The sequence below is a fragment of the Magnetospirillum fulvum genome (assembly GCF_900108475.1).
Lineage (GTDB): Bacteria > Pseudomonadota > Alphaproteobacteria > Rhodospirillales > Magnetospirillaceae > Phaeospirillum > Phaeospirillum fulvum_A.
Window position 1 is genome coordinate 1 of sequence record NZ_FNWO01000012.1, and the last position, 114,699, is coordinate 114,699.

The window sequence follows — 114,699 nt, forward strand, 5'->3', positions numbered from 1 at the left end:
CGTTGATCGCGGCGACCCCCAGCGCCATTTCGAGCGGATCCCACGAGCCAGAAAACTCAGCCAGCTGCTTCAGGCTCATCTTGCGAAATTCGGGCAGACGGCCGATCAGATCGCGGGCATTGCGGGGCAGATAGGCCAGACCGGCCCCGGCCGGACCTTCGACCATCAACCAGCGCGGACCGATCACGATCTGGCGGACTTCGTCGGCGGCGACGCCCAGGGCCAGATCGCGATAGAGCCGCTCCGGCCCCCACCAGCGCCACAAGCCCCGCATCGCAGGCGGGATCAGCGCGCCGCCGGTGCCGACGAAATCGTGCCAGTGCTGGACGCTGCCATCGGGAATGGTGGTCAGGACCGGCATGCCCTGCGACGCCCCCTCGCCGACGGCGGCGGTCAGTTCGGTCGCGGCATGACGGAACGCCTCGAACCCGCCGACCACAGCAAGATCGGCGTCGTCGCGCATCGCGGCGCGCAAAGAGCGGGCGGCGGCGTCGAGAGTGCTGCCGTCCATCGGCTGACCGCTGGCGAGATCGACCGTCTCGTCGCCCAGGCGCAGGCAGCCGCCGACGATGAAGCCGCGACCGGCGACGGCGCGGGCGAATTTCGCGATCATCTCGTTGACCGAGGCACCCGGCTCGTGGATGACGACGCCGGGGCTGATCCAGGGAGCCTTGGTCGGTGCGAACATCGGGGCGGTTCCTTGCTAGTCCAGTTCGTCGGCCGAGGCGAGCAGGCGGCGGCTGTCCGCTTCGATCCGTTGCGGCGACACATCGTCGGGTCTGGCATTGGCCTTGGCGCGATCGACCCAGGGCAGGCCGCCATAGACCAACGCGAGGCTGACCTCGTTTAACAGGTCGAGAATCTCGTGGCCGCTATCGACGATGATCGGCTGGATCCCCAGCGCCATCAGCCGCCGGATCGACGAGGTGCCGATCGAGGCGGCATAGACGGCGGCGCAGCCCTGGACGAAATCGAGCTTGGCCAGCACCTTGTCCTCGACCGTTCCGGCCAGTCCGGCGCGGACGTCGGTGCCCAGGTTTTCGGCCTTGACGAACTCGGCGACCCCGATCAGATCGGCCCGGCCCGGGGCGACGTCGAAAATCACCAGCCGTTCGGCACCGCCGAAATGCAGATCGACATGGGTCCGGTCGGTGGAGGCGAACGCGATCCTCAGCATAAGCGGACTCCGGTTTCCTGCTCCCGCGTCGTTCCCTGCCAGAACACGGACCGATGCGGAGCGATTTCGCGATGATGGGCCGCCAGCAGATTGGCGAGGTGGAACAGGGTCTGGCGGGTGCCGCCATAGCCGACCCAGGTCTGGGCATGGCCGCCATGGACGTCGTAGAGCGGGAACCCGGCGCGCAACAGCGGCACCCCCAGCCGGGCGGCGACCGGCGCGCCATGGGAATTGGTGACGATCAGATCGGCGTTGAAATCGCGCGCGGCCCGTTCCAAATCTTCCAGATCGCCGATCCGCACGCAGCCAATCGGCAGATCGTTGAGACCGCGCCCCTTGGCCGAGGCGATCGCGGTAATCACCTCCATCCCCATTTCCGCCGACAGATGGACTAGCCCGCCCAGCAAATCGGGATCGGCCGCCAGCGCGATCCGCGATCCGGCCAGCGGGAAGTGACAATCGACCATCGCGTCTTGCAATTGCGAGCGGCGGCGCTCGATCCGGGGCGGAACCGGACGTCCGGAAATCTTCGACAAGGCCAGGGTAAAGGCGTCGCAGGCGGCCAGCCCGATCAGGCCGGGGAAATGGTGATCCGGCACCCCGGTCCGCGCCCGCAGCAGCAACGCGGCGCGGTCGAGCGAGCGGCCGATCACCAGGGTCGCGACGGATTCGCCCATCGCCTGGATCGCTTCGACGGTGGTGCCGCCATAGGTCAGGGTCGAAAACCCTTCGTCGATCATGTGACCGTCGAGCGAATCCGCCACATCGGGCAGGATCACGGCGGTCAGGCCGAACGCTTCGATCCAGTCGCGGATCGCCTCGATATCGCCAGGCGTCAGCATCGACCCGGCCAGCACGTTGACCTGGTTGGGCCGCTTGACCGTGGTGGGGGTGGGGGGAACCAGACTGGCGACGATCGCCTCGACCGCCAGGGCAAAGCCGCTTTCGAGACAGCCCTGGGCGTCGGTGGCGTTGACCGGCACCACCGCGACCGAATCGCAGCTGGGATAGGCATCGCGAAAGGCGCGGATGGTGCGGGGGATGTCGGCCCCTTGGGTTTCCGACAGGCCGGTGGTGATCAGGCCGATCACCTCGGGCGCGTTGATCTCGCAGATGGTGGCCAGCGCTTCGACGACATTGTCGTCGGCCCCGATCACCGTGGTGACCTGATCCATCGCTGTGGTTTGCAGTGCGATCGGCTCGGCGAAATGGCGCATGAAGAACAGCTTGTTGAACGAGGCGCAGCCTCGCGCCCCATGCTCCAGCGGCATCGTCCGTGCCAGCCCGAGAAAGGCCAGCGAGGCCCCGACCGGCTGGCTGATCTTCAGCGGGTTCACCGCCAGGGCTTTGTTGGACAGGATGATTTCGGTCATGTCGTCGGCTCCTTCACGCGGCATCCGCCGCCCAGGGGGCGGGGGCGCGGACCTGAGCCCAGACCGGGCTGGCCAGCGAGCGGTCGAGATTGCGCGCCAGTTCGATCATCCCTTCGTAGCCGGCATAGCCGATGCGGCGGACGTGATCGATGTCGAGGAAGGGCAGGCGGGATTTCAGGGTCGGATAGATGTAACGGTCGCCCGCGACCAGGATATCGGCGCGACAGCGGTGAAAGCTGTCGATCAGGGCAAGCTGGTCGTTATCGGCGATCATCTCGGCATCGTCGCCCATCAGGGCGCGGATGCGGGCCTTGTCCTCCTCGGTCGATTTCTCGGTGCCGGTGGCGACGATCACCATGCCGAGATCCTGCATCGCCGAGACGATCGACCAGGATTTATAGCCGCCGGTGAACACCAGCGCCCGCTTCCCCGCCAGCCGCGACCGCAACGGGGCGAGAGCCAGCTTGACCCGGGCTTCCTCGCGGGCGATCACCGCCTCGGTCCGGGCGGTCAGATCGGGATCGTTCAGCAGAGCGGCAAAGCCGCGCAGGGCGTCCGAGGTATCGCGGATGCCGTAAAAGCTGCCCTCGAAATAGGGAATGGTCCAATCCTCGTTGAGCTTGCGGGCGACGTGCAGCATCGCCTTGGAACAGACCACCATGTTGGCCTCGGCCCGGTGCATCGTCTGGACCTCGCGAAAGCGCGAATCCCCGGTGAAGCAACACAGAACCCGCAGGCCGAGTTCGTCGAGCAGCGGAGAGATCGACCAGAACTCGCCGCCGACATTCCATTCGCCGATCAGATTGATGTCGTGGGGGGTGATCCCCGGCCGCCGCGCTGCAACGGGCACCGGGTCGGGCTCGCGGGTGCCGATCACATGCTTGTAGACGACGTCGCCAGCAATGCGGTTACCCAGGTTCTTGTTGCCATAGAACCCGGCGGCATCGACCGGGATCACCGGGATACCGAACCGCTCGCTCGCTTCCTTCGATACCGCAGCGTAATCGTCGCCGTGAAGCGCGGGGACGCAGGTGGCATAGACGAACACCGCCGCCGGGGAATAGGTCTCGATCGCCTGACGGATGGCGCGGAACAGCCGCCGTTCGCCATGCCCCATGATCACGTCCATTTCGGACAGGTCGGTGGTCATCCCGATCCGGTACAGATCGGTGCCCGAGGAGCGGGTGCCGCGATTGTCCCACGACGACCCGGCACAGCCGATCGGGCCATGGACCAGATGGGCGGCGTCGGCGATCGGCAACAGGGCGTTGCGCGCCCCGTCGAAGCAACAGCCGCCCTGGGTCGCTCCCGGACGCGGCCGGGCACAGCCCGATTTGCTTTTCGCATTGTGGGTGCAGGCGGGTTCGTTCAACAGGGCCTGGATATCGTCTGCTTTCATGCCGCGCTCCGGGCTGGGTCAAGGACCGGGGGAGACATCGCAAGGCTCATGCCATGCTGCCCGCAGGCGATTTTCCCCACCGCCCCGCCGATTCGCAGGCAAAGCCGCTGAAGGTAAGGTGTACAGAGATGTTCTATATCGGATATTTCGTACAATTACGTAAGAACCCTAGCCGAGGGACGGTTGTTGGTTGAGTTGAATTGAGTTTGTTGTAGTCGATCTTTTGGATTTGCCGCGATTCAAATTTAGAGTGTGCTTTGATGTCTTTGTCATATTCACGACAAACACTGTAATGAATCGAACAAAACGATGTAAAGGCGGTCTATCCTTACATAGGTGTTGACGTCAGACTTGCGTTATGTGGTAAGTGTATATCACGAAATGACGCTGTACGCATCGGTTCGAAACGCGATGTGCGCCATGGGGTTTGACGGCGATTCGCACGCCGTCCGCATCGGCAGTCCGGGATTGATCCAAGATGCATATGGACTACACCTACGCGATTGATCTGGAAGATTTTGTCGACGACTTCACCGATTGCAAAACCGGGGAATGTCGCGTCAACGTCCTGCCGATCCTGTTCCAGATCAGCCAGATCATTTCCGAGAACGAGGATTTGCCCGGCTCGCTGGCGATCATCTTGAAGGTGATGCAGAGCCGGATGCACATCGTGCGCGGCATGGTCAGCCTGTACGACCGCGAGAACGGTAATATCTTTATCCACGAAAGCTTTGGCCTGACCGAGGAGCAGAAGGCGCGCGGAATCTACGCCACCGGCGAAGGCATCACCGGCAAGGTGGTCGAATCCGGCAAGGCGATCATCGTTCCCGAATTACGCAACAGCCCAAGCTTCCTCAACCGCACCCAGGCGCGGGCCGACGGGTCCGATCTGAACTTTTCGTTCTTCTGTGTCCCGATCATGCATGGCGGGCGGGTGCTAGGCACGATCAGCGCCGAGCGGGTCTACGACAATCGCCGCCTGCTGAAGCAAGATGTCGAACTGATCGCCACCATTGCCTCGATGATCGGCCCGGCGGTCGAACTGTACCTGCTGGAAAATATCGAGAAGGTGCGGTTGGAGGCTGAGAATCTGCGGCTTCAGAATGCGCTGAAGGATCGGTTCAAGCCCTCGAACATCATCGGCAATTCCAAGCCGATGCGCGAAATCTACGATTTGATTCACAAGGTCGCCACCACCAAGGCGACGGTGCTGGTGCTGGGCGAAAGCGGCGTCGGCAAGGAACTGGTCGCCAACGCCATCCACTATAACGGGGCGACGGCCGCAGGGCCGTTCATCAAGTTCAACTGTGCCGCCCTGCCGGAAAGCATCGTCGAATCCGAATTGTTCGGTCATGAAAAAGGCTCGTTCACCGGCGCGGCGGCGATGCGCAAGGGCCGGTTCGAACTGGCCGACGGCGGCACCATCTTTTTGGACGAGGTCGGCGAACTGAGCCTGCCGATGCAGGCCAAGCTGTTGCGGGTATTACAGGAAAAGACCTTCGAACGGGTCGGCGGCTCCCGCCCGGTCAAGGTCGATCTGCGCATCATCGCCGCCACCAACCGCGATCTGCCCGATATGGTGGAGAAGGGGACGTTTCGCGAGGATCTGTTCTATCGCCTCAACGTCTTTCCCATCACCATCCCCCCTTTGCGCGAACGCGGCAGCGACGTGATCTTGCTGGCCGATTATTTCGTCGCCCATTTCGCCCAGGAAACCGGGCGCGAGGCGAAGCGAATCTCGACTCCGGCGCTCAACATGCTGATGGCCTATCACTGGCCCGGCAATGTGCGCGAATTGGAAAACGTGATCGAACGCTCGGTGATCCTGTCCGAGGATGGGGTGATCCACGGCTATAATTTGCCGCCGTCGCTCCAGACCTCCGACGAAAGCGGGACCGGCTTCGGCTGCGGCATCGAAGCGAAGATGCGGGCGGTCGAATACGAGATGATCGTCGAATCGCTCAAGGCTCATCAGGGCAACGTCACCGAGGCGGCGAAGGATCTGGGTCTGACCCGGCGGATTCTCGGCCTCCGGATGGAAAAGTACGGGATCAGCTACAAGGAATACCGCAAGCGGTAGGGGTGCGGCGGTGGGGAGCGCGAGGCGCAGCTTTTGTGTCCGCGCGCGCCCCGCATTGCCGGGACATCACATCGGAATGATGCCGTTTTCCGCATAGATCTGGTCCTGGGCCTGCTTGAACTCGGTCATGGTGAACTCGAAGCCGTTGTCGCGGATCAGTCCCCAACTGGCCTCTTCATCTTCGCTATTGTCGTTCATCAGCTTGCGGAAGGCTTCGTCTTCGCGCATGCGGCGGATATAAGCGACGGCGGATTCGACGGACATCGCGTTTCTCTCCGGTTCGAAAGAAAAAGCCCCCGCCCGAGGTGGACGGGGGCTTTCGGGTTAGGCGGTCTTTTCTTTGGCTTCCAGTTCGGCCAAAGCCTGATCGTCGGACTTCATGATGCCGAATTCGAGCAGCAGGTCTTCGAGCTCTTCCATCGTGATCGGGCTCGGAACCGTGCCCTTGCCGCCATTGGCGTGAATCTTGGTGGCGAGGGTGCGGTATTCGGCGGCCTGCGACGAGTCCGGGGCGTACTGGATCACGGTCTGGCGGCGCAGCTCGGCGTGCTGGACGATGTTGTTGCGCGGCACGAAGTGGATCATCTGGGTGTTGATCCGCTTGGCCAGGGTCTCGGCCAGATCAAGCTCGCGGTCGGTCTGACGCTCGTTGCAGATCAGGCCGCCGAGGCGGACGCCGCCCGTACCGGCATATTTCAGAATGCCCTTGGCGATGTTGTTGGCGGCGAACAGCGCCATCATCTCGCCGGACATGACGATGTAGATTTCCTGGGCCTTGTTCTCGCGGATCGGCATCGCGAAGCCGCCGCACACCACGTCGCCCAACACGTCATAGGAGACGTAATCGACGTCGTCGTAGGCACCGTTCTCTTCAAGGAAGTTGATCGCGGTGATGACGCCGCGACCGGCGCAGCCGACGCCCGGCTCAGGCCCACCGGCTTCGGTGCACTTGATGCCCTTGTAGCCGATCTTCATCACGTCTTCGAGTTCGAGGTCTTCGACCGAACCCGCCTGGGCGGCGAGGTGCAGCACGGTGTCCTGAAGCTTGGTGTTGAGGATCAGTCGGGTCGAATCGGCCTTGGGATCGCAGCCGACGATCAGAATCTTCTGATCCATTTCGACCAGCGCCGCGAGGGTGTTCTGCGAGGTGGTCGATTTGCCGATTCCGCCCTTGCCGTAAAATGCGATCTGACGAGGCATCGAAAAGAGTCCTTTGTGACGGAGGAGGTAGAAGTCAGGGTTGGAACAGCAAGCGCCGTGCCAGAGGTTACGCGACCGGCGGCTGGACCAGTTCGATGCGGTGTCCGTCGGGGTCTTCGACAAAGGCGACAATCGACTCGCCGTGGCGCTGGCTGCGCGGCGGGCGCGGCATCGAAACCCCCTCGGCGGCGAGGCGATCGCACAAAGCGGTAATCCCGCTGACCTCGATCGCGATGTGGCCGAAGGATTCGCCCGGCGCGTAGCTTCCCTCGTGCGACCAGTTGAACACCAGTTCCAGCGCCGGGCCGTTGTCATAGCCGACATAGGCCTGAGTGAATTGATTGCGCTGGTGATCGCGCTTTTCCCAAATCTTCATCCCCAGCAGCCGGGTATAGAAATCGAGTGACCGCTCGATGTCGGTGACCCGCAGCATGGTGTGAATCAGGCGAAATTCGCTGGCATCGATCGGGGATTGGGGCCGGGCCGCCTGGGCCTTGGCGGCCAGGGTTTCCGCCACCGCCTCGACGATCGGCTGGCCCGCATGGCGGTCCGACGCCTCGATCCCGGCGCGGGCCAGCTTTTCCTGGGGATTGGGGCCGATCTTGGCCACCAGCAGCACCTTACAATCGGCCAGCATCCGGCAGATCGTGTCGCGGCGGTCCTCGTCGCCTTGGGCAAAGGCGGCGACGTCGCGGCTTTCGATCGCTTCCGGCCCGTCTGCCCCCTGCTGGAAGATCTGGAAGCTATCCGCCTGTCCGAAATGCATGTCGATCAGGCCGCTGGGGCCGCCCGCCACGGCGATCTTCAATAGGGGCTGGGTGTCGTTCATGCCGTCTCCTCAAAATCCGGGTGGGGCGCGGTGCCCCGTCACCTCTGTTCATGGCAACGTCCGTGCCAAGCGCGGGGGCGCGGCCGGGCTGCGGTTTCTGGGCGGTGACGCACGCGACGGAACTCTCCGGGGCGGAATTGTACTTCCACGAACGATCGCGCCCGGTCGCCACGGCCCGAGTCGAGGCATTTGGGGAAATTTGACGCTACGGCTTGGATCAGTGGCTTGATTCAAAACGATATAATCGCAAACAGGCCCGCATCGCGGGCTGTTGGCACGCTTCGTGCTTTACTGCTTGGCATCAGCGTTCGCCTAAATGAAAGGCCGTACCGAGATCATGTATCGAGGTTCAGCCACGAGGAGAAACCGCCATGCCTATGGTATTGCTTGAGTGCGATAAGGACATTCCCGAACGGGAGCGTCACATTTATCTGAAGGTCGATGGCGAGGATACTCGCGACTTCCTCCCCATTTCCAATGCTCCGACCATCCCCGGCACGTTGTCCGAGCGTGGTTGTTCTTTCTGCGGTGCCAAATTGGTTATCGGTGGTGTTCTGAAAGACACCATCCAGATGATCCACGGCCCGATCGGCTGCGCCTATGACACTTGGCACACCAAGCGGTATCCGACCGATAACGGCCACTTCAATCTGAAGTACGTCTGGTCGACCGACATGAAGGAAAGCCACATCGTCTTTGGCGGCGAAAAGCGCCTGGAAAAGTCGATGCACGAAGCCTTCGACGAAATGCCCGACATCAAGCGGATGATCGTCTACACCACCTGCCCGACCGCGCTGATCGGCGACGATATCCGCGCTGTGGCCAAGCGCGTGATGGGGGATCGCCCCGACGTCGATATCTTCACCTGCGAATGCCCGGGCTTTGCCGGGGTGTCGCAATCGAAGGGCCACCACGTTCTCAACATCGGTTGGGTCAACGAGAAGGTCGGCACCGTCGAACCCGAGATCACCTCGAAATACACCATCAATTTCATCGGCGATTACAACATCGGCGGCGACACCCAGTTGCTGCAAAAGTACTGGGACAAGCTCGGCATCCAGGTCATCGCCCACTTCACCGGCAACGCCAATTACGACGATCTGCGCGGGATGCATCGCGCCCAGTTGAACGTCGTCAATTGCGCCCGTTCCGCCGGGTACATCGCCAACGAGCTGAAGAAGCGTTACGGCATTCCGCGTCTCGACATCGATTCGTGGGGCTTTAACTACATGGCCGAGGGCATCCGCAAGGTGTGCACCTTCTTCGGCATCGAAGAGAAGGGCGAGGCCCTGATCGCCGAGGAATATGCCAAGTGGAAGCCGCAGCTCGATTGGTACAAAGAGCGACTGAAGGGCACCAAGATGGCGATCTGGACCGGTGGTCCGCGCCTGTGGCACTGGACCAAGTCGGTCGAGGACGATCTGGGCGTCCAGGTCGTGGCGATGTCGTCGAAATTCGGCCACCAGGAAGATTTCGAGAAGGTCATCGCCCGCGGCCAAAGCGGAACCTACTACATCGACGACGGCAACGAGCTTGAGTTCTTCGAGATCATCGGGCTGGTCAAGCCGGACGTGATCTTCACCGGGCCGCGCGTCGGCGAATTGGTGAAGAAGCTGCACATCCCCTACATCAACGGCCACGCGTATCACAACGGACCCTACATGGGCTTCGAGGGCTTCGTGAACCTCGCCCGCGACATGTACAACGCGGTGCACAATCCGTTGCTGACCCTGGCTGCCACCGACATTCGCGGCACCACCGCCGCGACCAGCCTGGAGGCCGCGGAATGAATTCGGAAAAGCTCGACCAACTGTACACCTATGTCCAGGAACGCTGCCTGTGGCAGTTCGGCTCGCGGACCTGGGACCGTCAGGAAAGCATTGACGGGGTGCTGGGCACCGCCAGCGATCTGCTGACCGGCAAGCCGCCCGCGCTGGAGACGCCCCAGCAGAAGCTGTTTTATGCCGATGCCAAGGCGCTGGTGGCCGATTTCAAGGCTCACTTCCCCTGGATCGCCGATGCCGGTCCCGCCCAGATCCGTGAATTGATCGATGGTTTGAAGGCCAAGCTGGTCGATATCACCATCACCAATTCCCGCAACGGCGAACTGAACCACTCGCTCTATTAGAGCTGGCCTGAGTGGCGGCGCGTCTTGACCGGCCGGGTCCGGCCAGGATGCGCCGCCCCTTCCAAGAGAAATGAGGTCTATCATGGGTTGTGAAATCACCACCAAGGAGCGGGCGGGCGTCATCAATCCGATGTACGACTGCCAGCCGGCTGGCGCGCAGTTCGCCGGGATCGGGATCAAGGACAGCATCCCGCTGGTTCACGGCGGCCAGGGCTGCTGCATGTTCGTCCGTCTGCTGTTCGCCCAGCATTTCAAAGAGAATTTCGACATCGCCTCGACCTCGCTGCACGAGGATTCGGCGGTGTTCGGCGGGCACAAGCGCATCCAGGACGGCGTGATGGTGCTGGCCCAGCGTTACCCCGATCTGCGGGTGATCCCGCTGATCACCACCTGCTCGACCGAAGTCATCGGCGACGATATCGAGGGCAACATTGCCCAGTGCAACGCTGCGCTGAAGGAAGCCTTCCCCGGTCGCAAGATTCACATCGTCCCGGTCCACACCCCCAGCTTCAAGGGGAGCCAGGTCGGCGGTTATTCCGAATGCCTGCTGTCGGTGATCAAGACGATCGCGACCCACAAGGGCGCTCCGAACGGCAAGCTCAACCTGTTCCCCGGCTGGGTCAATCCCGGCGACGTGATGCTGCTGAAGCGCTACATGCGCGAGATGGATGTCGATGCGACGGTGTTCATGGACACCGAGGATTTCGACTCGCCGATGATGCCCGACAAGTCGATCCACACCCATGGCCGCACCACGGTCGAGGACATCGCGGGCGCGGCCAACGCGATCGGCTCGCTGGCCCTGGCGCGCTACGAAGGCGGCACCTCCGCCCAGTACCTCCAGACCGAGTTCGAGGTGCCCAACACCCAACTCAACAGTCCCTATGGTATCGCCAACACCGACGCGATGCTTCAGGCGGTCAGCCGCATCACCGGCAAGCCGATCCCCGAATCGCTGGTGCGCGAACGCGGCATCGCCATCGACGCGCTTCAGGATCTGGCCCACATGTTTTTTGCCGGGAAGCGGGTGGCGCTGTTCGGTCACCCCGATCTGGTGATCGGTCTGGCCCAGTTCTGCCTTGAGGTCGAACTGAAGCCGGTGCTGCTGCTGCTGGGCGACGACAACAGCAAGTACAAGAAAGACCCCCGCATCCTCGATCTCAAGGCCAAGGCCGATTGGGACATGGAAGTGGTGTGCAACGCCGATCTGTGGGAATTGGAAAAGCGGGTGAAGAACCCGGATTACCAGATCGATCTGATCCTGGGTCACTCGAAGGGCCGCTATGTCGCCATCGAGCACAACATCCCGATGGTCCGGGTCGGCTTCCCCACCTTCGACCGTGCCGGTCTCTACCGCAAGCCGACGATGGGCTACCAGGGTGCCATGGATCTGGGTGAGAGCATCGCCAACACGCTGTTCGCCCACATGGAGTTCAACAAGGACCGCGAGTGGTTGCTGAACACCTGGTAGGGCCGGGTGGGACGTCGGTCGGTTGGGTCCCTCTCTGCCCGACCGGCGTCCCGTCTCGTCGTGTTTTCCCCGTTTGCCGGAGATGCCGTTGCCGTGACCGTTCTGCTGCCGGAATATCGCCAGATCGAGCTGTATTCGAAGAAGAAGAGTCTGGCCATCGCCGAGGATGCCGAGGCCGAGCGGGCCGAAGCGATCCGGACATGCGCGACCTTGTCCGACGCGTTTGGCGCGTTGGATGCGGCGTTGGGCGATCCGCTCGACGATCCCGATCCGATGGCGGCGTGGCGCAAGTATCAGCGTCTCGACCGGACCTCGGCGCTGTGCAAGCTGACCGCCGAGGCGTATCGGGCGCTTCGCATCTTTCGGGCCGCCGTCAGTCACGAAACCGGGCGGGTCGAGGCCCGCAACGGCCTGATCAAGGCGACCGCAACCATCGAGCAGACCGCTTTGTCGATCCGGATCACCAAGATCGGGGCCGATCTGCTCGACTCGTTCGTCGCCTATCGCCTGAGGATGGACGAACAGCCGCACAGCGAGACCTATGTAACGGCGATGCTCTGTCGCTATTGGTCGGACATCTCGGACGAAATCCGCTGGTATTACGACGAGGATCGGGTGCTGTTCCAGTTCCGCGACGAATTCTGCCTTAACCGGCATTTTCGTTTCGAGTGCGATAACCCCCGATTCAGTGTCGGCGGCGATCAGGTTCGATTCGATCTCGGCGAGATTTATACCGATCCGCTGCGCTATCCGATTGATCTGTACGTCGTCGTCAATAACCAGCTGCACATCGTCCCGGTCGAGGCGCTGAGCGCTGGCAAACTGGCGCTTGACCAACTCCCGCGCTGGCAGGCCCGCCTCCCCGACGGACTGACCCTGCCCGCTTGCTTCCGGCTGCGCTTCACCCGCGAGGTGATGGCGCAAGGGCTGCCGATGACCTGACCCTTTTGGAGGAGCGCCGCCATGGAGCGCGATCACCTGAGACTTGCGATCACCACCAACAGCCTGATCCAGTGCGACGCCAATTTCATCTCGGCCAAGCAGATGGTGTTTTATCACGTCGGCGCGACTTGGTCGGAGTTCGCCGACGTCGTCCACTTTTCCAAGTCCGGCAAAAAGGGTCCGGGCGGCGGCCAGGGGGCCAAGCCGGGCGGCGGCTGTTGGATGGACGATATCGAAGATGTCGAACCCGGCAACGATCCGCTGGCTGACCGGGTCGAGGCGGCCGACGGGAGTTCCGTCCTGTTCACCTGCGGCCTCAGCGATCTGGCGGCGATGCGGCTTCAGGCCCTGTCGGTCTTTCCGGTCAAGATCGAGAAGCCCCATGCCATCGACGACGTCATCGTCCATGTCCAGCGGATGTTGACCGGCACGCCGCCTTTGTGGGTGCGCCGCCTGATCCGTGACGGCGACGGACGCCGCCGCGTCGTCGCTGGCTGGGCCGCCCAGGCCGAATGATCCCAAGCTGCGAAGGAGAGAGAGCCTGATGTCCGACTCCGCCGCTTTGTCCGCGATCCTGAGCGACAGCCGCCGCAGCCTGCGCCATGCCCTGGTTTCCACGCTGGCCGGGATGACGGTGATCCTGGCCGCCTGTCTTTATGCCGGGTTGTTCGATCCCGCCCGCTATCGCGGTGCACTCTCGACGATTCTGACCCTGGCCGGGGATGCCACCCCGCCCGATTTCTCGCGCTGGAGCAAATGGGGCAAGCCGCTGGCCGAGACCCTGGCGATGAGCATTGCCGGAACCGTTCTGGGCGGTCTGGCCGCGCTGCCGCTGGGGGCGGTGGCGGCGCGCACTGTCGCGCCAGCCTGGGCGGGCGAACCGGTGCGGCTGCTGCTGAACGGGATGCGCTCGATCCCCGGTTTGATCTGGGGGGTGGTGTTCGTCGCCGCCGTCGGGTTCGGGCCGTTGCCCGGCATTTTTGCCCTGGCCTGCCATTCGACCGGAATGTTGGGGAAGTTCTATTCCGAGATTTTCGAGCATGTCGATCGTGCCCCCGGCGATGCGTTGCGCTCGCATGGGGTTTCGCCGCTAGGGGTCTTCCGTTTCAGCGTCTGGCCCCAGGTGCTGCCGCGTCTGATGGATGTGACGATCTATCGCTGGGAGCACAATGTCCGCGCCGCCACCACACTGGGCGTGGTCGGGGCGGGCGGTCTGGGACTGGAGATCGTTACCGCCTTTCACCTGTTCGAATATCAGGAGGCGGCGGCGCTGATTATCGTGCTGCTGGTTCTGGTCACGGCGATCAATGCCTTAAGTGCACAAATCCGCCGTCGCTACATTGGTCGTCTCTAGATGTATAGGGAAAGAGTTAACAATCAATTGGAGAGATTTCTGGGGAGACACTCGCCATGTCCATAGGTATATGTTGACGTTGTTTGGATAATTTGTTTCACTCTTGGTGAAAGTTAATGATGCAAGTTTGGGTGGGATGACCACTCTTTTGCATCGGACCACGGCCTGAGCCGGTTTCTTCTGCGATCCCCTTGCTTTTCTGTACGCAAGGAGATGGAGACCGGCATGCCTCTTTCCTCTTCCATCCCGACCTCGCTTCGTTCCCGCGCCGTTGCCTCGACCGCGATCGCCCTTGTCCTGGCGGCCTCCATCGTCGATCCGGTGCTGGCGCAAACCAACGACCCGGGCGATTCGTCCCCGACCGGGATCGAGAGCGGTGTGGCGGAAGTCGTCGTCACCGACACGGCCGACACGGAAAAAGAAGGCACGGCCGAAAGCGGTTATCGCCATCAGACCGGACAGGTTGGTCCGCTGGGCAAGAGGGCGTTGCGCGATACGCCGTACTCGCTCAACGTCACGTCGGGCGAGCTGATCGAAAACAGCAACGCCCATACCGTGGCCGATGCGTTGAAGACCAATCCTACCGCCACGATGCTGATGTCGCCCGGCGGCTACAGCACGATGAGCCGGATGATGGTGCGCGGCTTCAACGCCGCCGATCAAAACGAATTCCGCGACGGTCTGGTCGATCGCAGCTTTTCCTTCGTCCCGCTGGAAAATGTCGAGCGGATCGAAGTCCTGAACGGGTTCAGCGGGTTTCTGACCGGCTTCGGGGCCCAGGGGGGAACCGTCAATTACGTTTCGAAAAAGCCGACCGACACGCCGTTGGCCAGTCTGTCGTCCGGGGTGTATGGCGGCGCGATTGCGTTCGGCCATGCCGATCTGGGCGGGCGGGTCGCTTCGACCGGCAATCGGCTGGGCTATCGCCTCAACGCCTATCACGAGGATGGCGAGACCTATATCGAGAACAGCAGTCAGCAGCGCTCGCTGTTCTCGTTGGCGCTGGATTATCGCCTCGCCCCGGATACCAAGGTGTGGGCCGATATCTGGCACCAGAAATATCGGGCGACCGGGCTCCAGACCTACATCAATCCGTCGAATATCGCGACGATGGGGGTTCCCGACGCGTCGAAATTCGATCCGACCAAGCAATACGGGCAGGGCTGGACCTATAACAAAGCCGAAAAAACCCTGGCCGGGGTCGGTGTTGATTCCAAGCTCAACGATACCTTCTCGACCCGGATCGGCTATCGCCATGGCTTCATGTGGCGCGATTACGCGACCGTTTCCGACGTCCTGACCAGCGAAACCACCTATCAGCAATATTATACCCGCTCGGCCCGCCAGTACGAGGTGACCAATTCCGCTTACGCGATGCTGGACGCCAAGGTCGATACGCTGGGCATCCAGCACGATCTGACCGCAGGCTATAACGGCACCAAATATTATTTCATCCGCGGCCTCGACGTGCGGCGGGGACCGGGGGTGACCTCCAACGGGCTGCTGCTGGGCACCTCCACGCTCGATTCGACCTCGGTGTTCGGCGATCCCAATCTCTCGGCGGGAGGCAAGACGCAGTACAACCCGTCGCGGATGGATAATTATCTGCTCGGCGACGTGATCAAGTTCAACGAATACGTTTCCGTTCTGGCCGGGATCACCCATGCCCGGGTCAGTTCCCAGACCATGGGCTGGGGCACCAGCGGCACCGTCTCGGCCACGCAGACCGTCAATTCCCGCTCGACCCAAAGTGCCGACACCCCCAGTCTGGCGGTGATGGTCAAGCCGATCCCATCGGTCACGACCTATGCCTCCTACAACGAATCGCTCGAAGTCGGCGGTACCGCCGGATCGACCTACACCTATAACGGGACGACTCGGGCGGTCGGCAATGCCGGTCAGACCCTGGCGGCGATGGTCAGCAAACAATATGAAGTCGGCGTAAAGAACGAGCTTGGCCGAATGGATCTGGCCACCGCTTTGTTCCGGATCGAGAAGACCAACCAATATACCGATCCGACCGATTCGATTTACAAGCAGGATGGATTGCAGGTCCATCAGGGGATCGAGTTCACCGCCACCGGCAAGATTACCGACAGCCTGACCTTCATCGGCGGCTTTACGTGGCTTGACGCCCGGATCGTCAACGCCGCGTCGAACCCGCTGTCCGAGGGCAAGAGCCCGATCAATGTCCCCGATTGGCAGGGGCGGGCCTATCTGGAATACGCGCTCCCCTTCGTGCCCGACCTGACCCTGACCGGCGGAGCCAATTATTACGGACGCCGTCCGATCGACACCGCCAATACCAAATTCATTCACGAGGTGGCGACGGTCGATCTGGGCATGCGCTTTACCCCCGACATCGAGGGACATCCGGTTGTCGCCAATCTTGGCGTCACCAATCTGTTCGATACCGCGTATTGGGCCTATTACCGCGATGGCGAAGGGCTGCTGCTGGGCCAGCCCCGTCTGCTGTCGCTGTCGGTCAAGGCGACATGGTGAGCCTTGTCCTGTCGGCTTTTCGCGCGGATGGGGGGAAGATCGCCCTGGCAAGCCTCGCGCTGCTGGCGGCCTTCCTCCTCTCCCTGCTGATCGGGCGCTATCCGGTCGATCCGGCGGTTTTGCTTCCGGTGCTGGCCGGTCGGCTGTTCCCCCTGTTGCCGTCCTGGCCGCCCGAGGTCGAAACCGTCCTGCTGCACATCCGTCTGCCCCGGTTGCTGGCGGCGATGCTGGTCGGTGCGGCGCTGGCCGCTTCGGGCGCGGCCTATCAGGGCATCTTCAAAAATCCGCTGGTGTCTCCCGATATCCTGGGGGTGTCGGCCGGGGCCAGTTTCGGGGCGGCGCTGGCCATTCTGTTTCATCTCGGGCCGGTCGGGATCCAGGGCGCGGCGTTTGCCGGTGGGCTGCTCGCGGTCGGGGCCACCTACCTGATCGCGTCGTGGCGACGGGGGCGGGGGGATTCGGTGCTGGTGCTGGTGCTGGGGGGGATTGTCGTCGGGACGGTGTTTCACGCCTTCGTCTCCCTCGTCAAATTCGTTGCCGATCCGACCAATACCTTGCCCGCGATCACCTTCTGGCTGATGGGGAGCCTGGCCTCGATCGGACTTCAGGATTTGAAGGTTGCCGCCCTGCCGATTCTGGCCGCGCTGGTCGTGCTGATGCTGTTGCGTTGGCGGCTCAACGTGATGTCGTTCGGCGACGAGGAAGCCCGCTCGCTGGGGATTGATGTCGGTCGCACCCGGCTGGCCGTGGTGGTCTGCGCGACCCTGATGACCGCCGCAGCGGTGGCGATCAGCGGGGTGGTCGGGCTGGTCGGGCTGGTGGTGCCGCATGTGACGCGGATGCTGGTCGGGCCAAATTTTCGGGTTCTGCTGCCGACCTGCACCCTTGTCGGCGCGACCTTTTTGCTGGTCGTCGATGATCTGGCGCGCGGGCTGGTGGCGGGAGAAATTCCGCTGGGCATCCTGACCGCGCTGATCGGGGCGCCGTTCTTTTTCTTTCTGCTGCTCAAGACCGAAAAGGGGTGGGCGTAATGGCATCCGCTCCCCCTTTGCTCGAACTCGTCGGCGTCGCCTGCGGCTATGGGACGCGGACCGTGCTCGAAGACGTCTCGTTTACGGTGGGGGCGGGCGAGATCCTCTGTCTGCTCGGTCCCAACGGGGTTGGCAAGACCACTCTGTTCAAGACCCTGCTGCGGCTGTTGCCGTTGCGCGCCGGGACGCTGCGGGTCGGGGGCGAGGATTGCGCGGGATGGAGCGCGCGGCGGTTTGCCCAGGCGGTCGGCTATGTGCCGCAGGCGCATTCCGCCCCGTTTCCGTTCGTGGTCCGCGATGTGGTGGCGATGGGCCGTGCCGCGCGGCTGGGGGTGTTTGGCTCGCCGTCTTGTGCCGACATGGCGGTGGTGGACCAAGCGCTCGCCTCGCTGTCGATCGCTCATCTGGCCGGACGGCCCTATACCGAGATCAGCGGCGGCGAGCGCCAATTGACCCTGATCGCCCGGGCTCTGGTCCAGGGGGCGCGGGTTCTGGTGATGGACGAACCGACCTCGAATCTCGATTACGGCAATCAGATCGGAGTGCTCGATCTTGTCCGGGACTTGGCCGAGCGCGACGGTCTTGGGGTGGTGATGACCAGCCACGACCCCAACCATGCCCTCGGCTATGGGGCGCGGGTGGCGACGATCGGCCGCGACGGAGCCTTTGCCGTCGGGGCTCCCGAAGTGGTGATTACCGAACGCTATCTCCGCGAGACCTACCATGTCCGCTCGCAGGTGCTGTGCGTGCCCCGCCCCGGCGGGGGGGAAGGACGGGTTTGTCTGCCGATGGGAAAGGAGCCCGCCTCGTCATGCGCTGGTTCAGTCTGATCGTCTGTCTGCTCGCGGCCCTGCCGGGGGCGGGCGAACTGGCGGCGCGCACCGTGACCGATCTGGCCGGACGTCGCGTCGAAATTCCCGACACTGTGCGTCGGGTCGCCTGTCTTGAGGTGCTGTGCTATCCCCGGATGTTGATGCTGGGGGCCGAAGACCGCGTTGTCACCATGGTCCGCACCGCGGCACCGTGGATGACGCGGACCAACCCCCGCGTCGGCGAGATTCCCAGTTTCCAGGGAACGCCGGGACGGGAATCCATTCTTGCCACCGGAGCGGATATCGCGTTCGTCAACGTCAGTTACGGCGCGACGCTTCCGGCCCTGGCCGAAATCGGCTTGCCCGCGCTGGTGTCCCAACCCGTCGGCCGCCGTCCCCAAACGGCGGAGGCGTTCATCGCCGAGGCCAAGGCGATGGTCAGTCTGTTCGGACAGGTGCTTGGCGGCGAGGCGGAGCCGCGCGCCCGGGCATGGTGCGCTTATGTCGATGAGCGCGTCCGCTTTGTCCGCGACCGCGTCGCCGCCGTTTTGCCCGAGCAGCGGCCCAAACTCTATTACGTCCGGGGGCCAACGTCGCTGAACACCCAGGGGAAGGGGGGATATGTCACCTGGGTCGGGGAGATCGCCGGAGCCCGGATGGTGGTCAACCAATCCAACATCGCCGGCAAGGGCGATACGTCGATGGAAGACATCGTTCTCTGGAATCCCGACATCGTTATCGTCGGCCGTCAATATCCGTTGGAGCTGGTGCGGGACGATCCGCGCTGGAAAGACATCGCCGCTGTCCGCGCCGGTCGGGTTCATTCGACGCCGGAAGGTGCGTTCTATTGGGATGGCGGACCGGAGCAGATCCTGCTGCTGCAATTTCTGGCCAAGCTGCTCTATCCCGATCTGTTCGCCGATTTCGACATGGCGGCGGAGGTGCGGGCGTATTACGCCCGTTTCTACCGAATCGTGCTGAGCGATGACGAGGCGATCCGGCTGTTGAATGGACAATCGCCCGACGGCAGTCGCTTTAATCCGATGAACAATTAGGGGGAGGCGAGGGATGGCGACGCGGTGCTCGGATCGGACTGACATCCCCGTGCGCCGGGGCGGCGGGTGCGCCTTCTGCGGGGCGAAGATGTCGCTGCAACCGATCGTCGATGCCGTCCATCTGATTCACGGGCCGATGATCTGTCTGGGCCACAGTTGGGATTCGCGGCCGACCGCCTCGTCCGGGTCTCGTCTGCACCGGACCAATTTCACCACCAGCCTGACCGAGATGGATATCGCTCTGGGGGGCGAGCGGAAATTGGCGGGTGCCATCGACAGCGCGGTGGATCGGCACGATCCCGCCGCCGTGTTCGTCTATCAGACCTGTGTGCCCGCGATGATCGGCGACGATCTGGCCGCGATCTGCCGAGCGGCGGCGGGCCGGGTGGGGCGACCGGTCGTTCCGGTCGATCTGTCCGGCCTGAACGGCGGCAAGGACCATGGAACGCGGGCGGCGGGCGATGTGCTGCTTGATCACGTCATCGGCACCCGCGAGCCAGAGCGTCTGACCGATACCGACATCATTTTGATCGGCGAATACAATGTGGCGGGGGAACTGGGCCACATCCGCGCCCTGCTCGCCGAGTTGGGTCTTCGCGTCCTGGCCTCGATTCCCGGCGACGGGCGCTATGCGGCGATTGCCGGTTCCCATCGGGCACGGGCGGCGATCACGTTTTGCTCTCGGGCGTTCGACGGTCTGGCCGAAGCGATGCGCGATCGCTATGGCATTCCGTTCATTCACGGCAGCTTTTACGGCAGCGCCAACATTTCGGCGACTCTTCGAGGGATCGCCGCTCTTCTGGTCGAGCGAGGCGCTCCCTCCGACCTGTCGGCGCGAACCGAGGCGCTGATCCGGCGCGAGGAGGCGCGGATCGAGTCCAGCCTTGCCCCGATCCGGCAGCGATTGCGGGGAAAGCGCGCCCTGTTGGGGACTGGCGGGGTCAAATCCTGGTCGCTGGTGGCGGCGCTGCAACAGATCGGTCTCGACGTTGTCGGTACCAGCGTGACCAAAAGCTCGACGGACGAATGCCGTCGCGCCGCCGGTCTGGCCGGGGCGGATCGGCTGACGGCGGGACTTGATTTCGACCGGCTGGGCCTTGGCGGCATTGATGTCGTGTTGTCCGGCGGCATTCATCGGCTGAAGGCGATCCGGGCCGGGGCCGCCTGGGTCGAGGTCAATCACGAGCGCCGCTTGGCCCTGACCGGCTATGACGGGACTCTGCGGCTTGCCGCCGCGATCGAGGCGGCGATCACTCATCCCCTGGCGGCAGGGTCCACCGATCGCCCGCCCTGGGAGAGGACGGACCGTGAGCAAAAAGCGGATCGGATCGGAACCGAAGCGAAAGCGGGGTGATGAGGCCCCTTTCCCCGATGCACCTGCACAGGATATGGTCATCGGGAGAACGAGGACGGTGATGGTCCTGTGGGACACAGTCTTCCAGTCGAAAGTTAAATGGAGCCGGACATGGTGTCGAACTGGATATTGAGGATCCTCCTCTGCTTCGTCCTTATCTCCCAGATCCCCGGCTCTTCCGCCGAACTCCTCGTTGCCTTCGCCGAAGGTGAGTGGCTGTTGACCTTGATTCACCTCGGGGCCGTGATCGGCGATGTCTTTTTTAGCTATAAGGTTCTGCGCGACGGGATCGAGTAAGGATCGGGCGAGGTCGGACCCACGGGGCGCGCGGGCCGCTGCGTCGCCGCGACCCTCGGTCCTGTCCTGTTGCCGAAGCAGCCCGATTTGGGCTATTGTTCTCCTCATGTTCTCGTATGACCGCAGCACTCCGTTACCGCCCGGCACCTGCCGGGCTTCTTCCCGCGCTTTCGTTTCCGGCGATGGCGCGGCGCCGATCTATTCCGCCCTGGTCCCGGCGGGATTCCCCTCTCCGGCCGACGATCACCTGGAGGGTAAGCTCGACCTGCACGAGCTGATGGTGAAGCGACCGGCGGCGACCTTCTTCTGTCGGGCCGACGGCGACAGCATGACCGGGGCCGGGATTCAGAGCGGCGATCTGCTGGTGGTCGATCGCTCGGTCCAGCCGCAGGACGGCGACATCGTCGTCGCGACGCTGGAGGGCGGGCTGACGGTCAAGACCTTGCACAAGACCGACGACGGTTGGGAACTTGCGTCCGCCAACCCCGATTATCCCAGCTTTCCCGTCAACGAGGAGGATGGCGTGCAGATTTGGGGAATCGTCACCTTCGCCGTGTCGGCGATGACGCGGCGGTGATCTGCCATGGCGGTCTACGCCCTGGTCGATTGCAACAATTTCTATGTGTCGTGCGAGCGGGTGTTCAATCCCGCCCTTGAGGGCAAGCCGGTTGCCGTGCTGTCCAACAATGACGGCTGCGCGGTGGCCCGCTCGGCCGAGTCCAAGGCGATCGGCGTGCCGATGGGCGAACCGGCCTTCAAGCTCCGTCATTTGGTCGAGCAGCATGGCCTGATCCTGCAATCGTCGAATTACGCCCTGTATGGCGACATGTCCGAGCGGGTGATGTCGGTGCTGGCGACCTTCGCTCCCGGTGCCGAGGTCTATTCGATCGACGAATGCTTTCTTGATCTCGACGGACTGTCGGTGCCCGACCTGACCGAATGGTGCCAGCATATCCGGGCGACGGTGAAACGCTGGACCGGGATTCCGGTGTCGGTCGGGCTCGGCGGCACCAAGACGCTGGCCAAGCTGGCCAACCGGCTGGCCAAGACCTCGCCGCGCGCCAACGGAGTGCTCGATCTGGCCAGCCATCCGGGCTGGGTCGAGCCCGCGCTGAAGCGGACGCCGGTCCGCGACGTCTGGGGCATCGGGCGGAATTATGCCGGGCATTGCGGAATCCATGGCATCCTCACCGCCTATGACCTGACCCGGGCCGAAGACGGCTGGGTCCGCAAGACGATGGGAGCGGTCGGCCTGCGTACCGTGATGGAATTGCGCGGGATTCCGGTCCATACCCTCGACACCGAACCGTCGGACAAGCAAACCACCTGCTGCTCGCGCTCGTTCGCCGAATCGGTGACCGGGTACGAGCATGTTCACGATGCCGTGCTGACCTTCGCCAGCCGGGCGGCCGAGAAAATCCGCGCCGATGGGCTGGTGGCCGGGGCTCTCCAGGTGTTCGCCTATACCGACCGCTTTCGCCGCGACCAGCCCCAAGTCTCGCTGAACGCGATGGTTCGGCTGGCGCCGCCGACGGATGCGACGCCGCGCCTGATCGCGGCGGCCGTCTCCGGACTGCGGTCGGCGTGGCGAGACGGCTATGCCTACAAGAAGGCCGGGGTGATTCTGATTGATCTGGTCAATCCCGCCAACATCCCCCGCGATCTGTTCTCGCCCGCGCCGGAGACGGGGGCGCGGTCGCGGGCATTGATGGCAGCGGTCGATGGTCTCAACGGTCGGCTGGGCAAGGGCGCGGTCGGATACGGCCTGATCCCCAAAGATGCGCCGTGGCAGATGCGCTGTGGCAACCGCTCGCCCAATTACACCACCGCCTGGAGCGATCTGCCGGTCGCCAAGGCGTGAGGTCTGTCCGAGGCCGCTATCGCCGCCGGATGTGGCCGGGGGTGGTTTTTACCCTACCCGCAAGAATAGCCACTAGTTGTGCGCAGAATGTAAATTCACGGTAATAAAAATGTGCCAACCTGCTGTAAACGGTTACAGTTCTCATAAGAATGCACCCGAAAGACATTCAGGGCTGGATACCCAGTCCCTTCTATGAGCAATTACCCATTCAGATTCTAATGCCGGACTGAATCTCCGGTTTCATATCTGATCTTTTTAGCAACCACAATGGGGGTTGACGGTGACCTTTTCCGCCCTGTCCGACCTCGACCAATTGGTCGCGCGCGTCAAAGCCGCACAATTGGCCTATTCCACCTATTCGCAGGAACAGGTGGACCTTATTTTCCGTAGCGCCGCCCTGGCCGCTGCCGACGCCCGCATCCCTCTGGCGCGCCTCGCCGCCGAAGAAACCGGGATGGGCGTCGTCGAAGATAAGGTGATCAAGAACCACTTCGCCTCGGAATACATCTACAACGCCTACAAGGACGATAAGACCTGCGGCATTGTCGAGGTTAACGACGAAGCGGGCACCATCACCATCGCCGAGCCGGTGGGATTGATTTGCGGCATCGTGCCGACCACCAATCCGACCTCGACCGCGATCTTCAAGGCGCTGATCTGCCTGAAGACCCGCAACGGCATCATCTTCAGCCCGCATCCGCGTGCGGCGCGCTCGACCTGCGCTGCCGCCAAGCTGGTGCTGGATGCCGCCGTCGCCGCCGGTGCGCCCGCCGACATCATCGGCTGGATCGACACGCCGTCGCTGGAACTGTCGAACGGGCTGATGCATCACCCCGACGTCAACCTGATCCTGGCCACCGGCGGTCCCGGCATGGTGCGGGCGGCCTATTCCTCGGGCAAACCGGCGATCGGCGTCGGTGCGGGCAACACCCCGGTGGTGATCGACGAGACCGCCGACATCAAGCGGGCGGTCGCCTCGATCCTGATGTCGAAGACCTTCGATAACGGCGTCGTCTGCGCCTCGGAGCAATCGGTCATCGTCGTCGATTCGGTGTACGAGGCGGTGCGCCAGCGCTTCGCCAGCCATGGCGGCTATATCCTCAATCCCGTCGAATTGGACGCGGTGCGCAAGGTGTTGCTGGTCGATGGCAACGTCAACGTCAACATCGTCGGCCAGCCGGCCAGCCGCATCGCCGAACTGGCGGGCATCTCGGTGCCGCGCGACACCAAGATTCTGATCGGCGAGGTCAAGGACACCATTGCCGCAGAGCCTTTCGCCCACGAAAAGCTGTCGCCGACGCTGGCGATGTATCGCCGGGCCGATTACGCTCAGGCGGTCGCCGCGGCGGTGGAACTGGTGGCGCTGGGTGGCATCGGCCATACCTCGGTGCTGTATACCGACCAGGATCTCCAGCCGCAGCGGGTCGCCGATTTCGGCAAGCACATGAAGACCGCCCGCATCCTGATCAACACCCCCTCGTCGCATGGCGGGATTGGCGATCTGTATAATTTCAGTCTGGCGCCGTCGCTGACGCTGGGTTGCGGATCGTGGGGCGGCAATTCGATCTCGGAAAATGTCGGTCCCAAGCATCTGATCAACAAGAAAACCGTCGCCAAGCGAGCCGAAAACATGCTGTGGCACAAACTGCCCAAGTCGATCTATTTCCGTCGCGGCGCGATCACCGAAGCGCTGAAGGATCTGGCGGGCAAGAAGCGGGCGTTGATCATCACCGACCGCTATCTCTTCAGCAATGGCTACGTTGACGATACCATCTCGCTGCTGAAGCGCCACGGGATGGAGGTCGAAACCTTCTTCCAGGTCGAAGCCGATCCGACCCTGTCGATCATCAACAAGGGCGTCGAGATTGCTCAGGCGTTCCAGCCCGACGTGATCGTCGCCCTGGGTGGCGGTTCACCGATGGATGCGGCCAAGCTGATCTGGGTGCTGTACGAGCATCCCGAGGTCAATTTCGCCGACCTCGCGCTCCGCTTCATGGATATCCGCAAGCGCATCTACAAATTCCCCAAACTGGGGATCAAGGCCGAACTGGTGGCGATTCCCACCACCTCGGGCACCGGATCGGAAGTGACGCCGTTCGCCGTCGTCACCGACGATGCGACCGGGATCAAATACCCGATCGCCGATTACGAGCTGACCCCCAGCATGGCCATCGTCGATGCCAATTTCGTGATGAACCTGCCCAAGTCGCTGACCGCGTTCGGCGGCATCGACGCGGTGGTGCACGCGCTGGAAGCCTATGTCTCGATCATGGCCAGCGAATACACCGACGGGCAGGCGCTCCAGGCCCTGAAGCTGCTGAAGGAAAGCCTGCCGTCGGCTTATGTCAACGGGGCCAAGGATCCGGTCGCGCGCGAACGCGTCCATAACGGTGCCACCATCGCCGGGATCGCCTTCGCCAATGCCTTCCTGGGGGTGTGCCATTCGATGGCCCACAAGCTGGGGGCCGCCTTCCATCTGCCGCACGGTCTGGCCAATGCCCTGCTGATCTGCAACGTCATCCGCTTCAACGCCAATGACAATCCGACCAAGCAGGCGGCGTTCTCGCAATATGACCGGCCGAAATCGCGCCATCGCTATGGCGAGATCGCGATTGCCCTCGGTCTCGACGGCGTCAACACCGCCGCCCGGATCGAGCATTTGTTGCAGTGGCTGGATGGGCTGAAGCACGAGCTGGGCATTCCGCCGTCGATCCAGGCCGCCGGTGTGGCCGAGGCCGACTTCCTGGCCAAGCTCGACACCCTGGCCGTCGAAGCGTTCGACGACCAATGCACCGGGGCCAATCCGCGCTTCCCGCTGGTGGCGGAATTGAAGGCGATCCTGCTCGACAGCTATTATGGTCGTCCCTTCGTCGAGGAACATGTCCCCGCTTATGGCGAGGACGACGCGACGAAGACGGTCGAGGACTGAAGACACCTGCCGGGGCGTGGGGGATAAAACCTCGCGTCCCGGTGGACGGGTCGGCTCAGGACGCCGAGTTTGGCCGAGACCCGGCCAGACTCGGCCCTCGGGTCGGCAGCGGAGCGGCGAAGATATCGTCGTTCTGGTGCCGTTGCAGCCAGCCGGTCGCGGTTTCAAGTCCGGCCGGAGGCGAGAACAGATATCCCTGCATGATCTCGGCCCCCTGGGCGAGCAGGAAGTCGGCCTGTTCCTGGGTTTCGACGCCTTCGACGACGACGTCGAGCGCCAGTGCCCGGGCCATCGCCACGATCATGGTGACGATTTCGCGGGCTTCGTTGCTGTGACCGGTGTCCTGGACGAACGAACGATCAATCTTGAAAATGTCGATCGGCAGCCGTCGCAGACTCCCCAGCGACGAATGCCCCGTGCCAAAATCATCAATCGCGATCCGCAGATTGGAAGCCTTTAGCGCGGCAATCAGCCCCCGATTTTGCTGGATGACATCCATCATCGCGCTTTCGGTCAGTTCGATCTCGATCAGGTCGAGCGGCACGGCGAAGTCGGCCAGCGGGCGGAGCAGTTCGTCGATATCGTCTTCGACCAACTGAACCGGCGAGACGTTGACCGAGACGGGAACCGGCGACAGCCCCTGGCGGAGCCAGGCGGCGACGGTGGAGCAGGCTTCCCGCATCACCCAGCGCCCGAGCGGGACAATCATCCCGTTTGCTTCGGCCAGCGGGATGAACAGATCGGGAGAGATCATGCCTTTGACCGGATGGCGCCATCGCAGCAGGGCCTCGAACCCGACCAGTCGCCCCGACGGCCATTCCACCTTGGGCTGGAAATAGAGCAGGAACTCGTTGCGCTCGATCGCCAGCCGCAGATCGGCCTCCAGCTCGACCCGGGTGCGGACGTCTTCGAGAATCGACAGCTTGAAGCGCTGGGTCCGGGCACCGCCGTCGCGGCGGGCGACGTTGGCGGCCAATTCGGCGGCGTTGAGAATGCCCTCGGCGTCGGCGCAATCGGCGGGCCACGAGGCGGTGCCGATCGACGCGCCGACCAGGAAATCGTGATGCTCGATCACCAGCGGAGCCTTGAGCACCTGATGCAGCCGGTTGGCGTAGCGGTCCAGCGCGTCGGGCTGGTCCGGTTCGGCGATCACCACGGCGAAGGTCGCGGCGGAGAGATAGCCGACGGTGCAGTCGGGCGTCGCGATCCGCTTGAGGCACTGGGCGAACGCCCGCAGCAGCAGATCGGCGTAGGAGCGGCCGCTGGCCTCGGCGAACAGGCCGAAGCGATCGACCTGGATCACCAGGACGCCGAACTGGGCGAGGCCGCTTGACTCGATCAGGCTGTGCACATGGTCTTCGATCGCGTCGCGATTGAGCAGGCCGGTGATGGGGTCGCGGGTGGCAAAGGCGACCAGCCGTTCCGCCGAAATCTGCGGCAAGGCGCGCAGCAGGACGGGAAAAGTCGCTCCATTGCGGCGTTCGGCCGGGAATTTGACGATCAGGGGCTCGCCGCTTGAGCGGCTGAAGCGAATGTTGCGGGTCGGATCGACCCGTTCGCTGGCGTCGGTGACGAAATCGTTGAGGGGACGGCCGTGATAATCGCTCCCCAGCCCGAGCAGGCAAGTCGCAGCGGGATTGGCCCGCACCAGCGACCAATCTTCGTCGAGCAGCAGGATCGCGTCCGAAGCCATGTCAACGGCCAGATCGCACGCGCTGATGATGTCGTCACGAATAGCCAAGCGTCCCCCTCGTCGGTCGTTGCCAACGATTAGCCGTCGGCCCAGCCTCTTTCCCTCATCAGAGAATGGCGAGGCACAAAGTGAATTGACTGTATTTGAGAATGGCTCCAGTATTCTTGCTAGTGAGCCCACTCAAAATAATTCAGGAGCAAATATCTCCTACCAATAAGAGAGTCAATATAAGCCTTGGATATATTCTTGTGGGCAGCGATTTTTTAAGAATTTAAATTAATTTTATGTAAATTTTTTCTGGTCTCGCTTCGGTATGTGCAGATTTCTCAATGCCCCCAGGCGAAGCGGCCGTTGCGATGGCTCCAGTCCAATCGGGGAGCGTCGAAAGAGATGCTAGCAATTCAGTCGCGTGCGGTGGGTGGGGCAGAGGTCGAGCCCGATTCGGCATGTGGATAAGGTGCCGGTACGACTTTTGAATAGGTCTTGAACAAAAGAAGGAAAATGAGTGATGATGAAAGCCCTTCTTTATAGAACGGGTAAAGTCGGATGCGGGTTCTAATCGCTGATGATCATCCCCTTTTTTTGGATGCTGCCCGCACCCATTTAGAGCGGATTTTTCCTGTGTGCGAGGTCGCCGAGGCGAGGTCTTTGCCTGATGCCATTCATTGCCTCAGAGAGAGTGGCCCGTTTCATCTGATTCTGCTCGACCTGTCGATGCCGGGGATGGACCCGAGCGGCGGCGTGGCCGAAGCGGTCGGCGTGGCAGGGGCGGCACCGGTGGTGATTTTCTCAGGAATGGCGAGCCCGGATGACGTCTGGTCCTGCGTCGCCGCTGGGGCCAAGGGCTTTCTGCCGAAGACACTGGATGCGGCGATGTTCGCTGCCGCCCTCAACATCATCATGTTGGGCGGCACCTATGTTCCGGCCGAGTTCGCCGCCAGTCGGACGGCTCCCGTTGCGGTGCCCGCCAATGCCCGCGATCTGTCGGCGCGCGAGATTGATGTGCTGCGGATGCTGGTGACGGGGGCGTCGAACAAGGAAATCGCCCGCGAACTCAACATCCAGGAGGTCACGGTCAAGCTGCATGCGACTCGGATCTTCAACAAGCTGGGGGTCAAGAACCGCTCGCAGGCGGCGGTGATGGCGCTGGAATGCGGACTGGTCTCCCGCCAGGGGTGAAGGGTGGGGACTCTCCTCTATGCGATGGTCGATAGACTCATGCGTCGCTGGATTGACCTCTGCATTGCCCCGATTTTCCTTAAAATGCGTAGCATTCGAGGATAGTGGCGCGTGTTTTGCGCCGATTTCATCTTATGCGGAGCGCGATATGGCGAGAGTTCTCGTTGTTGATGACGATCCTCTCTACCGTGAACTGGTCGAGACAATGCTGATCCGGGGCGGCCATTCTGTCATTGGGGTCGATAACGGACAGAAATGTCTGTCGAAACTGGGCGAGGAGAGCTTTGACATCGTCATTACCGATCTATTCATGCCGTTGCGCGACGGGGTCGAAACCATCGTCGCGATCCGTGGCAGCGGCAACGCAACGCCGATCATCGGCATGACCGGAGGGATCGCCGGGGCGGTCCGTCCCTATGTTGGGGCGATGACCAGGCTGGGAGCGAATGCTGTCTTGGTGAAGCCGTTTACCGTCGATGAGCTCAATCAAGCGTTGATGATGGTGCAGTCATAAGGATTTTCCTGGATAAAGCGGATAGTGTTGCATCAATCCAGATATATATTTAAGCATAGGTCTGTGGCCTTGGGGCGGATCAGGAGAGGCAGATTCGTGCGGTGGAGTGACGCAGGGCGATTGAGGTTCGGTGTCTTGCTGCTGGTCTGCGGCCTTGCCGCCTGCGACGAGCCAGAACCGATTCGGATCGGCTTCCTGGGCGAAATGTCCGGACGCAACGCTGATTTGGGCGTTTCCAGTCTGAATGGGGCGATGATCGCCATCGAAGAGCAGAATCTGGCTGGCGGACTGAACGGCCGACCGATTCATATCGTCGTCCGCGACGACACGATGAATCCGGCGCTTGCCGTCAAATATCTCGACGACTTTGCCGCCGCGTCGATCGAGGTCGTGATCGGACCGGTGATCAGCAATATGGTGGTTGCGATCGCCCCCGCTGCGGCGGCACGCAACCTGCTGCTGATCTCCCCGGGGGCGAAGACGCGGCGGCTGACCGGCCTGGACGATAACGTCATCCGGATGGTGTCGGATACATCTCTGAATGCGGTCTCGATGGCCACTTTTCTGGCGGAACGACGGGATATCCATCGTGTCGTGATCATTCGCGACGGGTCGAACGACGAATTCACCAAGGACTGGTCCGATGATTTCACCGCGCGTTTCGGTCAGTTGAAGCGGTCGGTCGATCGTGAAATCGTTTACGAGTCAGGGGGGCGGGCGCACTTTCACGATCTGGCCAAACAGGCGGTGATGGCGAAGAGCGATGCGATCGTTTTGATCGCCGGCAATCTGGATGCGGCGATTTTGTGCCAGCATATCCGCAATTTCGATCCTGACGTTGTGATCGCGACGTCGGAATGGGCGGGGAGCGACAAATTCATCGAGGCCGGGGGGCGCGCAACCGAAGGGGTTTTGTTGTCGCAGAACATCAATTCTGAAAGTGATGATCCGGCCTATTTGACGTTCGTTCAAAAATACAGATCAAAGTATAAAAGCGATCCTGGGCTGATCGGCATCCGAGCCTATGAAGCCGCCCAAACTATTTTCACGGCACTGAAGCTGCGCCAGGACGACGAATCGATCAAGGAGGCGATCCTGCGGATCGGGACGTTCCCCGGTATGCAAAACCCCGTCCAGATCGACCGCTTTGGCGATTCGGCCCGGCCCCCCTTCATCTCCGAGGTTTCGGGCGGGAAGCTGACCGTTGTGGGACGATAACACCGATGCGTGACATCAGGCTCAAGACCCTTCTGTTCTTTCAGCTTGTGTCGTTTTCCGTTGTGCCGATCCTTGTTATTGCTTTGGTGTTCCGCTTCGTGGTGTATCCGGCGATCGAGCGGGATAACGGTGACCATCTTCGCTCGATCGCGATTTCGGTGCGGGATCAAACCGCCCAATATTTACGCCTCAATCGCGATTCTCTGGCCCTGGTCCGCAATCAGATCGTCGGTCAGGCCGAGGGGCACGCGACTCCGCTGCTCGATGTGCTGGTTCAGACGGTCGATTCGCTTGATCTGGTGTATCTGGTTGGCCCGGACAATCTGGTCTCTGAAATCGGTCTGCCCCCGGCCCGTCGGCCGTTCCGCGCCGATTACCTCGATATCGAGGCCAATACCGGGGCGCTGGTCAAGCGGGTCCGGGCCAGCGGCCAGGAAGAATGGTCGGAGACCTACCTGTCGCTGACCAATGGCGAGATGACTGTCGCGCTGGCGATTCCGGTCGATGAACGGGTTCTGGTTGCCGAGCTCAGCCTATCCCGCCTGACCGACTTTCTGCGGCGGCTGTCCGCGGCGGACGATATCTTGCCGATGGTGATCGACGAGCGGGGAGGGCTGATCGCCCATACCATTCAAGATACCCCGATCAATACGGTTAATATAGATTTTCTCCATCATGGGGATAATTCGAAAGATAGTGCCAAGGAATTCCATTTCGGCCATCATTGTCTGGTCGGATACGAAGTCGATATGCCGGATAGTAAATGGATAGTAGTGATTGCCCAGACAGTTTCTTCATTTAGAGAAGTTATTGATTACATATATATAAGTCTCGTTTATGGTCTGATCTCTTCGTTTTTGTTTTCAGCGTTATCCGCAATTTTTCTGTCCCGCCGCTTTGGTGTGGGGTTCAACGCTCTGGCCGAACATGCCGAGGCGATTGCCGCTGGCGTCTACGACCACATGCCGCCGCGCACCCGGGTGCGGGAAATCAACCGCATCTCGGTAAAGCTAAAGGATTTGGGGGCGGCCGTCCGCGAGCGCGAAAGCAACCTGAAGCGCGAGGTCGAGACCAACGCCCGGATTCTTGCCGCGATTGACCTCGCCCGCGACTTGATCTCGGTGTCCGACCGCGAGCGTCGCCTGGTCCACACCAACCGGACCGCGCTCCGATCGCTGGGGATTCCTGGCGTCACCCTGGAAGGCCTGCTCGGCCGAAACTGGCGCGATTTCCAGGGTGAGGCGTTCTCCACCGCTATTCTCGATCTGTTCGATCAGGTTGATCGCGTCGGCAACAGCGAAGGGGAATTGGAGTGGGTCCGGCCCGACAATGGGCGGATTCTCCATTTTTTGTGCCGGATGAGCAGTCTGCCCGATGGGGGATATATCCACGTCTGGACCGACATCACCGAAAAAATCCGGCTGGAATCTGACCGCAGGCGTACCGAGCAGCGGGCGGCCCAGGCCAGCAAGATGGAGGCGCTGGGGCATCTGGCCGGGGGGATCGCCCACGATTTTAACAATCTGCTCGGGGCGATGCTCGGTTTTGCCCAGTTCCTGGTCCAAGATACCCCGCCCGGATCGCAATTGCGCCACTTTGCCAACCGGATTGTCACGGCGGGGAATCGGGGGAAATCGCTGATCCAGCAGATCCTGACCTTCTCGCGGCGCGGAGTGTTCGAACCGGTGGCGGTGCCGCTGGAAGACGCGATTGGCGAAACCTGCGACCTGCTGCGGGCGATCCTGCCCTCGAGCACCCAGTTGATCTTGCGCTTTCCTCCGCATCCGGTGGCGGTCCGCGCCGATAAAGGGCAATTGTCCCAGGTTCTGATCAATCTCTGCATCAACGCCAACGACGCCATGCTCGGCGAGGCCGGAGCGATCACGATCGAGGTGGCGGCGCTCGACCGGACCAGACCCGAACTCGCCCGGTTGTCGGCACCGGCTGCTGGCCCGAGTTCCGGGGCGGTTGAATTCTGGGGCGGAGAGCCGGGGGAATCCTGGATCGTCACCGGAACCCTGCCCGAGACCGCGACCGTGCTGATCCGGGTCAGCGACGAAGGCACCGGCATTCCTCCCGACATCCTGGGCCATCTGTTCGACCCGTTTTTCACGACCAAGGAAACCGGGCGCGGGACCGGGCTGGGACTGGCGGTGGTTCACAGCATCATCTGCGAGCATGGCGGGGGCGTCGTCGTCCATTCACGGCAGGGACAGGGCACCCGGTTCGAAGTGATCTTGCCGGAAGCCGATCTGGCCGACCTTGTCGCCGACAGAGCCGCGCCGTCGTCCGCTCCCAACCCGGACAAGGCAACGATCCTGATCGTCGATGACGATCCCGATTTCTGTCACATGTTGGAAATGGCTCTGTCGCGCGTCGGGCATGACGTGGTGTCGACCAACGATCCGCAACAGGCGCTGGCTGCGATCGTCGAGGAACCGGGGCAATGGGATCTGCTGATCACCGATCAGACCATGCCCACGCTGAAAGGGACGGACCTGATCCGTCAGGCCAAGGCGCTGCGGCCCGACCTCCGCTGTATCATTTGCAGCGGCTATAGCAGCCAGATGAGCGAGCGCGAGGCGACCCTTGCCGGGGCCGTCCTCAACAAACCGGTCGATCTCGACGAACTCCATCGCATCGTGCAGAGCCTTCTTAAGCTCTGAACGACTCCCGGACCGAGGCCAAGCGTGATGTCAACCTCGCCAAGATCGGCGGATACGAGGCGGATAAGCTGCGCCGCTTTGCTCAGGACGGCTGCGGGCGGCGGCGCAGCAGGTAATTGTCCATGATCCAGCCTTTGCGGGCGCGCTGAAGGGCGATGGCCCGCTCGATCCGGTCGGCGACCGCGTCGAGCGGACCGGCGATCAGGATTTCGTCCGGGCCACCGACATCGCCGCCCCAATAGATATCGACGTCGCCCGCCCCTTCAAGCCGACGGAAGGCGGCGCGCGAATCCAGCATCACCACCGCGTTGGTGATCGAGGCGGGGTCGGCCTGTTCGATCTGGCGGCCGGTGGTGATGGTGATGCTCTCGCCAATTCGGTTCAGCGGAATCTTGTGACGGGCGGCCAGCATCTGGATCGAGGTGATGCCGGGAATAACCTCGAAGCTGAGATCGGCGCGGCCGCTCTCGATCAGATCGCGCAGATGCTGGATCGCGCCGTCATACAGCGAGGGGTCGCCCCAGATCAGCATCCCGGCGGTTTCGCCCTCGGCCATCTCGGTGTCGATCAACGTCGCGATGAGTGCGGTACGGCGGCGGTGCCAGTCTTCGACCGCGCCGACATAGCCCGCCGTTTCCCGGTCGCGCTCGGGAAGGGCCACGGTGGCGGTGCGATAGGACTGGTCGCCGCGATGGGTTTGCAGAATCTGCTGGCGAAAGCGGATCAGCGAGTCTTTGCCCTCTCCCTCTTTTTCCAGGAAGAAGAACACGTCGGCACGACCGATTGCCTTGATCGCGGCCAGGGTCAGCGCGTCGGGATCGCCCGGGCCGATCCCGATCAAAAGAATCGTCTTCATGGTTTTCCTTTCCGCAATGTCGGCGTCGTCAGTCCTGTTCCTCCCCCGCCGGATGGGGGCCTGCGGTCCGTTGCCACGGAATCAGCAGGGATTCCTCTCCGATCCGTCCGCGATGAGCTCGGATGCCGAACGCCTGGGCCAACAGCGCATCCGACAGGGTTGCCTCGGACGGTCCCGCCGCCAGCAGCTTTCCGTCCGACAGCACTGCAACGCGGTGACAGAACCGCGCCGCCAGCGCCAGATCGTGCAGAACCACCGCGATGCCCCGCCCCGCGGCCGCCAGGTGCCCCAGCAATTCCATCACTGCCAGCCGGTGGTGCGGATCGAGCGCGGCGCAGGGCTCGTCGAGCAGCAGCAGATCGGACTCTACCGCCAGGGTCCGGGCCAGCAGGGCCAGCGCCCGCTCTCCCCCCGACAAAGCGGTGATCGGGCGGTGGCGCAGAGGGGTGATTCCAACCGCCTCCAGCGCTTTGTCCACCGCGTCGCGGTCACGCCGGGTTCCCCCGCCGCCATGCGGCAGCCGCCCCAGCGCGACCGCCGCCTCGACCGGGATCGGCCAGACGGACTGGGCTTGCTGGGGCAGGAAAGCGACCGCCCGTGCCCGCGCCGCCGTGTCGAGACTGTCGAGGGGAACCCCGCCGAGCGTGATCTGCCCGGCCGAGGGCCGCTCCAACCCGGCGGCGCAGCGCAGCGCTGTGCTTTTTCCGGCTCCGTTCGGCCCGACGAGGCCAAGCAACTCGCCCGGCTCCACCCTCAGCGCGATCTCGGCGAGGACAAGGCGGCCCCCCCGGCGCAGGCTGACAGACTCCCAGACCAGCGCGCTCATGGTCCCCCCCGCAACCGCAGAACCAGGGCCAGGAAGAAGGGGGCTCCGACCAGGGCGGTCGCGACCCCCAGCTTCAATTCGGGGCCGACCGCGACCAGCCGAATCACGCAATCGGCGGCCAGCAGCAAGATCGCCCCGCCCAGAGCGCTGACCGGCAGCAAGCGGCGGGAATCGTGACCGACCAGCGGGCGCAGCAGATGCGGCACCACCAGCCCGACAAAGCCGATGCTGCCGGTCACCGCGACCGACGCGCCGACACAGCCGGCGGTGCCGACAATCGCCATCATTCGCAGCCGTCCGAGGTTGATGCCGAGCGAGCGGGCGACGTCCTCGCCCAGCGCCAGCGCGGCCAGCCCCCGCCCGGTGGCGAACAGCAATCCCCAGCCGACCAGAATGAACGGAGCCGCCGTCTCGACATGGATCCACGAGCGGTCGGCGACCGACCCCATCAGCCAGACCATGATCTCGTAGGCGGCCAACGGCGACGGAGCAAGGTTAAGGGCCAGCGCGGTCAAAGCGACGGCCAGACTGGACAGCGCCACCCCGGCCAGCATCAAGGTCAGGATTCCCGGCGCACGCCCGGCCAGGATCATCAGCAAAAGGGCGGCGCACAAGGCGCCGACGATGCCGCCACCCGCCACCGACCACAGCCCGAAATAAAAGGCGAGAACCGACCCCAGCGCCGCCATCGACGACACCCCGATCACGCCGGGATCGGCCAGCGGGTTACGCATCAGCCCTTGCAGCACCGCACCCGACAACCCCAGTGACGCTCCGGCCAGCACGGCGAGCACCGTGCGCGGCAGGCGGATATCGACCAGGATGGTGCGCGCCAGCATCGCCCGGACCGGGTCGGCGGAGAGACTATCCCACGGCATCAGCGCGGTGGGTCCGATCGCCGTCGAAACCGCGATCAGCACGAGCAGCGAAAGGGCCAGGGCGGCCTCGGTTCGATAATAGGTCATCGGCCCGCTCCGGCGATCAGCGCCGCCGCCTCGATCAGGGCGGCATCCGGGCAGGCCCACAGCCGCATCGGCACGGTGACCCGTCGCGCTCCCCCTGCGGCAAGAGCCGGATGACGCAGCACTTCGCCCGCGATCGAGGGGGCCTCTTCTCCCATCGATTCGACGACGATCAGGTCGGGATGGGCGGCGACCAGGGTTTCCAGCGGCAAGGAGGCGAAGCCCACCAGTCCGGCCTCGGCGGCAACATTGTCCATCCCCACGGCGCGGAGCAGATCGTCGGCGGTTGTCCCGCTCCCGGCGCTCCACCCTCCGGCCTGATAGATCGCGGCCCGAAGCCTCCGCTCGGGCTGAGGCTGGGCGGCCAGCCCCGCCTCAATCGCGGCGACCAGCGCTTCGCCCGCCGCCTCGGAGCCAAGGTCGCGGGCCAGGGCGCGGATCGCGGCCAGCGTTTCCGCGATCCCGTTGCCTGGGGCGAGGACATGGACCTGAATCCCGAGTTGACGCAGCATTGGGGCGGTGGTGGCGGCGTTGTAGGCTCCCAGCACCACCAGATCGGGGGCGCGGGCCAGGATGTCTTCGACCTCGCCCGTCGTCACCGCCAGCCCCGCCGCCTGCGCCGCCACCGTCGAGGCGACGGGATCGGCGGCGAAGCGGCTGACCGCCGCGACCCGGTCGCGGTCGACCAGGGCCAGCACCAGACGGTCGGTGCACAAATTGGCGCTGACGATCCGTTGCGGCGGCGGCAGGTCCGCCCCGGCGACGGAGACCGCCGCCAGGGACAGAAGTCCGGCCAGAAAAAGGAGCTTGGCGATCAGAACCGGACTCCCAGGCGGCCGACCATCGTCCGCCCCGGCATCGTATAGGCGCTGTAGGCTCCATAGGTAGTGGTGTTGGCGTAATGGAGGTCGGCATATTCGACATCGCCCAGGTTTTGCACCGTGAACGACCAATCGACCGGCTCGATCGTGCCGCCGATCCGCAGATCGACCAGGGTGTAATCGGCGGCCAGCGGCTGGAAATTGGTCTGGTCGTTATCCATCCGGCTGCGCCCGACGTAACGGGCGTCGAGATCGACGACGACAAACTTGTCCCAGGCATCCCACGACACCCCGCCGGTCGCGGTCCAGGGCGCCACCAGCGGCACGTCATTGCCCTCGTAACGCCCTTCGCGGAACTTGGCCTGGGTATAGGCCCCGCCCGCCTTCAGCCGCACCGTATCGGTGAGCCGATAGCCCAGCCCGGTCTCGATCCCGTAGCGGCGGGTCGGGTCGAGGTTGAGATTGACCCACTTCGCGGTGTCGAAATGAATCTCGTTGTTTAGATCCATCGCATAGGCACTGGCCCGCCAGTCGAGCCGCCCGACCTGCCCACGTAATCCGACCTCGATATCGCGCGAGGTCTGGGTCTTCAGCCGCATCGTCGAGGTGGTGCCATAGGGGGCCGAGCCGACCCGGTCATCGACGTTGGGCAGGCGCAGGCTGCGGCCGATCCGGCCGAACAATGCGACGGCATCGGTCAGACGATGCTCCAGTCCAAGATGGGCGGCGTAATTGTACTCGGTATCGGAAATCGAATTAGCCCCGGGGTAGCCCGGAAGCGAGCGATCGACCCCGCTGACATCGACCCGGACGACACGGGCACCCAGCGACAAATCGGTGTCGGACCGCACCGCCAGGGTGTCCTGGCCGTACAGGGCGAGCGAGCGCTGCTGGAGGTGATAACGGTCGGTGGGAACGGTGCCCTTGGCTCCGTACCGATCCGAATCGTAGAGCGAATGATAGTAATCGAGCCCGGCGGTGAAGCGGTTGCCGAGACCGCCCAAGGTGCCCTCGCCATTGAGGCGCGGGGTGAGCGAGACGGTGGTCAGCGAGGTGTCAGTGTAGGATGAGCTTACTCCGTTCGTAAACCATTCCGCCTGCTGTTCCTTGTGACGGATACCGGCATCGGCGACCAGCTCCAGGCCGGGGTTGAGGTCAAAGCGGCCGCCGAACGTGGCGTTGACACCCTGTTTGTCGCCGTAAGCATCGGGCGTGCCGGTGCCGCGCCGGTTGCCGACGACCAGCGACGACAGCGGAACCGTTCCGGGATAGCCGAGATGCTGATCGTCGGCCGACAGGTTGAGGTACAATTCGTCGCTGCCAATCCCCTGGCGGATTTCCGCCGCCACACTGCGCTGTTTCAGGTCGTTATTGTCGCGATAGCCGTCCGAGGTGATCTGCGACCCGTTCAGCGACAGGGCGGTATCGCCGATCCGCCGGGTGATGCCGCCATTGGCCTCGCGATAGCCAAGCGAACCGATCGCTCCTTCCGCCCGGACCTGATTGGGGGTGTTGATCGCATTCTTGGTGACGATGTTGACGACGCCGCCGACCGCGCCGTCGCCATACAGCACCGCCCCGGCATTGCCGTGGATCACCTCGATCCGCTCGATCGAATCGCGGGGAATCGCGCTCAGATCGACCGCCGACATGTCAACATCGTTGAGGCGGCGACCATTGACCAGGATCAGGGTGTTGGAGGTCGCGGTGGCGCCAAAGCCGCGCATGTCGATCGTGGTCTGGGCGCTGTTGACCCCGCCGAAATTGCTTTTGACCTGGATTCCGGGCACGCGGGCGAGAATCTCGGGGATGGTCTGGCCGGGCGAGCGTTCGATCTCGTCGGCGGTGATCACCGTGGTCGAAGCGCCGGTGATCCCGTCGCCCAGTCGGCTGGCGGTGACCAGGGTGTCGGGCAGGGTGACGGCGCTGTCGCCGGCTATCGCGGGCTGTCCGCCGATTGCGGCGAGCATTCCCGCCACGATCATCAAGCCATCACGACAGGGGACTATCTTCATCTTCATCGGGCACAATCCATCGGTCTCGCCCCCGCCGTCGGCGACGGCGCGGGGCACAGTGGCTGGAACCGATGCGAACGCGGGCGAGGCGGCCCGCCCTTGGAACAAGAGCGACCGACCAGACAGACAGGCACGGACGAGGTCCGTGTCTCTGCCATACCGTTCAAACAGCCGAAAGTCGCGCGGGGAGGGGCCCACCCGGCTTTCGCATCGGAAACGACGTCACCGCTGCGAAAGACCGCTCCGTGTGGTACGCCCCGCCCACCGGTTGGGTGACTGTGTCGGCAGGTCTCCTGGCTCGCGGGTCAATGCCCTTGGCGTCCGGCCTTCCCAGTTTCCCAGTGACCATAATGGACGCGGACTCGCCGCTTACAGTTGCGGGGGCAGCCGAGGCATCGGCCCAAACCGGGCACCACCTCGTTCCCTCTTTCCTCCTCGGGGCAAACCGAGGAACCAACACCCGTCCACAATCTGTCACTTACGGTTGAGGGGTCAAGGTGGATGGTTGGACTATGTCGTTCAGGCAGTCTTGCGTCCGTCTCCGCCCCGTGACAAAGCGGACAGGCCATGACTCGACTGCTCGACATCGATCTGCGTCCCCCCTGGCTGATTGCCCGCCTGCCGGGTCCGTTCCGAATCGCGGGCTGGTCGCTCAACCGACCCGGCCTGACGAACGCGAACAGCGTGGCGTGGCTTGAGGTCTGCGATGCCGACCTGCCGCTCGGACTCGATCCGCTCGATCTGCTCAACCGGCGGCTGGCCGAACAGGGATTGGACAACGCCGCCGGGCTGATGACGGCGCGCGATGTCCGCCGCTTTTGCCGCGCGGTTTCGGACGACGAGACGGTGCGGGTCGAGTCCCTCGTCACGCTGGGGCTGACCAACGGCTCGATCCTCGACGGTCGGGGGTGGCCGTCGGGTCCGGTCGGGGCCTTCCCGGTCGGAACCATCAATCTGCTGGTGGTGCTGTCGGTTCCGCTTGGCGACGGGGCGTTGCTTGAGGCGCTGGCGCTGGCGGCAACCGCGCGCACCGCCGCCCTGCTCGCCGAAGGGGGGCGGATCGTCGGCACCGGCACCGATTGCATTCTGGTCGCCTGTCCGCCCGCCCCGACGGGGGAGAGCTTCGCCGGTCTGCACACCCCGGTCGGTTGCCACCTCACCGCCGCGGTGTTTCAGGCGACCTTTGCGGCGCGGCGCGAGTGGGAAGCCGAAAACGCTCCCCTGCTCGACCGGATCGGCATGACTTAGAGTTTGTCCGGGTTTAGTGGAAACACCCGACCCGGCCATCCCCATGGCGCCGCTCGATCCGATGGTTCCAATGACTTTTCGGTCCAGCCCGACCCCCGGGTCCAGGCCCAGGGGTGACGGCCCCAAAGGGCGATACCGTCAAAATCGGACAAACTCTAGGACAGCGCGGCCAGGATCAGCATCAATCCGCCGCAGATATGGATGCCGAGGGTCAGCCGGATCGCGCTCAGTTGCGAGGCGCGGTCGCGCATCATCATCGGGGCCGCCGCCAGGGCGACCAGCATCGTTACCACCGGGGGCAGGGTGGCCCAGGCGGGCAGGTCGGCCAGCCAGCCCAGACCCAGTTGCAGCGCCGAAGCGGTCGCCTGCACCCCCAGATAGAGCGAGGGGGCTCGCTTGATGCCGAGACGGACCACCAGGGTCCGCTTGCCCGCGGCGGCGTCGGGGCGGATGTCGGGGATTTCGGTGCAGATCAGCATCGCCGCCGTCCAACAGCCGACGATCGCCGCCGCCACCAGCGCCTCGAGAGTGAAATGGCCGCTTTGCAGCCAGGCGGCGAACGGCACCGGCAGGCCGAAGGCGATCGCCACCGTCCCCTCGCCCAACCCGCGCGAGGCCAGCGTCATCGGCGGCAGGGAATAGGCCAGGGCCAGCGCAAAACAGACCAGGGCGAACATCAACGCGACCGGACCCCGGATCATCGTCAGGACGCCGCCCATCCCGCCGCCCAGCGTCATCAGAACCGCCCCCCACAACGCCATCGCGCGGACCGACAGGCGTCCGTCCTGAATCAGGCGCGAGCCGCCGGTAAAGGGCTGGATATGGACATGGTTAAGCCGGTCGGCGCCGTTGATCTCGTCACCGACGTCGTTGACGACGTTGCCCCCGGCATGGAGACAGACCGCGCAAGACAGAGCCAGCAGGAACAGGGTCGGCTGGAGCTGAGCGCCGCCATGAACTCCCCACGCGGTTCCCACCGCGACCGGCACGGCCGAGGCGTGAAACGAAAGGGGACGGGTCGCTAGAAACAGGGTACGTGCGAGATCCGACATCGACGATTACACTGACACCGGCAAACCGGAAACAGGAAGACTCGCGGCCGATCTTACGACTGAAGGTATGATTTGCCATTGCCTTATGTATGGGTCTGGTATCCATCCGGCGAGCATGATAAGGAGGTTCGCGACGCGACGATGACAATCTTTTATCGTGTCGCAATCGTCGGACGCACCCGTATCCGGTGATCGGTTGCGTTGTGGGCCACATACGCTGGTCCCGCCAAGCCGGACGATCCGTAAACGGGCTGCCGGGAGGATCCCGCCCATGCAGGCGCTGGTGGCGAAGGTGATGGACCAACGGCTGATCGACCTGCTTGCCCTGTGGCGGGCGGCGGGGCCGATCGACGACCCGTCCGATCGCTTCTCGGCCCATGCCGACCATCTGCTGGTGATCGACATTGATTGCGCGGGCAACCGCTACACCCATTACGGCCGCGCCTTCGTCCGCCATTTCGGGGCCGATCTGGCCGGATGCGTCATCGACCGTCTGCCCGCCGACATCCTGCCCGCCGACCGGCGCGGCATGCTCGATTTCGACTACGCCTATGCCCGCCGGGTCAAACGACCGCTGTGGCGCTCTTATACCGCGATGTTCGACCACGATGCCCATGAAGAGACGTGGCAGCGGCTGGTTCTGCCCGCCGGGGGCGACCGGCTGGTGGTCGGGGCCTATCCGGTGACCGTCCGCCACCTCGCCGATCCTGGGGCCGAATTGCTGCGGATGGTGCTGGACCGGGTGCCGGTGGTGCTGAACGACGAGGATGGGATCGACGATCTGGCGCTGTCGTTGCGCGCCTTTTGCGACCACCAGATTCATCTGGCCGAGCTGGAATGGCGGGCCACCCGCGATTCATTGACCGGCATTGCCAACCGCGCCCATTTCCACCATCTGGCCGGGATGGAACTGGACCATGCCCGCCGGATGGGGCGGCCGTTTACCGTGCTGGCGCTCGATCTCGATTATTTCAAGCGGATCAACGACCGCTGGGGCCACGCCACCGGGGATTCGGCGTTGCGGGCCTTTGTCACCGCCTGTCGCCAGGCCCTGCGCGAGGGCGATATCCTGGGCCGGATCGGCGGCGAGGAATTCGCGGTTGCCTTGCCCGGCACCGGGGGCGAGGGGGCGCGGCTGATCGCCGAACGGCTGCGTCAGCAGGTCGAGCAGGTGGTGTTGCAGGCCGAGACCGGCGAAACCGCGAGGATGACGGTCAGCATCGGCGTTGCGTCCTGGGTCGAATCCGCCGTTGCCGCGCTGGCTCCGGACGATATCGCCGTGATGCTGAACCGGGCGGATGGCGCGCTGTACCGCGCCAAGGATGCCGGGCGCAACCGGGTCGAGGTCGCGCCGGAAGAGTGATCCGGCGCAGGGAAACAAGATGGAGCCCTAGAGTGCGGGATGGATTGTGGGTGTTTGCGTATGGCTCGCTGATGTGGCGGCCGGATTTTCCCCATGTCGAGGTTCTGGCCGCCCGTTTGTGGGGCTATCACCGCGCCTTGTGCATCCTCTCCAACCATTATCGCGGCACGCCGGAGCGGCCGGGACTGGTGCTGGGGCTCGATCGTGGCGGGTCGTGCCTGGGGCGGGCGTTCTGGGTCGCGCCCGATGATGTCGAAGAGGCGCGCCAGCGCCTGATCGCCCGCGAGATGATCGGGGGCGTCTACCGGCCCTGTTATCTGCCGGTCCAGCTCGAAGACGGGCGGACGGTGTCGGCCTGGGCCTTTGTCGCCGACCGTAGCCACGATCAATATTACCGGGTGAGTGATCCCGCCGCCCTGGTCGGGCTGGTGTGCCAAGGCACCGGCTGTGCCGGAACCAGCCGCGATTATTTGGCCGAGACGGTGGCGCATCTGACCGATCTCGGCATCGCCGACAGCGCGCTGCACCGCCTGCTGGCGCAGGTCGATGCGGCGCGCCAGAGCGGGCGGCTTAGTCCAGTTGGTACATCAGCGCCTTGAGATAGGCGCTTTCCGGCAGCCAGGGATGGACCGGATGGTCGGACGAAGCCCCGGCCGAGCGGATGATCCGGCCGCTGCGCCCGGCCTGTTGCAGCCCGCGCGCGGTTTCGAGGGCAAAGGCCTCGACCGGCATGTGGTGCGAGCACGAGGCGCAGAACAGGAAACCGCCGGGTTCGACCAGGGCGGCGGCAAGACGGGTCATCTTGCGATAGCCCTTGGCCCCGGCACCCAGATCCTTGCGCGATTTGACGAAGGCGGGAGGATCGACCACCACCACCCCGAATTTTTCGCCCGCGGCGGCGAGGCGTTCCATTTCGGCGAAGGATTCGGCGCGGACGGTCTGGACCGCGACCTTGTTCAACTCGGCGGCGCGGGCGGCCAGCGCCAGCGAGGTTTCCGAGCGATCGACCGCGATCACCTCGCTTGCACCGGCGATTGCCGCCTGAACGGCAAAGCCGCCGGCATAGGTATAGACGTCCAGCACGCGGCGCCCCGCAGAGACGCGGGCGACGGCGGCGCGGTTGTCGCGCTGATCGTAGAACCAGCCGGTCTTCTGGCCGTCCTGAAGATCGGCGACGAAGCGGCAGCCGTTTTCCTCCAGCTCGACCGGACCGTCGATCGACCCGGCGACGACGCGATGCTCGGGCTGCAAGCCTTCATGGATGCGGGCCGGGCTGTCATTGACCAGCAGCACCACGGCGCGGGGCGACAGCAACGCGTCGAACACCGCCAGCAGATCGGGCAACAGCCGTTCCATCCCGGCGGTGTTGGTCTGCACCGCCAGCACGTCGCCGAAACGATCGACCACCAGACCGGGCAGCCCGTCGGCCTCGGAATGGATCAGCCGGTAAAACGGGCGGGGATACAAGGTCTGGCGCAGGGCCAGGGCGGCGGACAGCCGGGCCGCCAGAAAGGCGCGGTCGATCGTTTGGGCCGGATCGCGCGACAGCAGCCGCACCGAAATCAGCGAGTGGGGGTTGAAGGTCGCGATGCCCAGCCGCTCGCCCCCGGCGTCGATCAGCGAGACCAGCCCGCCCGGCGGCAACAGCCGGGTTTCGGGGGTCATCTCGATCTCGTTGGAAAAGACCCAGGGATGACCGGCGCGGAGCCGTTTCGAATGGCCCTTGGCCAAGGTCAGGGTGGGAAGGGGGGCGGCGGCGATGTCGGGGGGGTTGTCTGCGTGCGTCATGCAGGGCACTGTAAGGCTCCCGACCGCCGCCGCCAAGAGGCTGATCCGCGGAAGGATGAAGTCTTATCCTTTTTGATGTATATCTAGAGGCACAGGGGCCTTCCTCTCCTCCGCTTCGGTCTGTCGGAAATCAGGAGTTCCGCATGGGACATAGCCACGAGTCTTCCCCTTACTGCGAAGCGGTGATCCGCAAATTCACCCTGGCGGCCGTGGTGTGGGGCATTTTGGGCTTCCTGGTTGGCGATTTCATCGCCTGGCAGCTGGCCTTTCCCATCCTCAATCTCGACCTGGAATGGACGACGTTCGGCCGGTTGCGGCCGGTCCATACCACGACGGTGATCTTCGCGTTCGGCGGCAACGTGCTGATGGCGACCTCGCTGTATGTCGTCCAGCGCACCTGTCGCGCCACCTTGTTCGGCGGCGAGCAGCTGGGGGCGGTCCTGTTCTGGGGCTATAATCTGTTCCTCGCCCTGGCGCTGGGATCCTATGCGCTGGGCTATACCCAGGCGCAGGAATATGCCGAGCCGGAATGGGCGCTCGACCTGCTGTTGCTGGTGGTGTGGGTGATCTATCTCGCGATCTTCTCCGGGACGCTGCTGAAGCGGCGCGAGCCCCACATCTATGTCGCCAATTGGTTCTTTCTGTCGATGATTCTGACTGTCGCGCTGCTCCATCTCGGCAACAATCTTGCGATCCCGGTCAGTCTGACCAAAAGCTATCCGCTGTTCGGCGGAGTCCAGAACGCGATGACCCAATGGTGGTACGGTCACAACGCGGTCGGATTCTTCCTGACCGCCGGGTTCCTGGGGATCATGTATTACTTTGTCCCCAAGCGGGCCGAGCGGCCGGTCTATTCCTACCGCCTGTCGATTGTCCATTTCTGGGCGCTGATCTTCCTCTATATCTGGGCCGGTCCGCACCACCTCCACTACACCGCGCTTCCCGATTGGGCGCAGACGCTGGGGATGACCTTCTCGGTGATGCTGTGGATGCCGTCGTGGGGCGGGATGCTGAACGGTCTGATGACGCTGTCGGGGGCGTGGGACAAGCTGCGGACCGATCCGGTGATCCGCTTCATGGTCACCTCGGTCGCCTTCTACGGCATCTCGACCTTCGAGGGGCCGCTGATGGCGATCCGCTCGGTCAACGCCTTGTCGCACTACACCGATTGGGGCATCGGCCACGTTCATTCCGGGGCGTTGGGCTGGGTCGCCTTCATCTCGTTCGGGGCGATCTATTTCATGGTGCCCAAGCTGTGGGGCAAGTCCGAAATGTATTCGCTGCGTCTGGTCGGCATTCACTTCTGGATCGCGACGATCGGCATCGTTCTCTACATCACCGCGATGTGGATTTCCGGGATCATGCAGGGGCTGATGTGGCGTGCCTATGACAGCTATGGCTTCCTCGAATATTCCTTTGTCGAGACGGTCAAGGCGATGCACCCCTATTACGTGATCCGCGCCATCGGCGGGGCATTGTTCCTCACCGGCGGGCTGGTGATGGCCTATAACGTGGCGCGGACGATTTTCGGCGCGGACGCGGCGCGGGTCGCCGCGCCCCAGCCCAGCCCGGTCGGCTAAAGGAGGACCCGGACGATGTCGCTGTTCAAACATCACGCCCGGATCGAGACCAACGCCCTGCTGCTGACGGTTGGCATCGTGGTGACGGTGTCGGTGGGAGGGCTGGTCGAGGTCGCGCCGCTGTTCTCGATCGAATCGACGATCGAGCGGGTCGAGGGGGTCCGCCCCTATAGCCCGCTGGAGCAGGCCGGGCGCGACATCTATCTGCGCGAGGGCTGCTATAATTGTCACAGCCAGATGATCCGCCCGTTCAAGGACGAGGCCGAGCGCTATGGTCATTACAGCCTCGCCGCCGAATCGAAATACGATCATCCGTTTCAGTGGGGGTCGAAGCGCACCGGTCCCGATCTCGCCCGCGTCGGCGGCAAATATGCCAGCGACTGGCATGTCCGTCACATGATCGACCCGCGTTCAGTGGTGCCGGGCTCGGTGATGCCGGGCTATCCCCACCTGACGCGGCCGCTCGATTACGGCGATATCGGCACCCGGCTCAAGGTGTTGCGGCAGGTCGGCGTCCCCTATGACGATGCTCAGATCGAGGGGGCCGCTCACGATCTGGAAGAGCAAGCCCTGGCCGATCCCAACGGCGCGCCGCCCCCGGTCGTCGCCCGCTATCCCAAGGCCCGGTTGGGCCGGGCGGTCGAAAGCCCCGAGAACGGGCCGGTGACCGAGATGGATGCGCTGGTGGCGTATCTTCAGGTGCTGGGAACGATGGTCGATTTCACCCAGGTCGATCCCGCTTTGATTCGCCGTTGACCGAAGAAGGGACACGCCGATGCCGTCCGCCTTTATCGACGAGGTCTTGCGGCCCTTCTGGGGCTTGTGGCTGATGGGGATCTTTCTCGCGATTATTGTCGCCGTCTATTGGCCGGGCAATCGCGGGCGGATGGAAGAGCATGGCAGCATTCCGCTGCGCGACGATGACGACGAGAGGCAGGAGGGCGCGCCATGGCATCGGTAGAGAAAGATCCCGTCACCGGCCGCTATACCACCGGCCACGAATGGGACGGTATCCGCGAACTGAACACGCCGTTGCCGCGCTGGTGGATTTTGGTCTTTTGGGTCTGCGTGATCTGGTCGATCGGCTATTGGATCCTGATGCCGACCTGGCCGTTGCTGAACGGCTATACCCCAGGGATTCTCGGCTATTCCTCGCGCGGCGATCTGGAGGGCGAGATCGCCGCGCAGAAGACCGAGCGTGCCGTCTGGCTGAACCGGATCGAATCGCTGCCTGCCGCCGCGGTCGAGGCCGATCCCGAATTGCTGACCTATGCCCGCGCCGGGGGGCGGATCGCTTTCGAGGAGAATTGCGCCCCCTGTCACGGGATCGGCGGCGTCGGGGCCTTTGGCTATCCCACCCTGGCCGATGACGAGTGGCTGTGGGGCGGCACGATCGACGAGATCGAGCAGACGGTCAAATTCGGCGTCCGGAATTCGAACCCGAACACCCATCTGAGCGAAATGCCCAAGTTCGGGGTCGATGGCATCCTGACGCCTGAACAGATCGAGCAGGTGGCCGATTACGTCCTGACCGTCGCCGACCGCGCTCCGGTGGCGAGCCTGCCGGGGGCGGCGATCTTTGCCGAGAATTGCGCGGTCTGCCATGGCGAGGCCGGGGAGGGCAACAAGGAGATCGGTGCGCCCGCTCTGTCCAATCAGATCTGGCTGTACGCCAGCAAACTCGGCAACCAGACGCCCGAAATCCGCGACGCCGAAATCCGCGCCACGGTGATCGCTCAGGTGACCCGGCCCCGCCACGGCGCGATGCCGGCCTGGTCCGAGCGGTTGGGGCCGGGGACGATCCGGATGTTGGCGGTGTATGTCCATACACTGGGAGGCGGGCGGTGACTGAGCCCGAGGGCAATTCTCTTTATGCCCGGTCCGAAACCATTCAGCCCCGCTCGGTCCGGGGCCGTTTCCGCTCGTGGAAATATCTGGCGATGGTGGTGCTGCTGCCCTGGTGGTATCTGGCACCGTTCCTGCGCTGGGACCGTGGCCTTGGAGCGCCCGATCAGGCGATCCTGATCGATATGGGGGGGCGGCGGGCCTATTTCCTTGGGCTCGAAATCTGGCCGCAGGAAGTCTATTACCTGACCGGCATCCTGGTCGTCGCGGCGATTGTCCTGTTCCTCGTCAGCGCGCTGTATGGGCGGGTGTGGTGCGGCTTCCTGTGCTGGCAGACCGTCTATACCGACCTGTTCGTCCAGATCGAGCGAATGGTGATCGGCGACCGCACCCGCCGTCTGGCGCTCGACCGCGCGCCTTGGAGCCTGGATAAGCTGGCGCGCAAGGGGGCGGTCCACCTGCTGTGGATCTTGATCTCGGGGGCCTGCGGCATTGCCTTCACGCTGTATTTCGGCGATGCCCCCACGATGCTGCCTGCGATCCTGACCGGGCGCGAAAGCGTCGCGGTCTATGGTGCGATCGCGGTCGTCGGCGGCTTTTGCTACCTGCTGGCCGGGTTCGCCCGCGAGCAGGTCTGCCTCTATATGTGTCCCTATTCCCGCTTTCAGGCGGCGATGTTCGACGAGCATTCGCTGATCGTCGGCTATGAAACCTGGCGGGGCGAGCCGCGCGGCCGCTGGCGCAAGGGCCAGCCGTTCGAGGGACGCGGCCATTGCATTGATTGCGGGGTGTGCGTCGCGGTCTGTCCGACCGGAGTCGATATCCGCAACGGTTCGCAACTCGGCTGCATCGGCTGCGGCCTGTGCATCGACGGTTGCGATTCGATGATGGACCGGGTCGGGTTGCCGCGCGGCCTGATTACCTGGGACTCGATCGCCAGTCAGGCCGCCCGCGCCCAGGGCGAGACGCCGCGGCATCGGCTGGTGCGGCCGCGCACCCTGGTCTATGGCGCGATTCTGGCGGTGGCGCTGGGGGTGATCGGGTGGTCGCTGCTGGGGCGCTCGACGACCGAGATGACCGTGCTGCACGAGCGGGCGCTGCTGTATGTCCGCCTGTCGGACGGGTCGATCCGCAATGGTTATGTCGTCAAGATCCTCAACAAAGTGCGGTCGGAGCGGCAATTCACCCTCGACATCGAGGGGCTGGAAGGGGTGCGGATGTCGGTGATCGGCGGCGGGCCGCATTTGAAGGTCGCGCCGGATTCGGTCGGCAGTTTCACCGTCTTCGTGACCGCCGCCGCCGGGATCGCCACCGGGCGGCGGGTGCCGCTGGTGTTCGTCCTGCGCGATCAGAAGGGGGGCGACGAAACCCGCGCCGAATCCCTGTTCGTCGGGCCGGACCGATGAGTGCCGACCGTCGTCCCGGCTGGTGGTATCCCTATATCTTCGTCGCCGTTTTCGGGCTGGTGGTCGCGGTCAACGCGACGATGGTCTGGCTGGCCGGAACCACCTTTTCCGGGCTGTCGACCGAGCGGGCCTATGACAAGGGCATCGCCTATAACCGGGCACTGGAGGCGGCCCGCCGTCAGGAGGCGCTGGGCTGGACGGTGACGACAACGACCGAGCCGGTTCCCGACGGCTCCGGCACCCGTATCGTCCAGACCTATCGCGACCGCGACGGACTGCCGGTCGTCGGGCTGCGGGTCCGGGTCCGTTTGTCCCGTCCCGCCGCCCAGGGCTATGACCGCGACGTCGTCCTCGCCGCCGCGGCACCGGGCGACCATGCCGCGACCGTCGCCCTGCCGCTGCCCGGCCTGTGGGATCTTCAGGCGGTGGCCGAGGGCGACGGGGTCAGCTACCAAAGTTTCCGCCGCTTCGTCGCGCCGTGACCGCGCCGGTCGCGCTCTGCCGTCACTGCGGCGCGCCGCTGGGGGAGGGAGGCGCGGATCGGGACGGGTTTTGCTGCGCCGGATGCGCCGCCGCCTATGCGTTGATCTCGGCCCAGGGGCTCGACCTCTATTACCGCCGCCGCTGCCTCGACCCCACGGTGCCGCCGCCGCGCCCCGCCGCCGACGATGTCGCCGCCGCCTGGTCCGAGCATGTCGTGCTGCTGCCGGGAGGCGAGGCGAGCCTGTCGCTGATGGTCGATGGGGTTCAGTGCGGCGCCTGCGTCTGGCTGATCGAATCCCTGCTGACCCGCCAGCCCGGGGTGACCTGGGCCAGGGTCAACCTCACCACCCGCCGTCTGGCCCTGCGGTTCCGTCCCGATCAAACCGGTCCCGACGCGGTGTTGGCTCCGGTGCTGGCGGTGGGCTATCGGCTGGTGCCGTTCGATCCCGAGCGGCTGGAGTCCGACGAGCGGCGGCGCGAACGGGCCTTGCTGCGGGCGATGGCGGTGACCGGTTTCGCCGCCGCCAACGTGATGCTGCTGTCGGTGTCGGTGTGGGCCGGACATGCCCAGGGGATGGGACCGGCGACGCGGGGGCTGTTGCATTGGCTGTCGGCGCTGGTGGCGCTGCCCGCCATCGTCTATGGCCTGCGTCCGTTTGCCGCCTCGGCGCTGACCGCGCTCCGGGCGGGGCGGACCAACATGGACGTACCGATCACGATCGGCGTCGTGCTGACCTCGGCGATGAGCCTGTGGGAGACGATTGCCGCCGGTCCCCACGTCTATTTCGACTCGGCGGTCAGCCTGTTGTTCTTCCTGCTGATCGGGCGTTATCTCGATGCACGGGCGCGCGGCCGGGCACGCAACGCGGTCGAGCATCTGCTGGCGCTCGACGCCCGGGCCGTGCTGGTGATCGAGGCTGACGGCAGCCGTCGGCTGGTGCCGCCGCGCCGGGTCGCGGTGGGACAGACCGTTCTGGTCGCGGCGGGCGAGCGGGTGGGCATCGACGGCAGGGTCATCGAGGGCTGCTCCGACGTCGAATCCGGGCTGCTGACCGGGGAAAGCGTGCCGGTCGCCGCTGCTCCGGGCAGTCTGCTCTATGCCGGAACGATCAATCTGACCGCGCCGCTCCGGTTGCGGGTGACGGCGGTCGGCGAGGAGACTTTGCTGGCCGGGATCGTCCGGATGATGGAGGACGCCGAGCAGGGCCGCGCCCGCCACGTCGCCTTGGCCGAGCGGGTGGCCGGCTGGTACGCCCCGGTGGTGCATTTGACTGCGCTGGCCACCTTCGTCGGCTGGGGTGTGCTGGCGGGGATGGCGTGGCAGCCGGCGCTGCTGATCGCGGTATCGGTGCTGATCGTCACCTGTCCCTGTGCCCTGGCCCTGGCGGTGCCGGTGGTCCAGGTCGTTGCCAGCGGGCGGTTGATGCGTCGTGGCGTGCTGGTCAAATCGGCGACGGCGCTGGAACGCTTGGCCGCGGTCGATCATGTCGTGTTCGACAAGACCGGGACGCTGACCGCCGGGCGTCCGCTGCTCTGCCGTGACGGTGGCTGGAGCGAGGACGATCTGGCCGACGCGGCGGCGCTGGCGGTTCGCTCGACCCATCCGCTCGCCCGCGCCCTGGCGGCGGCGGCGCCCCAGGCGCGCCCGGCCGATGGTGTCGTCGAGCATCCCGGCCAGGGCCTGAGCCGCCCGGACGGGGTGCGGCTGGGCGCGCGGGCTTTTGTCGGGGTGCCCGACAGCGGCGAGTCCGACGGCCCGGGCTTGTGGCTGGCCCGGCCCGGCCGCGCCTCGGTTCGCTTTGTCTTTGCCGATGCGCCGCGCGTCGATGCGGCGGAGACCATCGCCGCGCTGGGCCGTCTCGGCCTGTCGGTTGAAATGCTGTCGGGCGACCGTCCCGCGATTGTCGCCGGGCTGGCCCGCGCGGTGGGAATAACCGATTGGCGTGGCGGCTGCGCTCCGGCGGACAAGGTGGCCCGGCTGACCGCGCTGGCGGCGGCCGGGCGGCGGGTGCTGATGGTCGGCGACGGTCTCAACGACGCGCCCGCGCTGGCCGCCGCTCATGTCTCGATCTCCCCCGCCTGCGGGGCCGATATCAGCCGCGCCGCCGCCGATCTGGTGTTTCAGGGGGCGGGGCTGGCACCGGTGGCCGAAGCGGTCGGGGTGGCCCGCCGGGCTCGCGCCGTGACCGGGCAGAACCTCGCGCTGTCGGTCGGCTACAATCTGTTGGCGGTGCCGCTGGCGATCGCCGGGGTGGTGACGCCTCTGATCGCGGCGATTGCCATGTCCGCCTCGTCGCTGCTAGTAATCGTCAACGCCCTGCGTCTGTCCGGCGGGAGGCGGTAACCGATGGAAACCCTGCTGATGCTGATCCCGGTGGCCCTGATTCTGGGCCTGCTCGGGCTGGTTGGTTTTCTCTGGTCGTTGCGCTCCGGTCAGTTCGACGATATGGACGGTGCCGCCCAGCGCATTCTGTTCGACGACGATGACGATGCGCCGCCGCCGCCTGGGCGCCGACAAGAATAAAAGGGAGCAACAGGTGAGCCGCGAAATCACGATCCGGCGGGTGACCACCCGCGACATCCGCGCCCGCAAGGGGGCCGAGCCGCTGGTGGCGCTGACCGCCTATACCGCCCCGATCGCCCGTCTGCTCGATCCGGTCTGCGACATCCTGCTGGTCGGGGATTCGTTGGGCATGGTCGTCTATGGGATGGAAACGACCCTGGCGGTAACGCTCGACATGATGATCAACCATGGCCGCGCCGTGGTGACCTCGTCGTCCCATGCCTGCGTCGTCGTCGATCTGCCGTTCGGCAGCTATCAGGAAAGCCCCGAACAGGCGTTCCGCGCCTCGGCCCGAGTGTTGGCCGAGACCGGCTGTGCCGCCGTCAAGCTGGAGGGCGGCCGCGAGATGGCCGACACCATCGCCTTTCTGGTCGAGCGGGGCATTCCAGTGATGGCCCATATCGGGCTGAAGCCGCAGATGGTCCACACCATCGGCGGCTTTCGCGCCCAAGGCCGCAGCGAGGCCGAAGCCGAACAGATCCGCGCCGACGCCCGCGCGGTTACCGACGCCGGGGCTTTTTCCGTGGTGGTCGAGGGCACGATCGAGCCGGTTGCCCGCGCCCTGTCGGCCGAGATCGCGATTCCCACCATTGGCATCGGCGCCTCGGCCGCCTGCGATGGGCAGGTGCTGGTGATTGACGACGTGCTGGGGCTGTTCGATGATTTCACCCCGAAATTCGTCAAGCGCTATGCCGATTTGCGCCCGGCGATCCGCACGGCGGTGGAGCATTATGCCGCCGAAGTCCGGGCGCGCGCGTTTCCGGCACCGGAGCATTGCTTCGGCCTGCCTCGTCAGGAGGGTTGATCAATGAGTCATGAAGTCGACGTCGTCCGCGCCGTCGCCGATCTGCGCGGCCGGGTTCGCTATTGGCGCGACCAGGGGCTGGGCGTCGCCTTGGTGCCGACGATGGGGGCGCTGCACCGGGGACATATGAGCCTGATCGCCCAGGCGCTGGAAACGGCCGACCGGGTGGTGGCCTCGATCTTCGTCAATCCGATCCAGTTCGGCCCCGGCGAGGATTTCTCGCGCTATCCCCGCCAGGAGGCCGAGGATGCCGCGATGTTGTCGAAGGCCGGATGCCACCTGCTGTTCGCGCCCCAGGTCGCCGAGATGTATCCCGACGGCTTTGCGACCCAGGTCCGCGTCGCCGGTCTGACCGAGGGATTGTGCGGGGCCGCCCGTCCCGGCCATTTCGACGGGGTGACGACGGTGGTGGCCAAGCTGATGTTGCAGGTCCAGCCCGATATCGCCCTGTTCGGCGAAAAGGATTATCAGCAACTGGCGGTGATTCGCCGGATGGTCTGCGATCTCGACATTCCGGTGTCGGTGGTGGGCGTCGGGATCGTCCGCGAGGAAGACGGGCTGGCGCTGTCGTCGCGCAACGCCTACCTCTCCGCCGAGCAGCGGGCGATCGCTCCGGCGCTGTACCGCACCCTGTGCGCCACCGCCGAGGCGATTGCCGCTGGCCGTCCCGCCTCCGAGGCCTGTGCGGCGGCGGCGCGGACCCTGGTCGAGGCCGGGTTCGAGTCGGTCGATTACGTCGAAGCGCGCGAGGCCGACAGTCTGGCTCCGGTCGAAATTCCCGTCCGCCCGTCGCGGCTGCTGGCCGCCGCCCGTCTGGGGACGACCCGCCTGATCGATAATGTGGCTCTGATCCCGGCGGCTTAACCGAAATCCGGCGGAGCGGTCGTCCTGACCCTCCGCCGGTTTATGTTACCAGACCAGACGCGGCAGGGCGGCCTTGGGGCGGTCGCCATGGCGGCGGATCAGGGCGTCGAGCCGGGCCGGATCGGGCTGGTCGCCCCAGGCGATGCCCAGTTCCTCGGCATGGATGCCGCCGGTCACCAGTACCGAATCGATCCCGGCCTTGCGGGCACCGCGAATATCGGTGTGCAGCGCGTCGCCGATGGCGAGAACGCGGGCGCGGTCGGTGATGCCAAGTCGTTCGAGCGCGGTGTCGTAGATCGCCGGGTCGGGCTTGCCGCGCTCGACCACCACGCCGCCCAACGAGCGGTAGATATCGGCCAGCGCTCCGGCGCAGACGATCCGCTTGCCCTGGCGGATGACCTCGCGGTCGGGATTGGCGCAGATCATCGGCAGGACGCGGGCGCGGGCGACGGTCAGGATCGGGCGGTAATCGCTGGCGCTTTCCGCCAGATCGACCGGTCCGGTATTGAGGACGAAATCGGCCTCGCCCAACTCGACCGCCTCATATTCGAGATCGTCGAAGACGTTGCGGTCGCGTTCCGGCCCCAGATGATAAAGCCGTCGTCCCAGCGCGGCGAAATCGGGCTCGTCGCGCCGCTCCAGCCCCTGGTGCACTGCGTCGCCCGAGGACAGCGCCTCGTCATAGAGGGCGCGGTCGATCCCCATCGCCGACAATTGGGCGATCAGCGCGGCGGAACGGCGGGGCGCGTTCGACAGCAGCAGCGTGCGCTTGCCCGCAGCGCGCAAGGCGGTGAGACAGTCTGCGACGTCCGGATAGGCGGCGACGCCGTCATGGACCACCCCCCACAGATCGAGGATGAGTCCGTCATAGCCTTCGATCAGGTCCGACAGCCCGGCGGCGAGGTCGGTCATGACGGCTTGCTGTCGCGCAGATCGGCCCCGACCGCTTCGGCGATCGAGGAGAAGCCGTCGCGGGTGAGCAGGTCCAGCATGTCGCGCTTGATCTGGGTGACCAGACCGGGGCCGCCATAGATCAGGGCCGAATAGAGCTGGACCAGCGACGCCCCGGCGCGAATCTTGGCATAGGCTTCCGAGCCCGAGGCGATGCCGCCGACACCGATGATCGGCAGTTTGCCGTGGGTCAGCTCGTACATCCGCCGCAGCATCGCCGTCGAGGAGGCGAACAGCGGCGCCCCGGACAGGCCGCCGGTTTCGGACGCGTGGGGCGAGCGCAGCGAGTCCGGACGGGCCACGGTGGTGTTCGAGACGATCAGCCCGTCCAGATCGCCCGCCAGCGCGACGGCGGCGATGTCGGACAGATCCTCCCAGGCGAGGTCGGGGGCGATCTTCAGCAGCAGCGGCGGGGCCGCCTTCGGCATCGAGCGGATCAGGGCAGAGCGGGTGCGGCGGACCAGCGATTCAAGCTGGTCGCGTCCCTGCAACGCCCGTAGGCCGGGGGTGTTGGGCGACGAGACGTTGATGACCAGATAATCCGACAACGGTCCCAGCCGGGCCGCGCCTTTTTCATAATCGGCGGCGGCGTCCTCGGTGGTCTTGTTCTTGCCCAGATTGGCCCCGACCAGACCGCCCCGGCTGCGCCGCGCAGCGAGACGGGCCGCCACCGCCTCGAGTCCCTGGTTGTTGAAGCCCATCCGGTTGATGATCGCGGCGTCGGCGGTCAGCCGGAACAGGCGCGGGCGCGGATTGCCGGGTTGCGGCAACGGCGTCACCGATCCGATCTCGACAAAGCCGAATCCCTGGGCCAGCATGGCGTCGGGAACCTCGGCGTTCTTGTCGAATCCCGCCGCCAGACCGACCGGGTTGGGGAAGGTCCGTCCCCACAGCCGAACCGCCAGGGCGGGCGGGTCGAATGTCGGTTGGGCGGGCACCAGCCCGGCCTGGAGCAGGCGCACGGTCAGGCCATGGGCGGTTTCGGGATCGAGCAGGCGGAGCAAAGGGCCGGCCAGGCGGAAAAGATCGGGCATTCGTGTCCTCGAACGGCGGGCGGCGCGTAACGGCGGCGGACCATAGCCGATGACGCGGGTAAAGGCCAGACGTCCCTCGTCCCGGGAGAAACAAGGCGGACGGATTTGCCGTGATGGCGGTGTTATGGCGAATCAAAGGGCTTGAGCTAAGCGTCTAGTGCGATTGCCCTATGTCCTTGAGCGTTTTTTGTGGCGGAGCCCACACAGGTTTGCCACCATGCGACGGGGTAGACGGGCGCGTTGACGACCGAGAGACTGACGGTGAATGTGAAATGAAAATTCTTATCGCCGATGACCACGAATTATTTCGCGACGGGTTGCGGCATGTTCTCAGCCAGTTCGAAGGCCCTCCGACCGTAATCGAGGCCAGCGATTTTCCTCAGGCGATTGCCGCCGCCGAGCGCGAATCCGATATCGGAATCGTCCTGCTTGATCTGGCAATGCCGGGAATGAGCTGGGGCGACGGGCTGGCCAAACTGCGCGAGGTGTTGCCCTCCGATGTGCCGGTGATCGTTCTTTCCGCCTCTGACGACCGTCGCCACGTTCTCCAGGCGGTCAACATGGGCGCGGCCGGGTTCATCCCGAAAACCTCGTCGAGCCGGGTGATGCTGTCGGCGCTGAAGCTGGTTCTGTCGGGGGGCGTCTATCTGCCGCCCGCTCTGCTCGATCAGGGTCCGTCGGGCAGCGATGCCGCCGGATTGCCGGTGGCCGGGGAATCCGCCCTGGCGGCGTTGACCCCGCGTCAGCGCGAGGTGCTGGCTCTGCTCGGTCAGGGCAAGTCGAACAAGGAAATCGCCCGGGTGCTGGAACTGGCCGAAGGGACGGTCAAGCTGCATGTCACCGCGATCTTGAAGGCGCTGAACGTCAACAACCGCACCCGTGCGGTGGTGGCGGCCTCGCATCTCGGCCTCAACGGCCCCGATCTCAGCACGTAAGACAGACGGTCCGGTCCGATGACGGGGTTCCGCATCGGACGGGGGCGCGTCACGCCGGGGGCTCGGTCTGGCCCCGGCGGCGGTGGATGTTGAGCCCGATCTCGTCGAGGAAAGCCTGTTCCTTGCGGTCGCGTTCCTCATCGGCGCGGCGTTTGCGTTCGCGCTCGGTGATTTCGTAGGTTTTCAACTGGTTGAAGGCTTCGGACAATTCGTCCCCGGCCCGGACGATCTCGGCCCGAATCTGCTCGAGCATCGAATCGAGCTGGGCGCGGCGGTTCAGCCATGACCGGGCATAAGCCCCATAGACGAACCCGATCCCGGTCAGATCGGCGGCGGCGGCCCGCTGCTCCGCGATCAACTGCGCCTCGGCGGCGGTGATGTCGGCCAGAATCTCGTCCTCGCGGGCCTGAAGCGCGGTCAGGGCGCGCCGCTTGTCATCGACCGTCCATTTCGACAGCCGGATCAGGGTGGCCAGACCTTTGGTGGCCATCGCTTAACGTCGCCCCATGCCGTCGCCGGTGAACGGCATTTCCAGCACCTCGGCCAGCCGGGCATAGCAATCGGGCAGGGTGGTGGCGTCGCTTTTCAACTGGGACAGGAAGGAATCGAGCAGCGGGTAATAGTGGATCGCTTCATCGACCGCCGGATCGGTCCCGCGCCGATAGGCCCCCAGCCGGATCAATTCGGCCATGTCCTCATAGGTGGCGAGCAGCGAGCGGGCGCGGCGGACCAGCGCGTTTTCCTCGTCGTTGTTGCAAGCGGGCATCGTTCGCGACACGCTGCGCAGGATGTTGACGGCGGGATAGCGGCCACGGTCGGCGATCGAGCGGTCGAGCACGATATGGCCGTCGAGAATGCCGCGCACCGCATCGGCAATCGGCTCGTTATGATCGTCGGCATCGACCAGCACGGTGAACAGTCCGGTGATCGAGCCTTGGCCCGCGCCGGGACCGGCCCGTTCCAGCAGCCGGGGCAATTCGGCGAACACGGTCGGGGTATAGCCCTTCGAGGCGGGGGGCTCGCCCGCCGACAGCGAAATCTCGCGCTGGGCCATCGCGAAGCGGGTGACCGAATCCATCATGCACAACACGTCGAGCCCCTGGTCGCGGAAATGTTCGGCGACGGTCAGGGTGACATAGGCGGCCTGGCGCCGCATCAGCGGGCTTTCGTCCGAGGTCGAGACCACCACCACGGCGCGTTTCAGCCCCTCGACCCCCAGATCGTCCTCGATGAATTCGCGGGCCTCGCGGCCGCGTTCGCCGATCAGCCCGATCACCGAGACGTCGGCCGAGGTGTTGCGCGCCATCATCGACAGCAGCGAGGATTTGCCGACGCCCGATCCGGCGAAGATGCCCATCCGCTGGCCCCGGCAGCAGGTGAGGAAGGTGTTGACCGCCCGCACCCCCAGATCAATCTTGCCCGCGACGCGAGAGCGCGAATGGGCAGGCGGCGGCGGGGTGCGGATCAGGCGGGGGGTGTCGCCGCTGGGCAGCGGTCCCAGCCCATCGACCGGCTCGCCAAAGCCGTTGATGACCCGGCCCAGCCAGCCATTGTCGGGAAAGATCACCGGGTCGGAATCCTGGACCTCGGTGCGGCAGCCAAGACCGATTCCTTCGATGGCCGAGAACGGCATCAGCAAGGCGCGGCCCTGGCGGAATCCGATCACTTCGCATATCACCCGCCGCCCGTCGCGCGCCACCACGGCACAGCGGTCGCCAACCGACAAGGTGCGCTGGATGCCGCCCGCTTCGAGCAGGAGTCCCTGGACTCCGGAGACGCGGCCATAGACCTGGATCGCCGGCACCCGCTCAATGTCGTTGATCAGATTGCGGACCAGGAATTTCACCGGACTCATCCCCATCTGTGAAGTGGTGCCACGTCGATACGGCACGAACTGGCCAGGATAAGCCATTCAGGTTAAAATATGGTGGAAGTCGACTCCACCAAGGTCGGGGACCGTTCCATGAGAGTTCTTGTTGTCGAGGACGATCCGCTGATGTCGCGCACGATCGAGGCGATGCTGCGATCCGAAGGCATGGTTGTCGATGTCACCGCCCTGGGCGAGGACGGGCTGGAAATCGGCAAGCTCTACGAGTACGACATCATCTTGCTCGATCTGTTGCTGCCCGACATGGACGGCTATGAGGTGTTGCGCCGTCTGCGCGCCGCCAAGATCGAGACGCCGGTGCTGATCTTGTCGGGGATGACCGACCCCGACAAGAAGATCAAGGGGCTGGGCTCGGGGGCCGACGATTACCTGACCAAGCCGTTCGATCGCGGCGAACTGGTCGCGCGGATCCAGGCAATCGTCCGCCGCTTCAACGGCCATTCCCAATCGGTGATCGTCACCGGGCGGCTGTCGGTCAATCTCGACGCCCGTACCGTCGCGGTCGGGGGCGAACCGCTCCACCTTACCGCCAAGGAATACGGCATTCTCGAATTGCTGTCGTTGCGCAAGGGCCAGACCCTGACCAAGGAACAGTTCCTCAACCATCTTTACGGCGGCATCGACGAGCCCGAACTGAAGATCATCGACGTCTTCATCTGCAAGCTGCGCAAGAAGCTTGCGGTCGCGACCGGAGGGGGCTCGTGCATCGAAACGGTGTGGGGGCGGGGCTATGTCCTGCGCGATCCCGACGCGCCCCGGATCGAGACCGAGCCGTCCCGCCGGGGCCGCTCGCCGCAGCATCCGTGATCGCCGCGCGGGGCGTGCGGGTGGGGGCGGGCTTCAGGGCCGGAAATCCCTGTCGTCGTGGCGGGATTAAAGGGTGCGGACGCGCCCGTACTGGACGAAATCGGTCCAGGTCCGTTCCAGCCGTTGCAGGGTATTGAGGGTCGAGGCGAGCTGATCCGGGGCCTGGGTGTCGGAATCGAGCGCGGTGGCCAGATCGTCCTGAAGGGTGCGGATCGCGGTGCACAGCGCCAGCCCCTTGTCGGTCAGGCGCAGGCGGACCGAGCGGCGGTCGTGGGGCGACCGTTCCTGGGTCAGGTAGCTGTTTTCGGTCAGCGCCTTGATGTTATAGGAGACGTTGGACCCGTGATAATAGCCGCGATCTTTCAGATCGCGGATCACGACTTCGTTGTCGCCGATATTATAGAGGAGAAGAGCCTGGACGGCATTGATGTCCTCGATGCCCAGACGGCGCATTTCCGTCCGCAGCACATCAAGGAAATGCCGGTGAAGTCTTTCGATCAGGCGGATGGTGTCGAGATATGTCTGAGTCACAGCGCAGACTATAAGGGGTTCTGCGAAGGCCGACAACAGCCGATTCTCATCCTGGGGCCGACATCATCGCGTCTCGTGACAGGGTGCGCGATCCGAGCTAGGGTAACCGGCTTTGGGGGATTGGGACGCGGGAGATGCCGGTAAACCGGGAAGACCTAGGCCGCACCAGCGATGTCTATGTGGCGTTCGCGTTCGCCGCTGCCGACGTCCTGGTCGAGATTGACGCTCGGGGGGAAACCGTGTTCGCGGTCGGCGCGGCGATGGCCCTGTTCGGGCGCGGCGCGCGCGGGCTGGTCGGCCAGTCCTTGCGGCGGATCGTCCATCCCTTGGACCAGCCGGTGTTCGACCGCGCCCTCGCCCAGATGGGGCAGGGCGAGCGGGTCCGCAACGCGCTGCTGCGGGTGCTGCGTCCCGACGGCAAAGCGGTCGAACTGACTTTGTCGGGCTATCGCAGCCCCAGCGACGCCGGGCACATCCTGTTGGCGCTGGGCCATCCCGGCGGGCTGCCAGCGGCGGCCCGGCTGGCGGGGACCAACCTGCTCGACCGCGACAGCTTCCAGGTGATGGCGACCCGGCTGATCGAAGGCGCCGATCCCGACGAACCCTATCAATTGTCCCTGGTCGAACTGCCCGATCTGCCCGCGTTGCATTCCGAAACGGGCGGGACGGGGCTGTCCGCCGCCTTCGCCGCCGAACTGGGGCAGCGGCTGCGGACGCTGTCGGTCGGCGGCGACGCCGTCGGCCAGATCGGCGACACCCGGTTCGGGGTGCTGCATGCCGCCTCGGTCTCGGCCGACGCGATCAGCGATTCGATCGCGCGGGCCGCGCAAACCGCTCTGCCCGACGCCCCGGCGATTTCGGCCCAGGTCTCCACTCTGGTGCTCGACGTCGCCGACATTCCGCCCGAAGAGGCGGCGCGCGCGCTGACCTACACCTTGAACCGCTTTGCCCGCGAGGCTCAGAACGGCGGCGATCTCGCCAGCCTGATGAAGGACATCCAGCCCCGCCTGTCCGAAACGGTGCGGCAGATGAACGATGTCCGCGAGACGGTCGAGACCGGCAGCTTCGACCTTGTGTTCCAGCCGATCGTCGATCTGTGGACCAATGCCGTTCATCATTTCGAATGTCTGGTCCGCTTCAAGGGCAACGACAATCTGTCGCCTTATGAGACGGTGGCGTTCGCCGAGGATGTCGGCATGGTCGGGATGCTTGATATCGCCCTGCTGGAGCGGGCGATCGAGATGATGCGCTCGCCCGTCGCCAACACCGAGTCGCTGCGTTTTGCGGTCAATCTGTCGGGGCGGTCGTTGTCCGATCCGGCGGTGGTGCGGCGGTTGCGCGAGATTCTCGCCACCACCGGCGACCTGCGCAAACGGCTGGTGTTCGAGATGACCGAATCCGCCGAAATTCTCGACCTCAAAGCGGTCAACGAGGTGATCCAGGGCATCCGCCAGATGGGGCACGAGGTCAGCATCGACGATTTCGGCGCGGGCAACGCCGCGTTTCATTATCTGCGGGCGTTGAAGGTCGATAACGTCAAGATCGACGGAAGCTATATCAAGGACGCGATGCGCAATGACGAGGACGTCTCGTTCATCAAGGCGATCGTCCAGCTTTGCACCGATCTTGGCGTCACCACCACCGCCGAATATGTCGAGGATCAGCAAACCGCCAATCTGCTGCGCCTGCTGAAGGTGCGCTATGGTCAGGGCTGGTATTTCGGCAAGCCCCAGCGTCCGGTCGGTGACGACATCCGCACCGCCTGGAAAACGCCGTCGTTGGAATGGCGCAAGGGGCTGTTGTACTTCAAGAGCGGAGCGGGCGGCGCGTGATGACCTCTTCCCCCAATCTCAACGGCGACATTCCGGTCGAATGTTGGATCGATCGCTGGCTTCCCGCCGCGTGGCGGCCCTATTGCCGCCTGATGCGGCTCGACCGTCCGATCGGCACCTGGCTGCTGTTGTTCCCCTGCTGGTGGAGCGCGGCGCTGGCCGCCGAGGGCTGGCCCGATCTCTGGCTGTTCGCTCTGTTTGCGATCGGCGCGGTGGTGATGCGAGGGGCCGGGTGCACCGTCAACGATTGGGCCGACCGCGATTTCGATGGCAAGGTCGCCCGCACCGCCGCCCGGCCGATTCCGTCGGGCGCGGTCAGTCCGCGTCAGGCCCTGTTGTTCCTGGTCGCCCAATTGCTGGTCGGGCTGCTGGTGCTGCTGCAACTGAACTGGTTCGCGATCGGGGTCGGCGCCGCCTCGCTGCTGCTGGTGTTCCCCTATCCCTTCATGAAGCGGATCACCTATTGGCCGCAGGCGTGGCTGGGCCTGACCTTCAATTGGGGCGCGCTGGTCGGCTGGGCGGCGGTGCGGGGCGATCTGACCCTCGCCCCGGTGCTGCTGTATATCGCCGGACTGTTCTGGACGCTGGGCTACGACACCATCTACGCCCACCAGGACAAGGAAGACGACATCCTGGTCGGGGTGAAATCGACCGCGCTGGCCTTGGGGGAAAACACCGTCGCCGCCCTGTGGGTCTTTTACGGGCTGGCGCTGATCCTGTTCGCCGCCGCCGGGTGGAGTGCCGGGCTGTCCTGGCCGTTCTGGCCGCTGCTGGGCGTTGCCGCCGCTCATCTGGCGTGGCAGGCCTGGCGGGTCGATATCGACGATTCGTCCGATTGCCTGGCGAAATTCAAGTCGAACCGTCATTTCGGCTGGCTGTTGCTGCTGGCGATCGTTGTCGGGCGGCTGGGGTAAGCGGTAGGCGCGGGCGGGGCAACGTGCGATAGTGCGACGATGAAACCAGCCCCCACGATCCGACCCCAGTCCCCGCCTGAGATCCGCGACCGCTGGCGGGCCGAAGCCGCGTGACGGCCCCGCTTCCGGTCGATCCCGCCGCGTTCATCCGCGCTCATACCCTCCCCACCAGCCCGCCCGCCTGTCCGGAAATCCGGATGTGGAGCGCCACCGAGATCACCCCGATCTGGGAGGCGACCGAGGCGTGGCTGGAGGCGCACGGCGTGTCCCCGCCTTATTGGGCGTTCTGCTGGGCCGGAGGGCAGGCGTTGACCCGCTGGGTGTTGGACAATCCGGCCGAGGTGGCCGGGCTGCGGGTGCTCGATTTCGCCGCCGGATCGGGGGTGACGGCGATCGCCGCCGCGATGTGCGGCGCGGCGCGGGTCGAAGCCGCCGAGATCGACCCGCTGGCCTGTGCCGCGATCGCGCTGAATGCCGAGTTGAACGGGGTCACGGTCGATCTGGTCGAGGGCGATCTGGTCGGGTCGCCCTGCCGCTGGGATCTGGTCGTGGCCGGCGACGTCTGCTACGAGGCCCCGATGACCGCCCACATCTGGCCGTGGCTGAAAAGTCTGGCCGCCAGTGGTGCCAGGGTCATCCTGGCCGATCCCGGACGGGCCTATCTTCCCCGCGTCGGGCTGCGACGGCTGGCCGACTACAGCGTCGTTACCAGTCTGGAACTGGAGGACCGCAGCCAGCGCGAGGTGTCGATCTATACTCTGGCCGGATGAACCCCGGGAGCCCTTCTCCACCGTCGTCTTTTCCGCTATTCTCCCCGGCGATCATGGACGAATGGGTCGTCCATCGGGGCAACATTTGGTTTCGGGGGATACGAGATGTCTGAGTCTGAGGGTACCGGACGCGAATTGCAGAGCGTGAGCCAGGAGCCCGCCCTGCCGGCTGAAAAGACGATCAATCTCGCGCAGAGCGATGTGCTTGACCTCTCCGGTCTCGACGAGACGCAGATCTCCGAGATCAAGCAGCAGCAGGCCGAAGGGATTGTCGCCGTCCAGGTCAAGGCCGCCGAAAAGAAGCTTGACGTGACCGCTCTCGATGCCGCGCTGACCTCCTTCACCGAGCAGACCGCCCGCGCGGTCGAAGCTGGCACCCATGCCACGATCCAGCATTCCCAGACCAGCTCGATCGGCAAGACCGAAGTGGTGATTGGCAACACCGAGCGCGCCGCCTCGGGCAAGGTGTCGTCGAGCAGCGACAGCCTCCAGAACAACAGCCTGACCATCCTGGGCGTGATCGGTATCGTCATCATCCTGTTGGCGGTGTTCGCCAAGGGCGGCTGATCGCGCCGATACCTGATTTAGTCTCCCGTGAAAAAGTCCCTCGCTGTCGCTCGGTGTACTTTTTCCCGTTGGATTAAAAGGAGAAAAATGGGCTAGGGGCGGCCCAGCGCCCATTTTTCGTGTTATACGTTTCACCAGCCTTGCGCCACTTAAGCGCGCAAAACTGGTGAAATCCAGCCTCCGAAGCCGTGGGCGTCGCCCATCGGCCTCGGAGGGAACCAAATCCATCCCCGCGCGGAAAGCTTGATTGAGCACGGGGATTCTTTTTGAACCGGGGAAAAGTACACTGAGGCCAAAGGCCGAAGGACTTTTTCACGACTGACGATTTACGGATGCGCCGGGGATGGGCGCGCCCGCCGGTCATGGACCGCGCCGGGTGCCGCTTCGGGGGATTATCACAGAACCGGTCGAATCAAGCGGGAGGGGCACCCCCTCCCGCTTTTCTTTTGTGCGCCGAAAGGTACCCGTAAAGGTATAGTTTTCCCATCTTCCCTTGAATCCAGTCCCAAAGATATACATCATATTGACTGGAATGGCCGCAGTGCTGTTCGATCGTCTGGCATAGGCAAGGGGAGATTCGGGATGAGACGTTCAGGCATGGCCGTTGTGGTGGCGGTGCTGGCGGGTCTGGCGTCGGCGCCGGCTCTGGCGGCGGGAGAAAAGGGCACCGCCGACGAGGCGGTCGCGATGACCCGCAAGGCGGTGGCGTTTCTGGCCAAGGAGGGACCGGATGCGGCGTTTGCCGCCTTTACCGGCAAGGACGCCCGGTTTACCGACCGCGATCTCTACGTCATCGTGTACGGCCAGGACGGCAAATGTCTGGCCCACGGTGCCAATCCCAAGCTGGTCGGCAAGGATCTGATCGAGAATCAGGACACCGACGGCAAGTTCTATATCCGCGAGCGGGTCGAGTTGGCCCGCTCCAAGCCGTCTTTCTGGCAGGATTATAAATTCACCAATCCGGCGACGAAGAAAATCGAGCCGAAATCGACCTATTGCGAGACGGCGGCCGACAAGATCGTCTGCGTCGGCATCTACAAATAGCGCATGGCATGGCATGGCTTTGGCCCCGGACGGGATCTCCCGTCCGGGGCACGGGGCGCTCTGCTGAGCCGGTTTCATTGACGATGGATTGGGGTGGGAGGCTGCGATGGGTTGGGTCAATGACATGAGTATCCGGGTCAAGGTGTCGCTGGCTCCCGCTTTCATCGGATTGGTGCTGATCGGCCTGTCGATCAATGGTGCGGTGACGTTAAGCGGGGTGCTGAATCAGGTCGAGACCGACCGGACGATGGTGGAAAACGTCGCCAAGATCGACGATTTCACCATGAAAATCCTTGGGATCAAATCGACCCTGTACCGCCTGCTGGCCATTGCGTCGAACGAAACCGACGAGGCCAAGGTGGCGAAGATGTCGAAGGATGCGCTGGCCGGGCTGGAGGCGATGGCGCAGCCGCTTCAGCAATTGCGCCAGACTTCGCAGGACCTGGGGGTTGATGCGGCACTGATCGACGAGGCGGTCAAGCGGCAGGTCGCCTTTTTGAAGGCCGCCCATGTCGTCGCCGATATGGTCGAATCCGATGTCGGTACCGCCTTGACGATGATGGGGCCGACCGACCGCGCTTCGCAGGCGGCCGAGCAGAGCCTGAAGACGCTGAACGAAACGATTGATCGTGCCCGGGCCGCGACCCTGGCCGAGGGGGCGCACGCGATGGAAGCGGAGCGCAGCGCCTTCGTCATTCTGGCGGTGGTGGCGGTGGTGGTCGGGGCGGTGATGGCGCTGTTGCTGTCCCTGCGGATCGTCGGCCCGATCCAAATCTTGACCCAATCAATGGGGCGGCTGGCCGAACGCGATTACAGCTTCGAGATCCCGTCGCGCGAGCAAAAGGACGAGGTCGGCCAGATGGCCCGCGCCGTCGAGGTGTTCCGTGACGGAATGATCCGGGCCGACCGTGCCTCCGCCGAGGCCGAGGCATCGCGGCAGCGGCGCGAGGATCGTGTCCGCGCCATCGAGGCTCTGACCGGGACGTTCGACCGCGAGGTCGGTTCGGCGCTGGGAGTGGTCGAAGGCGCTGTCGGCGAATTGCAGGGGACCGCCCGCCATATGGCCGACACGGCCAACCAGACCAGCCAGCAAGCCGAAATCGTCGCCCAGGCGACAACCCAGGCCTCGGGCAGCGTCCAGACCGTCGCGTCCGCCGCCGAGGAATTGTCGGCCTCGATCGCCGAGATTGCCCGTCAGGTCGAGCAATCGTCACGGATCGCCGGGACCGCCGCCACCGAAGCGGAACGGACGGATTCGACCGTGCGCGGGCTGTCGGACAGTTCGACCCGGATCGGCGACGTCGTCAATCTGATCAGCGATATCGCCTCGCAGACCAACCTTCTCGCGCTCAACGCGACGATCGAGGCGGCGCGGGCGGGCGAGGCGGGCAAGGGCTTTGCCGTCGTCGCCAACGAGGTCAAGAACCTCGCCAACCAGACGGCACGGGCGACCGAGGAGATTTCGACCCAGATCGGCGCGGTTCAGGGCGCGACCGAACGGGTGGTCGCCGACATCGCCACGATCGTCGCCCGGATTCAGGAGATCAACGGGATCGCCGGGGCGATCGCCGCCGCCGTCGAAGAGCAATCGGCGGCCACCGCCGAGATCGCCCGCAATATCCAGCAGGCGGCGGTCGGCACCGGTCAGGTCAGCGAGACGATCGGCCGCGTCACCCAGGCTGCCGCCGAATCCGGGCAAGCCTCGACCAAAGTGCTGGATTCCGCCGGAGCGCTGACCCGTGAATCGACCCATCTGAAGGAACTGGTCGAAGGATTCGTCTCGGAAATGCGGTCGGTGCGCTGATAAATCGCGCCCGGTGAGAACGCGGGCTTGATTCGTCCCGGCCGATTTGCTATTCCCCTGTCTCCCCGACGGCACAGGTCCGGAGGGAGCCAGGGTTTGCGGCCATGGCGGAATTGGTAGACGCGCAAGCTTGAGGTGCTTGTGGGGTAACTCCCGTGGAAGTTCGAGTCTTCTTGGCCGCACCACCTTACGACCCCAGGCCCGCCGGTTCGCCCCGGCGGGCCTTGTCGTTTCCGGCGGACCCTTTGCGCGGAGGCGCTGTTGACCCCCGACGAAATCCTTGCCCGAGTGTTGTACCGCGATCAGGACGTGATCGTGCTCGACAAGCCGGCCGGGCTGGCGGTCCATGCCGGTCCGGGGACCACCGATCATCTTGAGCTTTATCTCGATCCGTTGCGCTTTGGCTGGAGCCAGAACCCGCGTCTGGCCCACCGGCTCGACCGCGACACCTCGGGTTGCCTGATCCTCGGCCGCCACGACAAGGCGCTGAAGCGGCTGGGGCGGATGTTCGAGACCCACCGGATCGAGAAGGTCTATTGGTCGGTCTGTGTCGGCCTGCCGCCGCAGCCGCGCGGCCGGATCGAGGCGCCCTTGCTGAAACTGTCCGAGCCGGGGCGGGGCTGGCGGGTCCGGGTCGATCCCGCCGGGCAACGCGCGGTGACCGATTGGGTGGTGCTGGGCCAGGGTGGCGGCCTGTGCTGGGTCGAGTGGCGGCCGCGCACCGGGCGAACCCACCAGATCCGCGCCCATGCCGCTCATCTCGGCTGTCCGTTGCTGGGCGATGCCGTCCACGGCCTCGATCCCGCTCCGTCGGTTCCGCTGCATCTGCACTCGCGCGCGGTGACGATTCCGCCGCTGTCCCCCTCGCGTCCGCCGATCGAAGCCCACTGCGTGCCGCCGATGGCCCTGCGCGCTGCACTGGAGCTATGCGGTGCGCCGGGGGCCGCCCTGCCTTGACACCCGTTCGCGGCGGGGGGACTCTTTCCAGATCATTTGGGGGGGGAGACGCGACCGATGGCCTATTTCGATCATATCATTGCGTGTAACCGACATGACCTGTCGCGGTTTCGTCCCTTCGTGGTCGACGGTGCCGTGATCGGGCGGATTCGCCACGACGTCGCCCATCGGCTGGCGCAGTATCCGGAAGTGTTCCGGGTCAACCGCGACGGGGTAACGCTGCATCCGCTGCTGGCCAGCCCGGACGAGCGCACCCTGGCGGTCAATGAGGTCGCCGCCGACCTCAATCGCGACTGGGGTACCCCCGCCCTGCGGGGCGAGATGTACCGGGTGGCGGTCCAGTTCGGTGCGGCGCCGCTGATGAGCATTGATCGCGGTGTCGTCAGCCTGTTCGGCATCCGCGCCTTTGGGGTGCACGTCAACGGCATCGTCCGCCGTCCCGAGGGCGAGTTTCTGTGGATCGGCCGCCGCGCCGCCGACAAGAGCGTTGCGCCGGGGGCACTCGACAACATGGTCGCCGGAGGCCAGCCGTCCGGGTTGACCCTGTTCGACAATCTGCTGAAGGAAGCGGCGGAAGAGGCCGACGTTCCCCCCGCTCTGGCCGCCACCGCCCGTCCGGTCGGGGCGGTGTCCTATTGCATGGAAGACGAATGGGGCCTGAAGCCCGACGTGATGTATTGCTACGATCTTGAGCTTCCGGACGCGTTCGTGCCCCGCAACACCGACGGCGAGATCGACGAATTCACCCTGATGTCGGTGGTCGAGGTGGCCCGATTGGTCCGCGACACCAACCGGTTCAAATTCAACGTCAATCTGGTCATCATCGACTTTCTGATCCGCCACGGCTATTTGTCGCCCGATACTGAACCGGCCTATCTTGACCTGATTGCCGGTCTGAGGCGCGGCGAGGGCTGACCGCAGGGGCGGGACGGACGATCCGATCCCAGTCCGGGCCGATGGGGGGAGACGGCGCCGATGCGTCTGTTGTTCGCTCTGTGTGTCGCGTTGGGGTTCGGCGCCATGCTGGTCGGGTCGGCCGTCGTCGCGCCGCGATCCTCCTCGGCTCCGGTCTGGTCGGGGGCGGATGGACGGGTGCGCGGCTGGGAGGCGGCGGCTGCGTCTTCTCCCGCTGCCCCGGATTTCGAGCCGGAGGAATCCGAGGAAACGACTTGTCCGGACTGGCGGTTGCGGCAATAAAAAATGACCGTGCCGGCTGAGGCGTTTATTTCCCCTGTATCTGCGCCTGCGTATTTTTACTTAATTCGACCTTTTGATCGCTGATTGGTTGTGCCCCCTTGACCCTGTTGAGGGGGGCTGTGGTGCCGCCGTGTTTGGCCTTCCCTCCATCCTGCCAACGAACAGTGGTTATTCTTGTGCGCTGCGGTAAGAAAGGGTGGGTGTTCTTTCCCTCGTTCGGGTTGATTTTGCGATCCAAAGTCATTGCTCCAAAGGCGTCGCGGGTCTATGGTCGCACCTCTTTAGAGGCGGCGGCACGGCGGCCGTCCGTCATATCAAGTCAGGGAGACGGGATCAGATGAGCGGACCAGGGATTCCCAGCGGATTGACGACAAATACCAAGTTGCTGGGGTGGATTGAAGAGATGGCGCTTTTGTGCCGTCCCGACAGTATTCACATCTGTGACGGCTCCCAGGCCGAGTACGATGCCCTGTGCGCGAAAATGGTCGCGAGTGGCACGATGATCCGGCTCAATCCGGATCTGCGCCCCAACAGCTATCTGTCGCGCTCCGACCCCCGAGACGTTGCCCGGGTCGAGGACCGAACTTTTATTTGCTCCTTGAATCGCAACGATGCCGGTCCGACCAACAATTGGGTCGATCCGAAGGAAATGAAGGCCCGGATGCGGCCGCTGTACGATGGCTGCATGCAGGGCCGCACCATGTACGTGGTGCCGTTCTCGATGGGTCCGCTCGGCTCGTCCATCGCCCATATCGGCGTCGAGATCACCGACAGCCCCTATGTCGCCACCAACATGCGGATCATGACCCGCACGGGCAAGGCGGTGCTCGACCTGCTCGGCACCGATGGCGAGTTCGTCCGTTGCCTCCACTCGGTCGGTCAGCCGCTCAGCCCCGGTCAGGCCGATGTGCCGTGGCCGTGCAACCCGGAAAACATCCACATCACCCACTTCCCCGAAGAGCGCCAGATCTGGTCGTTCGGTTCGGGCTACGGCGGCAACGCCCTGCTGGGCAAGAAGTGCTTCGCGCTGCGCATCGCCTCGGTGATGGCGCGTGACGAAGGCTGGCTGGCCGAGCACATGCTGATCGTCGGCGTCGAGAATCCCGAGGGTGAAAAGACCTATGTCGCCGCCGCCTTCCCGTCGGCTTGCGGCAAGACCAACTTCGCGATGCTGGTCCCGCCGAAGGGTTTCAACGGCTGGAAGATCTGGACCGTCGGCGACGACATCGCCTGGATCAAGCCCGGCACCGATGGCCGCTTCCATGCCATCAATCCCGAGGCCGGTTTCTTCGGCGTTGCCCCCGGCACCGGGGCCAAGACCAACCCGAGCGCCATCGCCGCCTGCGCCAGCAACTCGATCTTCACCAATGTCGGTCTGACCGACGATGGCGACGTGTGGTGGGAAGGCTTGAGCGAAGAGCCCCCGGCCCATCTGATCGATTGGCGCGGCAATGATTGGACTCCGGCCAGCGAAAGCCCGGCGGCCCATCCCAACGCCCGCTTCACCGCTCCGGTCAATCAGTGCCCGAGCGTCGATCCCGCGTGGGAGAACCCGGCTGGCGTGCCGATTTCGGCCTTCATCGTCGGTGGCCGTCTGTCGAAGAACGCCCCGCTGGTGACCCAGGCCTTCAATTGGGCCCATGGCGTCTATCTCGGTGCGACGATGGGGTCGGAAGCGACCGCCGCCGCCGTCGGCCAGGCCGCCATCCGCCGCGATCCCTTCGCCATGCTGCCGTTCTGCGGCTACAACATGGCCGATTACTTCAACCATTGGCTCAACATGGGCCGTGCGGTGAAGAACCCGCCGCCGATCTTCCGCGTCAATTGGTTCCGCAAGGGTGCCGATGGCAAGTTCATGTGGCCGGGCTATGGCGAGAACATGCGCGTGCTGAAGTGGATCGTCGATCGCGTCCATGGCCGCGCCCGCGCCGTCGAATGCCCGATCGGCTTGGTCCCGACCTATCAGGACATCGAATGGTCCGGCCTCGATTATTCGAGCGAGACCTTCAAGGAACTGATGCGGATCGACCGCGAGGCCGGTGTCGCCGACGCCCGCAGCCAGGAAGATTTGTTCGACAAGTTCCTGGACCGCGTGCCGAAGGAGATGCTGTTCGAGCGCGAGATGCTGAAGTCTCGCCTGTGGCGCGCTCCGGCGGTGTGGGAGCTGGCCAGCGAGGTCGAATAGACCCCGCCGTCAGGCTGCTGCAATTATTCAGGGAAGGGGTCGGAAGCAATCGCTTCCGACCCCTTCTTTTTGGTGTACTCCCCGTTCTGACCGCGACCGGGGGCTTTGCTGTAGCGACAAGCGTCCCAATATACGTTTTGATAATGGACGGCGGCGGGTTTCCGTCGGTCCCCCCTCCTTGGGCCGTTTCCCGACGGATGCGGCGTGAGACAACTCTGGATCAGAGCGCCCGTGATCGCACGGAACGGGCGCAAGGAGCGGCTGTTGGCACCTGTTTCCCAGACCGTTGACACGTCTTGTCGAGGAGCCGCCGATTGCGGCGACCTTGGCATCTGCATCGACCGCCAAGGACGATGGTTCTATCACGGCTCACCGATCGCGCGGCGCGAGATGGTCTGCCTGTTCGCCGGGATGATGTGCCGGGCCGAGGACGGCGGCTATCTGCTGGCGACGCCAGACGAGGTGGGACGGATCGAGGTCGAGGACGTTCCCTTTCTTGCCGTCGAGATGTTCGTCTGCGGCTGCGGCCGCGAGGCGACGATCTCGTTTCGCACCAATGTCGATGCGATCGTCACCCTGGATGCCGACCATCCGTTGCGGGTGGTCGAAAATCCCGAGACCGGCGAGCCGTCGCCCTATGTCCTGGTCGGCGACGGACTGGAAGCGCGGCTGACCCGATCCGTGTATTATGATTTGGTGGCCCGGGGGTGGGAGGAAGACCTGGGAGGTGAAAGGGTTCATGGCTTATGGAGCAGAGGGACGTTCTTTCCGCTGGGACGGCTGGACGATCATCCCGGTTGACCGCCGAAACGATTGCCGGACGTCTGGCCCGGCGCGATGGCACCGCCCTGCGCGGTGACGTCGAATTTTCCGCTTCTCCGCTTGCCCCTGACTCTCCGACCGCCCCGGTTCCGGCGGCGGTGCTGGTGCCGCTGGTCGATCGCCCCGGCGAGATGACCGTGCTGCTGACCAGGCGTACCCAGCATCTGGTCAACCATCCCGGCCAGATCAGCTTTCCCGGCGGTCGGTTCGACCCCGAGGACGCGGGCGACCCGGTCGTTTGCGCCCTGCGCGAAACCACCGAGGAAGTCGGGCTCGATGCCGAGCGCGTCCGCGTGCTGGGTCGGCTCGACCGCTATGTCACCGGCACCGGCTTTCTGATTACCCCGGTGGTCGGGCTGGTCCGCCCGCCCTTCACCCTGGTCCCCGATCCGTTCGAGGTCGCCGACGTGTTCGAGGTGCCGCTGGCCTTCATCCTCGACCCCGCCAATCATCGCCATCATGTCTGCGTCGATGGCGGGCGGAGCCGGTCGTTCTGGGCGATGAATTGGGGCGAGTCCCTGATCTGGGGCGCAACCGCCGGAATGCTGGTCAATCTGTCCGAGGTGCTGGCGGATGGTGGCGGCTGACCCGGTCCCGTCGGAGGGGCCGTCCTTACGCTCCCTGGCCGAGCCGATCGGCCAATTGTCGCCGCAGGACTGGATGCAGGCGGAGGAGACCCGCGCGGTGATCGCGGCGCTTTCCGCCGACGGTGCCCCGGTGCGCTTCGTCGGCGGCTGTGTTCGCGATTCGGTGCGCAATCGTCCGGTCCACGATATCGACATCGCCACCCCCGATCCGCCCGAACGGGTGCTGGCCCTGCTCGACGATGCCGGGATCCGGGCGATTCCGACCGGGCTGGCGCACGGCACCGTCACCGCTTTGATCGGCGATGCCCACTTCGAGATCACCACCCTGCGCCGCGACGTCGCCACCGACGGCCGCCACGCCCAGGTCGCCTTCACCGACGATTGGGTCGCCGATGCCGCCCGGCGCGACTTCACCATCAACGCCCTGTCGGCCGATCCGGCGGGCCGCATCTTCGATCCGTTCAACGGTCTGGCCGATCTGGGCGCGGGGCGGGTCTGCTTCGTCGGCAATCCGCTGCGGCGGATCGAGGAAGACACGCTGCGGTTGCTGCGCTTTTTCCGCTTTCACGCCTTTTATGGCCGGGGCGCCGCCTGCGACCCCGCCGCTCTGGCCGCCTGCCGTCAGATGGCGCCGCGTCTGGCCGATCTGTCGGGCGAGCGGGTCGCCGCCGAATTGTTGCGGCTGCTGGGGGCCGACGATCCGGCGACGATCCTGCTGGTGATGCAGGGAGTGGGGGTGCTGGCGGTGATCCTGCCCGAGGGCGAGGACATCACCCGGCTGCGCCAACTGGCCTGGCTGGAGCGGCGCGGGCTGGTCCGCCCCGACATCCGCCCCGATCCGCTGCGGCGGCTGGCGGCGCTGCTGGGGCCGGACCCGGCGGCGGCGCGGGCGGTCGCGGCCCGGCTGAAACTATCGGGAGCCGACCGCGACCGGCTGGTGGCGCTGGCCGCCCCAATGGTCGCGATGACGCCCGCCCTTGAGCCCGCCGCCCGGCGTCGGGCGCTTCGCCACCTGGGGCGCGATCTGGTCCGCGATCTGGTGTTGCTGGCCTGGGCGCGGCACCGGATCGGGTTGGTCCATGCCGATCCGGTCGATAGTTCGGGCTGGGTCGCCCTGCTCGATCAGGCCGCCGCCTGGGAGCCGGTCGCGTTGCCGCTGCGGGGGCGCGACCTGCTGGCGCTGGGTGTCCCGGCCGGGCCGGAGGTCGGGATTATGCTCGCCCGCCTCGACCAATGGTGGGAGGACAAGGATTTCCGCCCGACGCGGGACGAGTGCCTGGAGGCGGCGCGGCGGGCGGTGGCGGGATCGTTATAGGAATTTCAGCGCGACGAAGCCGCCGATCAACAGCACGATGAAAAGGGTGGTGACCAGGGTCAGCCGCTTTTCGACGAAATCGCGGATCGGCGGGCCAAAGCGCCACAGCAGCGCCGCGACCAGGAAGAACCGCATCCCACGGGCGACGATCGAGGCAAAGGTGAAGTGGGCCAGATCGAAATCGAACGCCCCGGCGGTGATTGTCACCAGCTTGTAGGGGATCGGAGTCATCCCCTTGACGATGATGAACCACACCCCCCATTCGTCGATGATCGGCTTCAAGGCGTAAAATTTGTCGGTCAGATGGAAGGCCGACAAAATCGCGGCGCCGATCGTATCCATCGCGAAATAGCCGATGGCATAGCCGAGATAACCGCCCAGAACCGAGGAAATCGTGCAAACCAGGGCGATCCGCCACCATTGAGTCGGCGCGGCCAGCACCATCGGAATCAACATGATGTCGGGCGGAATCGGAAAGACCGAGCTTTCGATGAACGATACCGCTGCCAGCCACCAGAGAGCGTGGCGATGGGACGCCTTGGCCATCATCTGGTTATACATAGCCTTCAACATCACATCACCTCTTGAGGGAGAGTGCCGGTCTTACCAGTCGGGGCCGGGGACGGCAACACCGGCCGACCGAGCGGCCTTGTCTTTTTGCCTGCGGCCCGGCACCCTTGCCGGTATCAGGGGAGGCTTGATTCAATGCGCGCTGCGGTCGCGGCGGGAATGACGATGCTGGTCGCGGGATCGGCGGTGGCGGCGGACCCGGCGATCCTGGCCGAGCTGGCCGCCGGGCTCGATCCGCTGTCGCTGGCGGTGGGGGCGGGTCTGGCCGTTCCGGCTTTGGCTGGGATGGGCTGGCTGCGCTGGCGGCTGAGGGCGGCACGGCGGGTGGCAGAGACGGCCGGGCTCGAGTCCGAGCGGCTGCGCCGCGGGCTTCAGGCGGCACCCGACGGGTTCTATGGCTGGATCGCGGGGGGCGAGATCTGTTCGCGCCGTCTGGCGGTGCTGCTGGGGCTGGCGCGCGGCACCGAGGCCGGGTTCGCCGAGATGCTGGAAGCCTTTGCCGCCGTCGATGCCGCCCGGCTGGACGCGGCGGTGGCGCGACTGCGTGGCGAGGGCGAGGGCTTCGACCTCGAACTGGCGCTGCATGACGGGTCGCGCCGGGTACGGGCGGTGGGGGTGCGGGCCGACGCTCCCGACGGCGACGAGGCGGCGGCAGGGGCGCTGGTGTGGGTCCAGGACGTCACCGAGGCGGCGTCGGCGCTGGCCGATCTGACCCGGCAACTGAGCGTCGCCACCGCCGCCCGCGAGCGGCTGGAGGGGCTGATTGATGCCGCGCCGATGCCGGTATGGGTGCGCGACGACGATCTGTCGTTGGTTCAGGTCAACCGCGCCTATGCCGAGGCGGTCGAAGCCGACGCGGCGGCGGCGGCGGTGGCGGGACAGATCGAACTGGCGTCCGGCGCAATGGTGCGCGAGGCCCGCGCCCTGGCCGCGCGTGCCCGGGCTGCGGGCGAGCGGCGCGCCGAGACCTTCCACCTTGTCCTGGGTGGGCAGCGCCGTCTGGCCGAGATCACCGAATCTCCCTTCGCCGTCGCAGGCGGGCTGCTGACCGGCGGATTCTGCGTCGATCTGACCCGGATCGAGGAGCTTCAGGCCGAACTCGACCGCCATATCGGCGCCCAGGCCGAGGTGCTGGAGCGCCTCGCCACCGCGATCGCGATCTACACGCCCGACACAAGGCTGGCCTTTTTCAACACCGCGTTCACCCGGCTGTGGCGGCTCGACCGCGACTGGCTGGCGACCCAGCCGACCCGGGGCGCGGTGCTGGACGCCCTGCGCGAGCGCCGCCTGCTGCCCGAGGTCGCCGATTTCCGCGCCTACAAGGACAGCGAGCTGAAGCGTTTCGTCTCGCTGATCGACGCCGACGAAACCCTGCTGCATCTGCCCGACGGCCGCACCCTGCGCCAGATGATCTCGGCCCACCCCCATGGCGGGCTGATCTTCACCATCGAGGACGTCACCGACACCCTGGCGCTGGAACGCTCGTTCAACACCGTGTTGGCGGTGCAGCGGGAAACCCTCGACCATCTCCATGAAGGGGTGGCGGTGTTTCGCGGCGACGGACGGCTGAGCCTGTCCAACCCCGCCTTCGCCCGGATTTGGGCGCTCGACCCCGCCGAACTGGGGGCCGAGCCGCATCTGTCCGACCTGATCGCGGCGCTGGGGGGCTATTTCGAGGGCCGCCCGGACCGCGCCTCGGACTGGCCGGCGGTGCACGAACGGCTGCTGGCGCTGTTCCGCGACCGGGTGCCGCGCGCCGGACGGCTGGAGCGACAGGACGACACCGTCGTCGATTACGCCTCGGTGCCGCTGCCCGACGGGGCGATGCTGCTGACCTGTCTCGACGTCACCGATTCGGTGCGGGTCGAGCGGGCCTTACGCGAGCGCAACGAGGCGCTGGCCGCCGCCGACCGGCTGAAAAGCGAATTCATCGCCAATGTCTCGGCCGAGGTGCGCCAGCCGCTGACCGCGCTGATCGGCTTTGCCGAGATGCTGGCGGCCGAATATGTCGGCCCGTTGGTCGAGCGGCAGAAGGATTACGTGCGCGGCATCGTCGATGCCGGGCACGGGCTGGAGACGTTGATCGCCGACATCCTTGACCTTGCCGCGATCGAGGCCGGGCAGATGACGCTGGAACTCGACACCGTCGATATCCATCCGTTGCTGACGGCGGTGCTGGGGCTGGCGCGCGAGCGGCTGCGGGAAAAGAAGCTGGCGCTCGATCTCGATTGTCCGCTCGATATCGGCTGGCTGGTCGCCGACGAGCGGCGGCTGAAGCAGGTTCTGTTCAACCTGATCGGCACCGCGATCAAGCGCGCACCGCCGGGGGGGCGGATCGCGGTGCGGGCCGAACGCCGTCCCGCCGAAATCGCCTTTATCGTCAGCGACGGGGCGTCCGAGCCGATGGCCGAGGCCGGTCCCGGTCTGGCCCTGGTCGAACGCTTTGTCGAGCGCCATGGCGGCCGGGTCGAATCCGCCTTCACCGCCGCCGACGGCAGCGTCGTCACGGTCCGGTTGCCCACCGGTACGGCGGCATGACGATATAACTTATACTAAAAGTCCAGGGGGGGTTTTCACTCCGTCTCGGTGCGGCCATCATGCGGCGCACACCCTCTCGCGTGAAGGTAACAAGGACGATGAGGCATCCGGCGCAGTTCCTGGGTCTGTTTCTGCTGGTCTGGCTGGCCCTGGTTCCGCCGGTCCTGGCGGCCGATGTCGTCGTCGAGACTTTTTCGGTTTCGTCGTCCCAGTCGGGGATCGACCTTTATCTCCGCAACAAGCACCGCGACGGCACGGTCGAGGCGAAAGCGGAGAAGACGGTGCTGTTCCTCCACGGCGCCTCCTATCCGGCCCACACCGCGTTCGATCTGCCGATCGAGGGGCGGAGCTGGATGGACTGGCTGGCGGCACGCGGCTATGACGTCTACAGCCTTGATCTCCGGGGCTATGGCCGCTCGGGCCGCCCGCCCGAGATGTCCCAGGCCGCCGAGGCCAACCGTCCGGTGGTCGATACCGCCCAGGCGGTCGAGGATGTCACCCGCGCCGTCGATTTCATCGCGTCGCGCCGGGGCGTGTCGAAGGTGGTGCTGATCGGCTGGTCATGGGGCGCGACCGTCGCCGGTCTTTATGCGACCCAACTGCCCGACCGGGTCGAACGGCTGGTGCTCTATGCGCCGCAATGGCTGCGCGAGGGTCCGGCGCCCTCCGAGGCCGAGATCGCCCGCGTCCCGGCCTGGCGCCAGATCGACCCCCGCGACGCCCGCGATATCTGGCTGAAATCGGTTCCGGCCGACCGCCGCGACAGCGTGTTGCCCAAGGCGGTGTTCCTGGAGTGGCTGAAGGCGACGCTGGCCAGCGATCCCGCTCCCCCCGCGCCGGGAACGGTGCGGGCTCCCAACGGGGTGGTGCTCGACACGATGCGCTATTGGGCGGCGGGCAAGCCGCGCTGGAACCCCGAGCGGCTGTCGGTCCCCGCCCTGGTGATCCAGGGTGAGTGGGATTCCGAGGCTCCTCCGGCGATGGGGATGGCGCTGTTCAACCATCTGACCCGCTCGCCGTTCAAACGCTATGTGATGGTCGGCGGCGCCACCCATGCCGCTCTGTTCGAAAGCAACCGGGTCCAGCTCTATAGCGCGGTTCAACAATTTCTCGAAGACCCCATCCGGTGAGTTCCCCCGTTACCGCCTATCTTGCCGCGCCGGGATTCGAGGCCGATCTGCGCGCCGAACTGGGCGATGTCGCCGCCGAATACGGACGGTTGATGCTGGCCCCCGGCCCGGCGCGGCCCGCCGCCTGGGCGCTCAACATCTGGCGCGATCCGGTCGAGATCGAGGCCGGGTCGATCGGGGCGGCGGCCAAGGCGCTGCGGGCGATCCAGCGCAATTGGTGGCCCTATGCCTTTCATCTCCACCGCCGGACCGGATTGCTGGTCGAGAAGCTGCCCAAGGTCTCGGCCAAGCCGCTCGAATTCGGCCAGCTTGCGCCGGCCGCGCCGCTCGGTTCGTTCGTCTGGCTCGACGAGGGGCGGCTGCTGGCGGCGGCGGATTGTTCCAGCCGCTTTCCCAATGGCGAGGTGGGCTTTGTCGAAGACCGCGCCCTGCCGCCCAACCGCGCCTATCTGAAGCTGTGGGAGGCGCTGACCCTGGCCGGGCGGCGGCCCGGTCCGGGCGAGGTCTGCCTTGATCTGGGCGCCAGCCCCGGCGGCTGGACCTGGGTGTTGGCCTCGGGCGGGGCAAATGTGATCGCGATCGACAAGGCGCCGCTGGCTCCCTCGATCGCGGCGCTGCCGACCGTCACCTGCCGCCAGGAAAGCGCCTTCGGCCTTGACCCCGCCGCGATCGGTCCAATCGATTGGCTGTGTTCGGACGTGATCTGTTACCCCGAGCGGCTGTTGCGGCTGGTCGAGCGCTGGCGCGAATCCGGGCTGGCGCGCAATTTCATCTGTACCCTGAAATTCCAGGGCGAAACCGACCATGCCGTCGCCGCCCGCTTTGCCGCGGTGCCGGGGTCGCGGCTGCTCCATCTCTCGCATAACAAGCACGAACTGACCTGGATGCTGATCGCGGAAGACGGGCAGCCCTAGACCAATCGCCTTGCCTAGGTCAGACCTTCGGAGTAAACCTAAACGCTTCGCGAATAGGGTGCGGGTGAACCATGGCCGTAGCAACGCTTCCGCCTCCGATCGAAATCGATGCGGAGACCAAGAAGGCGGTGATCGGCGGATTGAAGAAGGTGCTGGCCACCTTCCAACAATCCGGGAGATTCGATCCATCCGTGACCTATCAGGCCCTGATTTCTGATGCGACCCTTCTTCGCCAGTTCATCGAGGTCTATCTGGTCAACCGCGAAGAGGTTGACGATATCGTCCGTACCGCCGACGCCGCCTTTCCCGTTCGCGACGAACAGATCGAGCTGATCTGCGGCGTGACCCTGGCTCAGGTGCAGCAATTGCTGGTGCGGACCTGTGCCCGCAAGGTGTTCGAATCGGTCAAGACGGTCGAAACCGTCACCGAGACCGTCACCCGCAAAAGCATGTTCGGGCTGATCAAGAAGACCGAGCAGATCGAGCGTCTTAGCGTCGATCCGACCGAGGAGCGCAAGGCCCGCGAATTGCTGCGTTATATCGCCTTCGCGTGGCAATTGCCGCTGGTCGAAGCCTATATGACCCATCTCAGCTACATGCACATCATCGAGATTGGCGAAGATCTCTTGTGTCTGCCGACGGTCGAGAAGATTGAGGCGATTGCCCAGTTCGATCCCGCCCAGATCAAGAAGGTCAAGGCCGCCACCGGGGCTGATTTCGGCGCGATCCTCGCCGACCGGCCCCAGGCCATCGCCGGAATCGCGGTGTGGAACCGCGATATGTACGAGTTCTATCGCAAGATGCTGGGTGACCAGTCCTGGGCGTTCTTCGCCCGCGAAGGCTCGTTCTTCAACGTCTGCGCCTCGCTCGACAAATCGGTCCTGAAATTGTTCGGCGACGTGCTGTGCTATATCGCCACCGAGAATCTGCTCGAAATCCAGCGCCTGAACATCGACAAGGTCGAGGTGGTGATCTATGCGCTGAAATCGGCTTTCGGCCCCCGCCTGCCGGAGATTCTCTCGGTCCCGTCCTGCGCCAAGGACATCTTGCGCAAGGTGGTCGATAACCTGATTCATACCAATCAGGAAAAGGACAAGCTGATGACCGCCTTTGCCATCAGCCTGAAGGCGATGGCCCCCAATATCGATGAGTGGCTTGTCACCGCCCGCGCCGGCTGACGAAACGGGGGGACGGGGCAAAGCCCTTCTTCGATGGTGCCCGGTAATCAGCCGCCATTGCGGCGGCGGCCAAGCGAGCGGAGGCGAGCGCTTAGGCCGAGGGACAATACAACCGGCCAAGTCTTTGGCCGGTTGGTATCAAAGACCGGCTTCGAGCGGAGAGGGGCCGTTCAGCACTGGCCCCAGGGTGCGGACCAGACCGTCGCGCAGGCCATAGATCCAGGAATGGATCGACAGATCCTGACCGCGCTGCCACGCCCGACGGACGATCGGGATGCGGCAGAGGTTGCGGACCTGCTCCAGCACGTTCAACTCGCACAGGCGATCGACGCGGGTGGTTTCGGCCTCAAGCGCGTTCAGTTCGCTCTGGTGGCGGTGGGCGAGCTCGCGCAAGGGGTGGAGCCAGTGTTCGGAGATCCCGAACCCTTCCTCGCGCAGTGCCGCCCTGACCCCGCTACAGCCGTAATGGCCGCACAAGATGATGTCGCGGACCTGCAACTGGTCGATCGCGAATTGCAGCACCGACAGGCAATTGAGGTCGCCGTGCTGAACCAGATTGGCGATGTTGCGATGAACGAACAATTCACCCGGCGCCAGCCCGACGATCTCGTTTGCGGGAACCCGTGAATCGGCACAGCCGATCCACAGGTAACCGGGGGCCTGCTGCCGTGCTAGCTCGGCAAGCAGGCCGGGTCGGGTACGCTCGACCATTTCCGCCCACTGACGGTTATTGTCGAGCAGCCGGTTGATGCCGGCCGGTTCCGTCACGCAGCGAACTCGATGATCTTCTGATCGACCGCGAGGGAATCGCCGGCATTGGCGTGCAGCTTGGCGATAACGGTGTCGCGTTCGGCGCGCAGCGTGTTTTCCATCTTCATCGCCTCGACGACGGCCAGAGCCTCGCCCGCCTTCACTTCCTGGCCTTCCTCGACCATCAGGCGGACCAGCAGGCCGGGCATCGGCGACAGCAGGTACTTCGACATGTCCGGCGGCAGCTTGAACGGCATCAGGCGATACAGTTCGGCGGTGCGGCGGGTGAACACGAACGCCTCGGCGCGCAGACCGGCATGGGACAGCCGGAACGACACGCCGGTGCGGTCGACCTGGACGCAGACCGGACGGCCATCGACGGTGGCGCGGATCAGCGGATCGCCGACCTGCCAGTCGGTCTTGACCTCGACCGCTTCGTCCTTGATCACGACGGCATAGCCGCCGGGAGCGGGATGGACATCGACGTCGTGGTACTGCTTGTCGAAATAGACCGACCATTGCACCGGCGGCTTCATTTCATGGCCGGGGAACTGGCCGGAAATGCGGACGTTGCGCTCGATGATCCGGCGCTTCATCGCGGCGGCGACGGCGATCAGATCGGACGGTTCTTCGGTCGGGATCTGGTCGGCGGTCAGGCCGTGAGGATATTCCTCGGCGATGAAGTTGGTGGTGATGTCGCCCTTGACGAAGCGTTCCTTCGAGAACAGCGAGGCCAGGAACGGAATGTTGTGCGACAGGCCGCGGATGTAATACTCGTCGAGCGCCTGACGCATATGGTTGATCGCGGCGTCGCGGGTCGGGCCGTGGGTGATCAGCTTGGCGATCATCGGATCGTAGAACATGCTGATCTCGCCGCCTTCGGCGACACCGGTATCGACACGGACGTGATTGCCTTCCTGCGGGGGCTGATAGCGGGTCAGCCGCCCGGTCGAGGGCAGGAAGTTGCGGAAGGGGTCTTCGGCATAGATGCGGGCTTCCATCGCCCAGCCATCCAGCTTCACCTCTTCCTGGGTGAAGGTCAGCTTCTCGCCGTTGGCGATGCGGATCATCCACTCGACCAGATCGAGGCCGGTGATCATCTCGGTGACCGGATGTTCGACCTGGAGACGGGTGTTCATTTCCAGGAAGTAGAACTGGCCGGTCGAGCCGCCGACGATGAATTCGACGGTACCGGCCGATTTGTAATTGACGGTGCGGGCCAGGGCACAGGCCTGCTCGCCCATCGCCTTGCGCATTTCCGGGCTGAGGAAGGGCGACGGCGCCTCTTCGATCACCTTCTGATGGCGGCGCTGGATCGAGCATTCACGCTCGCCGAGATAGAGGGTGTTGCCGAAGGAATCGGCCAGCACCTGAATCTCGATGTGGCGGGGCTGCTCGATGAACTTCTCGATGAAGACGCGATCGTCGGCGAACGAGGATTTGGCTTCGTTGGTGGCCGAGACGAAGCCTTCGCGGGCTTCCTCGTCGTTCCAGGCCAGACGCATGCCCTTGCCGCCGCCGCCCGCCGACGCCTTGATCATCACCGGATAGCCGATCTCGCGGGCGATCTTGACCGCCTCTTCGGCGTTCTGGATGACGTCGAGGAAGCCGGGAACGGTCGAAACACCGGCTTCGCGGGCCAGCTTCTTCGACTCGATCTTGTCGCCCATCGCGAAGATGGCGTGGGCGTCGGGGCCGATGAAGGTGATTCCGGCGGCGGCGAGCGCCTCCTGGAACTCACGCTTTTCCGACAGGAAGCCATAGCCGGGATGAACCGCCTGAGCCCCGGTCTTCTTGCAGGCCGCGATGATATTCTCGCTCAGCAGATAGCTCTGGGCCGACGGTGCCGGGCCGATATAGACCGCTTCGTCGGCCATCAGGACGTGCTCGGCGTGCTTGTCGGCTTCGGAATAGACCGCGACCGTCTTAATACCCATTTTGCGTGCGGTCTTGATGACCCGGCACGCGATCTCGCCGCGATTGGCGATCAGAATCTTCGAAAACATCCGTTTATCCCCCGTTGGAGACCCGCGCGGGCAACGCGCGAAAACCCTGATGAACCTTAGAGCGGAATGTTCCCGTGCTTCTTCCACGGGTTCTTCAGATCCTTGCTTCTCAGCATCGTGAGAGACCGGCAGATCCGCTTGCGGGTGGTGCGCGGCATGATGACGTCATCGATGAAGCCGCGATGGCCGGCGATGAACGGGTTGGCGAACTTCTGGCGATATTCCTCGGTACGGGTCGCGATCTTGTCCGCGTCGCCGATATCGCCGCGGAAGATGATCTCGACCGCGCCCTTCGGCCCCATCACCGCGATTTCGGCGCTGGGCCACGCGAAGTTGACGTCGCCGCGCAGGTGCTTCGAGCTCATGACGTCATAGGCGCCGCCATAGGCCTTGCGGGTGATGACGGTGATCTTCGGCACGGTGCACTCGGCATAGGCATAGAGCAGCTTGGCGCCGTGCTTGATGATGCCGCCGTATTCCTGGGCGGTGCCGGGCAGGAAGCCGGGGACATCGACGAAGGTGACGATCGGAATGTTGAAGGCGTCGCAGAAGCGGACGAAGCGCGCCGCCTTGATCGACGAGGCGATGTCGAGACACCCGGCCAGAACCATCGGCTGGTTGGCGACGATGCCGATGGTGCGGCCTTCCATCCGGGCGAAGCCGACGATGATGTTGCCCGCGTAATCGGGCTGAATCTCGAAGAAATCGGCCTCGTCAACGACCTTCAGGATCAGTTCCTTCATGTCGTAGGGCTTGTTGGCATTGTCCGGAATCAGGGTGTCGAGCGACCGCTCGATCCGCTCGGGGATGTCGGCGGTGGGGCGGTGCGGCGGCTTTTCCCGGTTGCTGGCGGGCAGGAAGTCGATGAAGCGGCGCAGCTGCAACAGCGCGACGACGTCATTTTCGAAGGCCAGATCGGCGACGCCCGACTTGCTCGAATGGGTGATGGCCCCGCCCAGTTCCTCGGCGGTGACGGTTTCGTGCGTCACCGTCTTGACCACGTCCGGGCCGGTGACGAACATGTACGAGCTGTCCTTCACCATGAAGATGAAGTCGGTCATCGCGGGGGAATAAACCGCGCCGCCCGCGCACGGGCCCATGATCAGCGAAATCTGCGGCACGACGCCCGACGCCAGCACGTTGCGCTGGAACACTTCGGCGTAACCGGCGAGGCTGGCGACACCTTCCTGGATGCGCGCGCCGCCGGAATCGTTCAGCCCGATCACCGGAGCGCCGACCTGGACCGCCTTGTCCATGATCTTGCAAATCTTCTCGGCATGGGCCTCGCTGAGGCTGCCGCCGAACACGGTGAAATCCTGGCTGAACACAAAGACCAGACGGCCGTTGACGGTGCCATAGCCGGTGACGACGCCGTCGCCGGGGATCGACTGTTCCGCCATGCCGAAATCGTGGCAACGGTGCTCGACGAACATGTCCCATTCTTCGAACGAATCCGGATCGAGCAGCAACTCGATGCGTTCGCGCGCCGTCAGCTTGCCTTTGGCATGCTGGGAAGCGATGCGCTTCGTTCCGCCACCGAGGCGGGCGCGGTTCCGCTTCTCTTCAAGCTGGCGAACAATATCTTGCATTGACCAAGACCTCCGGGCGGGCAGGGGGGGAACGAACCGCCCCCTGTTATTCACAATCCCGTAACCGTGGCAACCTTGACGCCCTGGGAAAAGGGTGGTGGTGTAAATGTGTTCGCAAACATGCCTTGATGGTTTGCGAATGTTGCGAATTGGCGACGGATCGGGTATTAAAGCGACCATGAGCGGAAAGCTATATATCGGCCACAAATTACGGCGTCTGCGGGAGCGCCACGCCCTAAGTCAGGCGGCTTTAGCCACCCGGTTGGGCGTATCCCCCAGTTACCTCAACCAGATCGAAAACAATCAGCGTCCGCTGACGGTGCCGGTTCTTTTGCGGATCGCTCAGGTTCTCGACGTCGATCTCGCCAGACTTGTCGAGGACGAAGAATCACGGCTCGTTGCCGATCTGCGCGAGGCGCTGAACGACCCGCTGTTCGGCGGCGACGGGATTCCGCTGGCGGAATTGCGCAATGCAGCGGCCGCCTCGCCCGATCTGGCCAAGCGGGTGCTCGCCCTCTACCGCAGCTTCCGCCAAGCCGATGAACGGTTGCACGCGCTGACCGAGGATCTCTCGAAAGGCGGCAGCGAAATGCGGACCGGCCGCGCCCATTTCCCGTATGAGGAGGTGCGCGACTTTTTTTATTACCGGGACAATTATGTCGGCGGGCTGGACGAGGCCGCCGAGGCACTGGCGATGGCCGAGGGCTTCAATCTCGGTCAGATGTATACCGATCTCGCCGCCTATCTCGACATCCATCTCGGCGTCCGGGTGCGGATCATCCCCGCCGACGAGGCCGAGGGAATGCGGCATTTCGACCCGGTGTCGGGCACCCTGACCCTGTCGGCGCAATTGCCGATGCCGTCGCGCAACTTCCACCTTGCCCACCAGATCGGGATGCTGGCCTATCGCTCGCTGATCGACGGCATCGTCGATACCGCCGATTTGTCGTCCGAGGAGGCCAGCGCGATCTGCCGGGTCGAACTGGCCAATTATTTCGCAGGCGCGCTGTTGATGCCCTATGGCGTCTTTTCCGAACAGGCGCGGGCGCTGAAGCACGATATCGAGCAGCTCCAGGGCCGCTTTGGCGCCAGTTTCGAGCAGGTCTGCCATCGCCTCTCGACGCTGCAACGGCCCGGCGCGCGGGGCGTGCCGTTCTATTTCGTCCGGGTCGATCGCGCCGGCAACATCACCAAGCGCCATTCCGCCACCCGCTTTCACTTCACCCGCTTCGGCGGGGCCTGCCCGCAATGGAACGTCCACGAAGCCTTCGCCCAGCCCGGCCGCATCCTGGTCCAGTTGGCTCGGATGCCCGACAACGTCAATTATGTCTGCATCGCCCGCACCGTGACCCGGCGCGGCGGCGGGTGGAAGCGTCCCGACCGGCTGTGCGCGATCGGGCTGGGCTGCGAGGTCGCCCACGCCGCCGATTTCGTCTATTCCGGCGGGCTCGACCTCACCCATGACGAGGCGGCGACCCCGATCGGGGTCAATTGCCGTATCTGCGAACGCCGCGATTGCCGCCAACGCGCCTTTCCGCCGATCGGCAGCCGGATCAGCATCGACGAGAACACTCGCGGCTTCGTCCCCTATCAATTCTGCTGAGGGTATGGGCCGGGATTACGGCTTGGCGAGGCGGCGGCCGAGGCGGGCCAGGGCCTCGCGCAAGTCCGGGTCTTCGACCTGGGCCAGACGGATCGCGGCCGAACTGTCGGCGGGCAAGGGCGGCGGTTCGGGCGGCGGCGGCTTGCGCTTGGCCGTTTCGGGCAACGGTCCCTGGATCAGCTTTAAGCGCGCCACCGCGTTCCAGCCGAAATAGCCGTTGATCTTCTCAAGGATCAGCGGTTCGAGATGCTGCATCTCCAGCGCGAAAGCCCCCGAGGCGACCTTGACGATCAAGGTGCCGTCGCTGCGCTCCTTGGCCGGAAAGCGGATTCGGACCGGCAAGGTGAAATGGGCGATCGCCGCGCCGACGATGGCGGGCCAGTCGGTGACCAGCGCCCCTTCGGCGAAACCGTGGCGGCCGAACACCGGTCGGGTCACCCGGCCGCACGGCACCGCGACCGCCACCAGACCATAGGTGGGGCGGGGGGCGGCCGGAGCGGGCGCGGGTTTGGGCGGCTGGGTCATCGGCAGAACCATACCGCAATCGGCCGCGATGCTCTATTGTTCCCCCATGCCTCTGTCCGACGCCCGTGCTCTGTCCGACCGTCTGCTCGCCTGGTACGACCGCGACCGCCGTCTGTTGCCGTGGCGGGCCGCGCCGGGCGAACCGGCCGACGCCTATCGGGTGTGGCTGTCCGAGGTGATGCTTCAGCAGACCACGGTCGCGGCGGTGATTCCCTATTTCAACGCCTTCCTGGCTCGCTGGCCGACCGTCGCCGCGCTGGCCGCCGCGCCGGTCGAAGAGGTGATGCAGGCCTGGGCCGGGCTGGGCTATTACGCCCGCGCCCGCAACCTCCACCAATGCGCCAAGACGGTGACGGAATGGCGCGGCGGCCACTTTCCCGAGGACGAGGAGAGTTTGCGCCGCCTGCCCGGGATCGGCGATTACACCGCCGCCGCGATTGCCGCGATAGCCTTTGGTCACCGGGCGGTGGTGGTCGATGGCAATGTCGAGCGGGTGATGGCGCGGCTGTTCGCGGTGACCGATCCGCTGCCGGGGGTCAAGCCGCGCTTGAAGGCGCTGGCCGCCGAGCTGACGCCGACCGAGCGGGCGGGCGATTACGCCCAGGCGGTGATGGATCTCGGCGCGACGCTGTGCAGCCCGCGCAGCCCCGCCTGCGGTCTGTGCCCGTGGCGCGAGGCCTGCCGGGGGTTGGCCCAGGGGATCGAGGCCAGCTTGCCCGCCCGCGCCCCCAAGCCGGAACGGCCGACCCGGCGCGGCATCGCCTTTTGGATCGTCGCCCGCGACGGGTCGGTGCTGCTGCGCCGCCGCCCGCCTCAAGGGTTGCTGGGCGGGATGATGGAGGTTCCCTCGACCGAGTGGCGGCCCGAGGTGTGGGACCTGGACGAGGCTCAGTCTTTCGCTCCGTTACCCGCCGCCCGGCTGGCCGAGCCATGGCGACCGTTGCCGGGGCTGGTCCGCCATACCTTTACCCATTTCCATCTTGAATTGACGGTGGTGGCGGCACGGGCGACCGGCCAGCCCCCCGTGCGCGGCCTGTGGTGTCCGCTCGACCGGCTGGCCGAGCAGGCGTTGCCGACCCTGATGCGGAAAGTCGTCCGCCTCGCTTTGTCCAAGGCTTATTGATCCGGAGACGTCCGATGTCGCGTTTCGTTGCCGTTTTCCCCCTGGTCGTGCTGGGCCTGCTTGCCGCCTCGCCCGCTTTCGCCCAATCGTCGCAGCAGGCTCCGACGTCGCAGCCGACCGAGCGTCTGGTGATGATCCCGCCCGAGGGATGGACCGGCGGCGGGGCGTCGTCCGGTCGCAATGTCGTTTCCACCCACATGTTCCCGCCCGGCCAGACCAGCGAGAACTGGACCGAGATGCTGACGATCCAGGTGATCGCCGATCCCCGCGCCGAGGCGCGTGCCTTTGTCCAGCGGGTGGTCGATGCCAGCCGGGCGGGCTGCGACGCCGCCGGTCCCAGCCCGGCGACCGAGGGGATGACCAACGATTATCCCGTCGCCACCCTGACCGTCACCTGCACCCGTGGCCATCAATCGGGCAAGGGCGGCATCGTCGCGGTCAAGGCGATCCGGGGCAAGCAGGCGCTGTTCGTGGTCGAGCGGCTGTGGCGGGGTCCGGCCTTCGGTCGCGACGATGGTCCGCCGATCTCCAAAGCGACTTTGCTGGAATGGGCGGCGTTCCTGCGTAGCGTCTCGCTGTGCGATCAGGCCGACCCGGCCCGTCATCCCTGTCCGCGCTAACGCCGCCGGTCAGACCGGATCGTCCAGACGGGTTTGATGGCTTTTGCCTAGTTCGGTGGTGAACAGGCAGGTGGTTTGCAGGACGCCGATTGCCCCGGCCAGACGGCCCTTGGCCTCGATCTGCTCAGGGCTGGTGGCGCGCAGGCGGCGCAGGTCGATCAGCAGCCGCATCAAAGCACGGGCGGGCAGGGCTCCCAGCGGCGGAGGAGCGGGGGCCTCGCCGGGAAAGGCGTCGTGGAGGGCGGCCAAAGCGGTCGCGATATACTCGTGGTCGGCCGGTTCAAGCGGCAAAACCCGGTCCGGAGCAAGCCGGACCAGCCTTTCGCCGGAAAAGTCGATGGGGGGGCTGTCCATGATCGGCGGTCCTTGCATCCGTCAGTCGGAGTGCGTGTTCTCGTCCTTAAATCAATATGGGGGATCGGGAGCGATCCGGGAAGCCCTGGCCTGCGCCCTGGTGGCTTGAGAGCGGACGCGGCGCGTGCGAAGCTGCTGGGATGATCAATCCTCTTTCCTATCGCGGCGGCGCGTTCGACCGAGCCAGCTTGGCACGTCACGATGCCGACCCGGCCGAACTGGCCCGCCATCCCGGTGCCCGCTTCCTGGTCTATTGGCGCGGGCTTCACCCGGTCGATCCGGCCCGTCCGGTCGCGCTGCGGCTGGAGCCCGCTTTGGTTCTGCCGCTGATCGCCGCACTCGATCCGCCCGCTCTGTTGCTGGGGATCGAGGACGAGGCCCCACTGATCGCGCTCGATCTGTCGGCGGCGGAAGGTCACGGAGACAGCGGCCCGCACCTCGATCCGTCGGGCGGTTGGGGCTGGCAGGGCCTGCGCGCGATCGGGGCACTGCTGCCCGCCGGGGAATCCGCCCTGCTCGCTTATGCGCGGGGGATGCTGCTGTGGCGGTCGCGCACCCGCTTCTGTTCGGTCTGCGGCGCGACGCTACGGTTCGAGGAGGGCGGGCATGTCGGCACCTGCACCAATGCCGCCTGCGCCACCCAGCATTATCCCCGCACCGATCCGGCGGTGATCGTCCTGGTGGTCGATCAGGCCGGGCGGGTGTTGCTGGGACGGCAGCCGCAATGGACACCCGGCCTCTATTCCTGTCTGGCCGGATTCGTCGAGCCGGGCGAGGCGTTGGAAGAAGCGGCGGCCCGCGAAGTGTTCGAGGAAGCCGGAGTCCGGATCGGCGACGTCCGCTATGTCGCCAGCCAGCCCTGGCCGTTCCCCTCCTCGCTGATGGTCGGCTTCACCGCCACCGCCTCAGGCGCCGACCCGGTGCCAGACAAACGCGAAATCGAAGACGTCCGCTGGTTTACCCGCGCCGACCTCGACCGTTTCGGCAGCGCTGGCGTGCCCGGTCCCGACGGCCATCTGCTGCCCGGTCCGGATTCGATCGCCCGCCTGCTGATCGAACGCTGGCGACGCGGGTAAGGGTTAACCCAGCGCGCGGGCTAGCCGCTCGAACCCGGTCTCGTCGCCGGGCAGGCCGATCCGCAGCCAGTCCGGTTGGACGTCAAAGGCGCGGACCAGGATGCCCGCTTGCCCCAGCCGCTCCCACAGACGCGCCGCCTCGGGATGGCGGACCAGGGTGAACAGCGGAGTGCCGCCGACCAACTCCAGCCCGGCCGAGGTCAGCAGCCCGACCAGCCGGGCCTGATCGGCGGCAAGCCGGGCGCGGTTGGCTTCGGCCCAGGCATCGTCGGCCAGCGCGGCGGCCCCGATCGCCAAGGCCGGTCCGGACACCGCCCAGGGGCCAAAGCCCCGGCGCAGCCCCTCCGCCAGCCCGGCTTCGGCGGTGACGGCAAAGCCCAGCCGCAGCCCGGCCAGCCCATGGAATTTGCCGAACGAGCGCAGCACCAATGTCGCCGCTGGCAGCGACGGGATCAGCGACAGCTCCGGATCGGGATCGGCGAAGGCTTCGTCGATCACCAGCAACCCGCCCGACGCGGCAAAGCGGGCTGCCAGCCCGATCAGATCGGCGGGGGCAAAGCGGCGGCCGGTCGGGTTGTTGGGATTGACCAGCACCAGCATTCCGGCGGGATCGGCGGCGGCGGGATCGTCGATCGAGGCGACGGTGTGACCGGCCGCGCTCCAGGCGCGGGCGTGCTCGGCATAGGTCGGGGTCAGGATCGCGACCGGACCCGGCGGCCGCAGCCGGGGCAGCGCCTGGATCAGGGCCTGACTGCCCGGTGCGGCGACGATCTCGACTTTTGTTGCGGCGGCGAAGCGATGGCGCGCCGCACCGATCAGCGCCGCCTCGTCGGCGGCTCCCGGCAGCCGGGTCCACAGCGCAGGCGCAAGCGCGGGAAGCGGATAGGGATGGGGGTTGATCCCGGTCGAGAGATCCAGCCAGCCCAGCGCCGGACGGCCCCAGCGCCGTTCCGCGGCGGCGAGATCGCCTCCATGCAACGGCAGCGCGGCGGCGGACGGCGGGGGAACAGGCATCGGACGACCTCCGGACAGGCGGAAACAGGCGTGCAGGGAAGCAGCCCCGCCCCCTGCCGGTCAACCGCTATGGACAGAATTCAGCGTGGCGGCCGACGCGGAGCGGAGCGGTCGGGAAATTCGCCCTGGCAGGAATGTCACACTCTCGTCATTTCGGGGGCTAGGCGGTTTACAGCGCCGGTGACGGCTGATATACGAAAGCCGGTTTTTCGGAGCGAAAGTCGTGTCGCGCGGGCAGGTTCGGGGGGCGAGGCCCCTGGCCCAGGGATGCCCGGCAGGTCGAATTTCTGGCGCCCTCGCCGCCGCTGGTCACGCACGCTCCACGGATAATCTCACCATGAAAATTCTCGCCTGTAACAGCAACCGGCCGCTCGCCGAAGCGATCGCCGAGTATCTCAACATGTCCCTGACCAAAGCGGTGGTTCGCCGCTTTTCGGATATGGAAGTGTTCGTCGAAATTCACGAGAACGTTCGTGGCGAAGACGTCTTTCTCGTCCAATCGACCTGCTTCCCCGCCAACGACAATCTGATGGAATTGCTGGTGACGCTGGACGCGCTGCGGCGCGGCTCGGCCCGGCGCATCACGGCGGTGGTTCCCTATTTCGGCTATGCCCGTCAGGATCGCAAGTCCAGCCCGCGTTCGCCGATCTCGGCCAAGCTGGTCGCTAATCTGATCACCACCGCCGGAGCCGACCGGGTGGTGACCTTGGATCTCCATTCCGGGCAGATTCAGGGCTTCTTCGATATTCCGCTCGATAATTTGTATGCCGCGCCGGTGTTCACCAACGACATTCGCGCCCATTACACCGGCGACGATGTGATGGTGGTGTCGCCCGACGTCGGCGGCGTCGTCCGCGCCCGTGCCATTGCGCGGCGCATTGATGCCGATCTCGCGATCATCGACAAGCGCCGCGAAAAGGCCGGGGTGTCCGAGGTGATGAACATCATCGGCGACGTTCGCGGTCGCCGCTGCATCATGGTTGACGACATCGTCGATTCGGCCGGAACCTTGTGCAACGCCGCCGAGGCGCTGATGAAGGCCGGGGCCACCTCGGTGTCGGCCTATGTCACCCATGGCGTGTTGTCGGGCGGCGCGGTTGCCCGCGTCACCGCCTCGCCGCTCGAGGAACTGGTGATTACCGATTCGATCCCGGCGACCGAATCGGTGAAGCTGGCCCACAACATCCGCCACGTCACCATCGCGCCGCTGATGGCCGAATCGATCCAGCGCATCAGCGAGGAACGCTCGGTTTCCAGCCTGTTCGATTAAGGCCGGTAGTGCGGTCGGCCTTCGACCGCGCGAGACAAAAAAGGGCCGGAGCGTCGCCGCTCCGGCCCTTTTCGCTTACTTCTTCAGGTAGTCGCGGGCCAGAACCTCGGCGATCTGCACCGCGTTCAGGGCGGCGCCCTTGCGCAGATTGTCGGCGACGCACCAGAAGGACAGGCCGTTCTTCACCGTCGGGTCCTTGCGGATGCGGCTGACGAAAACGGGGTCGTCGCCGGTGGTCTCGATCGGGGTGGCATAGCCGCCGGGCTCGCGGGTGTCGAGCACCACCACGCCGGGCGCGTCGCGCAGGGCGTCGGTCGCCTGTTCGACGCTGACCGGACGGGCGAACTCGACATTGACCGCTTCGGAATGGCTGACGAACACCGGGACGCGGACGCAGGTGGCGTGCACGGCGATGTCGGGATCGAGAATCTTGCAGGTCTCGACCGTCATCTTCCACTCTTCCTTGGTCGAGCCGTCTTCCATGAAGACGTCGATCTGGGGAATCACGTTGAAGGCGATCTGCTTGGGGAACTTTTGCGGGGTGATCGCGTCATTGACGAAGATGGCGCGGGTCTGCTCGAACAGTTCGTCCATCGCCTCCTTGCCGCCGCCCGACACCGACTGATAGGTCGAGACAACGACGCGGGTGATCTTGCCCAGATCGTGCAGCGGCTTTAGCGCCACCACCATCTGGATCGTCGAGCAATTGGGGTTGGCGATGATGCCGCGCTTCTTGTACCCGGCGATCGCCTGGGGATTGACCTCGGGCACCACCAGCGGCACGTCGGGCTCCATCCGGAAGTGCGAGGTGTTGTCGATGACGACGCACCCGGCGGCGGCGGCGCGGGGGCTGTGGATCGCCGAGACCTTGGCCCCGGGCGACGACAGCGCGATATCCCAGCCCTTGAAGTCGAACTTGGCGAGGTCCTTGACCTTCAGGATCTTTTTGTCGCCGAACGAGACCTCGCGCCCGACCGACCGCTCGCTTGCCAGAGCGACGATGTCGTCGATCGGGAAGTCGCGTTCGAACAGCGTCTGCAAAATCTCGCGTCCGACATTGCCGGTGGCACCGATTACCGCAACCTTGTAGCCCATCGTCTGTAACTCTCCGTTGTTCGGGGCCGCCCGGCCTGCCCGTTCCGTGGCACACCTTCCAGATACGGAAAGGCCCGCAGAGCGCGCTATCGCCGCGGGCCTTGGTCGTTTTGTCGTGACGAACCGGCCCGCGTCAGGCGGTCTTGGGAGTGCCGGTTTTGAAAAGGGTGCAAAGGAGGGCTGCCGGGGCAAGACCCCGGGCCAGATCAGCATCCGTAGCGTCGCGGCGCCGCATCATGACGTCCTCCATCAGAGGCCGATGCTTACCGGAACCGGCCCCCAGGCGCAAGCGGAAAGGGGGAGGGCGGCAGGGTCAGGCTCCCGGTTCCGGCTTGGGCGGGGGGGTGACGCGCAAAGCGGTGATCTGGTTGCGCTGACGCCTTGCGATCTGGAAGCGGAATCCGTAGAAGCGGAAAATCTGGCCGACCTCGGGGATTCGCCGCGCCTCGTGCAACACCAGACCGGCGATGGTGGCGGCTTCCTCGTCGGGCAGCCGCCATTCGAATTCGCGGTTAAGGTCACGGATCGGCACCGCGCCGTCGATGATGAAGGTGCCGTCCGATTGCGGCCGCACCCCGGCGACGGCGACGTCGTGCTCATCGACGATGTCGCCGACGATTTCCTCCAAGATGTCTTCGAGCGTCACCACCCCCATCAACGAGCCGTACTCATCGACCACCAGGGCGAAATGTTCGCGCCGCTGACGGAAGGCCTGAAGCTGTTCCTGCAACGTCGATGAATCCGGGATGAACCACGGATCGGAGGCCAGGGCGCAGACGTCCAGCCCCTCGATCCCCTCGTCGCGGGCGCGGACGGCGCGCAGCATGTCCTTGGCATGGATCACGCCGACGATGTTGTCGGGATCGTCGCGCCACAGCGGCAGCCTGGTGTAGGGGCTGGTGATGACCTGATCGAGGATATCGGCGGCGGACTGTCCGGCATCGATGGTGACGAGGTTGCGGCGGTGGGTCATCACCTGTCCGACCTCGACATCGGCCAGTTCGAGGATCGAGCGCAGCATCCGGCGTTCCTCGCGCACTTCGGCCTCGCCGGCATGGACCTCGATTGCGCCGCGCAATTCCATCATCGAGGCTTCGGGGGTGATCGCGGTGCCGTTCCCGGCCCGGAACAGGCGGAAGGTCAGCCGCACGAGCAGTTCGATGGCGCGGACCACCGGGGCGAATACCAGCACCACCGCCGTTACCGGCGCGGCAACCCGGAGTGCGACGGTGTTGGCGTGATAGATCGCATAGGTCTTGGGCAGCACCTCGCCGAACAGCACGACGATTACCGTCATGCCGATGGTCGCATAGACGATGCCGGCATCGCCGAACAGCCCGACCATCAGACCGGCGGCGAGCGACGAGGCGAGGATATTGACCAGATTGTTGCCGAGCAGCAGCGAGCCGAGCAGGCGGTCGCGGGTCTTCAGCAGGGTGTTGACCCGTTTGGCCGAGCGGTTACCGTCGCGCTCCATCTGATGCATCAGCGGTTTCGACACCGCCGTCAACGCCGTTTCGGAACCCGAAAAGAACGCCGACAAAACCTGAAGCAGGAGGACGGCGAGCAGGGTCAGGGTCAGTCCATCCATGCGCCTATCTCCCGGCGGCCATCTCCGCCAGCAGGGTCGCCAGCGTGTCTTCGGGCACGTCGCGCGACAGGAAGCCGCCGCCGATGCTCCGGGCCAGGACGAAGGTCATGGCGCCGTCTTTGACTTTCTTGTCGCCGCGCATGTGGCCGATCAGCCGGGCGACGTCCCACAGCCGGGGACCGGCCAGACCGGACGGCAGACCGACCGAATCGAGGTGGCGGACCAGCCGTTCGGCGTCGGCTTGGGGCGACAGGCCCAGCATCGCCGACAGCCGTAGCGCCATCACCATACCGATCGCGACGCCTTCACCATGAAGCAATTCGTCGGAGAAGCCGGTTTCGGCCTCTAGCGCATGGCCGAAGGTGTGGCCGAGATTGAGCAGGGCGCGAACGCCGCCTTCGCGTTCGTCGGCGGCGACGATCCGGGCCTTGGCCCGACACGAGGTCGCCACCGCGTGGCGGCGGGCCTCGGCATCGCCCGCGATCAGTGCGGCTCCGTTGGCTTCCAGCCAAGTGAAGAAGTCGGGATCGTCGATGATTCCGTATTTGACCACTTCGGCATAGCCCGCCAGCACCTGACGGCGGGGTAGGGTGTCAAGCAAAGCGGTATCGGCCAGCACCAGCCGGGGCTGGTGGAAGGCGCCGACCAGATTCTTGCCGTGGCGGGTGTTGATCCCGGTCTTGCCGCCGACCGAACTGTCAACCTGAGCCAGCAAGGTGGTGGGAATCTGGACGAAATCGACGCCCCTCAGCAGGATCGAGGCGGCAAAGCCGGTCAGATCGCCGACAACGCCGCCGCCCAGGGCAACGATCAGGGTGCCGCGTTCGACCCGGGTCGACAGCATCGCGTCGAGCAGCGCTTCGAGGTGGGGGAAGTCCTTGGTCTTCTCGCCTGCGGGCATCACCGTGTGCATCGGCATCGCCCCGGCGGCGGCCAGACTGCGCTCCAGCCGCTCCAGGTACAGCGGCGCGACCTGATCGTCGGTGACGATCAGCACCCGGTTGCCCGACATCACCGGCAAGATCAGCTCGCCCGCGCGGTCAAGCAGGCCGGGGCCGATATGGATCGGATAGGTCCGGTCGCCGAGGTCGACCGTCACGGTTTCGGAACTCATCTCGTCACGTCTCCTGCGGTCCGGGCCGCGTTTAGATGGTCGGCGAGGCCGGTCAGCACCCGGCCGACGGTGGCGTCCGGGGCTTCGTCGGTCGAATCGACGATGATATCGGCTTCGGCATAGATCGGGTGACGGGTTTCGATCAGCCGCCCCAGAATTTCCGCCGGATCGCCCTGTTTTAGCAGCGGGCGGTGGTCGCGCCCGACCGTCCGCTTCAGCAGCAGGGGCAGATCGGCGCGAATCCACACCGACACCGCGCCCTCCAGAATGCGGGCGCGGGTGGTGGGGTCGATGAAGGCCCCGCCGCCGGTGGCGAGAATCATCGGCTCCTGATCGAGCAGGCGGGCGATCACCTTGCGCTCGCCCTCGCGGAAGGCGGCTTCGCCATGGCGGGCGAAATAATCGCTGATGGTGCAGCCCGCCGCCGTTTCGAACGCGGTGTCGGCATCGACGAACGACAGATTCAGCCGGGCGGCCAGACGGCGGCCAACGCAGGACTTGCCCGCACCCATCAGTCCGACCAGGACCACGGTGCGTTTGATCCGACCGTTCAGCGCCGCCGCCAACGGGTTCAGATCATCGGCCATCGTGCCACCTCCATCGGTTGTCCGGTCCCGCCCGCGCGACCGGCGTTGATCGACGGCGGCGGGGCCGATAGACTGGCCAAGGTTCGCCCTGCACGGGTCCTGGCGTGTTCGCCTCTGGCCCGGCGCGGAAATCAAAGGGGGCAGGGTGCCCCGATGCGCCGCTTTTAGCCGCGTGGAGCCGGGTCTGTCCAGAAGTCGATGCTGTGTGTCGTTCGATGAGGTTCGTCGTTTCCCATGATTAGAATTATCGGTCTTGCCATAATCTTGTTGCTGGCGGTGATTACCGGCGGCGTGCTGGTTGTTTCGGCCTGGGATCCGTCGCCGCCGACGGCGCGGATCGAACGAGTGGTCCCGGATGACCATTTCCCGCGCTGACCGCCTGCGGGCGCTGATCCTGGCCCTGTCGCTCTCGGCGACAGCGGCCGTCGCGCAACCGTCTGACGGCGGGCCGGACGCGGCCGCGCTGAGCGAAGACACGATCTTTACCCCCGGTCCCGCCCGTCAGGCGGGCAGCGGACCCCGGTTCGAGGTGCGCGAACTGAACGCGCCCGATCTGGATTCGGTTGGTATCCTTGACGACCGTCACGGCGGCCTCGGCAATACTCTGTGGGGCGGGACCAACGCCGCCATTGTCCGCCGCCTGCTGCCGCGTTTGCCGGTGACCGACTCGCGGGCGACGCGGGCGCTGTCCCGCCGTCTGCTGCTGACCGCCGCCGCCGCGCCGGACAAATTCGGCACCGACCCCGCGTCGCTGCTGGATTTGCGGGCCGAACGGCTGGCCGCGCTGGGAGACAGCGCCGGTCTGGCCGCGCTGTTGAAAACGGTGCCGTCGGCATCGGTGTCGCCCGCTTTGTCGCGGATCAAGGTCGAATCGCTGCTGCTGTCCGGCGACGACAAGGGGGCCTGTGCCGAAATCGCCGCCCGTGGACCCGACGATCCCCGCTTCAAGGTGTTCTGCGCCCTGTCCGGCGGCAAGGTGCTCGAAGCGAACATGGCGCTCGATCTGATGCGCGATCGCAAAGACTCTGACGCCACCTTTATCATCGCCGCCGATGCGATGGCGGGAACACCGCCGCCCAAGCTCGACAAGCTGACCGCACTGACGCCGCTGCACATCGCCGCCTTCCGTGCCGCCAAGATTGCCCTGCCGCCCGAAGCGATTCCGACCCTTGCCCCCGGCGCGCTGGCGGCGATCGTCGCCAATCCGCTCAATGCGCTGGAGGTTCGCCTGCTCGCCGCCGAGCGGGCCGAAGCGCTGGGGCTGGTCGAGACCGACATTCTGCGCCGCCTCTATGCCGAATTGACCTTCAACGCCGCCGAGGCGCAACTGGCCCAGTCCCAGGGCGACCGCACCCCGCGCGGCCGTGCCTTGCTGCTGCGGTCTATTCCGGCCGAACCCAGCCCGGCGGCGCGGGCCGGTCTGATCGCCCGCGTTCTTGCCGCCGCGACCGAGCGGGGGGCCTTTGCCGCCACTGCCCGGCTGTATGCCCCGCTGATCGCCGATCTTACCCTGACCCCCGATCTTGGCCCTTCGGCCCCGCCGCTGGCCCGCGCCCTGATCGTCGCCGGGCGGACCGATATCGCCGGGGGATGGCTGGCTTTGGCCCGGACCGATCCCGAGGCGGCCAAGGCGGCCAAGCCGGTCGCGTTGCTGGCCCGGCTGGCGGCCGCGCTGACCGATCCCGCTCCGATCGAACTGCCGCCTGCCGACGGGCTGGCTCCCGATGCGGCCAGCCGCCGCGCCGAGGTTCTGCTGTCGCTGCTGTCCGGGGTGGGGGAAAAAGTGCCGCCCGCTCTGTGGCTGGCCTCGCTGCGCGATCCCGCAATCGCCCCCGCTCTGGTGCCGCGCCCGGCGCTTCGGGCGATGGCGCGGGCCGCCGCCGAGGATGTGCGGATCGGCGAGACGGTGTTGCTGACCCTGGTCGGGCTGGGCGAGGCTGGGCTGGACCGGGCCGATCCCGAGATGCTGAACCGGGCGGTGACGCATCTGCGGATGATCGGGCTGGAGCGCGAGGCCCGCGCCTTGGCGGTCGAAGCCGCGCTTGCCAACGGCTTGTGATGGACCGCCACGCCGAGTCCTTTCTGGAGATGATGGCCGCCGAACGCGGCGCGGCGGCCAACACCCTGGATGCCTATCGCCGCGACCTGGTGGATTATCAGGAGTTCCTGGCCGCGCGGGGCGAGTCGCTGCTGTCCGCCGATGCCGACGCGGTGCGCGACTGGCTGGCCGATCAGGCGGCGCGGGGGATGGCGCCTCGGACCCAGGCGCGGCGGCTGTCCTGCCTGGGGCAGTTCCATGCCTTTCTGGTCGCCGAGGGTCGCCGTGCCGATGACCCGACCTCTCAGGTCGATGCTCCCCATATCGGGCGGCCGCTGCCGAAAATCTTGAGCGAAAGCGCGGTCGAGTCCCTGCTGGCCGCTGCCCGCGCCTTGCCCGATGCCGAGGGGGTGATGGCCAGCGCCCTGCTTGAAACCCTGTACGCCACCGGTCTGCGGGTGTCGGAACTGGTCGGGCTGCCGTTCGCGGCGGTGGCGCGCGATCCTGCCGTGCTGGTGGTGCGTGGCAAGGGATCGAAAGAGCGGATGGTGCCGCTGTCCGATCCGGCGCGGGCCGCTTTGGCATCGTGGCGCAGCGTGCGGGAGGCTCAACTGGACGGGCGCGCCTCATCCTGGTTGTTCCCGTCGCGGGGGCGCAGCGGCCATCTGACCCGTTCGGGCTTTGCCAAGATGCTGACCCGGATCGCGGTGAAGGCCGGGATCGACCCGTTGCACCTGTCGCCCCATGTCCTGCGCCACGCCTTCGCCAGCCATCTGCTGGCGGGCGGGGCCGATCTGCGGGTGGTGCAGGCGATGCTGGGCCATGCCGATATCGCCACCACCGAAATCTATACCCACGTTCAGGAAGACCGGCTGGTCCGGCTGGTCCAGGGGCACCACCCCCTGGCCGCCGCCTCGACCGGGCGTGGGTGAGGGTCCGATGCCGCTGACCCGGGATGCCGACCTGCGCCAGCGCCGCGCCGCCAACCCCGCCGCCAGCGTCTGGGTCGCCGCCAGCGCCGGGACCGGCAAGACCAAGGTGCTGACCGACCGGGTGCTGACCCTGCTGCTGGCCGGATCGCCGCCGTCCCGCCTGCTGTGCCTGACTTTTACCAAGGCCGCCGCCGCCGAAATGGCGCTCCGGCTGAACCGGCGGCTGGCGCGTTGGGCCACCGCGTCCGATCCGGCCCTGGCCGCCGATCTGACGGCGTTGCTGGGCCGCTCCCCCGACCCGGCCGAAAGCGTGCGGGCGCGCCGCCTGTTCGCCCTGGTGCTCGACGCGCCGGGGGGGATGGCGATCCTGACGATTCACGCTTTCTGCCAATCGCTGCTGCGCCGCTTTCCGCTGGAAGCCGGGATCGCCCCCCACTTCCGGGTGATGGACGAGGCCGATGCCGCCGAGGCGCTGGATGCGGCGAAGATCGAGGTGCTGGCGTCGGCCCGCGGCGGCACCGATGCCGATCTCGCCCGCGCTCTGGCCCTGGTAACGGCGCGGGTCCACGAAACCGCTTTTCCCGATCTGCTGGGCGAATTGTCGTCGGACCGGGGACGGCTTGACCGCACCATCCGCCGTCACGGCGGGCTGGAGGGAGTGAAGGCGGCGCTGGCCCGCCGTCTTGGGCTTGAGCCCGGCGACAGCGTCGCCAGTCTGCTGAGCGGGGCCTGCGCCGACGAGTCGTTCGATGCCGCCGGTCTGCGTGCCGTGCTGCCCGCGCTCCTGGGCGGCGGCAAGACCGATCAGGACAAGGCGGCGGTGATGGCGGCGTGGCTGGCCGATCCGGTCGGCCGCGTCGATAGCTTCGACTCGTGGTGCGCGGTGTTCCTGACCCGCGAGGGAGCCGTGCGCAAGACCCTGGCGACCAAGCCGGTGCGGGAGGCTAATCCCGGACTGGCCGAACGGCTGGAGACCGAGGCGCTCCGGCTGGCGGCGGTGTGCGAGCAGATCAAGGCGGCGACGATTGCCGAGGCGACCGGCGCTCTGCTGACGCTGGGCGCGGCGCTGCTTGAGGCCTATCGCCGTCACAAGGCGGCCCGTGCCGCGATGGATTACGACGATCTGATCCTGGCGGCGCGGGGGCTGCTGGCGCGGCCGGGAGTAGCGCCGTGGGTGCTGTACAAGCTCGACGGCGGCATCGACCATATTCTGATCGACGAGGCCCAGGACACCAATCCCGATCAATGGGCGGTGGTGGCGGCGCTGACCGAGGAATTCTTTGTCGGGCGCGGTGCGCGCGAGATCGTCCGCACCGTGTTTGCCGTCGGCGACGCCAAGCAATCAATCTATTCGTTCCAGCGCGCCGATCCCCGCGCCTTCGAGGAGATGCGCGCCCGCTTCGCCGACAAGGTTCCGGCGGCGAAAGGGCAATGGGACGAGGTGGCGTTGAACCTGTCATTCCGCTCGGGCCGGGCAGTGCTGGACGCGGTCAATGCGGTGTTCGGGCCGGGCAGTCCCGGCCGCGACGGCGTCGCCGGTCCGGACGAGGACATCACCCATCTCGCCCACCGCGAGGGCGCGGCGGGATCGGTCGAGATCTGGCCCGCCGTCGCCCCTCGCGCCATCGACGATGCGCCGCCGTGGAAGCCGCCGGTCGAGCGGATCAGAGGCGATTCGCCGCCGACCCGGCTGGCCCGGCTGCTGGCCCGGCGCATCCGGGCGATGATCGACGGCGAAAAGCTGGACTCGCGCGGGCGTCCGGTACGGGCGGGCGACGTGCTGGTGCTGGTGCGCCGTCGCGGCGGCTTCGTCGAGGATCTGGTCCGCGAGCTGAAATCGCAAAAGGTCGCGGTGGCCGGGGCCGACCGGATGGTGCTGGCCGACCAGATGGCGGTGATGGATCTGATCGCGCTGGGCAACGTCCTGCTGCTGCCCGAGGACGATCTGACCCTGGCGACGGTGTTGAAAGGGCCGCTGGTCGGGCTCTCGGAGGAGCAATTGTTCGCGCTGGCGTACCGGCGCGGCGACGCGACGCTGTGGGAGACGTTGAAGCGCCGCATCCTCGACGATCCGGCGTTCGAGACCGCCTATCTCTATCTGTTCGATCTGCTGGCGCTGGCCGACCGGCTGTCGCCCCAGGCGCTGTTCGCCCGCATTCTCGGGCCGTTGGGCGGGCGGCGCGCTCTTCTGGCCCGGCTGGGGCAAGAGGCCGAGGACGCGATCGACGAGTTCGTCGCTTTGGCCTTGGCGTTCGAGTGGGCGCACCCGCCCTCGCTCCAGGGCTTCCTCCATTGGCTGGAAGCGAGCCAGCCCGAGATCAAGCGCGACCTCGAACAATCCGGCCGCGACGCGGTGCGGATCATGACGGTCCACGGTGCGAAGGGGCTTCAGGCCCCGATTGTGATCCTGCCCGATACGCTCCAGGTGCCGACCCGCAGTGGGCGGCTGCTGTGGCTGGAAGACGAGGAAGGCGGCGACGATCTGCCCGCCTGGTCCCCCCGGGCCGAGGATCAGGACCCGGTTTGCCGCGCCGCCGCCGAGGCGCGCAAGCTGGCCCGCGAACGCGAATATCGCCGCCTGCTCTATGTCGCGATGACGCGGGCCGAGGACCGGCTGATCGTCTGCGGCTGGGAGACCCGCAAGGCCCCGCCCGAGGGCAGTTGGTACCATCTGATCCGGGGCGCGGTCGAGCCGCTGGCCAAGCCGGTCGAGGATGCGTGGCTGGCCCAGGCGGGCGAGACAAGCGACGCGACGGTGCCGACCCTGCGCTGCCTCCAGACCGCGCCGCCCGAATCCGGCGACGCAGCGGTCGATTCGGCGCGTCCGTCGGCTCCCTTGCCCGCATGGGCACTGGCCCCGGCCGGAGACGAACCGTCGCCGCCCCGTCCGCTCGCTCCCTCGCGTCCCGACGAGGACGAACCGGCGGTGCGCTCGCCGCTCGACGGACCCGAGGATACCAGACGCTGGCGGCGGGGCTGGCTGATCCACCGTCTGCTCCAGACCCTGCCCGATCTGCCCGCGCCGCAGCGCTCGGCCGCGATGGCGGGCTTTCTCGCCCGGCCGCTGTGGGAGCTCTCTGCGGCCGAGCGGGTGGCGATTGGCGGCGAAGTGGCGGCGATCCTGAACGATCCCGCCTTCGCGTCGCTGTTCGGTCCCGCCTCGCTGGCCGAGGTGCCGCTGATCGGGCGGATCGGCGACCGCATCCTGTCGGGTCGGCTCGACCGGCTGGTGGTCAGCGCCACCGAGGTGATGGCGGTCGATTACAAGACCAACCGTCGGCCCCCGGTCGATCCCGCCGAGATTCCCGCGCTCTATGTCCGCCAGATGGCGGCCTACCGGCTGGCGCTGGCCTGCCTCTATCCCGGTCATCTGATCCGCTGCCTGCTGCTATGGACCGATGGGCCGCAGATGATGGAGATTCCCGCCGCTCGCCTCGACGACGCCCTGGCCGGGATAATGCCGGCGGAGTGACCGCGGGGACTTGACGGATTGTTCTCTTTATGTTCTAAGAGCGGGACGTGGTGACGGAGCCTGCGATGACTCATTTCCGATCCCCTTGCCCCGACGAGATGGAGCGGCGGTTCGACGGCCCGGTGCCGCCGTTTGATCCGGCCGTGACCGGGCGACCGGTGGCGGCGGCGCGCGAAGTGCTGTTTCGTCGTCTTGCCGCCGAGCAGCGTCAGGCGATTGCGCGGCGTCGCGCCGGGCTGTCCGCTGCCGAAAGTCGTGCCGACGAAAGGTTGTGCCTCGCCGCTCGCACGCTGCATTATTATAGGACCGAGGGTGCGGCCTGGAGCGGACGAGTCTGATCGCCGCGATCCCGCGTTGTTTGTGTAGTCTCCCGTGAAAAAGTCCCTCGCTGTCGCTCGGTGTACTTTTTCCCGTTGGATTAAAAGGAGAAAAATGGGCTAGGGGCGGCCCAGCGCCCATTTTTCGTGTTGTCTGTTTCACCAGCCTCCGAAGCCGTGGGCGTCGCCCATCGGCCTCGGAGGGAACCAAATCCATCCCCGCGCGGAAAGCTTGATTGAGCACGGGGATTCTTTTTGAACCGGGAAAAAGTACACTGAGGCCAAAGGCCGAAGGACTTTTTCACGACCTACTGTGTAGGGGGAGAGTGTGCCGATGAGTCTGGACTCCGTCCGCCGCTTCCTGGCCGAGGCCGCGCCCGATCTTGTCATCGTCGAACTTGAGGCCAGCACGGCGACGGTCGCGCTGGCCGCCGAAGGCCACGGGGTCGAACCGGCGCGGATCGCCAAGACGCTGTCGCTGAAGGTCGGCGACCGCCCGTTCCTGCTGGTGACGCGGGGCGACGCCCGGCTGGACAACCGCAAGGCCAAGGCGGCGTTCGGCGGCAAGGTCCGGATGCTGACCGCCGACGAGGTCGAGGCGGTCACCGGCCATCCGGTCGGGGGCGTCTGCCCGTTCGGTCTTGCTACCCCGTTGCGGGTGCATTGCGACGTCTCGCTGCGCGCCTTCGACGAGGTGGTTCCCGCCGCAGGCTCGATCAACAGCGCGGTTCGGATCGCGCCGCTTCGGCTGGCCGATCTGGTCGAGGCCGACTGGGTCGATGTCTGCCAGGAGAGCAGCCCCCCCTGACCGCGCTGGTCGTGCTATAGAACGACGATCATGACCCGATCTCTTCCTGCCTGGAAGGCCGAGACCCGCGCGACGATCGCCCTGGCTTGGCCGCTTGTTCTTACCAATCTCGCCCAAGTCGCCATCGGCCTGACCGCCACCCTGATGATGGGGTGGCTGGGGCCGGTGACCCTGGCGGCGGGGGCGCTGGGGACCAACCTCTATATGGCGGTCTATGTGGTCGGGCTCGGTCTGGTCACCTCGACCGCGCCGATGCTGGCCCAGACCCTGGGACGCGGCCGCCACTCCCTGCGCGACTGCCGCCGTACCGTCCATCAGGGGATGTGGCTGGCGGTGCTGCTCTGTCTGCCCGCCTGGGCGGTGATGTGGAACGCCGACGCGGTGCTGCGGGCGCTGGGGCAGGATTCCACGCTGACCGGTGAGGCCCAGCATTATCTCCGCTACATGCAATGGGGGGTGCTGCCCGCGCTCGGCTTCGCCGTGCTGCGCGCCTTCATCGCCGCCCACGAACGCCCCCGCTCCGGGATGGTGGTGACGGTGGCGGCGATCCTGCTCAACATCGTGTTGTGCTGGGGGCTGATCTTCGGCCATGCCGGGCTGCCCGCGATGGGAATCGCCGGGGCCGGGATCGCCACCACGATCTCGGAAGTCTTTATGTTCGCCGCGCTGCTGGCGTTTCTGCTGATCGACCGCCGCCTGCGCCGCTATCGCCTGCTGGGCGGGTTCTGGCGTCCCGATCTGGCCCGGCTGCGCGAATTGTGGCGGATCGGCCTGCCGATGGGGCTGTCGATGGGGTTCGAGGTCACCGGAATCATCGCCGCCGCCTTCCTGTGCGGGATGATCGGGACCGAGGCCATCGCCGCCCACGCCATCGCGATTCAGGTCGCCTCGATCACCTTCATGGTGCCGCTGGGGCTGGCCCAGGCCGCGACCGTTCGGGTCGGGCTGGCCGCCGGGGCGGGCGACCATGCCGGGATCGGCCGGGCCGGATGGGTCTCGCTGGGGCTGGGAATCGGTTTCATGGCGGTGATGGCGGTGCTGCTGACGACACAGGCCGGGCCGGTGGTCGGGCTGTTTCTCGATCTCGGCAATCCCGCCTCGCTGGCGGTGGCCCAGGTCGCGGTGCCGCTGCTGGCGGTGGCGGGACTGTTCCAGGTCGCCGACGGTGCCCAGGTGGTCGCGGCCGGAGCCCTGCGCGGGCTGAAGGACACCCGGATGCCGATGTTGTATGCCGGATTGGGCTATTGGGCGCTGGCGGTGCCGCTGGGCGCGGCGCTGGCCTTTCCGGCTGGGCTGGGAGCGTTGGGGGTGTGGAGCGCGCTGGCCCTGGGGCTGGCGGTGGTGGCGGGGCTGATGACCCTGCGCTGGTCGCGCCACCGTCGGCTGGAGCAGATGCCGATGGCCTAAGCGATCATCCGGCGGCGGGGTGGCGCAGCCGCCGCCACGCCGGGCTGAACGCGATCACCGCCAGCGAGATCGCGGCGGCCAGCATGATCGCGACGGCGGGGGTCAGGATGAAGCCGGTCCTGGTCACGGTGAAATGGAGCAGCACCGGCATCGAGCCGCCGACGATTCCCTCGGCGACGTTGACCGAGATCGCCAGTCCGGTCGAGCGCACGTCGGGCGGAAAGATATCGACCATCAGCACGTAGCAGGGCAGCAGGATCAGGGCGAGAATGCAAAACAGCAGGGTCTCGCCCGCCAGGACCATTCCATAGCCGCCGCCGCTCATCGCCAGATAGAGCGGATAGGCGGCGAGGATGGCCAGGATCAGCCCGATCCGGAGAATCCGCATCGCCCCGACCCGGTCGGCCAGCGCGCCGACGCCGATGAAAACGACGATGCCGATGGCCAGCACCAGGGTGCCGATCTGGAGCGAATCGCTGTTGGACAACCCGGCATGGGCGGTGGTCCAGCCGACCGAATAGACCGCCAGGGTGTAAAAGAACACGGTGCCGCCGACGATGGCGCCAAACGCCCCCAGCAGCGCGGCGCGGTGGTGCCGCCACAGTCGCAGCAGCGGAATGGCGGTCTCGTGCTGGGGCGGCTCGTAAGTGTCGTCGAGGCCGTGGCGGAAATACAGCCCGGTGGCCGAGATCAGGATGCTCAGCGCGAACGGAATCCGCCATCCCCACGCCTGCATGTCGGCGGGGTCGAGCGCGGCGGTGACGACATAGCAGACGAAGCCGCCGAGCAAGATGCCGATCAGCCCGCCCGAGGTGGCGATCGCGGTCATCAGCCCCTTGAACCGGCTGGGGCCGCTTTCGTTGGCAAAGACGATCGAGCCGCTGAACTCGCCCCCGACCGAAAGCCCCTGGATCAGCCGCAGCAGCACCAGGGCGACTGGCGCGGCCAGTCCGGCCTGCTGATAGGTCGGCAACAGCGCGAACAACCCGGTCGGCACCGCCATCGTCAGGATCGACAGCAGCAGAACCGAGCGGCGGCTGAGCGAATCGCCCAGATGGCCAAAGGCAATCGCGCCGATCGGCCGCATCAGTGCCCCGGCGGCAAACGCGCCGAACGACGCCAGCGTCGCCGCCGCCGGATCGTCGGAGGGAAAGAAGTTGGCGCCAATGATCGCCGCCAGATAGCCGAAGATCGCAAAGTCATAATATTCGATGACATTGCCCATGACGATGGCACCGACGATCTTGGTCCGGGAATTCTTCTGCGCCAATGCGCCCCCCCTCGATATTGGACGTCTGTTTGTCCACGCCGCCGCTGCCACGGCGGATGTGTCCCGATATCGATCTCTGATAGGCTGGATTTCTGGCGTTTGACAACCCTCTTGTCGATTCGACGGAAGGGGGATGGTGCCAAACGAAAGAGGGCTCCCGATAGAGCCCTCTGACATAACCCGATGGACCGACCGCTCGCGTCTGATTGCTATACTGTCGCGGCTACCTTTGCCTTTACGCTATCGTAGGTGGCGGCTGTTGCCTTCAGCCGGTCTGCGTGGGCGAAAATGTCGTCCAGGCTCTCGATGTGTATCCGCTCCTCAGCCTTGTTTTCATCGAACAGGCCAAGATACTTGATGCTGCGGTTGAGATGTAGGCGGCATATCGGCTTACGGTTGTTGTCGTCCAGCAGGACCGCGCAGTAGCTCTTGGCGTCGCGCATGGTCACACGCTCCACTTTGACTACTTCGCGCACGATGGCGCGGACGATCTGATAGCCGTCGATTTCCTCCTGGGTGGTAACAATATCGTCAAGCTCTCCAGTGCCCTCGGCGGAAGCCTGAGCGGACGGCGAAGCCTCGGTCTCAGAAGACTCAGACTGCGAGACAGGCAAAGCGGTTTTTGCTGTGTCGTCCATTGCATTGGACAGGCGCTGATTGACCAACTCCCGTACCGTGTCTTTCATGGCCTTCTGCACCAGCGGACCGAACTTAGTCAGGACATTGGCAGTCAGCTTGCCGTCATAGACCCGCCCAATGAGCAAACGCATGACCTCGTCAGACGGAGAGTCAATTTCGTTGGCGATCTCGCGCATGAGGAGGGAACCGTACTTGAGGTCGCTTGCAGTTTCGAGAATGGACGTGACGTTAAAATTGGTGTTTGCAAACTTCTTAAGCTCATCCACCTGGGCGGGGCGGTAGTTGAGCATGTCAAACTCAAAGAACGGCTTGATATCCATCTTATTCGGTTGATCAAGGTCACTGAAAAACCAATATAAAATTCCGTTTGTTAGTATGCTGAACCGAGCTTCTGTGACAGAGAAATAACGATAAAGCTGGGACATGTGCTGAGTAGATAGCGAGAATTTGCATGGCTTGCATTCGATCAGCATAACCACCTTGCCATCAATATTAATGGCGTAGTCAACCTTTTCGCCCTTTTTCACGCCAACATCAGCGGTGAACTCGGGGACCACTGCATGCGGGTCGAACACGTCGTAACCAAGTGCGCTGAGGAACGGCATGATGCAGGCGTTCTTAGTCGCCTCCTCCGTCTCGATGCTGTCCTTTTGCTTGGCTATGCGTTGTGCAAGAGATGCTATCTTGTCGGCAAAGTCCATCCTCGACCACTCCCCTTGGCGTCCCATTGTGAAGGTTTCTCTACCTCCAATGGGTCCCATCATACAGTGACTGATGGTTGCGGCATAGGTGCCCCGATGTGCGAGGGGAACGGGAGTGCAGCAGTTCAGTAGCCGTTTCGCGTCCTCGCAAGGGATCATTTCAAGAGCTACCTAGGGTGTCAAAACTACCTTGGGAGTCCACCCAAAGAACGCCACACAGCAAGAAGGCTCCCGAAGGAGCCCTCTGTTATCGCCTAAGCTATTGAAAAATCATTCCCATTCGATCGTCCCCGGCGGCTTGCTGGTGACGTCGTAGGTCACGCGGTTGATGCCCTTGACCTCGTTGATGATGAGAGAAATTATCGTCATTGGCGCAGAAAGCCTAGGATTTTAGCCGCACACAAGGACCGGGAGAGACCGTCGAGTGCAGTGTTCCACACACAAAATCACACACAACGCTCGACAGCAGCGGGCGGACATGGCCGCTATTTGGTGCGGATGTTTCCCACGGATTTTACCTGAAGGAGGTGAGCGCAATCACCGTCTTTGTTCCACACGGTCGATCCCACCCCCCAGTAGAAACGATGTAGCGGGGCCTCCTTGTAGGTGCCCTCAGAATTTTTTCCGACTTTCGTAAAAAGAACAACGTAGTCACCCTTCTTTATTGACTTCTTCTGAAAATGATACATATGGCAGTGCCTATTTGTAATTGTTCCATCGCTTGCATATGTATTGTCACAGATGATGTACGCATTGAGTTGGCAATCGGCGTCTGCCTGTAGCAGTACGTTCTCTTTATCCAGGTCTCCAGCGTTGTAGATCGCAAGAAGTTTGAGTGTCATACCCATCTGTCTCCCGTGCTTGGTACGGCTACCTATGCCGCCATTACGACGGCTATAGTAGATCATGGCAAAACATCGCCGCACAATCAGAAAGTGCAATAGCACGATGCCAACTTCCCCCGATGTTTGGCCCAAAAATGTCAGCGGGTATCAGGATTATGGTAAGGGGGCTACTCCCCCCTCGGGGGGCCTCTGGCCCACCTTCAACACCTCTCCCATCCGCGTGGTGACCATCGACGGCGGCTCCTGGCTCGTGGCGAAGGACGGCGCCTATGTCATGGGCGAGGCCATTGACAGCCACCCCAGGACGTCATTACAAATCTCTCAATGAACGGAGAGAGGAGTGTAAGAACGTGCGGTTCGTTGCTTACTACCGGGTCAGCACCGACAAGCAAGGGCAGTCCGGGCTTGGCCTCGAAGCTCAGAAGGAAGCCGTCCGGGTCTTCCTGGCGGGCAAGGGTTGGCCCCCGGTGGCTGAGTTCGTCGAGGTGGAGAGCGGCAGGAAGTCTGACCGTGCCCAACTTGCCGCCGCCCTGGCCGTCTGCCGCCTCCACAAGGCCACCCTGGTCATTGCCAAGCTGGACAGGCTGGCCCGCAATGCCGCCTTCCTGCTGAACCTCCGGGATGCTGGGGTGGACTTTGTCGCCTGCGACATGCCCGACGCCAACCGGCTGACCGTGGGCATCATGGCCCTGGTAGCAGAGGACGAGGCCGAGAGGATCAGCGCCCGCACGAAGGCCGCTCTGGCCGCTGCGAAGGCCCGTGGGGTCAAGATGGGCGGGTTCAGGGGGTATGCCCCCACCGACGAAGACCGCGCCCAGGCGGCCCAGGCGAAGCGGGAGAAGGCCAAGCGTCCCGACCTGTTGCCTATCATCGACGCCATCCGGGCCGAGGGGATCACTAGCGCCAGCGGCATTGCCCGTGCCCTGAACGAGCGCGGCATCCCGACCAGCCGGGGCGGGCAGTGGCAGGCGGTGCAGGTTCAGCGGTTCCTGGCCCTGGTGGGGTGAAGTGGTCGGCTGGTGGTGTCCCCAGATTTGGGGATACCCCCAACCAGATTTGGGGATACCCACCAACCAGCCCGCATCCGGCCCGATGTCCCCGTTAAGGCCGGGCCTCCTGCTGCCCCATGCGTTGGCCGCAAACGCGCCGAAGAAACGCTTCGCCCTTTCGGGTCGGGTACACTTCGAAGGCCCGTGCGTCAGTCGGACAGCGTACCGCAGCCACGAAGCCTCCGGTTTCTTCCAGGTAGTGTACGTGTCGCCATACCGTGGTCTGTGCCAGGGAGAGGCGCTGTTCAAGCTCTGCCATCCTGATCCCTGGACTGTCACCAATCATCAACAGAACTGACAAACGGGATAACGGCCATGCGGGGTATGTATTTCGAACCTCCTGCAAGCCATCAACAAACCCTGCCAATTCCTTATGCGCCATTTCTGTATCTCGATTTTGTGATTTCCAACCATCTATGATTGATTGGGTCTTGTTGCGGTGCCAAGAGGAAGTTTTGGTCGATGCCAAAACCCCGGAGGGGGTAGGCACCAATGCCTATATGTCATTGGAATTGAATTGTTTTTTGTGATTGATCCGCCCATTGGCAGGCCCGCATTCTGTCCCCACAGCCCACCATCAAACAGGGGAAAAATCTAATGATGTTCAAGACCAGCCAGTTCGAGATCGACATGGACACCACCGGCCTCTTCGTCCGTCTTGCCCGCCTGGGGGCGCTGGACCTGACCTTTCGTTCCCCGGTCAAGACGTGGTCCGCTTGGCGTGATGGGGAAGCATTCTGGTTCAGCCTGGGGCGGGTGCGGGGGGTCGTTAACGCGGGCTGATCCCAAGCCCCGGTAAAGAGTGCTTCGACCATAGCTTCTCTTGCCCCAGCCCTCGCCGGTTCACCCTGGCGGGGGCTTCGTCTGTCTGCGGCCTCCATTTCCTCCTGGGAGGCTCACAGGCGGGCTTCTGGCGGGTAGTGGAGCGGGTGGTCTTTCCTTGGTCGGGATGGTCTGGAGTTGTTGAAGTTATCCACAGATTAGGTTGCGCCATCGATAGAGGGCGGGGGTGAAGCTTATATGAAGGTTACAATGAAAGGATAACCTAAGTCTAATTTAGGGTTGCCTTATGGTTTTTACCCCATACCACCTTCACTTCATCTTCCATCGAAGACCTAACAAGGGGGGGGTGAATAGGAAGGGTGAGGGGGGGCCTAATGTTCGCTCGTCTGTGTCTGGGTATCTGTTTGTCCCCACCATCCGCCCCCTCGACCGACTTGCCCGCTGCATCAACGAGCAACAGGCACAGATCGAAGCCAATGCCAGGAACATGCTGTTCTTCGCCAAGGTGGCCGGAGAACTGCTGATCGAGGTGAAGAAGCAACTCCCCCACGGCCAGTTCAAGGCGTGGATTGAGGTCAACACCAAGGTCAGTTATCGGCAGGCTGCGAAGTACATGCAGATCGCCAAAAGTGCCCCACAGGGCACCTTTGACCCCGGTATGGGGATCAACGCCTTCCTTGAGCAGTACGCCCAGGAGCGCCCGACCGCATCCCCCAAGTCCAACCTCCCGACCTTCACCGAGTACGCCGCCGAGTACGCCCTGAAGATCGCCACCCGGCCCCTGGATGGCTCCGAGAAAATGACCACCCCCGCCCACCCCCGTCCAGCCTCACCCCACCCCACCGCAACACGGGATGCAACAAGGGGGAGGCACGAAAGGAACCTGACGATGAACACCGAACTGAACACCTTCACCTTCAAGACCCACAACGTCCGCACGGTCACCATTGAGGGCGAGCCGTGGTTCGTGGCGAAGGACGTGTTCGACGCCCTCGGCTACCCCTACTGCTCCCACGGGCAGGTGATCGGAAAGTTGGAGGGTGAGGGGGTATCCCTGCATCCAATTCAGGGATCACGCCGCAGCTATCCGATGACGATCATCAACGAGCCGGGCCTGTACAAGATCATCCTCCGCTCCGACAAACCCCAGGCCAAGCCGTTTCAGGACTGGGTGACGAAGGAAGTCCTCCCGGCGATCCGCAAAACCGGCTCGTATTCGCTCCAGGAAGGGCAGGCGATGCCCTTGCCCTCGTCCATGGCCGAAGTCCTCCGGGGCTATGCAAAGGCCCTCCTGGACCTCGCCACGAGCGAGGAAGAGAAGGCCAATCTGTCCGCCCAGGTCGAGCGCCTGACACCCAAGGCCAAGTTCGTGGACGAATTGATCGATCGCGAGGACGAGATGACCATGAAGGAGGCGGCTGGCCTCCTGAAGACCGGCGAACAGACCCTTCGCTTCGCCTTGAAGGACGCCAAGGTGTTGTTCCGGGAGCAGGGTACAGGCCCTTACATGCCCTACGCTGAATATGTGAAGGCCGGGTACTTCCGGGTTAGCCGCAAGCTGCACGGCCCCAACGTCCAGCGCATCGCCAAGTTGGCAGAGGTGTCCCCCTCCTGAGAATGGTTATCGGCTGATTAGGTTGCACCATCGACAGACCAAAGCGGGGCCTCAGTGCCTCCGCGCAACCCAACACCGAGAGACACCATGAATACCACCGCCGCCCTCGTCACTATCGCGGACACTCAGGTTCCCGCCGCCGTCAACCAATCGGCTTCCCCCGTCGTCACCGTCAAGGACAACGCCGTCGTCGCCAAGGCCGAGACCGTCGCCCTGAAGAAGGGCCTCTCCACCAAGCAGATCAAGGGCTGACCCCATGACCATCTCCAACGTGGATCGTGCCGCCGTCATCAAGTCCCTCGCGAACAAGGCCGATCAGGTCAGCCGGGAGGGACTGGAGACCTACCGGGAGATCGGTGGTCACCTGAACCGTGAGAAGGACATTCGGAAGGAGGATAAGCGCCGGAACTTCAAATCCTGGTGCGAGGGGGAGGCGCTGCCCTTCTCCTATAAATGGGCCACCCTGCTCATGAAGCTCGACACCGAGTGGGACAAGATCGAGGTCATCAAAGGTGAACCTGGGTTCACTTTTGAGCCGACCCACAACACGGTTAAGGGTTCCCTCGCCCTCCTGAAGCCCAAGCCGATCCAGCCCAAGGATGCCGAACGCATCGCCAAGCTTGCCGAGGTGTCCCCTGATCGGGGGTCGTCAGAGGCCGAGGTGGAGGTGGCCAAGCGGCAGATCGAGAAGATGGCCGAGCTGTACAACACCACCCCGGAGAAGGTGGTCACCTCGGCCAGGAAGAAGGTCGAGAAGATCGAACTGATGGAGTGCGTCGCCGATCAGGAGAGACAGGCCGAGCAAGACCTTCTCAACGAGATCGAGCGTCTTCAGGCCCTCCTCGACAAGCACGGCATCCCATACTGAAAACGATAGGTACTGACCATGGACTACATCCGCCGTGTCACTGACTTGGAAACCGGGGAGGTGAAGTCTATCAGTCTGGGGGAACACCTGACCTTCACCGAGGCGGCGACCAAGTTCAGCGTCACCCGTCCGACCCTCGTCAAGGTCTTGCTCCAACTGGGCTTGGTCCAGAAGGAATACGACACCGTGGCGCGGGAGAACCGTTACCGCCTCCATCCCGAGGCCGAGAAGAAGAGGCTGGGCAAGCGATTGATGGGGCCTCATGGCCCCTTCGATGTTCTTGGCCCGTCAGCCTTGGAGTGGATCGAGGCCGACCTGAAGGCCATCCTCGCCGCCAGCACCTTCGACCGAGCCACCGTCACGGCCCTTCAGGCCCTCGACGCCTATGATGCGGAACGCTTCACCAAGCTTGATGTCGAGGGCAAGGTCTTGTGGCTGGTTCACCACTTCCCGGACCTACCCGTCCGTCAGATGGCGCAGGGCCTGGGGGTCAGCGAGAGGCTCGTTCACCGCTACCTGACCAAGCGGCGGGATCAGCTTGAGCGGGCTAGGAAGAGGATGGGGGGGAGGTCTTCACCCCAGACCAGCCGGAAGCGGAGCCTGAAGCCGAACCCGAGGCGGACCGGCAAGCCCTCGCCGCGTGACCCCTGAGGTCGGCCTTGAGGTCGTAGTTATTACAGGCGGTGTGAACACCCCCGAAACAGACCCATCCGCCGCCTGACCCCGGCGGGGCTGTCCGTCCAGCCCGCCACCGTGACCAACCCACCCCACGTCGAGACACGCCCCGGCCCCGCACAGGATGCCGGTCGATGGTGCTCGTCTCGGCGTAGGTGTCATCCAACAAGGACATCTCCACCATGAACCATCATCGCCACGGCCCGAGCGGTCGGCTCTGCTCGGTGCCCGGCTGCACCGCCTCGGCCAGGAACGATCATTCCCACCTCTGCGAGGCCCACCGCCAGCGACAGCGCCGACATGGGCACGTCCGACAGCGGGGGATCATCGACAAGGACACCACCGGCCAGCTTGCCGTCGCCCTGCACCAGCTTCACGCCCTGCTGGGGGACCGTGCCCGCCAGTCCGTCGCCGACGCCCGCAGCGGCAGGCCGGGCAGCAAGTGGGAGAGGATCGCCGGGCAGGAGGTGGCGAAGGTGGTCGAGGTCACCGACGCCCTCGATTGCGCCGCCCTGGTCGCCGGGCTGTTCCTGCTGCGGGACGAGGAACCGGGGCAGTTCGTCAGCGAAGATGGCTTCCGGTTCCAGCTTGCCCGGCTGTTCCGCGCCCAGACGGACCTTGCGTTCGGCAGCTACTGGGATCAGGAGGCGGGAAAGGTCAAGACGGTCTATCGGGACTTGGCCCCCCGTACCACCGCCGCTCTTGCCCGCTGGGTGGTCGATGCCTACGCCCGCCTCGTCGGCCATGTCGTCGCCTGGGATCGGCAGGAACGGACCCGACAGGCCGAAGCCACCGCTACCACCAACGCCCTCGTCACCATCGCCGACACCCAGGTTCCTGCCGCAGTGACCCAGGAGGGCAAGGTTTACTTCTCCCCGAAAGCCATCTGCGAAAGCCTGGGGATCGACTGGTCCAGCCAGCGGGCCAAGATCATGACCGACGCGGTCCTTTC

Annotated in this window: 106 protein-coding genes, 1 tRNA gene, 1 pseudogene and 1 riboswitch (1 of these 109 only partly in view); of the genes and pseudogenes, 72 read left to right on the plus strand and 36 right to left on the minus strand. The window is 65.1% G+C overall.

Features of this window, described 5'->3' with window-relative positions; translation table 11 throughout:
• From BLW40_RS13395 to nifE, 4 genes are all read right to left on the minus strand, one after another.
• On the minus strand, nt 1-688 hold a 688-nt coding region (locus BLW40_RS13395), incomplete at its 3' end, for an enolase N-terminal-like fold-containing protein (RefSeq protein WP_139305595.1).
• A gap of 15 nt (nt 689-703) precedes the next feature.
• Nucleotides 704-1,177 carry a NifB/NifX family molybdenum-iron cluster-binding protein gene (locus BLW40_RS13400; protein WP_074769416.1) on the minus strand — a complete coding sequence of 158 codons (474 nt, stop codon included), beginning with the start codon at nt 1,175-1,177 and terminating at the stop codon, nt 704-706.
• The gene (gene nifN, locus BLW40_RS13405) at nt 1,171-2,550 is read right to left on the minus strand and encodes a nitrogenase iron-molybdenum cofactor biosynthesis protein NifN (protein ID WP_074769641.1); all 1,380 of its coding nucleotides are present in this window, start codon (nt 2,548-2,550) and stop codon (nt 1,171-1,173) included. Before nifN ends, BLW40_RS13400 begins: the two co-directional genes overlap by 7 nt.
• A gap of 13 nt (nt 2,551-2,563) precedes the next feature.
• On the minus strand, nt 2,564-3,949 hold the full coding sequence (nifE, locus tag BLW40_RS13410; RefSeq protein ID WP_074769418.1) for a nitrogenase iron-molybdenum cofactor biosynthesis protein NifE: 1,386 nt from the start codon (nt 3,947-3,949) through the stop codon (nt 2,564-2,566).
• A gap of 478 nt (nt 3,950-4,427) precedes the next feature.
• Between nifE and BLW40_RS13415 the strand changes: the two genes are divergently transcribed.
• Entirely contained in the window at nt 4,428-6,029 is a 1,602-nt protein-coding gene (locus BLW40_RS13415) for a sigma 54-interacting transcriptional regulator (protein ID WP_074769420.1), read from the plus strand.
• A gap of 66 nt (nt 6,030-6,095) precedes the next feature.
• Here BLW40_RS13415 and BLW40_RS13420 read toward each other — a convergent pair whose 3' ends face one another.
• The 3 genes from BLW40_RS13420 to BLW40_RS13430 all read right to left on the minus strand — a co-directional run bounded on the left by BLW40_RS13420 (nt 6,096) and on the right by BLW40_RS13430 (nt 8,058).
• Nucleotides 6,096-6,293 (minus strand): Nif11-like leader peptide family natural product precursor, encoded by a 198-nt coding sequence (locus BLW40_RS13420; RefSeq protein ID WP_074769422.1) that lies wholly within the window; start codon nt 6,291-6,293, stop codon nt 6,096-6,098.
• Nucleotides 6,294-6,353: 60 nt separating this feature from the next.
• Entirely contained in the window at nt 6,354-7,229 is an 876-nt protein-coding gene (nifH, locus tag BLW40_RS13425) for a nitrogenase iron protein (RefSeq protein WP_074769424.1), read from the minus strand.
• A gap of 67 nt (nt 7,230-7,296) precedes the next feature.
• The gene (locus BLW40_RS13430) at nt 7,297-8,058 is read right to left on the minus strand and encodes a VOC family protein (protein WP_074769425.1); all 762 of its coding nucleotides are present in this window, start codon (nt 8,056-8,058) and stop codon (nt 7,297-7,299) included.
• A gap of 371 nt (nt 8,059-8,429) precedes the next feature.
• Between BLW40_RS13430 and vnfD the strand changes: the two genes are divergently transcribed.
• From vnfD to adhE, 15 genes are all read left to right on the plus strand, one after another.
• Entirely contained in the window at nt 8,430-9,848 is a 1,419-nt protein-coding gene (gene vnfD / locus BLW40_RS13435; RefSeq protein ID WP_074769427.1) for a nitrogenase vanadium-iron protein, alpha chain, read from the plus strand.
• Nucleotides 9,845-10,186: a V-containing nitrogenase subunit delta gene (gene vnfG / locus BLW40_RS13440; RefSeq protein WP_074769429.1), complete on the plus strand. Its 342-nt coding sequence runs from the start codon at nt 9,845-9,847 to the stop codon at nt 10,184-10,186. The genes vnfD and vnfG overlap by 4 nt, the downstream gene beginning before the upstream one ends.
• An 82-nt stretch (nt 10,187-10,268) precedes the next feature.
• Nucleotides 10,269-11,657 carry a V-containing nitrogenase subunit beta gene (vnfK, locus tag BLW40_RS13445; protein WP_074769431.1) on the plus strand — a complete coding sequence of 463 codons (1,389 nt, stop codon included), beginning with the start codon at nt 10,269-10,271 and terminating at the stop codon, nt 11,655-11,657.
• 93 nt (nt 11,658-11,750) lie between these two features.
• Nucleotides 11,751-12,599, plus strand: a complete 849-nt coding sequence (locus BLW40_RS13450; protein ID WP_074769433.1) for a hypothetical protein — start codon at nt 11,751-11,753, stop codon at nt 12,597-12,599.
• Nucleotides 12,600-12,620: 21 nt separating this feature from the next.
• Entirely contained in the window at nt 12,621-13,115 is a 495-nt protein-coding gene (locus tag BLW40_RS13455; RefSeq protein ID WP_074769435.1) for a NifB/NifX family molybdenum-iron cluster-binding protein, read from the plus strand.
• A 28-nt stretch (nt 13,116-13,143) separates the two neighbouring features.
• Nucleotides 13,144-13,953, plus strand: coding sequence for a phosphonate ABC transporter, permease protein PhnE (phnE, locus tag BLW40_RS13460; RefSeq protein ID WP_074769437.1), 810 nt, complete (start codon nt 13,144-13,146; stop codon nt 13,951-13,953).
• A gap of 225 nt (nt 13,954-14,178) precedes the next feature.
• Nucleotides 14,179-16,455, plus strand: coding sequence for a TonB-dependent receptor (locus BLW40_RS13465; RefSeq protein ID WP_083386795.1), 2,277 nt, complete (start codon nt 14,179-14,181; stop codon nt 16,453-16,455).
• Nucleotides 16,449-17,486 carry a FecCD family ABC transporter permease gene (locus BLW40_RS13470; protein ID WP_074769439.1) on the plus strand — a complete coding sequence of 346 codons (1,038 nt, stop codon included), beginning with the start codon at nt 16,449-16,451 and terminating at the stop codon, nt 17,484-17,486. The genes BLW40_RS13465 and BLW40_RS13470 overlap by 7 nt, the downstream gene beginning before the upstream one ends.
• Nucleotides 17,486-18,316, plus strand: a complete 831-nt coding sequence (locus BLW40_RS13475) for an ABC transporter ATP-binding protein (RefSeq protein ID WP_074769441.1) — start codon at nt 17,486-17,488, stop codon at nt 18,314-18,316. Before BLW40_RS13470 ends, BLW40_RS13475 begins: the two co-directional genes overlap by 1 nt.
• A complete protein-coding gene (locus BLW40_RS13480; RefSeq protein WP_074769443.1) occupies nt 18,298-19,353 on the plus strand; it encodes an ABC transporter substrate-binding protein in 1,056 nt (351 codons plus the stop codon). The genes BLW40_RS13475 and BLW40_RS13480 overlap by 19 nt, the downstream gene beginning before the upstream one ends.
• Nucleotides 19,354-19,366: 13 nt before the next feature.
• Nucleotides 19,367-20,707, plus strand: a complete 1,341-nt coding sequence (locus tag BLW40_RS13485) for a nitrogenase component 1 (protein WP_083386780.1) — start codon at nt 19,367-19,369, stop codon at nt 20,705-20,707.
• Nucleotides 20,708-20,818: 111 nt separating this feature from the next.
• A complete protein-coding gene (locus tag BLW40_RS13490; protein WP_139305597.1) occupies nt 20,819-21,004 on the plus strand; it encodes a hypothetical protein in 186 nt (61 codons plus the stop codon).
• A gap of 106 nt (nt 21,005-21,110) precedes the next feature.
• Complete coding sequence (locus BLW40_RS13495; protein WP_074769449.1) at nt 21,111-21,581, plus strand: LexA family protein; 471 nt, start codon at nt 21,111-21,113, stop codon at nt 21,579-21,581.
• A gap of 6 nt (nt 21,582-21,587) precedes the next feature.
• Nucleotides 21,588-22,865 (plus strand): Y-family DNA polymerase, encoded by a 1,278-nt coding sequence (locus BLW40_RS13500; RefSeq protein WP_074769451.1) that lies wholly within the window; start codon nt 21,588-21,590, stop codon nt 22,863-22,865.
• A 280-nt stretch (nt 22,866-23,145) separates the two neighbouring features.
• Nucleotides 23,146-25,794, plus strand: coding sequence for a bifunctional acetaldehyde-CoA/alcohol dehydrogenase (gene adhE / locus BLW40_RS13505; protein WP_139305598.1), 2,649 nt, complete (start codon nt 23,146-23,148; stop codon nt 25,792-25,794).
• A 55-nt stretch (nt 25,795-25,849) separates the two neighbouring features.
• Here adhE and BLW40_RS13510 read toward each other — a convergent pair whose 3' ends face one another.
• Nucleotides 25,850-27,535, minus strand: a complete 1,686-nt coding sequence (locus BLW40_RS13510; RefSeq protein WP_074769455.1) for a sensor domain-containing protein — start codon at nt 27,533-27,535, stop codon at nt 25,850-25,852.
• A gap of 498 nt (nt 27,536-28,033) precedes the next feature.
• Between BLW40_RS13510 and BLW40_RS13515 the strand changes: the two genes are divergently transcribed.
• From BLW40_RS13515 to BLW40_RS18080, 4 genes are all read left to right on the plus strand, one after another.
• On the plus strand, nt 28,034-28,666 hold the full coding sequence (locus tag BLW40_RS13515) for a LuxR C-terminal-related transcriptional regulator (RefSeq protein WP_074769457.1): 633 nt from the start codon (nt 28,034-28,036) through the stop codon (nt 28,664-28,666).
• A 148-nt stretch (nt 28,667-28,814) separates the two neighbouring features.
• On the plus strand, nt 28,815-29,180 hold the full coding sequence (locus BLW40_RS13520; protein WP_074769459.1) for a response regulator: 366 nt from the start codon (nt 28,815-28,817) through the stop codon (nt 29,178-29,180).
• 120 nt (nt 29,181-29,300) lie between these two features.
• Nucleotides 29,301-30,398, plus strand: coding sequence for an ABC transporter substrate-binding protein (locus tag BLW40_RS13525; protein WP_139305599.1), 1,098 nt, complete (start codon nt 29,301-29,303; stop codon nt 30,396-30,398).
• Nucleotides 30,399-30,403: 5 nt separating this feature from the next.
• On the plus strand, nt 30,404-33,064 hold the full coding sequence (locus BLW40_RS18080; protein ID WP_074769463.1) for an ATP-binding protein: 2,661 nt from the start codon (nt 30,404-30,406) through the stop codon (nt 33,062-33,064).
• An 82-nt stretch (nt 33,065-33,146) separates the two neighbouring features.
• Here the strand turns inward: BLW40_RS18080 and cobF are convergent, their stop codons facing one another.
• Genes cobF through BLW40_RS13555 form a run of 5 tightly spaced genes read right to left on the minus strand, consistent with a single transcriptional unit; the run spans nt 33,147 to nt 38,550 of the window.
• Nucleotides 33,147-33,920 (minus strand): precorrin-6A synthase (deacetylating), encoded by a 774-nt coding sequence (gene cobF, locus BLW40_RS13535; protein ID WP_074769465.1) that lies wholly within the window; start codon nt 33,918-33,920, stop codon nt 33,147-33,149.
• A gap of 28 nt (nt 33,921-33,948) precedes the next feature.
• Complete coding sequence (locus BLW40_RS13540) at nt 33,949-34,746, minus strand: ABC transporter ATP-binding protein (RefSeq protein WP_074769467.1); 798 nt, start codon at nt 34,744-34,746, stop codon at nt 33,949-33,951.
• Entirely contained in the window at nt 34,743-35,711 is a 969-nt protein-coding gene (locus BLW40_RS13545; protein WP_074769469.1) for a FecCD family ABC transporter permease, read from the minus strand. Before BLW40_RS13545 ends, BLW40_RS13540 begins: the two co-directional genes overlap by 4 nt.
• Complete coding sequence (locus BLW40_RS13550) at nt 35,708-36,625, minus strand: ABC transporter substrate-binding protein (RefSeq protein WP_280139920.1); 918 nt, start codon at nt 36,623-36,625, stop codon at nt 35,708-35,710. Before BLW40_RS13550 ends, BLW40_RS13545 begins: the two co-directional genes overlap by 4 nt.
• The gene (locus tag BLW40_RS13555; RefSeq protein ID WP_139305600.1) at nt 36,523-38,550 is read right to left on the minus strand and encodes a TonB-dependent receptor; all 2,028 of its coding nucleotides are present in this window, start codon (nt 38,548-38,550) and stop codon (nt 36,523-36,525) included. Before BLW40_RS13555 ends, BLW40_RS13550 begins: the two co-directional genes overlap by 103 nt.
• Before the next feature lie 261 nt (nt 38,551-38,811).
• Nucleotides 38,812-39,017, minus strand: a riboswitch (cobalamin riboswitch).
• A 94-nt stretch (nt 39,018-39,111) separates the two neighbouring features.
• Here BLW40_RS13555 and BLW40_RS13560 point away from each other — a divergent pair.
• The gene (locus tag BLW40_RS13560; protein ID WP_074769471.1) at nt 39,112-39,792 is read left to right on the plus strand and encodes an adenosylcobinamide amidohydrolase; all 681 of its coding nucleotides are present in this window, start codon (nt 39,112-39,114) and stop codon (nt 39,790-39,792) included.
• Nucleotides 39,793-39,947: 155 nt separating this feature from the next.
• Here the strand turns inward: BLW40_RS13560 and BLW40_RS13565 are convergent, their stop codons facing one another.
• Nucleotides 39,948-40,844, minus strand: coding sequence for a prenyltransferase (locus tag BLW40_RS13565; protein WP_074769473.1), 897 nt, complete (start codon nt 40,842-40,844; stop codon nt 39,948-39,950).
• A 271-nt stretch (nt 40,845-41,115) separates the two neighbouring features.
• Between BLW40_RS13565 and BLW40_RS13570 the strand changes: the two genes are divergently transcribed.
• Nucleotides 41,116-42,207 (plus strand): GGDEF domain-containing protein, encoded by a 1,092-nt coding sequence (locus BLW40_RS13570; protein WP_074769475.1) that lies wholly within the window; start codon nt 41,116-41,118, stop codon nt 42,205-42,207.
• Between the two features lie 50 nt (nt 42,208-42,257).
• Nucleotides 42,258-42,806, plus strand: coding sequence for a gamma-glutamylcyclotransferase (locus BLW40_RS13575; RefSeq protein ID WP_074769649.1), 549 nt, complete (start codon nt 42,258-42,260; stop codon nt 42,804-42,806).
• Here BLW40_RS13575 and BLW40_RS13580 read toward each other — a convergent pair.
• Entirely contained in the window at nt 42,778-43,995 is a 1,218-nt protein-coding gene (locus tag BLW40_RS13580; protein WP_074769477.1) for a class I SAM-dependent rRNA methyltransferase, read from the minus strand. The genes BLW40_RS13575 and BLW40_RS13580 overlap by 29 nt on opposite strands.
• Before the next feature lie 143 nt (nt 43,996-44,138).
• Between BLW40_RS13580 and ccoN the strand changes: the two genes are divergently transcribed.
• From ccoN to panC, 10 genes are read left to right on the plus strand one after another with little or no spacing between them, the layout of a single operon-like run.
• The gene (gene ccoN / locus BLW40_RS13585; RefSeq protein WP_074769479.1) at nt 44,139-45,575 is read left to right on the plus strand and encodes a cytochrome-c oxidase, cbb3-type subunit I; all 1,437 of its coding nucleotides are present in this window, start codon (nt 44,139-44,141) and stop codon (nt 45,573-45,575) included.
• Between the two features lie 15 nt (nt 45,576-45,590).
• Nucleotides 45,591-46,331 (plus strand): cytochrome-c oxidase, cbb3-type subunit II, encoded by a 741-nt coding sequence (ccoO, locus tag BLW40_RS13590; protein WP_074769481.1) that lies wholly within the window; start codon nt 45,591-45,593, stop codon nt 46,329-46,331.
• Between the two features lie 19 nt (nt 46,332-46,350).
• Nucleotides 46,351-46,536, plus strand: coding sequence for a cbb3-type cytochrome oxidase subunit 3 (locus BLW40_RS13595; RefSeq protein WP_074769483.1), 186 nt, complete (start codon nt 46,351-46,353; stop codon nt 46,534-46,536).
• Entirely contained in the window at nt 46,524-47,423 is a 900-nt protein-coding gene (ccoP, locus tag BLW40_RS13600) for a cytochrome-c oxidase, cbb3-type subunit III (RefSeq protein WP_074769485.1), read from the plus strand. The genes BLW40_RS13595 and ccoP overlap by 13 nt, the downstream gene beginning before the upstream one ends.
• Entirely contained in the window at nt 47,420-48,826 is a 1,407-nt protein-coding gene (ccoG, locus tag BLW40_RS13605; RefSeq protein WP_074769487.1) for a cytochrome c oxidase accessory protein CcoG, read from the plus strand. Before ccoP ends, ccoG begins: the two co-directional genes overlap by 4 nt.
• On the plus strand, nt 48,823-49,308 hold the full coding sequence (locus BLW40_RS13610) for a FixH family protein (RefSeq protein ID WP_074769489.1): 486 nt from the start codon (nt 48,823-48,825) through the stop codon (nt 49,306-49,308). Before ccoG ends, BLW40_RS13610 begins: the two co-directional genes overlap by 4 nt.
• A complete protein-coding gene (locus tag BLW40_RS13615; RefSeq protein ID WP_074769491.1) occupies nt 49,305-51,653 on the plus strand; it encodes a heavy metal translocating P-type ATPase in 2,349 nt (782 codons plus the stop codon). Before BLW40_RS13610 ends, BLW40_RS13615 begins: the two co-directional genes overlap by 4 nt.
• Before the next feature lie 3 nt (nt 51,654-51,656).
• Complete coding sequence (gene ccoS / locus BLW40_RS13620; protein ID WP_074769493.1) at nt 51,657-51,833, plus strand: cbb3-type cytochrome oxidase assembly protein CcoS; 177 nt, start codon at nt 51,657-51,659, stop codon at nt 51,831-51,833.
• A gap of 13 nt (nt 51,834-51,846) precedes the next feature.
• Nucleotides 51,847-52,677, plus strand: a complete 831-nt coding sequence (gene panB, locus BLW40_RS13625; protein WP_074769651.1) for a 3-methyl-2-oxobutanoate hydroxymethyltransferase — start codon at nt 51,847-51,849, stop codon at nt 52,675-52,677.
• Between the two features lie 3 nt (nt 52,678-52,680).
• Entirely contained in the window at nt 52,681-53,541 is an 861-nt protein-coding gene (gene panC, locus BLW40_RS13630; RefSeq protein ID WP_074769495.1) for a pantoate--beta-alanine ligase, read from the plus strand.
• Between the two features lie 45 nt (nt 53,542-53,586).
• Here panC and BLW40_RS13635 read toward each other — a convergent pair whose 3' ends face one another.
• Both BLW40_RS13635 and BLW40_RS13640 read right to left on the minus strand, forming a co-directional pair.
• Nucleotides 53,587-54,453, minus strand: coding sequence for a TIGR01459 family HAD-type hydrolase (locus BLW40_RS13635; protein WP_074769497.1), 867 nt, complete (start codon nt 54,451-54,453; stop codon nt 53,587-53,589).
• On the minus strand, nt 54,450-55,526 hold the full coding sequence (locus BLW40_RS13640; protein ID WP_074769499.1) for a quinone-dependent dihydroorotate dehydrogenase: 1,077 nt from the start codon (nt 55,524-55,526) through the stop codon (nt 54,450-54,452). Before BLW40_RS13640 ends, BLW40_RS13635 begins: the two co-directional genes overlap by 4 nt.
• A 272-nt stretch (nt 55,527-55,798) precedes the next feature.
• On the opposite strand from BLW40_RS13640, the gene BLW40_RS13645 reads away from it, so the two are divergent.
• Complete coding sequence (locus tag BLW40_RS13645) at nt 55,799-56,461, plus strand: response regulator (protein ID WP_074769501.1); 663 nt, start codon at nt 55,799-55,801, stop codon at nt 56,459-56,461.
• A 49-nt stretch (nt 56,462-56,510) separates the two neighbouring features.
• Here BLW40_RS13645 and BLW40_RS13650 read toward each other — a convergent pair whose 3' ends face one another.
• Both BLW40_RS13650 and fliI read right to left on the minus strand, forming a co-directional pair.
• On the minus strand, nt 56,511-56,951 hold the full coding sequence (locus BLW40_RS13650) for a hypothetical protein (protein ID WP_074769503.1): 441 nt from the start codon (nt 56,949-56,951) through the stop codon (nt 56,511-56,513).
• Nucleotides 56,952-56,954: 3 nt separating this feature from the next.
• Nucleotides 56,955-58,316 carry a flagellar protein export ATPase FliI gene (gene fliI, locus BLW40_RS13655; protein WP_139305602.1) on the minus strand — a complete coding sequence of 454 codons (1,362 nt, stop codon included), beginning with the start codon at nt 58,314-58,316 and terminating at the stop codon, nt 56,955-56,957.
• Between the two features lie 108 nt (nt 58,317-58,424).
• Here fliI and ctrA point away from each other — a divergent pair, with 108 nt between their 5' ends.
• Nucleotides 58,425-59,156 carry a response regulator transcription factor CtrA gene (gene ctrA, locus BLW40_RS13660; RefSeq protein ID WP_074769655.1) on the plus strand — a complete coding sequence of 244 codons (732 nt, stop codon included), beginning with the start codon at nt 58,425-58,427 and terminating at the stop codon, nt 59,154-59,156.
• A gap of 66 nt (nt 59,157-59,222) precedes the next feature.
• Here the strand turns inward: ctrA and BLW40_RS13665 are convergent, their stop codons facing one another.
• Nucleotides 59,223-59,687 carry a MarR family winged helix-turn-helix transcriptional regulator gene (locus BLW40_RS13665; protein WP_074769505.1) on the minus strand — a complete coding sequence of 155 codons (465 nt, stop codon included), beginning with the start codon at nt 59,685-59,687 and terminating at the stop codon, nt 59,223-59,225.
• A 134-nt stretch (nt 59,688-59,821) separates the two neighbouring features.
• On the opposite strand from BLW40_RS13665, the gene BLW40_RS13670 reads away from it, so the two are divergent.
• The 14 genes from BLW40_RS13670 to BLW40_RS13735 all read left to right on the plus strand — a co-directional run bounded on the left by BLW40_RS13670 (nt 59,822) and on the right by BLW40_RS13735 (nt 73,681).
• Entirely contained in the window at nt 59,822-61,519 is a 1,698-nt protein-coding gene (locus BLW40_RS13670; RefSeq protein ID WP_074769507.1) for an EAL domain-containing protein, read from the plus strand.
• The gene (ubiA, locus tag BLW40_RS13675) at nt 61,519-62,433 is read left to right on the plus strand and encodes a 4-hydroxybenzoate octaprenyltransferase (RefSeq protein WP_074769509.1); all 915 of its coding nucleotides are present in this window, start codon (nt 61,519-61,521) and stop codon (nt 62,431-62,433) included. The genes BLW40_RS13670 and ubiA overlap by 1 nt, the downstream gene beginning before the upstream one ends.
• 110 nt (nt 62,434-62,543) lie before the next feature.
• Complete coding sequence (locus tag BLW40_RS13680; protein ID WP_074769511.1) at nt 62,544-63,203, plus strand: class I SAM-dependent methyltransferase; 660 nt, start codon at nt 62,544-62,546, stop codon at nt 63,201-63,203.
• A gap of 105 nt (nt 63,204-63,308) precedes the next feature.
• Nucleotides 63,309-63,770: a hypothetical protein gene (locus tag BLW40_RS13685; protein WP_074769513.1), complete on the plus strand. Its 462-nt coding sequence runs from the start codon at nt 63,309-63,311 to the stop codon at nt 63,768-63,770.
• 582 nt (nt 63,771-64,352) lie between these two features.
• A complete protein-coding gene (locus tag BLW40_RS13690; RefSeq protein ID WP_074769515.1) occupies nt 64,353-64,814 on the plus strand; it encodes a cache domain-containing protein in 462 nt (153 codons plus the stop codon).
• Between the two features lie 106 nt (nt 64,815-64,920).
• Complete coding sequence (locus tag BLW40_RS17810; RefSeq protein ID WP_074769517.1) at nt 64,921-66,618, plus strand: methyl-accepting chemotaxis protein; 1,698 nt, start codon at nt 64,921-64,923, stop codon at nt 66,616-66,618.
• Nucleotides 66,619-66,716: 98 nt separating this feature from the next.
• Nucleotides 66,717-66,803: transfer RNA gene (locus tag BLW40_RS13700), tRNA-Leu, on the plus strand.
• Between the two features lie 76 nt (nt 66,804-66,879).
• Entirely contained in the window at nt 66,880-67,575 is a 696-nt protein-coding gene (locus BLW40_RS13705) for an RluA family pseudouridine synthase (protein WP_074769519.1), read from the plus strand.
• Nucleotides 67,576-67,632: 57 nt separating this feature from the next.
• Nucleotides 67,633-68,490, plus strand: coding sequence for a DUF4743 domain-containing protein (locus BLW40_RS13710; RefSeq protein WP_074769520.1), 858 nt, complete (start codon nt 67,633-67,635; stop codon nt 68,488-68,490).
• Nucleotides 68,491-68,550: 60 nt separating this feature from the next.
• Nucleotides 68,551-68,772, plus strand: a complete 222-nt coding sequence (locus tag BLW40_RS13715) for a hypothetical protein (RefSeq protein WP_074769522.1) — start codon at nt 68,551-68,553, stop codon at nt 68,770-68,772.
• A gap of 337 nt (nt 68,773-69,109) precedes the next feature.
• Complete coding sequence (locus tag BLW40_RS13720) at nt 69,110-70,957, plus strand: phosphoenolpyruvate carboxykinase (GTP) (protein ID WP_074769524.1); 1,848 nt, start codon at nt 69,110-69,112, stop codon at nt 70,955-70,957.
• Between the two features lie 264 nt (nt 70,958-71,221).
• Nucleotides 71,222-71,758: a DUF1285 domain-containing protein gene (locus BLW40_RS13725; RefSeq protein ID WP_074769657.1), complete on the plus strand. Its 537-nt coding sequence runs from the start codon at nt 71,222-71,224 to the stop codon at nt 71,756-71,758.
• Nucleotides 71,755-72,366: a CoA pyrophosphatase gene (locus tag BLW40_RS13730; RefSeq protein WP_425283720.1), complete on the plus strand. Its 612-nt coding sequence runs from the start codon at nt 71,755-71,757 to the stop codon at nt 72,364-72,366. The genes BLW40_RS13725 and BLW40_RS13730 overlap by 4 nt, the downstream gene beginning before the upstream one ends.
• Nucleotides 72,353-73,681, plus strand: a complete 1,329-nt coding sequence (locus BLW40_RS13735; protein ID WP_074769528.1) for a CCA tRNA nucleotidyltransferase — start codon at nt 72,353-72,355, stop codon at nt 73,679-73,681. Before BLW40_RS13730 ends, BLW40_RS13735 begins: the two co-directional genes overlap by 14 nt.
• Here BLW40_RS13735 and BLW40_RS13740 read toward each other — a convergent pair.
• Entirely contained in the window at nt 73,676-74,254 is a 579-nt protein-coding gene (locus tag BLW40_RS13740) for a YqaA family protein (RefSeq protein ID WP_074769530.1), read from the minus strand. The two genes, BLW40_RS13735 and BLW40_RS13740, sit on opposite strands and share 6 nt — an antisense overlap.
• Nucleotides 74,255-74,386: 132 nt before the next feature.
• Between BLW40_RS13740 and BLW40_RS13745 the strand changes: the two genes are divergently transcribed.
• From BLW40_RS13745 to BLW40_RS13760, 4 genes are all read left to right on the plus strand, one after another.
• Nucleotides 74,387-76,789 carry a PAS domain-containing sensor histidine kinase gene (locus BLW40_RS13745; protein ID WP_280139917.1) on the plus strand — a complete coding sequence of 801 codons (2,403 nt, stop codon included), beginning with the start codon at nt 74,387-74,389 and terminating at the stop codon, nt 76,787-76,789.
• 98 nt (nt 76,790-76,887) lie between these two features.
• Nucleotides 76,888-77,919 (plus strand): alpha/beta hydrolase, encoded by a 1,032-nt coding sequence (locus tag BLW40_RS13750; protein ID WP_074769532.1) that lies wholly within the window; start codon nt 76,888-76,890, stop codon nt 77,917-77,919.
• Complete coding sequence (locus BLW40_RS13755; RefSeq protein ID WP_074769534.1) at nt 77,916-78,833, plus strand: SAM-dependent methyltransferase; 918 nt, start codon at nt 77,916-77,918, stop codon at nt 78,831-78,833. The genes BLW40_RS13750 and BLW40_RS13755 overlap by 4 nt, the downstream gene beginning before the upstream one ends.
• A gap of 71 nt (nt 78,834-78,904) precedes the next feature.
• Nucleotides 78,905-80,011, plus strand: a complete 1,107-nt coding sequence (locus tag BLW40_RS13760) for a hypothetical protein (RefSeq protein WP_074769536.1) — start codon at nt 78,905-78,907, stop codon at nt 80,009-80,011.
• 138 nt (nt 80,012-80,149) lie between these two features.
• Here BLW40_RS13760 and BLW40_RS13765 read toward each other — a convergent pair whose 3' ends face one another.
• Genes BLW40_RS13765 through BLW40_RS13775 form a run of 3 tightly spaced genes read right to left on the minus strand, consistent with a single transcriptional unit; the run spans nt 80,150 to nt 84,356 of the window.
• Nucleotides 80,150-80,779, minus strand: a complete 630-nt coding sequence (locus BLW40_RS13765) for a carbonic anhydrase (protein ID WP_074769538.1) — start codon at nt 80,777-80,779, stop codon at nt 80,150-80,152.
• Entirely contained in the window at nt 80,776-82,767 is a 1,992-nt protein-coding gene (locus BLW40_RS13770; protein ID WP_074769540.1) for an acetyl-CoA carboxylase biotin carboxylase subunit, read from the minus strand. Before BLW40_RS13770 ends, BLW40_RS13765 begins: the two co-directional genes overlap by 4 nt.
• A 56-nt stretch (nt 82,768-82,823) precedes the next feature.
• Entirely contained in the window at nt 82,824-84,356 is a 1,533-nt protein-coding gene (locus BLW40_RS13775) for an acyl-CoA carboxylase subunit beta (RefSeq protein WP_074769542.1), read from the minus strand.
• Nucleotides 84,357-84,534: 178 nt separating this feature from the next.
• Between BLW40_RS13775 and BLW40_RS13780 the strand changes: the two genes are divergently transcribed.
• Entirely contained in the window at nt 84,535-85,959 is a 1,425-nt protein-coding gene (locus BLW40_RS13780) for a helix-turn-helix domain-containing protein (protein WP_074769544.1), read from the plus strand.
• A gap of 15 nt (nt 85,960-85,974) precedes the next feature.
• Here BLW40_RS13780 and BLW40_RS13785 read toward each other — a convergent pair whose 3' ends face one another.
• Complete coding sequence (locus tag BLW40_RS13785) at nt 85,975-86,496, minus strand: DUF721 domain-containing protein (RefSeq protein ID WP_244511190.1); 522 nt, start codon at nt 86,494-86,496, stop codon at nt 85,975-85,977.
• Nucleotides 86,497-86,530: 34 nt separating this feature from the next.
• Between BLW40_RS13785 and mutY the strand changes: the two genes are divergently transcribed.
• Nucleotides 86,531-87,607 (plus strand): A/G-specific adenine glycosylase, encoded by a 1,077-nt coding sequence (mutY, locus tag BLW40_RS13790; protein ID WP_244511192.1) that lies wholly within the window; start codon nt 86,531-86,533, stop codon nt 87,605-87,607.
• 14 nt (nt 87,608-87,621) lie between these two features.
• Nucleotides 87,622-88,227 carry a hypothetical protein gene (locus BLW40_RS13795; protein ID WP_074769548.1) on the plus strand — a complete coding sequence of 202 codons (606 nt, stop codon included), beginning with the start codon at nt 87,622-87,624 and terminating at the stop codon, nt 88,225-88,227.
• 9 nt (nt 88,228-88,236) lie between these two features.
• On the opposite strand, the gene BLW40_RS13800 is transcribed toward BLW40_RS13795, so the two are convergent.
• Nucleotides 88,237-88,581, minus strand: a complete 345-nt coding sequence (locus tag BLW40_RS13800) for a hypothetical protein (RefSeq protein WP_074769663.1) — start codon at nt 88,579-88,581, stop codon at nt 88,237-88,239.
• Between the two features lie 140 nt (nt 88,582-88,721).
• On the opposite strand from BLW40_RS13800, the gene nudC reads away from it, so the two are divergent.
• Nucleotides 88,722-89,657, plus strand: coding sequence for an NAD(+) diphosphatase (nudC, locus tag BLW40_RS13805; protein WP_074769550.1), 936 nt, complete (start codon nt 88,722-88,724; stop codon nt 89,655-89,657).
• Nucleotides 89,658-89,660: 3 nt separating this feature from the next.
• Here nudC and cobD read toward each other — a convergent pair whose 3' ends face one another.
• The gene (gene cobD, locus BLW40_RS13810; protein ID WP_074769552.1) at nt 89,661-90,671 is read right to left on the minus strand and encodes a threonine-phosphate decarboxylase CobD; all 1,011 of its coding nucleotides are present in this window, start codon (nt 90,669-90,671) and stop codon (nt 89,661-89,663) included.
• A gap of 337 nt (nt 90,672-91,008) precedes the next feature.
• On the opposite strand from cobD, the gene BLW40_RS13815 reads away from it, so the two are divergent.
• Nucleotides 91,009-91,941, plus strand: coding sequence for a ribose-phosphate pyrophosphokinase (locus BLW40_RS13815; RefSeq protein ID WP_021131100.1), 933 nt, complete (start codon nt 91,009-91,011; stop codon nt 91,939-91,941).
• A 75-nt stretch (nt 91,942-92,016) separates the two neighbouring features.
• Here BLW40_RS13815 and BLW40_RS13820 read toward each other — a convergent pair whose 3' ends face one another.
• The 4 genes from BLW40_RS13820 to BLW40_RS13835 all read right to left on the minus strand — a co-directional run bounded on the left by BLW40_RS13820 (nt 92,017) and on the right by BLW40_RS13835 (nt 96,328).
• Nucleotides 92,017-93,036 carry an aspartate-semialdehyde dehydrogenase gene (locus BLW40_RS13820; protein WP_074769554.1) on the minus strand — a complete coding sequence of 340 codons (1,020 nt, stop codon included), beginning with the start codon at nt 93,034-93,036 and terminating at the stop codon, nt 92,017-92,019.
• A gap of 313 nt (nt 93,037-93,349) precedes the next feature.
• Complete coding sequence (locus tag BLW40_RS13825) at nt 93,350-94,627, minus strand: HlyC/CorC family transporter (RefSeq protein ID WP_074769556.1); 1,278 nt, start codon at nt 94,625-94,627, stop codon at nt 93,350-93,352.
• A gap of 4 nt (nt 94,628-94,631) precedes the next feature.
• Nucleotides 94,632-95,741, minus strand: coding sequence for a 3-dehydroquinate synthase (gene aroB / locus BLW40_RS13830; RefSeq protein ID WP_074769558.1), 1,110 nt, complete (start codon nt 95,739-95,741; stop codon nt 94,632-94,634).
• Complete coding sequence (locus tag BLW40_RS13835) at nt 95,738-96,328, minus strand: shikimate kinase (RefSeq protein WP_074769560.1); 591 nt, start codon at nt 96,326-96,328, stop codon at nt 95,738-95,740. Before BLW40_RS13835 ends, aroB begins: the two co-directional genes overlap by 4 nt.
• A 234-nt stretch (nt 96,329-96,562) precedes the next feature.
• Between BLW40_RS13835 and BLW40_RS17685 the strand changes: the two genes are divergently transcribed.
• The 7 genes from BLW40_RS17685 to BLW40_RS13865 all read left to right on the plus strand — a co-directional run bounded on the left by BLW40_RS17685 (nt 96,563) and on the right by BLW40_RS13865 (nt 105,302).
• Nucleotides 96,563-96,703, plus strand: coding sequence for a hypothetical protein (locus tag BLW40_RS17685; protein ID WP_170834584.1), 141 nt, complete (start codon nt 96,563-96,565; stop codon nt 96,701-96,703).
• Entirely contained in the window at nt 96,684-98,387 is a 1,704-nt protein-coding gene (locus tag BLW40_RS13840) for an antifreeze protein (protein WP_074769562.1), read from the plus strand. Before BLW40_RS17685 ends, BLW40_RS13840 begins: the two co-directional genes overlap by 20 nt.
• The gene (locus tag BLW40_RS13845; protein WP_074769564.1) at nt 98,387-99,298 is read left to right on the plus strand and encodes a site-specific tyrosine recombinase XerD; all 912 of its coding nucleotides are present in this window, start codon (nt 98,387-98,389) and stop codon (nt 99,296-99,298) included. Before BLW40_RS13840 ends, BLW40_RS13845 begins: the two co-directional genes overlap by 1 nt.
• A 7-nt stretch (nt 99,299-99,305) precedes the next feature.
• The gene (addA, locus tag BLW40_RS13850; protein WP_074769566.1) at nt 99,306-102,770 is read left to right on the plus strand and encodes a double-strand break repair helicase AddA; all 3,465 of its coding nucleotides are present in this window, start codon (nt 99,306-99,308) and stop codon (nt 102,768-102,770) included.
• Nucleotides 102,771-102,835: 65 nt separating this feature from the next.
• Nucleotides 102,836-103,108, plus strand: a complete 273-nt coding sequence (locus tag BLW40_RS13855; protein ID WP_074769568.1) for a hypothetical protein — start codon at nt 102,836-102,838, stop codon at nt 103,106-103,108.
• Between the two features lie 313 nt (nt 103,109-103,421).
• Nucleotides 103,422-103,895, plus strand: coding sequence for a YbaK/EbsC family protein (locus tag BLW40_RS13860; protein WP_074769570.1), 474 nt, complete (start codon nt 103,422-103,424; stop codon nt 103,893-103,895).
• Between the two features lie 30 nt (nt 103,896-103,925).
• Complete coding sequence (locus BLW40_RS13865; protein ID WP_074769572.1) at nt 103,926-105,302, plus strand: MATE family efflux transporter; 1,377 nt, start codon at nt 103,926-103,928, stop codon at nt 105,300-105,302.
• Nucleotides 105,303-105,306: 4 nt separating this feature from the next.
• Here BLW40_RS13865 and BLW40_RS13870 read toward each other — a convergent pair whose 3' ends face one another.
• The 4 genes and pseudogenes from BLW40_RS13870 to BLW40_RS13885 form a co-directional block, all read right to left on the minus strand.
• Nucleotides 105,307-106,572 carry an MFS transporter gene (locus BLW40_RS13870; RefSeq protein ID WP_074769574.1) on the minus strand — a complete coding sequence of 422 codons (1,266 nt, stop codon included), beginning with the start codon at nt 106,570-106,572 and terminating at the stop codon, nt 105,307-105,309.
• A gap of 209 nt (nt 106,573-106,781) precedes the next feature.
• Nucleotides 106,782-107,912: a type I restriction endonuclease gene (locus BLW40_RS13875; protein ID WP_074769665.1), complete on the minus strand. Its 1,131-nt coding sequence runs from the start codon at nt 107,910-107,912 to the stop codon at nt 106,782-106,784.
• A gap of 270 nt (nt 107,913-108,182) precedes the next feature.
• Nucleotides 108,183-108,275 (minus strand): annotated as a pseudogene (locus tag BLW40_RS13880) (GMP synthase (glutamine-hydrolyzing)); the annotation flags it as partial.
• A gap of 122 nt (nt 108,276-108,397) precedes the next feature.
• On the minus strand, nt 108,398-108,820 hold the full coding sequence (locus BLW40_RS13885; protein ID WP_083386788.1) for a lamin tail domain-containing protein: 423 nt from the start codon (nt 108,818-108,820) through the stop codon (nt 108,398-108,400).
• 287 nt (nt 108,821-109,107) lie between these two features.
• Between BLW40_RS13885 and BLW40_RS13895 the strand changes: the two genes are divergently transcribed.
• Entirely contained in the window at nt 109,108-109,764 is a 657-nt protein-coding gene (locus tag BLW40_RS13895) for a recombinase family protein (RefSeq protein WP_074769578.1), read from the plus strand.
• 94 nt (nt 109,765-109,858) lie between these two features.
• Here the strand turns inward: BLW40_RS13895 and BLW40_RS18200 are convergent, their stop codons facing one another.
• Complete coding sequence (locus BLW40_RS18200; RefSeq protein WP_139305603.1) at nt 109,859-110,188, minus strand: MarR family transcriptional regulator; 330 nt, start codon at nt 110,186-110,188, stop codon at nt 109,859-109,861.
• A gap of 215 nt (nt 110,189-110,403) precedes the next feature.
• Here BLW40_RS18200 and BLW40_RS13905 point away from each other — a divergent pair, with 215 nt between their 5' ends.
• The 6 genes from BLW40_RS13905 to BLW40_RS13925 form a co-directional block, all read left to right on the plus strand.
• Nucleotides 110,404-110,589, plus strand: a complete 186-nt coding sequence (locus BLW40_RS13905) for a hypothetical protein (RefSeq protein WP_074769582.1) — start codon at nt 110,404-110,406, stop codon at nt 110,587-110,589.
• Nucleotides 110,590-110,977: 388 nt separating this feature from the next.
• Nucleotides 110,978-112,204 (plus strand): BRO family protein, encoded by a 1,227-nt coding sequence (locus BLW40_RS13910; RefSeq protein WP_170834585.1) that lies wholly within the window; start codon nt 110,978-110,980, stop codon nt 112,202-112,204.
• An 87-nt stretch (nt 112,205-112,291) separates the two neighbouring features.
• Nucleotides 112,292-112,456 (plus strand): hypothetical protein, encoded by a 165-nt coding sequence (locus BLW40_RS17690; RefSeq protein WP_170834586.1) that lies wholly within the window; start codon nt 112,292-112,294, stop codon nt 112,454-112,456.
• 4 nt (nt 112,457-112,460) lie between these two features.
• Nucleotides 112,461-113,072 carry a hypothetical protein gene (locus tag BLW40_RS13915; protein ID WP_074769586.1) on the plus strand — a complete coding sequence of 204 codons (612 nt, stop codon included), beginning with the start codon at nt 112,461-112,463 and terminating at the stop codon, nt 113,070-113,072.
• A 60-nt stretch (nt 113,073-113,132) separates the two neighbouring features.
• The gene (locus BLW40_RS13920; protein ID WP_139305604.1) at nt 113,133-113,723 is read left to right on the plus strand and encodes a hypothetical protein; all 591 of its coding nucleotides are present in this window, start codon (nt 113,133-113,135) and stop codon (nt 113,721-113,723) included.
• Nucleotides 113,724-113,929: 206 nt separating this feature from the next.
• Nucleotides 113,930-114,699, plus strand: partial view of a phage antirepressor N-terminal domain-containing protein gene (locus BLW40_RS13925; RefSeq protein WP_074769590.1) — the 5' portion only. 622 nt of this gene lie beyond the right edge of the window; only the first 770 of its 1,392 coding nucleotides appear in the window; the start codon lies at nt 113,930-113,932; its stop codon lies off the right edge, out of view.

Coding starts and splice junctions, on each gene's coding strand:
- BLW40_RS13400 (WP_074769416.1), bottom strand. CDS start 1,177: ATGCTGAGGATCGCGTTCGCCTCCACCGACCGGACCCATGTCGATCTG.
- nifN (WP_074769641.1), bottom strand. CDS start 2,550: ATGACCGAAATCATCCTGTCCAACAAAGCCCTGGCGGTGAACCCGCTG.
- nifE (WP_074769418.1), bottom strand. CDS start 3,949: ATGAAAGCAGACGATATCCAGGCCCTGTTGAACGAACCCGCCTGCACC.
- BLW40_RS13415 (WP_074769420.1), top strand. CDS start 4,428: ATGCATATGGACTACACCTACGCGATTGATCTGGAAGATTTTGTCGAC.
- BLW40_RS13420 (WP_074769422.1), bottom strand. CDS start 6,293: ATGTCCGTCGAATCCGCCGTCGCTTATATCCGCCGCATGCGCGAAGAC.
- nifH (WP_074769424.1), bottom strand. CDS start 7,229: ATGCCTCGTCAGATCGCATTTTACGGCAAGGGCGGAATCGGCAAATCG.
- BLW40_RS13430 (WP_074769425.1), bottom strand. CDS start 8,058: ATGAACGACACCCAGCCCCTATTGAAGATCGCCGTGGCGGGCGGCCCC.
- vnfD (WP_074769427.1), top strand. CDS start 8,430: ATGCCTATGGTATTGCTTGAGTGCGATAAGGACATTCCCGAACGGGAG.
- vnfG (WP_074769429.1), top strand. CDS start 9,845: ATGAATTCGGAAAAGCTCGACCAACTGTACACCTATGTCCAGGAACGC.
- vnfK (WP_074769431.1), top strand. CDS start 10,269: ATGGGTTGTGAAATCACCACCAAGGAGCGGGCGGGCGTCATCAATCCG.
- BLW40_RS13455 (WP_074769435.1), top strand. CDS start 12,621: ATGGAGCGCGATCACCTGAGACTTGCGATCACCACCAACAGCCTGATC.
- phnE (WP_074769437.1), top strand. CDS start 13,144: ATGTCCGACTCCGCCGCTTTGTCCGCGATCCTGAGCGACAGCCGCCGC.
- BLW40_RS13465 (WP_083386795.1), top strand. CDS start 14,179: ATGCCTCTTTCCTCTTCCATCCCGACCTCGCTTCGTTCCCGCGCCGTT.
- BLW40_RS13470 (WP_074769439.1), top strand. CDS start 16,449: ATGGTGAGCCTTGTCCTGTCGGCTTTTCGCGCGGATGGGGGGAAGATC.
- BLW40_RS13475 (WP_074769441.1), top strand. CDS start 17,486: ATGGCATCCGCTCCCCCTTTGCTCGAACTCGTCGGCGTCGCCTGCGGC.
- BLW40_RS13480 (WP_074769443.1), top strand. CDS start 18,298: ATGCGCTGGTTCAGTCTGATCGTCTGTCTGCTCGCGGCCCTGCCGGGG.
- BLW40_RS13485 (WP_083386780.1), top strand. CDS start 19,367: ATGGCGACGCGGTGCTCGGATCGGACTGACATCCCCGTGCGCCGGGGC.
- BLW40_RS13490 (WP_139305597.1), top strand. CDS start 20,819: ATGGTGTCGAACTGGATATTGAGGATCCTCCTCTGCTTCGTCCTTATC.
- BLW40_RS13495 (WP_074769449.1), top strand. CDS start 21,111: ATGTTCTCGTATGACCGCAGCACTCCGTTACCGCCCGGCACCTGCCGG.
- BLW40_RS13500 (WP_074769451.1), top strand. CDS start 21,588: ATGGCGGTCTACGCCCTGGTCGATTGCAACAATTTCTATGTGTCGTGC.
- BLW40_RS13515 (WP_074769457.1), top strand. CDS start 28,034: ATGCGGGTTCTAATCGCTGATGATCATCCCCTTTTTTTGGATGCTGCC.
- BLW40_RS13520 (WP_074769459.1), top strand. CDS start 28,815: ATGGCGAGAGTTCTCGTTGTTGATGACGATCCTCTCTACCGTGAACTG.
- BLW40_RS18080 (WP_074769463.1), top strand. CDS start 30,404: ATGCGTGACATCAGGCTCAAGACCCTTCTGTTCTTTCAGCTTGTGTCG.
- cobF (WP_074769465.1), bottom strand. CDS start 33,920: ATGAAGACGATTCTTTTGATCGGGATCGGCCCGGGCGATCCCGACGCG.
- BLW40_RS13540 (WP_074769467.1), bottom strand. CDS start 34,746: ATGAGCGCGCTGGTCTGGGAGTCTGTCAGCCTGCGCCGGGGGGGCCGC.
- BLW40_RS13545 (WP_074769469.1), bottom strand. CDS start 35,711: ATGACCTATTATCGAACCGAGGCCGCCCTGGCCCTTTCGCTGCTCGTG.
- BLW40_RS13555 (WP_139305600.1), bottom strand. CDS start 38,550: ATGAAGATGAAGATAGTCCCCTGTCGTGATGGCTTGATGATCGTGGCG.
- BLW40_RS13560 (WP_074769471.1), top strand. CDS start 39,112: ATGACTCGACTGCTCGACATCGATCTGCGTCCCCCCTGGCTGATTGCC.
- BLW40_RS13565 (WP_074769473.1), bottom strand. CDS start 40,844: ATGTCGGATCTCGCACGTACCCTGTTTCTAGCGACCCGTCCCCTTTCG.
- BLW40_RS13570 (WP_074769475.1), top strand. CDS start 41,116: ATGCAGGCGCTGGTGGCGAAGGTGATGGACCAACGGCTGATCGACCTG.
- BLW40_RS13580 (WP_074769477.1), bottom strand. CDS start 43,995: ATGACGCACGCAGACAACCCCCCCGACATCGCCGCCGCCCCCCTTCCC.
- ccoN (WP_074769479.1), top strand. CDS start 44,139: ATGGGACATAGCCACGAGTCTTCCCCTTACTGCGAAGCGGTGATCCGC.
- ccoO (WP_074769481.1), top strand. CDS start 45,591: ATGTCGCTGTTCAAACATCACGCCCGGATCGAGACCAACGCCCTGCTG.
- BLW40_RS13595 (WP_074769483.1), top strand. CDS start 46,351: ATGCCGTCCGCCTTTATCGACGAGGTCTTGCGGCCCTTCTGGGGCTTG.
- ccoP (WP_074769485.1), top strand. CDS start 46,524: ATGGCATCGGTAGAGAAAGATCCCGTCACCGGCCGCTATACCACCGGC.
- BLW40_RS13610 (WP_074769489.1), top strand. CDS start 48,823: ATGAGTGCCGACCGTCGTCCCGGCTGGTGGTATCCCTATATCTTCGTC.
- ccoS (WP_074769493.1), top strand. CDS start 51,657: ATGGAAACCCTGCTGATGCTGATCCCGGTGGCCCTGATTCTGGGCCTG.
- panC (WP_074769495.1), top strand. CDS start 52,681: ATGAGTCATGAAGTCGACGTCGTCCGCGCCGTCGCCGATCTGCGCGGC.
- BLW40_RS13635 (WP_074769497.1), bottom strand. CDS start 54,453: ATGACCGACCTCGCCGCCGGGCTGTCGGACCTGATCGAAGGCTATGAC.
- BLW40_RS13640 (WP_074769499.1), bottom strand. CDS start 55,526: ATGCCCGATCTTTTCCGCCTGGCCGGCCCTTTGCTCCGCCTGCTCGAT.
- BLW40_RS13645 (WP_074769501.1), top strand. CDS start 55,799: ATGAAAATTCTTATCGCCGATGACCACGAATTATTTCGCGACGGGTTG.
- BLW40_RS13650 (WP_074769503.1), bottom strand. CDS start 56,951: ATGGCCACCAAAGGTCTGGCCACCCTGATCCGGCTGTCGAAATGGACG.
- fliI (WP_139305602.1), bottom strand. CDS start 58,316: ATGAGTCCGGTGAAATTCCTGGTCCGCAATCTGATCAACGACATTGAG.
- ctrA (WP_074769655.1), top strand. CDS start 58,425: ATGAGAGTTCTTGTTGTCGAGGACGATCCGCTGATGTCGCGCACGATC.
- BLW40_RS13670 (WP_074769507.1), top strand. CDS start 59,822: ATGCCGGTAAACCGGGAAGACCTAGGCCGCACCAGCGATGTCTATGTG.
- ubiA (WP_074769509.1), top strand. CDS start 61,519: ATGACCTCTTCCCCCAATCTCAACGGCGACATTCCGGTCGAATGTTGG.
- BLW40_RS13685 (WP_074769513.1), top strand. CDS start 63,309: ATGTCTGAGTCTGAGGGTACCGGACGCGAATTGCAGAGCGTGAGCCAG.
- BLW40_RS13690 (WP_074769515.1), top strand. CDS start 64,353: ATGAGACGTTCAGGCATGGCCGTTGTGGTGGCGGTGCTGGCGGGTCTG.
- BLW40_RS17810 (WP_074769517.1), top strand. CDS start 64,921: ATGGGTTGGGTCAATGACATGAGTATCCGGGTCAAGGTGTCGCTGGCT.
- BLW40_RS13710 (WP_074769520.1), top strand. CDS start 67,633: ATGGCCTATTTCGATCATATCATTGCGTGTAACCGACATGACCTGTCG.
- BLW40_RS13715 (WP_074769522.1), top strand. CDS start 68,551: ATGCGTCTGTTGTTCGCTCTGTGTGTCGCGTTGGGGTTCGGCGCCATG.
- BLW40_RS13720 (WP_074769524.1), top strand. CDS start 69,110: ATGAGCGGACCAGGGATTCCCAGCGGATTGACGACAAATACCAAGTTG.
- BLW40_RS13735 (WP_074769528.1), top strand. CDS start 72,353: ATGGTGGCGGCTGACCCGGTCCCGTCGGAGGGGCCGTCCTTACGCTCC.
- BLW40_RS13740 (WP_074769530.1), bottom strand. CDS start 74,254: ATGTTGAAGGCTATGTATAACCAGATGATGGCCAAGGCGTCCCATCGC.
- BLW40_RS13745 (WP_280139917.1), top strand. CDS start 74,387: ATGCGCGCTGCGGTCGCGGCGGGAATGACGATGCTGGTCGCGGGATCG.
- BLW40_RS13750 (WP_074769532.1), top strand. CDS start 76,888: ATGAGGCATCCGGCGCAGTTCCTGGGTCTGTTTCTGCTGGTCTGGCTG.
- BLW40_RS13760 (WP_074769536.1), top strand. CDS start 78,905: ATGGCCGTAGCAACGCTTCCGCCTCCGATCGAAATCGATGCGGAGACC.
- BLW40_RS13770 (WP_074769540.1), bottom strand. CDS start 82,767: ATGTTTTCGAAGATTCTGATCGCCAATCGCGGCGAGATCGCGTGCCGG.
- BLW40_RS13775 (WP_074769542.1), bottom strand. CDS start 84,356: ATGCAAGATATTGTTCGCCAGCTTGAAGAGAAGCGGAACCGCGCCCGC.
- BLW40_RS13780 (WP_074769544.1), top strand. CDS start 84,535: ATGAGCGGAAAGCTATATATCGGCCACAAATTACGGCGTCTGCGGGAG.
- BLW40_RS13785 (WP_244511190.1), bottom strand. CDS start 86,496: ATGGTTCTGCCGATGACCCAGCCGCCCAAACCCGCGCCCGCTCCGGCC.
- mutY (WP_244511192.1), top strand. CDS start 86,531: ATGCCTCTGTCCGACGCCCGTGCTCTGTCCGACCGTCTGCTCGCCTGG.
- BLW40_RS13795 (WP_074769548.1), top strand. CDS start 87,622: ATGTCGCGTTTCGTTGCCGTTTTCCCCCTGGTCGTGCTGGGCCTGCTT.
- BLW40_RS13800 (WP_074769663.1), bottom strand. CDS start 88,581: ATGGACAGCCCCCCCATCGACTTTTCCGGCGAAAGGCTGGTCCGGCTT.
- nudC (WP_074769550.1), top strand. CDS start 88,722: ATGATCAATCCTCTTTCCTATCGCGGCGGCGCGTTCGACCGAGCCAGC.
- cobD (WP_074769552.1), bottom strand. CDS start 90,671: ATGCCTGTTCCCCCGCCGTCCGCCGCCGCGCTGCCGTTGCATGGAGGC.
- BLW40_RS13815 (WP_021131100.1), top strand. CDS start 91,009: ATGAAAATTCTCGCCTGTAACAGCAACCGGCCGCTCGCCGAAGCGATC.
- BLW40_RS13820 (WP_074769554.1), bottom strand. CDS start 93,036: ATGGGCTACAAGGTTGCGGTAATCGGTGCCACCGGCAATGTCGGACGC.
- BLW40_RS13825 (WP_074769556.1), bottom strand. CDS start 94,627: ATGGATGGACTGACCCTGACCCTGCTCGCCGTCCTCCTGCTTCAGGTT.
- aroB (WP_074769558.1), bottom strand. CDS start 95,741: ATGAGTTCCGAAACCGTGACGGTCGACCTCGGCGACCGGACCTATCCG.
- BLW40_RS13835 (WP_074769560.1), bottom strand. CDS start 96,328: ATGGCCGATGATCTGAACCCGTTGGCGGCGGCGCTGAACGGTCGGATC.
- BLW40_RS17685 (WP_170834584.1), top strand. CDS start 96,563: ATGATTAGAATTATCGGTCTTGCCATAATCTTGTTGCTGGCGGTGATT.
- BLW40_RS13840 (WP_074769562.1), top strand. CDS start 96,684: ATGACCATTTCCCGCGCTGACCGCCTGCGGGCGCTGATCCTGGCCCTG.
- BLW40_RS13845 (WP_074769564.1), top strand. CDS start 98,387: ATGGACCGCCACGCCGAGTCCTTTCTGGAGATGATGGCCGCCGAACGC.
- addA (WP_074769566.1), top strand. CDS start 99,306: ATGCCGCTGACCCGGGATGCCGACCTGCGCCAGCGCCGCGCCGCCAAC.
- BLW40_RS13855 (WP_074769568.1), top strand. CDS start 102,836: ATGACTCATTTCCGATCCCCTTGCCCCGACGAGATGGAGCGGCGGTTC.
- BLW40_RS13860 (WP_074769570.1), top strand. CDS start 103,422: ATGAGTCTGGACTCCGTCCGCCGCTTCCTGGCCGAGGCCGCGCCCGAT.
- BLW40_RS13865 (WP_074769572.1), top strand. CDS start 103,926: ATGACCCGATCTCTTCCTGCCTGGAAGGCCGAGACCCGCGCGACGATC.
- BLW40_RS13875 (WP_074769665.1), bottom strand. CDS start 107,912: ATGGACTTTGCCGACAAGATAGCATCTCTTGCACAACGCATAGCCAAG.
- BLW40_RS13885 (WP_083386788.1), bottom strand. CDS start 108,820: ATGATCTACTATAGCCGTCGTAATGGCGGCATAGGTAGCCGTACCAAG.
- BLW40_RS18200 (WP_139305603.1), bottom strand. CDS start 110,188: ATGGCGCATAAGGAATTGGCAGGGTTTGTTGATGGCTTGCAGGAGGTT.
- BLW40_RS13905 (WP_074769582.1), top strand. CDS start 110,404: ATGATGTTCAAGACCAGCCAGTTCGAGATCGACATGGACACCACCGGC.
- BLW40_RS17690 (WP_170834586.1), top strand. CDS start 112,292: ATGAATACCACCGCCGCCCTCGTCACTATCGCGGACACTCAGGTTCCC.
- BLW40_RS13915 (WP_074769586.1), top strand. CDS start 112,461: ATGACCATCTCCAACGTGGATCGTGCCGCCGTCATCAAGTCCCTCGCG.